Below are 115,343 nucleotides of genomic sequence, written 5' to 3'. Positions count from 1 at the left end.
CTCGCCCAACGCGGTCTCCTCGACGATGCGCGCCGCCTGCGCGGCGCGTTCCCGCTCGGCGTCGCCGCGCCCCTCGGACAGCGCCGACAGCTCCTCGGCGAGCAGCGCTCGCACCCGGTCTGAGGTGACGCTGCCGCCCTCGGCCAACGGCGTACCGTGGTGCAGCCACTGCCACACCTGGCAGCGGGCGATCTCGGCGGTCGCGGCGTCCTCCATCAGGTTCCACAGCGCCACCGCGCCCGCTCCCCCGAGCCAGGCGTCGATGTAGTGCAACGCCACCGCGATGTTGGACCGCAGGCCCGACTCGGTGACCTGGCCCGGGGTCTTGTCCACCGAGAGCAGGTCGGCGGCGGTCACGGACACCTCGTCCCGCTGCCGGTCGAGCTGGTGCGGGCGCTCGCCGAGCACCGCGTCGAACACCTCCCGGCAGGTCGGCACCAGGCCGGGGTGGGCCACCCAGGAGCCGTCGAACCCGTCGCCGGCCTCCCGCTGCTTGTCCGCCCGCACCTTGGCCAGGGCGTTCTCGTTGACCTCCGGATCCCGGCTGGGCACGAAGGCGGCCATCCCGCCGATCGCGTGCGCGCCACGTCGGTGACAGGTCCGCACCAGCAACTCGGTGTACGCCCGCATGAACGGCACCGTCATGGTGACCGCGGCCCGGTCCGGCAGGACGAAGTCCGGCCACTGCCCGAAGTTCTTGATGATGCTGAAGATGTAGTCCCACCGGCCGGCGTTCAACCCGGCCGAGTGTTCGCGCAGCTCGTAGAGGATCTCCTCCATCTCGAAGGCCGCCGTGATCGTCTCGATCAGCGTGGTCGCCCGGATGGTGCCCTGCGGCAGCTTCAGGTAGTGCTGGGCGAAGACGAAGATGTCGTTCCACAGCCGGGCCTCGCGGTGGTCCTCCAGCTTCGGCAGGTAGAAGTACGGTCCGGCGCCGGCGGCGAGTTGCCGACGGGCGCAGTGGAACAGGTAGAGCCCGAAGTCGACAAGGCTGGCCGAAATCGGCCGCCCGTCCACCACGATGCCCTTCTCCACCAGGTGCCAGCCGCGCGGCCGGACCACGATGGTGGCCAGTTCCTCGCCGAGGGCGTACCGCTTGCCGCGCGGGTCGGTGAAGTCGATCCGCCGGTCCAGGGCGTCCATCAGGTTGAGTTGTCCACCGATGACGTTGTCCCAGGTGGGGGCGGTGGCGTCCTCGAAGTCGGCGAGCCACACCTTGGCGCCGGAGTTCAGCGCGTTGATGGTCATCTTGCGTTCCGGTGGGCCGGTGATCTCGACGCGCCGGTCTTCCAGCCCTGGTGCCGGTGGGGCCACCCGCCAGGTCGGGTCGGCCCGCACGCCGATGGTCTCCGGCAGGAAGTCGGGCAGCTGGCCGGTGGCGAACCGGTCGCGGCGCGCCCGGCGGGTGTCCAGCAGGGCGACCCGCCGGGCGGCGAACTCGCTGTCCAGGGTGACCAGGAACTCCAGCGCCTCGGGCGTGAGCACCTCGTCGAAGCGTTCGGCCATCGGGCCGATGACCTCGTACCTCATGCGAACTGCTCCTCTTCGGTGGAGCCGCGCAGCGCGGTGGTCTCGGCGGCCGGGTTGAGGACGGTGCTGATCAGGTCGAAGTAGCCGGTGCCGACCTCGCGCTGGTGCTTGACGGCGGTGTAGCCGGCCGGCTCGGCGGCGAACTCCCGCTCCTGCAGCGACACGTAGGCGGCCATCCCGTCGGTGGCGTAGCCCCGGGCCAGGTCGAACATCGAGTAGTTCAGGGCGTGGAAGCCGGCCAGGGTGATGAACTGGAACTTGTAGCCCATGTGGCCGAGCTCCCGCTGGAACTTGGCGATGGTCGCGTCGTCGAGGTGCTTGCGCCAGTTGAACGACGGCGAGCAGTTGTAGGCCAGCAGCTGGTCCGGGTACTCCGCCTTGATGGCCTCGGCGAAGCGGCGGGCCACCTCCAGGTCCGGGGTGCTGGTCTCCATCCAGAGCAGGTCGGCGTGCGGGGCGTACGCCAGGCCCCGGGCGATGCACGGCTCGATGCCGTTGCGCACCCGGTAGAAGCCCTCGGCGGTGCGCTCGCCGGTGACGAAGGGCTGGTCACGCTCGTCCACGTCGGTGGTGAGCAGGGTGGCCGCCTGGGCGTCGGTGCGGGCGATGACCACGCTCGGCACCCCCGCCACGTCGGCGGCCAGCCGGGCCGCCTCCAGGGTGCGGACGTGCTGCCCGGTGGGGATGAGCACCTTGCCGCCGAGGTGGCCGCACTTCTTCTCGCTGGCGAGCTGGTCCTCCCAGTGCACCCCGGCCGCGCCGGCCGCGATCATGGCGTTCATCAGCTCGTACGCGTTGAGCACCCCACCGAAACCGGCCTCGGCGTCGGCGACGATCGGGGCCAGCCAGTCGATGCCGGAGGCGTCCCCCTCGGCGGTGGTGATCTGGGCGGCGCGCAGCAGCGCGTTGTTGATCCGGCGGACCACCGCGGGCACCGAGTTGGCCGGGTAGAGGCTCTGGTCGGGGTAGGTGTGGCCGGCCAGGTTGGCGTCGGCGGCCACCTGCCAGCCGGACAGGTAGATCGCCTTGAGGCCGGCCCGGACCATCTGCACGGCCTGGTTGCCGGTGAGGGCGCCGAGCGCGTGGATGTAGTCCTCGCTGTTCAGCAGCCGCCACAGCCGGTTCGCGCCGTGCCGGGCCAGGGTGTGCTCCTCCTGGATCGCGCCGCGCAACCGCACCACGTCCTCGGCGCGGTAGCTCCGACGCACACCCCGCCAGCGGGGGTTGGTGTCCCATTCGTGCTGCAACTGCTCGACCGGAGTAGGCATCGTCTCGTGTCCCTTCACCATTCGTGGCACACCGTGGCCGGTGAGCTCCCTGCCCGGCCGCCGGTGGTGCAGACCACGGTCACACGCCTGGTCGGCGGGGGTCGAGGGACGGAAGATGCCAATTCTTGTAAATCCTCGGAAGCGTCTTGCAAAGTTGTTAATCGGCTTATTGGCAGCGGTGCTAATGTGACCCGACAAAACCTGCTGGCGTGGGAGGTGAGGACAATCAGTAAGACCTTCGCCGGGGCGCGGCTACGCCGGTTGCGCGAGGAACGCGCGCTCAGCCAGACCGAGCTGGCCCGACACCTGGGCATCTCCCCCAGCTACCTCAACCAGATCGAGCACGACACCCGGCCGCTGACCGTGCCGGTGCTGCTGCGGATCACCGAACTCTTCGGTGTCGACCCCACCGTGTTCGCCGCCCACGACACCCCACGCCTGGTCACCGGGCTGCGGGAGGCCCTGCCCAATCGGGCCAGCCCCGCCGAGCTGACCGAGCTGGCCACCCGGCTGCCCGAGCTCGCCGCCGCCGTCATCGACCTGCACCGGCGCTACCAGCAGGCCGAGGAGCAGCTCGCCGAGCTGGTCGGCGACCGGGAACGACTCGGCCGCAGCCCGCACGACCAGGTCACCGAGTTCTTCTACCGGCGGCAGAACTACGTACCGGAAATGGACGAGGAGGCCGAGCGGCTGGCCGCCGCGATGGGGTTGCGGCGCGGCGAGGTCCGCGGCCGGCTGCGCGACCGCCTGGCCCAACGGCACGGCGTACGCATCCTGCGCGAGGACGACGGCGCGCTCGGCGGTGAGCTGCACCGCTACCGGCCGCAGACCCGCACCCTGCACCTGTCCACCTCGCTGCGCGGCGGGCAGGAGGCGATGCGGATGGCCGCGCAGATCGCGCTGCTGGAATTCGCCGACGTCATCGACGAGATCGTCGAGTCGGAGAACTTCGACGACCCGCAGACCCAGATCCTGACCCGGGTCGGGCTGGCCAACTACTTCGCGGCCGCGCTGATCCTGCCGTACGACCAGTTCCTGACCGCCGCCGAGCAGCGCCGGTACGACATCGAACTGCTCACCCAGCACTACGCGATCGGCTGGGAGACGGTCTGCCACCGGCTCAGCACCCTGCAACGGCCCCGGGCGCGCGGGGTGCCGTTCTCCTTCGTCCGGGTCGACCGGGCCGGGAACATGTCGAAACGCCAGTCCGCCACCGGCTTCCCGTTCTCCCGCACCGGCGGCACCTGTCCGCTGTGGAACGTCTACGAGGCGTTCGGCGCGCCGGGCCGGGTGGTCACCCAGGTCGCCGCGATGCCGGACGGTCAGCGCTACCTGTGGATCGCCCGCACCATCACCCGCCACCACGGCGGCTACGGCCAACCCGGCAAGGTGTACGCGATCGGGCTGGGCTGCGAGACCCGCCACGCCGGCCGGCTGGTCTACTCCACCGGCGTCGACCTGCACGCCGCCGAGGCCGCCACCCCCATCGGCCCCGGCTGCAAGACCTGCGACCGGATGACCTGCCCCCAACGCGCCGCCCCACCCATCAGCCGTCCCCTGGACCTGGACGAGAACCGCAGCACCTTCATCCCCTACCCCCTCCGCGACTGACCCCCACCCCGCATCCCTGCCTGTCGGAGTTGCCGGCAGATGCTGATCTCCACAGTGCCGCCAGCCTCATGCTCGAAGCGGAAGTGTGAGGGGCGTCAGGGGGTCAGGAAGGTGGTCAGGGTGTTGAGGTAGGCCGTCGGGGCGGTTTCGTGTATCAGGTGGCCGGTGGGAATGGTGACGAGGCGGGCGTCGGCGAGGCGGTTGGCGAGTTCGGCGATGTGCTGCTGAGGCACCGGGCTCGACGGGCCGCCGCCGATCAGCAGGGTGGGTACGGTGATCCGGGCGATGACCTCGGCCCAGTCCCGACCCGGATCGTCGATCTCGGGGCGGACCTGCTCCACCACCCGCCAGTCGAACGGCAACTCCCCCGCCGGCCGCTGCGGTGGCGCAGGTGGGCGCGGATGCGGGAAGCCGATGTCCTCCAACACCAGGCGACGGATGTGTTGCGGTCTGGCTGCGGCCGCTCGGCAGGCGACGAGGCCACCGAGGGAGTGGCCGATCAGGTCGACCGGGCCGCTGTCGAGGTGGCCGAGGACGCCCAGGACGTCATCGGCGAACAACTCCAGCCGGTACGCACCGGGCCAGTCACTGCCTCCGTGACCGCGCAGGTCAACGCCGTACACCGTCCGATCGGCGGCCAACTCCGCCGCGATCACATCCCAGTCCTCGGCAGTTCGGCCGGTGGCGGGCAGCAGCACCACGGGGGTACGGGCCGGATCGGCAGCCGGCCACACCCGCAGCGAGAGCCGGAGGCCGCCGAGCATGATGTCGATCAGGTCAGGCACCAGCTGAGCATTGCCTCCTGTGCCGCCAGCGGCCAAGCGATTCCGCTACCGGCAGACCCGCCAAACCGCCATCGCGGTACGCGGATGCTGTCCGGCCTACAGGAAGCGCTCCGGGTCGAAGCTTTCGAGGTCGATGATGCGCACCCGAGGAAGCACGTTGGTGAAGCAGTCCGCGTCCTCCTCGATGTCGAATACCTGTAGGCCAGGCAGCTCGGCGAAGCCGGCGTTGAGGAACTCCTTGAACCCGACGACCGCGACCTGACGATCGCCTTCCAGCAGCTCGCCGAGCTGCGGCAGGAAGTCGCCGTCGTGGCTGGCGAGCATCACATTGCCCGAACGTCGGGCGATGGCCTCCAGTGTCCGCTGGATGCCGATGTCCACCACCTTCTGGTCCGATGAACCAGCCAGCGGGATGGGCCGGTAATCCATGCTCAGCAGGGCCCGGACGAAGGGCATCGGCAGTGCGCCACCCGAGGCGTTGAGGAAGAACAGTCCCTTCACCGGCTGCCGCCACGTGTCGCGCGCGAACTCCCGCAGACGCTCCCACCGGGGTCGCTCCGCGGGGGCCGGCCGGCGCTCCAGAACACTGTTGCCGAGAGTGGCGTCGATGTTCTCCCCATCCACGATGAGGTACGTGACGGATTCCGATGTGCCGGGCATAGACGTACCTCTCGAGTGGAGCAGCGAGCGCGGACCGGTCCAGCCCGAGCGTTTGACGTGCCAGAAGCCATACTCATGGTCAAGGGTATTGGCTACCTGGCCGCAGCACCCCAGCAGGTGCCTGGCGGCTGGTCCACCAGCACCTGTCCTACCCGTACGATCCGGCAACCGGCGCGGCCCGGACCGACCTGTCCCCCTGAGCGGGACCGGCCGATCCGGGCACGTCGACGCCGGGGCTATCCCTGGGTGATGACGACGTCGTCGACGGCGGCTTCGACCAGGCTGGCGGTGCCGGCGTCGGCGGCTTCGATCAGGATCCGGATGCTCTGGCCGGCGTAGCTGCTCAGGCTCCAACTGCCTGACGTCCAGGCGGCGTTGCGGTTGGTGGCGCTGGCCGACTGGGTGAACAGGGCGGTGGTGCCGCCGTTGTGGACCACGGAGACCCGGAAGAAGTCCGCGCTTGTGGCGTTGCTGCCGTGGGCGAGGTACCAGGACAGCTTCAGGGTGAGCGGGCCGGTGGTGGGCAGCGTGATGGCGGGTGAGCGGACGCTCGTCGTACCGCCGTCGATGTCGTGGTCGCCGGCGGAGGTGCCAGCGAGCCTGCCGGTGACCAGGTCGTTCGTGCCGGAGAGGGCGGTGAGTTGCTTGGCGCCGCTGGAGTTGGTGGCCTGCGGCACGCCGCGCTCCCAACTGCCGCTGGTGGCGGTGTCGGTGCCGGCGGGGTTGGTGGTCCAGCCGGTGGCGGTCTCGAAGGTGTCCGACCAGACCGTCGTCGCCGGGGTGCCGGCGGCCAGGGTCCAGAGGGCGTACGCGGCGGCGTCACCGGCCCGGTTGAGCACGGTGTCGGAGATGTTGCTCGGGTACGTGTCGCACGCCCGGTGGTAGCAGGGGTCGAAGGCGCTCTGGGTGCCGCCCCACTTGGTCACCTGCGCGGCGGTCTTCACCCGGGACGCACCCGCCGCCACGCCGGAGGTCTGCACGCCGATCGCGTTGAAGGGGGCGTCGTCGGAACGGCCGGCGCCTTCGGTGTTCTCCTCGGTCGGCACGCCGATGGAGTCGTAGTACGCCTTCAACGTCTGGCCGGGCACGGAGGTGATCCGGTTGATGAAGTAGCCGCCGTTGACCGAGCCGACCATGTCGAAGTTGAAGTACGCCTTGATCTTCGCCCGTTCCGTGCTGGACAGGGTGTTGGCGTAGAACCGCGACCCGTTGAGGCCCTGCTCCTCGTCGGTCCAGAAGGCGAACCGGACGCGGCTGGTCAGGCTCGGGTTGGTGGCCGCGAGAGTCAGGGCGATCTCCAGCAGGGTCGCCGACCCGGAGGCGTTGTCGTTGATGCCGGGACCGGCGGACACCCCGTCCAGGTGTGCGCCGAACATGTAGATGCTGTTCGGGTCCCCACCGCCCGGCCAGTCGGCGATCACGTTCGGGCCGGCGCCGCTGGTGCAGCCGGAGGTGCAGTTCTGCCGGGTCACGGTGAATCCGGCGGCGACCAGTTTGTTGTACACGTAGGTCACCGAGGCGGTGTAGCCGGCGCTGGTGGCGCGTCGGTTGCCGCCATTGCTTGTCGCGATCGTCTGGAACTGCTGCAGATGCGCCTTTGTGTTGGTCAGCGAGATGTCAGGTACCGCCATCGCGGACACCACCGAAGCGGTCGCCGCGGCGGTGGTCGCGGGGGCGGTGGCCGGGACGGCGACCACGGCGACGGCGGTCAGGACCAGGGCCGTGCAGGCACGCAATACCGAAGGTACTCGCAACGTTTTCTCCTGCCGGATAGGGAACGCCGGAGACACCGGCAGCCGCAGATTAGGACGGTGCGGAGAATGGCGTAAACACATCGCGCTATACCGCTTTGTCCATAGCGTGACGAGTTGGCCCCGGCCGAGTGCGCGCACCTGCTCGGGGTGGTCAGCCCGCAGGTCTGAGCGCAGCGCTCAGTCCCACCAGAACGCCCAGGTCGGCGCATCGACGAGACGCTCGGCGTAGGCGGCGACAGTGTACGGACGCTGCCCCTGCAGGATGTTGTCCGGGCAGAAGGCGAAATGTTCGGCGGCGATGGGCAGCGCCTCGTCGAGGGTGCTCGGCGGCGCAGCGACACTGAGGTACAGCTCGGCGAAGCCGGCGCCGATCACCCGTACCCCGAAGCGGTCCTCCCAGCTACGCAGCACCGCGCACAACTCGGCGACACCGATGTGGTTGATCGCGCCGTGCCAACCGACAGCGGCAAGCACGTCGCTGCTGCGCTGCGCGGGCACCAGGCCGAGATGCGCCTCGGACAGGGCCTGCGACAGCTGCTCGGCCCAGTGGTCGGCGTGCTCGCGCACCGCGACCCGGGGCGGCAGCGCCGGTGCCAGGCCTGGCCAGGCCCGACCGTACGGGGCGACGAACGAATCCTCCTCGGCCGGGGGCGGCGAGTCGTCGCCGTCGCCGGTCTGGTCGGCCCACCGGCCGGCGAGCACCCGCTCGGCGTCGTGCTGGTCGGGCGTGGAGGTCGCCTGCCAGAGCTCACCGCCCTGCCAGGGGCGGGACATGTCACCGCCGAGGCCGTCCAGCAGCAACGGCCACAGCCCGGAGCTTTCATGTGCCGCGTGCAGGCGCGACCACAAGCCCGCCGGTGCCGGCTCCTCGCTCATCCACAACACGGGTCGTTCGTCGGCACCCTCGCTGCCGCGTACCGTCCGGCCGGGCGGCAGTGGCACGGCGAGCGTTCGCGGAGCACCGTCCGGAAACAGTTCCAGCAGGTCGGTGGGCATATCGTTCAACTGCGACGTCACGAGGCGTGAGAGTAACGGCCGGGACCGACTTTTCCGCGCACCGCGCGGCAGCACCTCGACCTTTCCGCGTGCTCCACGCGGCAGCAGCTCGACGAAACCGGTTGCCCGAGCGGGTGGGCTGCGCCAGGGTGGGCGCATGACGTACTGACGGATCGCACCCCGCCGCGCCGAGACGCTTCCGCGCGCCCCCTCGTGCCCTCACCCACCGTCCGTGCCTGCGCTTTCTCCTCGGGAGAGAACTCCTTGTCTGAGCTGCACCTGCGGCAGTCGATGCTGCCTGCGTCCGGTCCTGCCACGATAAGCGTCTTCGCGTCGCCCACCAGTTGGATCGAGTCCGACGCCCATACCCAGTGCCGTCAGGTCGCCGCCCTCGACGGCATGATCCACGTCGCCGCCATGCCTGACCTGCATCCGGGCAAGGGCGCCCCGATCGGGGCCGCGATGACGTCCCGCGTGCTGTATCCGTTCCTCGTCGGATCCGACATCGGCTGCGGCATCGCGGTGTTCCCGATCCGGCTCAAGCGACCCGTACCGGAGAAGCTGGCCGCGCGGTTCCCCGACCTGGATCGGCCGTTGCATCCCGAACACGACGCCGATGATCCGGCGTGGACGGTGGTGAGCGGCGAGATACCCGCCGGCCACGTCGAGGGTCTCGGCACGGTGGGCCGGGGCAACCACTTCGTCGAGCTGGCGCGGATCGGCGCGGTGCTCGACCCGACCCACGCGGGTCGTCTCGGGCTGGCCGCCGGTGACCTGGTGCTCGTCGTGCACACCGGCTCCCGAGGACTGGGCGAGCAGATCCTGCGCGAGCACACCGAACGACACGGCGCCGGCCCGGCCCCGGATCCGCAGGCGTACCTGGCCCGGCACGACGAGGCCGTGCGGTGGGGTGCGCTGAACCGTCGGCTGTTGGCCGCCCGGGTCGCGTACGCGCTGGGCGCCGCGCCGACCGAGCCCGTCGTGGACCAGTGTCACAACCTGGTCGAGGTACGTGACGGCAGCTACCTGCACCGCAAGGGCGCGGCACCGGGTGACGGCCGGGACGTGCTGATCGCCGGTACCCGGGGCACCCCGTCCTATCTGGTGGCCGCGCACGCCGGCCCGGAGGCGAACTACTCGGTGGCGCACGGCGCCGGGCGGAAGATGTCCCGGGCCGACGCGCTGTGCCGGGGGCGGGCCAAGCACACGGTCGAGGAGCTTCGGCGTACGCCGGTGGGCTCGCTCGTGGTGTGCGGCGACCGCCAGTTGCTCTTCGAGGAGGCGCCGGGGGCGTACAAACGCATCGAGCAGGTGATCGACGACCTGGTCGAACACCGGTTGGCCACCCCGATCGCGACCACGGTTCCGCTTGTCACGTACAAGACGGCCGACCTCGCTGTCGGGTCGCGGCGCGACGAGCGACGTCGGCGGGGCCGGCGATGACGGTACGCCTGCTGCTGTCGGCCGGACGCGGCCCGCAGGAATGCGCCTGGGCGCTGGCCCACCTGCTGCGACGCCTCGAAGCCGAGGCCGCACGGCAGCGACTGCGGGTGCACCGGGTCGACACGGTCGCCGGTGACCGGCCCGGCACCTACCGCTCCGTGCTGGTGGAGGTCGGCGGCGCTGGTGTCGAGGCGTTCGCCGCCTCCTGGACGGGCACGCTGTGCTGGCAGGCACCCAGCCCGTACCGGGCCGGGGTCGGTCGGAAGAACTGGTACGTCACCGCCCAGCCCTGCCCGGCGGACCCGGACGCCACCTGTTTCGAGGAGTCCGACGTAGAGGTGGTCGCCTGCCGCACCGGCGGGCCGGGCGGTCAGCACCGCAACAAGGTCAGCACCGCGGTACGGGCGACACACCGCCCGACGGGGTTGGTGGTCGTGGTCGACACCGAACGGCAGTTCAGCCTCAACCGCCGGATCGCGCTGCGGTTGCTGCGGCAGCGACTCGCGAACCGCGACGAGACGGCGGTACGCGACGCCACCACCGCGCGGTGGCAGCTGCACGACCGGCTGGTACGCGGTGACCCGGTCCGGGGCGAACGCCCGTAGTCACCCGGCGCCGCCCCAGGCGGCGTCGACCAGGGTGGGCAGCACCCGGGCCGCCGGGCCGCGCAGGTTGATGTCGGACACCTGGTCCAGCGGCGTCGGTTCCGGATTGACCTGGATCACCGTGGCGCCGCAGCGGGCCGCGACGTGCGGGATCTCCGCGGCCGGATAGACCAGGCCGGAGGTGCCGACGGTCAGCAGTACGTCGCAGGAGGCGGCGGCCTCGGCGGCGGCTTCCAGGGCCGGCTGCGGCAACGCCTCCCCGAACCACACCACGCCCGGCCGGATCGGCGCGGAACAGCGGTCGCAGCGCGGCGGCGGCAGCCGGCGTCCCTCGGCCGGTTCGGCCGGGTCGCCTGTCGACGCCGGGTGGGCGCAGGCGGAGCAGCGGGGCGCGAACAGGCTGCCGTGCAGGTGCAGCGGGGCGGTGGAGCCGGCCCGCTCGTGCAGGTCGTCCACGTTCTGGGTGATCAGCACGCTGTGCGGGGCGCGGGCCTCGATCGCCGCGACGGCCAGGTGCCCCGGGTGCGGTCGGGCCCGCGCGACGACGGCGCGCCGCCACTCGTACCAGCCCCAGACGAGGTCCGGGTCGGCGTCGAACGCCTCCGGGGTGGCCAACTGCTGGGCGTCGTAACGCTGCCACAGGCCGGTGAGCGCGTCGCGGAAGGTCGGCACACCGCTCTCGGCGGACATGCCCGCGCCGGTGAAGACCACCGTCCGCCGGGCCTGGCCGAGCAGTTTCGCGGCCTGGGTCGGTCCCGATTCGGTCATCCGTCGAGCCTATCGGCGCTCGGGTCGCTCGCCGGGCTCGCCTACAGTGTCGGATCACCCTGTCGCCATGCGACGACACGACGATCGGGAGGGCCGTTGCGCCGGATGGGTGCGTTCGAGTTGCACCACTGGTTGCTGCTCTCGTTCGTCACGGTCATCTTCGGGGGCGTGATCTGGATGGCCGTCCTCGCGGTCGACTCGTTCCGGGCGACGTACGGCGGGGTGGCCGGTGCGGTGACCGTCGAGGACTGCGTGTACGCCGACACCGACGACGGACCCCAGTGGACCTGTTCCGGGCCGTTCGTCTCCGCCGACGGCGCTGTCCGCATCGACGCGGTGAAGCTCATGCCCCGCTACGGCGCCCCCTGGGACGACGGCGTGACGGTGACGGGCCGGATCAGCAGCCCTTCGGCGGGCACTCTGCACACCGACGGCCAGACCTGGAAGTGGGCGACCGGGTTCACCGTCCTGCTCCTCGGGATCGGCGTCTACCTCCTGCGGTCCGCCCTGCGAATCGAGCGCCAGGTGGCGCCGCCGCCGGTCGATCCCGAACTCGCGGCGATCTCCGAACGGGCCCGCGCGTTCCTCACCGAGTGGGACCATGTTCTCGCGCCGTCGACCCCGGCGGCCGCAGCGCCGCCACCGGTGTTGGCAGTCGACGCGCCGAAGCGGGCGAACCTTGCCGTCGGGAAGGTCCTGATCGGCTGGCTGTTGCTGGTGCTGACCATCGCCGGCACGGTGTGGCACCTGATGGAGTGGGAGCGCCGGCAGGTGGCGTCGTTGACCGGGCAGGCCCTGGGCACGGTCACCGGGGCCCGGCTCGGCGCGGAGGATCGGATCGAGGTCGCCTACCCCGACACCACCGGCGCCGAGTGGCGGGTGCGGTGGAAGCCGGTGGACCCGGACAGCTACCGGGAGGGCGGCCAGGTGCCGGTGCGGTACGACCCGGCTCAGCCGTACGAGGTGATGCCGGCGTATCCCGAATTCTTCGAGATCGAACCACGGGGGCGAACGGTGCTCGTGCAGCTGATCCTGCTGCCGGGGTACGTGTTGGCCTGGGCGTGGACGTGGCGGCTCGGGCGCTGGCTGCTCGGCGCGTGTCGTCGTGGTCGACCGGCCGAGGCTTGGATCATGGTGGCGCAACTGCACTGGGGCGTCGAGCCGACATCGTTCTGGCTCGAACTACGCGACGCCGACCGGATCTGGTACCAGCGGATCGTCTGGGATCGCCGGCTGGTGCGCCGGCTGGCCGGTGACCCGGCCGGCGGTGCGCAGCTGCCGCTGAGCGTCGAGCTGCGCCGCTGCCCGGGGTTGCGGCGCATGTACCTGGTCGACGTAGCCGGGGTGGGGCGGCTCTGGCCGGCGAGCACCGCCCGTGCCCGACCGCCCCGCAACTACGAGCTGACCCCGGTCGAGCTGCACTTGTTCGGCCTCGCCGAGTCGACAGGCAGACACCTGGCGATTCTGCTGGCGTTGACCGTCCTGGCCGGAGGCGGTTGGCTGCTGGCCGGTCCGGCCACCGCCGCCTACCTGCTGGCGTTGATCGGCAGCTACCAGCTGTGGGGTGGTGGCGCACCCTGGCGCGGCTTCTACACCCTGCGCCACTGACGTCGTCCGGTGGCCGGCGAGTTCACTCGGCCAGGATCTGCTCGCGCAGGATGTCGGCGTGCCCGCAATGCTGGGCCAACTCCCGCAGCACGTGCAGGTAGACCCAGCGCAGCGGCAGCGGGCCACGCCGGTTGCCGTACACCAGGTCGTCCAGGTCGAGCGGGGCCGTCGCTCGGCGGGACCGCGTGCAGGTCTCCCGGTGTTCTCGTTGGATGTCGGCGATGGTGTCGGAGTCGTCCAGGATGAAGGACTCGTCCGGTGTGGCGGGGATGCCGATCTCGTCCCGCGACCGGCAGTTGACGGCCTCGTCGAACCAGACCTTCTCCACGAAGGTCGCATGCTTTACCAGGCCCAACAGGGTCGTGCGAGAGGACACCAGCGACCGGCGGGCCTGCTCCTCGGTCAGCCCCTCCAGGCAGGCGTTCAGCGCGGCGCGGTGCTCATCGAGGAAGAACTCGAACTGAGCCCGCAGCGGCTCGTCCCGGATATCGTCCATGGACGTCGGTAACGGAGATGCCATGCACGAAGCATCCCAAAAACCGCCCCACCCAACAACAAGCCACCCCACCCTCACCCACCCCCCCACCCCCCACCCCCACGCGCGATCTTGCAGTTTTGGTCGCCGAGAGTCAGGGCAAAAGCCGCGAATCGGCGACCGAAACTGCAAGATCGGCGCCCGCGGGAGCGGGGGTGGGGGTGGGGGTGGGGTGGGTCAGCTGCGTAGTAGTGGCAGTACCCGCTGGCCGAGCAGGTCGATGCCGGTGCGGGGGGTCAGGCCGTGCGGGGTGCCGAATTCGACGCGGCTCGCCCCGGCGTCGAAGACCGCGGCGGCCTGCGCGGCGACCTGTTCGGGGGTGCCGGAGAAGGCGAACAGGTCGAGCAGGTCGTCGCCGATCAGAGCACCGGCCGCGTCGTCCTCCCGGCGGGCCACGTGCTCCTTGATCCGGGCCAGCAGGCCCGGATCGACCTCGACCGTCGGGTCGAGAGCGGCGACCACCGCGAGGTACATCGCCACCTCGGTACGGGCCACCCGTCGGGCCAACTCCCCGTCGGTGTCCACGACCGTCACCGCGCCCAGCACCACGCCGGTGTGGTCACCCCCCGCCTCGTCGAGCCAGGCGCGCATCGTCTTGGCCATCGCCGGGTTCGCCGAGCCACCGACCTTGACCTCGGCGGCGTACCCGGCGGCGGACCGGGCAGTCTGCTGCCCCCAGGTGCCGACCAGCACCGGCACGTCCGGCCGGGCCGGCGCGTAGCGCAGGCTGGTGCCCGGCGCCACGGTGAACTCCCGGCCCTCGAAGCCACTGTCGTCGCCGCCGAGCAGCCGACGGACGATCTGCACCGTCTCGGCGATGCGCCGCAGCGGCCGGGCCTGCGCCACACCGATCTCCTGGAGCCAGGTGCCCCGGGCCAGACCCAGGTACGCCCGACCGTGCGAGGCCAGGTCGAGGGCGGCGACCTGCCCGGCGACCTCCACCGGATGCAGGGTGAACGGGTTGAGGCAGGCCGCGCCGAGCCGGATCCGGCGGGTGTGCCGGGCGGCCACCAGCAGCGGGAAGATCGGCGGCTGGTACATCAGGTCACCGAAGACCGACAGCACGTCGAAGCCGTACCGTTCAGTCAACTCGGCCAGCTCGGCGTACTCGTCGGCGGACTTGTCCGATTGCAGGCCGATGCCGACCAGGCGGTCGTCGGTCACGTCAGCTCCTCGGTGGGGATCTGCCGCAGGGCAGTGCGTTCGATCCGCATGATGACCCGCTCCTCGGGGTCCGGGCAGGCCACGTGGCTGTCCCGGGCCATCCAGTCCCCCTCGGCCAGGGCCCGCTGCTTGGCCGGCAGCAACGGCAGGCAGGCGGCCAGCGCGTACATGCAGAAGTGCTGGCCGGCGGGGATGCTCAGCCGGCAGGACTCGGTCAGGTCGATCTGGTCGCCCACCTTCATGCCGCACACCGAGCGGCCCTCGATCCGCTCGACCACGACCCGCAGGTCGTACACCTCGGTGGTGGGTTCGTCGGTGGTGGTGGGTTCGTCGGTGCTCATCGGACTGCCTCCGCGTGGTGGTGCACGATGCGCCAGCCGGTGTCGTCGCGGCGCAGGACGTCGGTGACCCGGAAGCAGGTGTCCGGGCGGTCGTCGGCGAAGCGGGCCCGCAGCACGTAGCGGACCAGGCCGGTGTCGCCCCAGCTCTCGGCGCGTACCTGCTCCGGGGCCACGCTCACCGGCGCCGGGCCGGTCGCGGCGGCGGCCCGGGTGTCGCGCAGCGCGTCCAGCGCGGCCAGGCCGGTCAGCAGGTCGTCCGCGTCGGACTCCCAGATGGTCAGGTCGGGGTGCAGGTGGGCGTCGAACGCCGGGCGGTCGCCCAACGACCGGTACATGTCGCTGATGGTGGTGCTGAGTTCGTCGATGCTCATCGGGTCACTTCCGGGTACTCAGATCGCGGGTGGCAGGGCCTCGGCGAGGCGGGCGCGTAGCGGGTCCAGGCCCATCGGCCCGAGCACCAACGCGGTGTGATGGAACCGTTTGCGGTCGAAGGCGGCGCCGGCGCGTCGTTCGGCGTCGCGGCGGGTCTGCTGCCACAGCCGGGCGCCGACCTTGAACGCCAGCGCCTGGGCCGGCCAGCCGAGGTAGCGGTCGACCTCGAAACGGGCGGTCGCGGCGTCCAGCCCGGCGACCCGGGTGAGCAGGTCCACGGCCACGGCCGGGGTCCAGCGGTCGGCGTCGGTGAAGCCGGTGCCGGCCGGGATCGGCAGGTCGAGGTGCAGGCCGAGGTCGATGACGACGCGGGCCGCCCGCCACATCTGCCCGTCGAGCATGCCGAGGCGTTCACCGGGGCCGGCGAAGAGGCCGAGTTCGTCGGCGAGACGTTCGGCGTAGTGTGCCCAGCCTTCGGCGTACCCGTGCACCTGGCACAGGTGGCGTTGCCAGGGGTGCAGCTCGGCGGTGGTCAGGGTGACAGCGTGTTGCAGGTGGTGACCGGGCAGCCCTTCGTGGCAGAGCGTCCCGACGTGCCGCCACACCGGCACGCTCGACTCCCCCGGCGGCACCGACCACCAGATCCCGCCCGGGCGGGTCAGGTTCGCGTCCGGCGGGGTGTAGTACATGACGCCGGAGGCGGCGGGGCTGATCCGGCACTCGACGTGGCGGGTGACCGCCGGGATGTCGAAGTGGACGCCGTCGAGCTGGTCGGTGAGCAGGGCGGTGCGCTTGCGCAGCCACTGTTCCAGGGCGGGACCGACCGACACCCGCCCGGCCGGGTCGGCGTCCAGCGCGACCCGGGCGCTCGCCGGGTCCGGGTGGCCGCAGTCGGCCGCCGCGGCGTGCAGTTCGGCGTCGGTACGGGCCAGCTCCGCCCAGCCGTACGCGTACAGCTCGTCGAGGTCGACGGTGGCGCCGAGGAAGGCGCGGGAGGTGACCTCGTACAGTTCGCGCCCGACACCGTCCACCTCGGAGGCGCCGGGAGCCAGTTCGGTGCGCAGGAACGTGGCGAACGCGTCGGTGGCGGCGGTGGCGCGCCGGGCCCCTTCGGTCAGCCGGTCGGCGAGCGGGCCACCGGGAGAGCCGGCGACGAGCCGGCCGTAGAAGTCGTCGGCGGTCCAGCTCTGGCACTGCGCGGCGACGACGAGCACCTGCCGCCGGGCGACCAGGTGGCCGCGCTGCGCGGAGCGGCGCAGCGTCGCGGCGTACTGGTCGAGGGTGTCGGGCAGCCGGTGCAGGTGCTCGGCGACGGCGGCCCAGTCGTCGGCGGTCTGCCGGGGCAGGTTGTCGAAGACCTGCCGGGCCAGGTGAACCGGGGTGGCCAGCGGGGCGAGCAGCCGGGTGGTGAACCCGGCGTCGTAGAGCGCGACCTCGCTGGTCAGCCGCTCGGCCAGGGCACCGGCGAGGGCACGCTGCGCCGGGCCGTCGGCGGTGGCGGAGGCAGCCGCCGACGCGGTCTGCCGGGCCAGTGCCGCGCGGGCGTCGAACGCCTCCGGGGAGAGGTCCGCCAGCTGCGAGTCGGGGGTACGCCCGGCCGCCTCGGCGGCCTGCGGGTCGAGATCGGCGAGTGCGGCGAGGTAGTCGTCGGCGACCCTGATCACGGTCATCGTCGGGCCCGGGTGCGGCCGTGGTCGTCGCGGTAGACGACGCCGCCCTTCATCACCACGTGCAGGGTGCGCAGGGCGGAGACCGAACGGGTCGGGTCGTCGCGCAGCACCAGCAGGTCGGCGTGCTTGCCGGCGGTGATGCTGCCCAGCTTGTCGTCGGCGTTCAGCCACTCGGCGGGGCGGATGGTGGCGGCCTTCAGCGCGTCGGCGACGGGCATCCCGGCGTCCACCATGAACTCCAGCTCCCGCACGGTGGCGGTGGTCTCGTCGTAACCGGCGTGCGGCGGCATGTCGCTGCCCAACGCGATCGGCACGCCGTTGCGGATGGCGTGTTGCAGGCTCTCCCAGTGTCGGGGGCCGGCGCCGAGGGCGCGTTCCATCAGCCAGCCGGGCACCCCGGAGTCGCGGAAGAACTGTTCGCAGCGGCTGACCACGATGGTCGGGACGTACCAGACGCCCCGTTCGGCCATCAGCCGGGTGACCTCGTCGGTCAGCTCGTAGCCGTGCTCGACGCAGTCCAGGCCCAGCTCCACGGCCCGGCGTACGGTGTCGGCCGGGCCGGCGTGCGCGGTGACCTTGCGTCCCCAGTCGTGGGCGACCCGGATGACGGCGGCCATCTCGTCGTCGAGCAGCTGCGGGGTGTCGATCGCCTCGTACTGCCCGGCGATGCCACCGGAGATGCACACCTTGATCAGGTCGGCACCGGCCCGGATCTGGGCGCGGGTGAGCTGCCGGAACCCGTCGGCGCCGTCGGCTTCCAGGGCGTCGGCCTCCCAGCCGTGGCCCCCGGTGCAGCACAGCGCGTGCCCAGCGGTGAAGATCCGGGGTCCGTCCACCGCACCGGCCTCGATGCCCTTGCGCAGTGCGAAGTCGGCGTAGCGGCCCTCGCCGACCAGCCGGGCGGTGGTGACCCCGGCGTGCAGGGTGCGCCGCGCCGAGTCGGCCATCAGCAGCACCAGTTCGGCCAGGTTGGACCGGTGCACCTCGTCGGCGAGGTGGCCGGGCAGACCGAGGGACAGGTGCACGTGCATGTTCGTCAGTCCGGGCATCACCACGTCGCCGCCCAGGTCGACCACCGGGACGTCGCCGGCCTCGGCGAGCACGTCGTCGACCGGCCCGACGGCGCGGATCATCCCGTCGACGCCGATCCAGATGCCCTGGTCGGCCTGGAGGTGGTCGGCGACGCCGTCGTAGAGGGCGAGGTTGACCAGGACCTGTTCGGTGGCGCGATGCATGTCGGCGTCCTCAGGGGGCGGCCACGGCGGCGGGGGCCGTGGCGGGGTCGTTGAGCCAGCAGGCGGCGCTGCGTCCGCCGAGGTCGAGGGTGGGTGGCTGGTCACCGCAGGGGGCGAAGGCGTGGGCGCAGCGGGGCCGGAACCGGCAGCCGGTGGGGGCGTTGGCCGGGTCGGGCACCTCCCCGGCGAGGGTGGCGGGCAGTCGTGGGGTGGGCCCGATCTGCGGTACCGCGTCGATGAGCGCCCGGGTGTAGGGGTGGCGCGGGTCGCGCCACAGGTCGCGGGTGGGTGCGGTCTCCACGATCCGGCCCAGGTACATCACGGCGGTGACGTCGGCGATCTCGTGGACCAGGGCGAGGTCGTGGGAGATGAAGAGCATGCCCATGTCGAGTTCCCGGACCAGCCCGACGAGCAGGTTGACCACCTGGGCCTGCGAGGAGGCGTCCAGGGCGGTGACCGGCTCGTCCGCGATGATCATGCGGGGTTGCGGGGCGAGGGCGCGGGCGATGGCCAGCCGCTGCCGTTGGCCGCCGGAGAACTGGTGCGGGTAGCGGTCGGCGGCCTCGGCGGGCATGCCGACCCGGTCGAGCAGCTCGATCACCCGGTCGGTACGGGCCGCGCCGGTCACCGTCGCCGGTACGCCGTCGAGCAGTTGGGCGCCGATGGTGCGCCGGGGGTTGAGCGAGGCGTACGGGTTCTGGAAGACCATCTGCAGACCGATCTCGGTCTCCGGTCGACGCCGCCAGCCCAGCGGGGTGATCGGGCGGCCGGCGAAGCTGACCTCACCGGCGCTCGGCGGGGTCAGTCCGACGGCGACCCGGGCCAGCGAGGACTTGCCGCAGCCGGACTCGCCGACCAGGCCGACGATCTGGCCGGGTGCCACGTCCAGGCTGACCCCGGCGACCGCGCGGACTCGACCGTTGCCCCGGGAGCGGTACTCGACCTGCACGTCGCTGATCCGCAGCAGACTGCTCATCGGGCTGCCACCTCCAGGTGCGGGCGGACCACGCAGGCCACCGACCGGTGCTCACCGGCCGGGGTCAGCGGCGGCGGGCTGGTGCCGCAGGCCGGTTCGGCGTACCCGCAGCGGGGTTGGAACGGGCAGCCCGGCGGCGCCTGGCCGGGCGCCGGTGGGCTGCCGGGGATCGGCCGCAGCGTGCCGACGGCCTGGGTGCCGTGCGGGCGGGCACCGAGCAGCGCGGCGGTGTACGGGTGGGTGGGTGCGGTGAGCAGTTCCCCGGTCGGTCCGGTCTCCACCACCCGACCGGCGTAGAACACGTAGCCCCGGGTGGTCAACGCGCTGAGCACCCCGAGGTCGTGGGTGATGAACGCGACGGCCAGACCGGTCTCGGCGCGCAACCGGTCCAGCAGAGCGAGGATGCCGGCCTGCACGGTGACGTCGAGGGCGGTGGTGGGTTCGTCGGCGATCAGCAGCCGGGGTCGGGCGGCCAGGGCGATGGCGATGGCCGCGCGTTGGCGCATGCCGCCGGAGAACTGGTGCGGGTAGGAGCGCAGGGCCCGTTCCGGGTCGGGGATGCGCACCTGGTCGAGCAGTTCCACCGCCCGCCGGTTCGCGGCCCGGCGGTCCATGCGCAGGTGCACCCGCATGTGTTCGGTGAGTTGGCGGCCGATGGTGAGCATCGGGTGCAGGGCGGCGGTGGGGTCCTGGAAGACCATGGCGATGCCGGCGCCCCGGACCCGCTGCCAGCCGCGCTGGTCCAGGCCGAGCAGGTCGGTGCCGGCGAACCGGGCCGACCCGCGGACCGTGGCGCCGGGGGGCAGCAGGCCGAGGAGGGTCTGCGCGGTGAGGCTCTTGCCGCAGCCACTCTCCCCTGCGATGCCGACCAGTTCACCCTCGTCGACGGTCAACGACACGTCGTGCAGGATCGGCAGCGGGCCGCGCGGGCCGGGCAGGGTGACGGCGAGGGAGTCGACGTCGAGCAGCGGTGCCATCTCTAACGTCCCTTCGCGTAGCGGGGGTCGAGCCGGTCGCGCAGCGCGTCGCCGAGCACGTTGAACGCCATCACGACGGTGAGGATGGCCAGGCCGGGGAAGACGCTGACCCACCACATCGACAGGTCCTGGGAGCCGAGGGCAACCATCGAGCCCCATTCGGCGGCCGGTGGGCGGGGGCCCAGGCCGAGGAAGGAGAGCGCGGCCAGCAGCAGCACCGCGTTGCCGAGTTCCAGGGTGGCCAGCACGATCGCCGGGCCGATGCTGTTGGGCAGCACGTCGCGGCGCAGCGCCTGGACCGGTCCGACGCCGAGCAGCCGGGCGGCGTTGAGGTAGTCGTCGCCGCGCATGCTGAGCACGGCGCTGCGGATGACCCGGGCGTAGACCGGCCAGGAGACGATGACCAGGGCGAGGACGGCGTTGCGGGTGTTCGGGCCGAACGCGGCGGTGACCGCCATCGCGAGGATGATCTGCGGGAAGGCGAACACCAGGTCGGTCAGGCGCATCAACGCCTCGTCGGCGAGCCGGCCGAGGTAGCCGGCGAGCAGCCCGAGCAGTCCGCCGATCAGCAGGGCCAGCGAGACGATGGCCAGGGCCAGGGGGATGGACAGCCGGGCGCCGTGGATGACCCGGCTGAGGATGTCCCGGCCGAGGGAGTCGGTGCCGAACCAGTGCGCCGCCGACGGTGACGCGTACGCGTCGGGGCTCTGGGCGAGCGGGTCGTAGGGGGCGATCAGGGGGGCGAAGATGGCCACCAGCAGCCAGCCGCCGAGGATGACCAGGGCCGCCAGGGTGACCGGCTGCCGCCAGACCGGACGGGTGCCGCCGCCGCGCAGCCGGCCGAGCCAGCGGCGTCGGCTCAGCGCCCGGTCCACCTTCGGATCCGGTGCCACCGGATCGGGTGCGATCGTGGTCATGACAGGCGGATCCTCGGGTCGATGAGCCCGTACAGCAGGTCGACGGTCAGGTTGACCAGCGTGTAGACAAGCGCCACGAAGAGGCTGACGCCGAGGATCGACGGCAGGTCCAGCGCGGTGGCGCTGCGGTAGGCGTACTGCCCGAGGCCGGGCCAGCCGAAGATGCTCTCCACCAGCACCGTGCCGGACAGCAGGGAGGCGAAGGCCAGGCCGGAGACGGTGACCACCGGGACCAGGCCGGCGCGCAGCAGGTGCCGGCGCAGCACCACCCGGGCCGGCAGACCCTTGGCGTACGCGGCGCGGATGTAGTCCTGCTGGAGCACTTCGAGCATGGCGGAGCGGACGAAGCGGACCAGCAGCGCCACGGTCAGGGAGGTCAGCACCAGCACCGGCAGGACCAGGTGCTGGGCGGCGTCCCAGGCGACGTCCCACTGCCCGGCCAGTGCCGCGTCGACGGTGTACATGCCGGTGACGGTGGGCGGTGGGCTGAAGGCGGTGGAGAGCCGGCCGCCGCTGGGGGCCAGGCCGAGTTTGTAGAAGAAGACGTAGAGCACGACGAGCGACAGCCAGAACGGCGGGGTGGACAGGCCCAGCAGGGCGCCGACGCGGACCAGCTGGTCGGTGAACCGGCCGTTGCGGACCGCGGCGAGCATGCCGATGCCGGTGCCGATCAGCAGCGCCAGCAGCATGGTGGGGATGGCCAGTTCCATGGTCGCCGGTACGTACCGGACCAGGTCGTCCACGACCGAGCGGCCGGTCTGCTGGGAGATGCCCAGGTCACCGGTGAGCAGGTTGCCCAGGTACTGGAAGTACTGCGCCCAGAGCGGCTGGTCCAGGCCCCACTTCTCCCGGAACGCGGCCACCGTGGCCGGATCGTTGAGCGCCTGGTCCGACAGGTTCGCCGTGACCGGGTCGCCGGGAACCACGTTGACCAGCGCGAACGTCACCACGGTGACGCCCAGCAGCAGACCGGCGGTGATCGTCAGCCGCTTGGCCAGGAAGACCAGCAACGGATGCGCGCGGCGCGGCCGGGGCCGGGACGCGGTCGTGGTGACCGCGCCCGGCTTCCCGTCGTGAACTGTCGTCATCTGTGCTGCCGGCTACTTCCGGCCGACCGCGGCGACGTCGACCTGCCAACCGGCGGCGGTGTAGTCCGCGCCGGTCAGGTCGGCGGTCGCCACCACCGTGGAGGAGTTGCTGGCCAGCACGATGTACGGCGAGGACTGGTTCATCAGTCGCTGCCACTCCTGCATCGCGGTGGCCCGAGCGGCCAGGTCGAGGGTCTCGGTGACCTTCTTGCCGGCGGCCACGACCGCCGCGTCGGCCCGGTCCACGGTCCAGCCGGAGCGCAGCGCGGTCGGCTGTCCGGGGGCCATGTTGTTGATCAGCGAGTCGGCGACCGGGTAGTTCAGGCTCTGCGGGGTGAAGCCCATCGGCATCTTCCCGCCGCGCATTTCGTCCAGGAAGGTGGTCAGCGGCTGCGGGTTCAGCTCCAGGGTGATGCCGGCCTCGGCGACGTCGCCCTGCACCTTGGTTGCCACGGTGCCGAGGTCCACGCCCTTGTAGGTGATGGCCGGGTAGCTGAACTTGACCTTGGGGTTGGTCAGGCCCGCCTCGGCGAGCAGCGCCTTGGCCTTGGCCACGTCGCGGGTCGACGCCTCGCCCTCGGGCAGCGCGCCGGGGAAGGCCGGGGCGACCAGACCGGCGCCCGGTGCGGCGCCCTGCCCGTAGAGGGCGGCGATGCCCTGGTAGTCGATGGCGGCCCGCAGCGCCTGGTTGAACTTCGCGTCGGCGGTCACCGCGGAGACGGCCGGGTCGGCGTTGAGGAACAGGAAGTAGACGGTGTCCTGCACGCCGGAGGTCTGCAGGGTGCCCGGCAGTCCTTCGAGCAGCTTGCCGGAGATGTCCAGCGAGATCTCGTTGGCCTCGGCGCGCTGCATGGTCAGCTTCTGGGTCTGCACGTCCATGTTGCGCAGCACGACCCGGTCGAACTTCGGCTTGTCACCCCAGTAGTCGGGGTTGGCCTCCAGCACCACCTGGGACTCCGGCTCGTACGACTTGAGCACGTACGGGCCGCTGCCGATGGAGTTGGTGTCGAGGTACTGCTGGGCGGTGTCGCCCTGGGCGGCGTCCTCGCCGTCCTTGGCGCCGTTCTCCTGGGCGACCTTGGCGTTGATCACAGCGGTGGAGGGCATGGAGAGCACCACCGGGACGTTGGGGTTGGCCGTCGCCGAGGTGACCACGACGGTGCTGTCGTCGGTCTTGCTGACGCTCAACTCGCTGACGGTGACCGCCGGGCTGGCCTTGATGTTCTTCAGCCGGTTGAGCGAGAACACCACGTCGTCGGCGGTGAGCGGGCTGCCGTCGGAGAACTTCACACCCTGCCGCAGCTTGAAGGTGAAGGTCTTGGCGTCCGCGGAGACCTCGTACGACTCGGCCAGCGCGGGGACCGGCTTGCTCACGTCCGAGCCCTCGAAGGTGAGCAGGGTGTCGTAGAGGGCGTGCACCGCGGTCAGGCCGGTCGCCTCGTAGACGCGGCCGGGGTCGAGGGTCTTGAGCACGAACGAGGTGTTGACGGTGAGCGTGGTGGCGCCGCTGCCACCGCTCGCGTTTCCGCCGCCACCGCCGGCCGTGCAGGCGGCGGTGGAGATGATGGCCAGCGCCGTCAGAGCGGATGCTCCGACGCGAAGCCGGCGGGGGGACACCGACATGCTGTTCCTACCTTCGTATGGCGCGGTCCGCTTCCGCGTGGGCCGCAGGTTGTCGACGACCTGGGACGTGAACGCCGGTGTCTCCGGTCGCGATGTCTCGGGTTTTCAGGGGCGGCATTTCAGGGTTGGATGGAGCCGGACTTGCGTTCGTCCGGTTCGTGCCTGGACGCGACGTGTCTACCAGTACCAAACAACGCTACAACTTGTTTGACCACCCTAAACAGGGCCGTGTAGCTTGGTCAAACAATTTCAGCCACACTGTTATCGGATCGAGGTTTAGATGCTCGGTGATCGACTCCGCGATCTTCGGCAGCAGCACTCCATGACGCTGCGCCAACTCGCCACGGCCGCCGACGTGTCCCCCGCGCTGCTCAGCCAGATCGAGAACGGCGCGACCGATCCGAGCCTGTCCACGCTGCGCAAACTGGCCCAGGTCTTCGACACCTCGATCGCCGAGCTGTTCTCCGAGCCCGAGGCGCCCGCGGTGCACCTCAGCCGCGCCGGCAACCGCAGCCGACTGACCGCTCCCCCCGGCCAGATCACCTACGAACGACTCACCCCCGGTCGCGGCGACCTGGAGGTGCTCCAGGCCCACCTCGCGCCCGGCGACGCCAGTTCGGCCGAACCGTGGGCCCATCCGTCGACCGAATGCGCCATCGTCATCACCGGCGAGGTCGTCGCCGAGATCGGCGGCGAAAAGCACGTCCTGGCCGCCGGCGAGGCGGTCACCTTCGACTCCCGGCTGGCCCACCTCTACCGCAACGCCAGCGACGAACCGGCCCACCTGATCATCGCGGTCACCCCACCCACCCCCTGAACACCAGGGGTACGCACGAGCTACCGCGCCGCCTAGCATCGGTGCACATGACCGATTCCGCCACCTTCGGCAACCCCGTCGTGCCCGGCTTCCACCCCGATCCCAGCGTGTGCCGGGTGGGCGAGGACTACTACCTGGTCTGTTCCAGCTTCGAGTACTTCCCCGGCGTACCGATCTTCCACAGCCGGGACCTGGTGAACTGGCGGCAGATCGGCAACGTGCTCGACCGCCCGAGCCAACTCGAACTACCGCCGGACACGCACGCCTCCGCCGGCATCTACGCCCCGACCATCCGACACCACGACGGCCGCTTCTACCTGGTCACCACAAACGTCACCACCGGCCGCCACCTGCTGGTCACCGCCACCGACCCGGCCGGCCCGTGGTCGGAGCCGGTCCACCTCGACGTGCCGCACATCGACCCGTCGCTGACCTGGGACGACAACGGGGACTGCTGGTTGACCGTGTCGGGGGTCGAGTCGTACCGGATCGATCCGGAGACCGGCACGGTGTTGGAAGGGCCGGTGCCGATGTGGTCGGGCACCGGCGGGCAGTACCCGGAGGCCCCGCACCTGTACCGGATCGGCGACTGGTGGTATCTGCTGGTCTCCGAGGGCGGTACGCACACCGGGCACGCCGTCTCGATCGCCCGGTCGCGCAGCATCCGGGGCCCGTTCGAGCCCGGCCCGGTCAACCCGTTCCTGACCCACCGCAGCACCGACCGGCTGGTGCAGGCCACCGGCCACGCCGACCTGGTGCAGGCCACCGACGGCAGCTGGTGGATGGTGCTGCTGGGCATCCGGGCCAAGGGCCAGTGGCCGCCGTACCACGTCCTCGGCCGGGAGACGTTCCTGGTGCCGGTGCGCTGGGTGGACGGCTGGCCGGTGGTGGATCCGGTCGAGGAGACGATGACCGCGCCGGCCGGCAGCCCGCCCGCCCTGGCCGCGGTACGCGACCCGAGTGCATACCGGGACGACTTCGACGCCGACGCGCTCGCGCCGGAGTGGATCTCGCTGCGGGAACGGCCGAAGGACAGCTGGTCGTTGACCGAGCGGCCCGGCTGGCTCACCCTGCACGCGGCCGGCACGACCCTGGACCGCTCCGGCGCCACCCTGGTCGCCCGCCGGCAGCAGCACCACGACTGCCGGGCCGGCGTGCACGTCGACCCCGGCACGGGTCGGGCCGGGCTGACGTTGCGCATCGACGAGGCACACCACTACGACATTGAGGTCGCCGACGGGCTGGTGCAGGTGATCGGCCGCGTCGGGCCGTTCCGGCAGGTCTTCGGTGAGCTGTCGGTGCCGGCCGGCCCGGTCACCCTGACGATCGCCACCCGCACCGACGACCTGCTGCCGCCGACGGTGACCGCCGCCGACCAGGTGACGGCCCCCGGCGCCCCCTTCGGCGTACGCCCCGCCGCGTGCGACACGGTCAGCTTCGAGGTGTTGACCGACGGCGGGCCGGTGGTGCTCGCCGAACTCGACGGACGGTACCTGTCCACCGAGGTCGCCGCCGGTTTCACCGGCCGGGTGTTCGGCCTCTACGTCACCGAGGGCAGCGCGGCCTTCGACTGGTTCGACTACCGCCCGAGCGCCCGCTCCTGACCGGCCACCTGCTCGCGGGCGTCCGCCTCCGGTGTGCCGGACGGACGCCCGCGGCGCAGATGCGGTGTCGCGTCAGCTGTCGGTGGGGTGGGTGGCGGTCGACTGCGCCGGCCAGAAGGGCCATTCCTCGAAGGACGCGCATCGCCCGTCCGCAGCGAACCGCATGATCCACAGATCGCGGTACTCCTGGTCGACGGGGGCCCCGTAGCGGACCTCCAACCGCGCCACCGCGGTGTCGCCCTCGACCGCGACCACCTCGCTGGTCATCTGGAACACCTCGTCCGTACCGTCCCGCTCGGCTTCCCACATCCGGGCTATCGCGGGTAGACCGATGACCGGTTCCCGGTACGGCCCCTGCCGGTAGCTCGCCTGCTCGGTGAAGATCGTGGCGAGCGCTTGTGTCCCCGGCGTCCGCCAGGCCTGCTCGTAGGCCGAGATCCAGCCGGTCACCTGCTCCCTGTCCATGGCTGCCAGCCTGCCATGTGCCCTGGACGGGTGCGCGTTTCGGCGTAATGGCGGTGTCAGGTGGGGTGGATGGCCGCCGTATCGCCGAAACGGCGACGAGCACGCGATGAGCCGCCGGCCGTGCGGGAGGACCCGCACGGCCGACGGCCGGTGGTGGTGTGGATCAGCCGGCGGTGCAGGACACGATCTGCGGTCGGGCCCCGGAGTTGCCGTTCATCATGGTGGTGAAGCCGAACGTGTTGCCGCTGCCGTTGGAGCGCATCGTCATCACGTTGCCGCTGCCGTCCCAGGTGGGGTTGCCGCTCCAGGTGGCGGAGATGCGCTGCGGCGGGGTGATGTTGACGACCACCGACCAGGTGTTGGCGCCGCTGACGGTCACCGAGGTGTTGTAGCGGTCGCCCCAGACCTGACCGGGCGAGATCGTCGCGGTGCAGCCGCCGGGGTTGGTGGGCGGCGGGGTGGTGCCGGGCGGCGGGGTGGTCGGGTCGCCGCCGCCGGGCGCGGCGCTGTTCAGCGCGTTGAGCACGGCGTTGTAGGCGGCCTTCTTGTTGCCGCCACCGTCGAACAGCAGCGGGCTCTCGTTGGAGCGCCACGAGTCGGAGTCACGGATGCCCCAGACGGTGATGCCCTTGCAGCGCGGGACGGCGAGGCAGTCGTTGACCGTGTTGCGGTAGGCGTCGCTCGGCGCGTTGCGGATGTCCAGCTCGGTGATGTGCACGTCGACGCCGAGGGCGGCGAAGCTGGACAGCGTGGTGCGGTAGTTGCTCGGGTAGTTCGAGCCGCCGGTGAAGTGCGACTGCAGGCCGACGCAGTCGATCGGGACGCCGCGCTGCTTGAAGTCCTGGACCATCCGGTAGACGGCCTGGGTCTTGGCGTCGTTCCAGTTGTCGATGTTGTAGTCGTTGTAACACAGCTGCGCGTTCGGGTCGGCGGTGCGCGCGGCGCGGAAGGCCGCCTCGATCCAGTCGCTGCCGGTGCGCTCCAGGTTGGAGTTACGGCGGGCGCCGCTCGATCCGTCCTCGAACGCCTCGTTCACCACGTCCCACCAGGCGATCTGGCCACGGTAGTGGGTGGCGACCTGGGTCACGTGGTTGAGCATGGCGTTGCGCAGCTGCTGGCCGGACATGTTCCGCATCCAGTCCGGCTGCTGCGAGTGCCAGGCCAGGGTGTGGCCCCGGACCTGCATGTTGCGGCTGCGGGCGTGCTGGACGAGCCGGTCGCCGTTGCCCCAGTTGAACTGCCCCTGCTGCGGCTGGAGCGCGTCGATCTTCATTTCGTTCTCGGCGGTGACCTGGTTGAACTCGCGGTTCAGGATGTTCGTGTACGCCGAGTCGTTGAGCCGGTTCACCGCGACCGCGGTGCCGAAGTAGCGTCCGCTCTGCGCTGCCGCGGCGCCGAGGGTGGTCTCGGCGGCGCTGGCGTTGCCGGGCAGCACCACAGCGCCGGCCGCTGCCATCAGACCCGCGGCAGTCAGCGCCAGGGCCGCCCGCAGCCGTCTCGGCCGTCCGGGTGCTCGGGAGGAATCCTTGCTCATCTGATGCTCCTTCCGGGTCCGGTGGCCCGGTTGCGGGCAGCATGAATCCGGACTCGCGGGATAGGGACGATGCCCGCGATTCCCTGACAAAGGGATCGCATCGGCCTTACTGGCCGAAAGTATTTCAGCGTGGTTTCACGCCCGTCAATGACTTCCGGAAGTTTTTCGGAAGTTTCGACGCCGCCGACACTGCACGGAAACGCTTGATCATGAGGTTGACGACGCGCGAAGAACCAGGTGTTGCCCGCTCAACGCCATGATCAGCGGGCGCGGCGTCGAGGCGCGGACAAGGGTCACCCGGTCGCGCCGACCGGTAGGGCCGCCGGCTGCGCGGCCGAAGGTCCGGAAGGTGCCGGCGATCGCTTCCGGCTTGCGGGGCGTCAGCGGCACCGACATCGCGACCGACCGCCCGAGCACGACGACCCGTACACATGATCACCGAAGCTCTCTTCCAGGGCGCTCCGAAGGTGATTGACCCTGGTCAATGACGATCAGTCCGGCCCGATCGCCGGCGAGGGCGAGCCGTCGCATTGGCGACCATGTGATCAGCATTGACCGATTTCAATGTGTAGGTTTACTATTCCGAAATCGTTCCCGCAAGTTCACCGGAAGTTCCGGCCGTGTTCGGCCGCTCGTCGCTCGCGTGTGGCACGCCGCGCGGACGGTGCCGGGCCGGCGTGGCAGCGACCCAGGAGGACGGAGAAGATGCCGCAGCTCGTCCTGTTCGCGATCGACATCTGCGCGGTGGTGTTGCTCGTCTTCGGGCTCTACTTTCCACGCCACCGTCGCCGCGATCTCGTCGTCGCCTATCTGGGTGTCAACGTCGGCGTTCTCGCCGTCGCCAGCGCGCTGAGCGCGAGCAATGTCGGTGCCGGGCTCGGCCTGGGGTTGGCGCTGTTCGGCGTACTGTCGATCATCCGGCTGCGGTCGACGGAGCTCGACCAGCACGAGGTCGCTTACTACTTCTCCGCACTGGCCCTAGGCATCCTCGGGGCGCTGAGCACCACCTCGGTCTGGCTCAGTGGCGGGCTGATGGCGCTCATCCTGGTGGTGATGTTCCTCGGCGACCATCCGCGGCTGCTGCGCCACTACCGGCACCAGATCATCGTGCTCGACTCCGCCGTCACCGACCAGGTCACCCTCGTCGCCCACCTGGAGCAACTGCTCGGCGCCCGGGTGCACACCGCCACCGTGCAACGACTCGACCTGGTCAACGAGACCACCCTGGTCGACGTGCGGTACTCGGTGCGGGGTCGGGGTGGCGCACCGGTCGCGGCGGGCAGGCCGGCCCAGGCGGGAGCGGGTCGATGACCCCGATCACCGCGCCGTGGACCGAACTCGCGCCGGTCGGGCTGACCGAACTCGTCGACCGGGCCGCCCTGCAGACCCGCGTCGACCGCAAGTACGTCGTGCCCCTCGACGAGCTGCCGGACCTGCTGGCACAGCTGTCCCCGTACGCCCGGGTGCTGGACATCGACGGTGTGCGCGCCTTCCGGTACGAGTCGGTGTACTTCGACACCCCACGGCTGGCCAGCTACCACTGCGCGGCGTACCGACGACGCCGGCGGTTCAAGGTCCGCACCCGCAGCTACCTGGACTCCGCGCAGTGCTGGCTCGAAGTCAAGATCAGTGGAGCGCGGGGCAGCCTCACCAAGCACCGGCTGCCCTACCGGCCACAGGATCGGGCCACCGTCCACCCCGGTCGCGCCTTCGTGCAGGAGGCGCTGGAGCGCGAGGCGGTCTGCCCGACGGTCGACTCCGCGCTGGATCCGGTGCTCGTCACCACGTACCAGCGGGCGACCCTGCTGCTGACCGCCACCGCCAGCCGGGTCACCGTCGACACCGACCTGACCTGGCGGTGCGGCGACCGGACGCTGCGCCTGCCCGACCTCGCCGTGGTCGAGACCAAGACCAGCCGGGCCGCCTCGGTGGCCGACCGACTGCTGTGGCAGCGGGGCACCCGGCCGGTACGCATCTCCAAGTACGCCACCGGGTTGGCCGCCCTACGCCCGGAACTGCCGGACTCGCCGTGGCGGCGGACGCTGCGCCGGCACTTCCGCGACAGCACACCCTCGACGGGCACCACACCGTCCACCATCGCTCGATCCGTCCAGGAGGCATCGTGCGTCTGACCGTCCGCAGTACCCGCCTCGTCACCCCGGCACGTGCCGTCGGCGTCGTCACCGCCGCCGTGCTGGTCGCCGGACTGCTCCTACCGGCATCGCCGCCGGCCGGGGCCGAACCCGCCACCGCACCGATCGGCAGCAGCCCGGCCGTCGACACCGGCGTCAGCGCCGCCGCCGACGATCTGCAGGGCGACATCACCTTCTCCGTACCCAGCGGCACCTTCGCCGGCGAGGTCACGGTGTCGCTGGGCACCACCGTCAGCGGCGCGCAGATCCGCTACACCACCGACGGTCGGCTGCCCACCGCCGCGTCGACGGTGTACTCCGGCACGCCGCTGCGGTTGACCCGGACCACCCAACTGCGCGCCCAGGCCTTCGTCGGGCAGATCGCCACCGGCGCGCCCGGCACCGCCATGTACGTCGCCCGCAACACCACCACCGCCCACGACCTGCCGGTGATCCTGATCGACTCGTACGGAGCCGGGCGTCCCCAGCGGGACTACTTCGACGCCGCCACCATGATCTTCGAGCCCGGTGGGGGCAGCACCTCGTTGGCCGCCGCGCCCACCGTGGCGACCCGCGCCGGGTTCCGGCTGCGCGGGCAGTCGTCGTCGAGCTTCGACAAGACGCCGTACCGGATCGAGTTCTGGGACAACGACGACGATGACGCCGATTATCCGGTGCTGGGCATGCCCGCCGACTCGGACTGGGTGCTGCGCGGCCCGTTCACCGACAAGGCGCTGATCCGGGAGGCGTTCGTCTACGACCTGGGTCGGGAGATGGGCCTGCCCGCCCCCCGGTACGCCTTCGCGGAGTTCTACCTCAACACCGACGCCGGGCCGGTCGGCGCCGACGACTACATGGGCGTCTACATGATCGTCGAGACGATCAAGAACTCGAAGAACCGGCTCGACCTCAAGCAGTTGCGCGCCGACGACCGGACGCTGCCGAGGATCACCGGCGGCTACATCTTCAAGTTCGAGTGGATGGCCGCCGAGGAGCCGACCCTGCCGTGCACCGGTCCCGCCGCCACCTGCTGGAACTACCTGGAGGTCGCCGACCCGTCCCCGCTGCAACCGGAGCAGCGTGACTGGCTGCGCAACCACATCCAGGAGTTCCACAACGTGCTGCGGGCACCGAACTTCGCCGACCCGACGACCGGGTATCGGGCGTACATCGACGTGGACTCCTTCATCGACCAGCTCATCGTCAACGAGCTGAGCCGGGAGATGGACTCCTACGTCCGCAGCGCGTACTTCTACAAGGACCGGGACACCAAGATCTTCGCCGGGCCGCTGTGGGACTACGACCTCAGCTTCGGCGTGGGTGGCTACTTCGCCAACGACCAGACCTCCGGCTGGCAGCACCAGCAGGGCCGGCAGCCGCTGGCGAACGACTGGTTCACGCAACTGCTGCGCGATCCGGCCTTCGTCAATCAGGTCCGGCTGCGCTGGCAGACGCTGCGGCGCGGCCCGCTGTCCGACGCGGCGTTGCAGTCCCGCCTCAACGCGCTCAGCGCGCCGCTGACCAACGCGGCGCAACGCAACTTCCAACGCTGGCCCAACCTGAGTACGCGGATGATCGGCCCGTTCATCACCCCGACCGCACCCACCTGGCAGGGACAGGTGCAGTACCTGCGGGACTGGATGCTGCGCCGCGCCGCCTGGCTGGACTCGACCGCCGGGTGGGGTGGCCCCACCACCACTCCCCCGCCGACCACCCCACCGCCGGGACCCACCACCCCGCCGCCGGGGCCGACCACCCCGCCGCCGGGCGGTGACGCCTGTACGGCGACGTACGCGGTGACCAACCAGTGGACCGGCGGCTTCCAGGCCGAGGTACGGGTCACCGCCGGCTCCGCCGCGATCGGCAACTGGACGGTGACCTGGACCTTCGCCAACGGGCAGACGATCAGCCAGGCGTGGAACGCGACAGTCACCAGCCAGGGATCGGCGGTCACCGCCCGCAACGTCAGCTACAACGGCACCCTGGCCGCAGGCGCCAGCACCACGTTCGGCTTCCTCGGCACGTTCGCCGGCACGAACACCGCGCCGAGCCTGCGCTGCACGACAAGCTGACCGACCGGTACGTTCCCGGCACCGGGGCAGCGCCGCGCTCCGGTGCCGGGACCACCCGTGAACAAGCCGTGTCCCGGTGCCGGGACCAGCAGTGAACCGTGCCAGGTTCTAGGGAGTCGTCGACAGGAGGTCGGCGAGCAGTGTCTCGATGCGGGTCCTGATCTCGTCGCGGATCGGGCGTACGGCTTCGACGCCCTTGCCGGCCGGGTCGTCGAGCTGCCAGTCCTCGTAGCGCTTGCCGGGGAAGGCGGGGCAGACGTCGCCGCAGCCCATCGTGATGACGACGTCGGAGGCTTCGACGGTGTCGTACGCCAGGAGCCGGGGTGTCTGGTCGGTGATGTCGATGCCGACCTCGCGCATGGCCTCGACGGCGGCGGGGTTGATGGTCTCGGCGGGGGCGGACCCGGCGGAGCGGACCTCGACGGTGTCGCCGGCGAGGTGACGCAGCCAGCCGGCGGCCATCTGGGAGCGGCCGGCGTTGTGCACACAGACGAACAGGACGCTGGGCTTGTCGTCGGACACGGAGCTGTTCCTTCTCGCTCGGTGGGGTCGGTTCGGGGTGCCGAGGCCCTGGCACGGCCAGGTCATCGCCGGCGAGTCCTGCCGGATCGGACAACAGCCGGTGCAGGGCCTCGCCGCGCGGTGGTGGTGATCTCGGCCGGGAACAGGCGTCGGCGCAGGGCGAGGCTGACGTGGACCAGGGCGACCAGCACCGGAACCTCGATGAGCGGGCCGACGACACCGGCGAGGGCCTGACCGCTGGTGACGCCGAACGTGCCGACGGCCACCGCGATGGCCAGCTCGAAGTTGTTCCCGGCGGCGGTGAACGCGAGGGTGGTGGTGCGCGCGTAGCTCAGGCCGATGGCCCGGCCGAGAGCGTACGCGCCGGCCCACATGACCGCGAAGTAGACCAGCAGCGGCACCGCGATCAACACGACGTCCCAGGGCTGCGAGGTGATGGCGTCGCCCTGCAGCGCGAACAGGATGACGATGGTGAAGAGCAGCCCGTAGAGGGCGACCGGTCCGATCCTCGGCAGGAAGCGGCTTTCGTACCAGGTGCGGCCCTTCGCGCGTTCGCCGAGACGGCGGGTGAGGTAGCCGGCGAGCAGCGGGATGCCGAGGAAGATCAGCACGTTGACCGCGATGTCCCCGCCGGAGACCTGTAACTGCGCGCCGCTGAGGTTGAGCCAACTCGGCAGCACGGACAGGTAGAACCAACCGAGCAGGCCGAACGCGACGACCTGGAACACCGAGTTGAGGGCGACGAGGACAGCGGCGGCTTCGCGGTCGCCGCAGGCCAGATCGTTCCAGATGATGACCATCGCGATGCAGCGGGCGAGACCGACGATGATCAGGCCGGTGCGGTACTCGGCGTGCTCGGCGAGGAAGATCCAGGCGAGGGCGAACATGAGAGCCGGGCCGAGGACCCAGTTGAGCAGCAGTGAGGAGAGCAGCAGCCGGCGGTCGCCGGTGACCGAGTCGAGCCGGTCGTAGCGGACCCTGGCCAGCACCGGATACATCATGATGAGCAGACCGAGGGCGATCGGCAGGGAGATCCCGCCGATCGTGACCGCGTCCAGGGCGGTGTTCAGGCCGGGGACGAGTCGGCCCAGCAGCAGGCCGGCGGCCATGGCCAGACCGATCCACAGCGGGAGGAAGCGGTCGAGGCGCGACAGCCGCGCGACGACTGCCGGCGGTGTTGCGCCGGCCGGGGTGGCGGTCACGTCAGCAGGCCCGGAAGTTCTCGGCGTGGATTCGGGCCTGCGCGGCGAGGTCGGCCAGGTGCAGCGCCGCGCCCTGCAGGACGTCCGGGACGAGTCGGTAATAGGTGAAGCGCCCGCGCGGCTCGGCGGTCACCACACCGGCCTCACGCAGCAGCTTGAGGTGTCCGGACACGTTGGGCTGCTTCGCTGCGGTGTCCGCGACCAGGTGCGACGTGGTCGCCGGGCCGTCGGCGAGGATCTGCACGATCCGCGCCCGCAACGGATCCGCCAGCAGCCGCACCACATCAGGATTGGCTGATATCAGCGGCTGCTGATCCGTTTCGGGTCGCACCTGCACCGGTGCGACCCGGCTCGGCGTGTCGGCGCTGCCGGTCAGCAGGTTGCCGAGCAGGTCAAGGGCCTCCCGGCGGACCCAGTAGTAGACCCAGGTGCCCCGGCGTTCACTGTCGACCAGGCCGGACTCGCGCAACACCCGCAGATGATGCGAGATGGTCGCGCCGGTGACCTCGAAGGCCTCGGTCAGCTCGCAGACGCACACCTCGGTGGTGGAGGCGATCAGCGACAGCAACCGCAGTCTGACCGGGTCGCCGAGGGCCTTGAACAACGGCGCGAGTTCGCCGGCGACCGGTGGCGTGAGCGGCTGCACGGCCAGGGGAGGACAACAGCCCGGCGCGGCGTCCAGCACGGGAAGGACCGACATGCGTCTAGCTTGACAGTTGTCTAGCCACGATGCAAGGTAGGGGCACCGGTTCGACAGGTTTCGAGCAACTGATCGATTACCGCTGATGCATTGCGTCCGAGGAACGGTCGCGTCCGCCGGCCGGATCACCCGGCCGCCGGACGCGACGCCCGGAGATGCGCGTCCGCCCACGTCAACAAGCAGAGGAAGTCGTGAGCATGAGCGAGGAGCAGGCCACCGCAGCATGCTGCGGTACCGATACGGCTGCCGGACGGGCCGACACCGGCGGCGGCCCGGACGACAACGTCGCGGCGGACGGGGGCTGCTGCGCTCCGGGCGACACATCAGTCGCACCTGATGTGAGCGCGACAACTCCGATGGCCGGGCGGGTCAACGGGCCGTACCCGGTCGTGGTGATCGGCGCCGGGCCGGTGGGGTTGGCCGCGGCGGCCCACCTGCACGAGCGACGGCTGCCCTTCACCGTGTTGGAAGCCGGGCCCTCGGCCGGAGCGGCCGTGGCCGAGTGGGGCCATGTGCAGCTGTTCTCGCCGTGGCGGTACAACGTCGACCACGCCGCCCGGCGGCTGCTGGAAGCCGCCGGCTGGGTCGGCCCCGACCCGGATCTGCTGCCCACCGGCGCGGAGCTGGTCGAGGCGTACCTGCGGCCGCTGGCGACGCTGCCGCAGATCGTCCCGCACGTCCGCTACGACGCCCCGGTCGCGGCGATCGGCCGGGCCGGCGTCGACCGGGTCCGGACCGCCGGCCGCGAGCAGGCGCCGTTCGTCGTACGCCTGGAAACCGGCGAGGACGTCCTCGCCGCCGCGGTCGTCGACGCCTCCGGCACCTGGCGGACCCCGAACGTGCTCGGCGCCAACGGACTCCCCGCGCACGGCGAGACCGACCCGCAGACCAGGACGTTCGTCGACCCGGCGCTGCCCGACGTGCTCGGCGTCGACCGTGACCGGTACGCCGGCCGGCACATCGTCGTCGTCGGCGCGGGGCACTCCGCCGCGAACACCCTGCTCGCGCTCGCCGAACTGGCGGCACAGGAGCCCGGCACGACCGTCACCTGGGCCACCCGGGGCGGTTCCATCGGCCGGGCGATCGGCGGCGGGGACGCCGACGCGCTTCCCGGCCGGGGTGCGCTGGGCACCGGAGTCAAACTGCTCGTCGACTCCGGTCGGGTCCGGTTGGTCCCCGGCTTCGCGGTGCACGCCGTCGCCGCCGTCGACGGGCGCATCCAGTTGACCGCCGCCGACGGGCGTACGGTGACCGCCGACCGGATCATCGCCGCCACCGGCTTCCGACCCGACCACCGCATCGCCGCCGAACTGCGCCTCGACCTCGATCCCGTGCTGGGCTGCACCCGGGCCCTCGCCCCACTGATCGACCCGAACGACCACTCCTGTGGCACCGTCCGTCCGCACGGTGTCGACGAACTCACCCAACCCGAACCCGGCTACTTCGCCGTCGGCATGAAGTCCTACGGTCGCGCCCCGACCTTCCTGATGGCCACCGGATACGAGCAGGTCCGCTCCATCGCCGCAGCGCTGACCGGGGACTGGGTCGCCGCCCGTGACGTGCAGCTCGACCTGCCCGAGACCGGCGTCTGCTCCGCCACCCCGAGCGTGGACCTGCCGCGCGCAGAGCTTGGTCTGGTCACCGCCTCCGCCGGGGGCAACTGCTGCGGAGGGTGACCAACCGCCCCACCGCCGCCGCCCACCACCCGAGTGTGGGCCGACGGTGGATCAGCCGCCGTGGCCCTCGGCCGCGCCGTCGGGCGTCAAGGCGCCGTCCGCGCCGCCGGTGTCCAGGTGTACGTGTCGGTGGCCCTGCCCGGCGTCGATGTTGATCTGGTCGAGCTGGGTGGCGGCCACCGACCAGGTGGTCACGGCGACGGCCGCCTGCCGCGCGGCCAGCGCCAGCCGTTCGTCGGCCGCGTCCGCGGCAGCGGCCAGGGCGAGCGTGTCGACAGCGATGGCGGCCTGTTCCACCGCGCTGCGCAGCCCGCCACGGGCGACGTTGGTGGCGGTCGTACCCGACGGCGGGTCGGCGAACCGCTCGGTCAGTTGCCGCATGGTCTGCTGCCACTGGCCGACCTGCGCCGGCTCGGGCGGACGGCCGGCTTCCGACGCCTGCCGGATGGCCGTGAGGATGGGCGACAGCTCGTCTCCGGTCCGGTGGGCCAGGTCGGTGAGCTCGATGATCTGCTGCGCGTCGCGCTCGGCGTCGGCCTTCTGCAGCCGCGCGATGCTCGCCTCGGTCTCGCTCGGCCGTCCCACGGAGTAGCCGATCAGCCCGCCGAGCAGGCCGGTGGCCAGCGCCGCCGCGGCGATGCCGGCGACCAGGCGGGTCCGGGCTGACGCCTTGCGGGCGGGCGGATCGAGCAGGTAGGAGGGCCTTCCGGTCTTGGGGGACATCACACTCCTCGCATCGACGACCATCTGGCTGGGAGATTAGCGCACCTGACGCAAGCCGACGGGGTCATCGACCTCCGGTGGGAGATCGCCGTTACGCCGGTATGGCGGTATCCCGCCCCAGCTGACCCCGCCATACCGGCGATACGGCGGCGCCAAGCCCCCGTCGACCGGTCAGGCCTGGTCGGGGGTGGGTGCCGGACCGGTGGCGGTCAGCAGGGCCACCAGGTCGTCAAGGGTGTCCAGGGGCGGTCCGCCGTTCAGGTCAATCTCGACGCCGTACTCCAGCTCGATCGCGTCGACCAGGCGCAGCAGGGCGAGCGAGTCGACGCCGAGGGCGATCAGGGAGTCGCCGGCCAGTACGTCGGCCGCCGCCACCTCGCCCGCCGTGGCCTCGTCCACCAGTGCCGCGACCCGCTCGCGCAGTGCAGTGTCATCCATGTCTCAGGACTCCTTCCTCACCTGTCGGACGATGTCGGCGATCTCGGCAATGGTCGGGGTGTCGAAGAAGGCGTCCAGCGGTACGTCGACGCCGAGCCGTTGCTGGATGCGACCGCTGATCCGGGTGATGGTCAGCGAGTGTCCACCCAGGTCGAACAGGTCCTCGTGCACGCCGATGTCGGGGATCCGCAGCACCTCCTGCCAGATCAGCCGCAGCTGCGCCACCAACGGATCGTCGTCGACCGGCCCGGCGGCGCCGACCGGCCCGGCGGCAACGGCGGTCGGCCGGGCGGTCGGTGCGGGTAGCGCGGCCCGGTCCACCTTGCCGTTCGCGTTCAGCGGTAGCCGGTCGAGGATGACGTAGTCGCTGGGCAGGGCCGCCTGCGGCAGGCTCGACGCGAGATGGTGACGCAGGTCGGCCGACTCCGGCACCCCACCCGGTCGGGGCACCAGGTACGCGACCAGGCGCGGCTCGTCGGTGTCCTGCCGGAGCACGGTGACCGCCTCGGCCACCCCGGGATGGTCGAGCAGCCGAGCGTCGATCTCCCCCAGTTCGATCCGATGGCCCCGGATCTTGACCTGGTGATCGGTGCGGCCGAGGAACTCGATGTGCCCGTCCGGCCGCCACCGGCACCGGTCCCCGGTGCGGTACATCCGCTCCCCGACCGGACTGTACGGGTCGGGCACGAACCGTTGCGCGGTCAGGTCGTCGCGCCCCAGGTAGCCGAGGGCCACCCCGGCACCGGCCAGGTGCAGCTCACCGGGCAGGCCGACAGGCGTGGGCAGACCGGCGGTGTCCAGGATGTACGCCCGCACGTTCGGCAGTGCAGTGCCGATGGTGACGTCGACGGGGTCGGCGGGAATGTCGGCCATCGTGGCGTACACGGTGGCTTCGGTCGGGCCGTACCCGTTGATCAGCCGGGTGGTGCGGGCCCGCAGCTCCCGGGCGAGGGTGACCGGCAGCGCTTCGCCGCCGGCGACCGCGACCAGCGGTGGCGTGGGGTCGCCCGGAGCGCCGAGGCCGGCTTCCAGCAGTACCCGCCAGCCGGACGGGGTGGCCTGGGCGTGGGTGACACCGGCGGAGCGGACCAGCGCCAGCACGGCCGGGCCGTCCAGGGCACTGACCGTCGAGGCGACCACCACCTGCCCGCCGGTGACCAGGGGCAGGAAGACCTCCACCGTGGAGATGTCGAACGACAGCGACGTCAGGTGCAGCCAACGGTGCGTCGGCCCGCTGCCCAGTAGGTCCCGGACCCCGAACAGCATGTTCGCCAGGGACCCGTGCCGGATCGCCACACCCTTGGGACGGCCGGTGGATCCGGAGGTGTAGAGCACGTAGGCCAGGTCATCGACGCCGGGTCGCTCGTCGGGTTCGGTCGGCAGCGGGCCGTCGAGCAGGGCGACGTCGGTCAGGGCCAGGGTGGGCCGGTCCGAGGCGGTTCCGGTGGCGGTCACCACCAGGGTCGGGGCGGCGTCGGTCAGCACCGCCTCCTGTCGGGCCGCCGGGTGCGCCGGGTCGATCGGCAGGTAGGCGGCACCGCAGCGCAGCACCGCCAGCATGGTCGCCACCGCCTGCCAGGACCGTTCCAGTGGCATCGCCACAAGCGATGCGGGGCCGACGCCGCGCTGCCGCAACGCCCCGGCGAGCCGCCGGCTGGCCTCGTCGAGTCGGCGGTAGCTCAACGTCAGGTCACCGTCGACCAGGGCCGGGGCGTCCGGGTCCGCCGCGACCCGGGCGGCGAACAGGTCCGGCACGGTCGCCGCCGGACAGCTACGGGTGGTGTCGGTGCCGGCGCGGGTGACCTGGTCGAGTTCGTCGGCGGGCAGCAGCGGCAGCCGCGCCACGGGCCGGTCCGGGTCGGCGATCACGGCGGCGAGCAGGGTGTGCAGGTGTCCGCCGATGCGGCGTACCGCGTCGGTGTCGATGGCGGTGGGGCTGTGGTGAAGGCTCACCGTGATGCCGGTGGGTGCGTCGACGATCTGCACGTGCAGCGCGTTGCGGGCGGCGCCGCTGAACAGGGTCCACTCCACCTGGCTGGGCACGCCGGGGAAGACCGGCTCGGCGGCGCGTCGTCGGTAGCCGACGCTGACCGGGGTGAGCGCCGGTGCCGGCCGCAGGCCGGGCACGGCATGGGCCAGCGGCACGGCCCGGTGCCGGTACACCTCCCGCAGCCGGGCCCGCAACGCCTGGGCGTGGTCGCGGAAGGTCGCCGTGGCGGTGTCGGCAGCGACCGGCAGTTCGTTGACGAAGAGCCCGACCAGGTCGGCCTGTTCGGGGGTACGGGTAGACAGCGCCACCCCCACCGGGACGCCCAGGTTGCCGTAGCGGGCGAGCAGGGCGTGCAGCGCCGCGAAGAGCACCTCGAAGCGGGTCACGGCCAGCGTTCGGGCCAGCCGGTCGACCCCGTCGACCAGCTCGGCGGGCAGGTCCGCGGCGACGGCGACACCCGGTTCGGCGGCGGTGGGCAGCCGACGCAGACCGGGCAGGACCAGGTCACCGGGGCCGGACCAGTGCCCAGCCCAGTAGTCGCGGGCGGCGGGCAGGTCCGCGGCGATCCGCTGCTGTTCGGCCGCGGCGAGGCCGCTGTAGTCGTCGGCGCGGGCTGGCAGGTCGGTGGGCTCCTGCGCCCGGGCGGCGGCGTACGCGGCGGCCAGGTCCCGGGCGAGGACGTCCTTGGAGGTGCCGTCGAAGGCCACATGGTGTGCGGTGACCAGCAGCAGGTACTCACCCCCGACGCCGGTGAGCAGGGTGAACCGGGCCAGCGGTCCGGCCTGCAGGTCGAACGGGCGGGCGATCTCCTCGGCGATCCGGGCGTCGGTCAGGTCACCGAAGCCGACCGACGGGCGGGTGTCGGCCGGGGCCAGCCGCGGGGTGCCGTCGTCGTCGCCGGTGATCCGGGCGGACAGGATCGGGTGCCGCTCGATCACGCTCGTGCAGGCCGCGACGAGGGACTGGGTGTCGAGTTCGGCGCCGAACCGTACGCCCAGTGCCATGTGATAGGCCGTGCCGGCGGTCCCGGCCTGCTCGGTGAACCAGACCGCGTGCTGTGCGTACGTCGCCTCGGCGGTGCCCACATCTGCTCCCCTGGTCGTGCTGGCGGTGGTCATGTCTGGAACAGGTCGGTGAGCTGCCGTTTGAGCACCTTGCCGCCCTCGTTGTGCGGCAGCCGGTCGAGCACCAGCAGGCGGGCGGGCAGCTGGTAGTCGGCCAGCCGGTCGGCGAGGAAGCCGCGTACCACGGGCAGGGTGAGGTCGTCCGGGCCGGCCGGGGGGCGGAGCACGACGGCGGCGGCGACCGCCGAGCCGAGCACCGGGTGCGGTATCCCGACCACGGCGGCCTCGGCGACGAGGGGGTGTTCGTGCAGTGCCGCTTCCACCTCCAGGGTGGAGACCTTGAACGCGCCGGTCTTGATCACGTCCTGGTGCCGGTCGGTGAGGTACAGGTAGCCGTCGGCGTCGAGGCGGCCGACGTCGCCCATCCGCACCCACCCGTCGCGGAAGGTGGCCCGGTTGGCGGCCTCGTCGCGGTAGTAGGCGCGGGTGAAGGGGGCGCGCAGCCACACGTCGCCGGTGGTGCCGGCGGGCAGCGGGTTGCCGTCGGCGTCGGCGACCATCAGCTGTCCGCCGACCGGTCGGCCGACCGCGTCCCGCCGCGCCGGGTCGTAGATCATCGTGGTCTGCGCCGGGGCGGCCTCGGTGGAGGTGTAGTAGTTGACGATTGTCGCCGCCGGGAAGGCCTCGGCCAGCCGGGCGGCGACCGCTGGTGCCAGCGGCGCGGCGGTGGACCCGATCAGCTGTACGCCGCTGGTGTCCCGCCCGCGCAGCGCGCCGGAGTCGAGCAGTTCGACGGCGATCGACGGGACCACGAAGACGGTGCCGGTGCCGGGGGCCTCGATCAGCCGGGCGAAGCGCAGTGGGGTGAAGCGGGGCAGGGTCAGCGCGCCGGCCTTGGCGGTGAGCGCGTTGAGCAGCATGGTCTGCCCGGCGTTGGTGCCGATGGCGAAGGCGTGCAGGAAGCGTCGGGAGTGGGCCAGGGCCAGCCGGCGGGGATGCTGCGGTGCCCCGACGGTCAGGTTGGCGTGGCTGGCCGCCACCCCCTTGGGCCGCCCGGTGGTGCCGGATGTGTAGAGGATCTGGGCGAGGTCACCGGGGCGGGCCGTCGGGGCGTCGACGTGCTCGCGGGCCGTCTCGGTGAGCAGGTCGGCGCAGGTCCAGACCGGCAGTCCGGCCGGCACGGGCGGGGCGGGGGTGTCGTCGCCGTGCAGTACGGCGGTGGCCGCGCAGTGGGTCAGCGCGTATTCGAGTTGTCCGGCGGCGAGCCGGTCGGACAGGGGCACGGCCACCCCGCCGGCCCGCAGCACCCCGCAGTACGCGACGGCGAAGCGGGTCCAGTCGCGGGCACCGAAGAGCAGGCCGACCCGGTCACCCTGGCGCAGTCCCCGGGCCCGCAGGGCGGCGGCGAGTCGGCTCGACTCGGCGGCCCAGTCGGCGAAGGTCAGGGTGGCCACGCCGTGCACCTCGACGGCCACCTGTTCCGGGTGCAGACTGGCGCGCCAGTCCAGCAGGTCCGGCACCGTACGGGGTGCGGGTGTCGTCGGCGGCATCTCAGGCCGCCTTCCGGTCGGCCGGTACGGGGGTGACGGCGGCGGCCCGGGCCCGGCGGTCCTCGATGCCGACCAGGTCGTCCGGCGGCGCGTCGGGCACCTGGTCGTCGAAGCGGGCGAGCACCGGCGTGATCAGCGAGATCAGTGCCGTGATCGCGATGCAGAGCCCGAACAGCACGTAGAGCAGGCCGTGGCCGCGTCCCGGGCCGACCCCGAGGACCACGCCGACGGTGCCGGCCAGCACGCCGTCGGCGAGCAGCATCGGCTCGGTGATCCGGGCGGCGGCCGGAGCGATCAGACCCCAGCCCAGCGGCAGGGTGGACTGGGCGACCATCTGGTTGAGTGCGAAGACCCGGCCGTGCACGCGCGGCGGCACCTTGGTCTGGATGATCGTGGCGTAGACGCCGTTGACGATGGCCAGGGACGCGTACATGCCGAAGGCGCCGGCGGCGATCAGCGCCAGGTTGGGACGCAGCCCGGTCAGCATGGCGGCCGCCGCGATGCCGAGGGTGCCCAGCAGCACCGCGCGCATCCGGCGGTGCCGGGGACCGCCCCAGACGAGCATCACCAGGCCGCCGGTGGCCGCGCCGATCCCGCCGGTGAGGGCGACCTGTGCGACCTCGTCGAGGCTGGCGAAGCCGAGCACCAGCGGGGAGAGCAGGAACAGCACCGGGAAGAGGAAGAGGTTCAGGGCGGCGAAGAAGGTCAGCATGGCCCGGAACTCCCGGCGGCGTAGCGCGTACCGCAGGCCCGCGAGGATCTCCGCGCCGATGCTCTCGCGGCGTTGCAGGGCCAGGGTGCGGGGGAACTTCACCACCGCCAGCACCGTGATGGCGAAGAGGTAGCAGGCCACGTCGACCAGGAGGATGCCGCGCAGTCCGACGGCCTGGAGCAGGGCCACGGCGGCCAGCGGCACCACGAACTGGGTGAGGCCGACGGCGGTCTGGGCGAGGCCGTTGGCGTGGCCGAGGAACCGTTTGGGCACCAGTTGCGGCACCGCCGAGACGAAGGCGAGGCGTTGGAAGGCCAGCGCCACCGACAGCCAGGCGGTGAACGGGTAGAAGTGCCAGACCTCGACCCGGTCGAGGAGCACCAGGACGGCAAGTGCGGCGTTGCCGCCGCCGGCGGCGACGCAGGCGGTCAGCAGGACGGCCCGCCGGCTGAACCGGTCGACCAGCGCGCCGGCCAGCGGCGCGATGAGCAGGCCGGGCAGCAGCGCCAGTACGGCGAAGAGCGCGAACCGGGCGAGTGAGCCGGTCTGCGTGTAGATCCACAGTGGTACGGCGAAGGTGGTCAGCGCGGTGCCCAGGCCGGAGGTGATCTGTCCGGCGGCGACCAGGCCGAAGCGTCGCATGCTCGGTGCCGGCGCGGTGTCCGTCCGGCTCCGGCCGGTCGGTGGCGGTTCGGCGCCACGGTCGGAGACGGCGGCCAACTGCCACGCCGGCTCGGGGTCGACCCCGGTGGAGGTCTCGACGGCCGCCGGGGCGGGGGTGTCGATGCGCCGGTGCACGTCGGTGACGATCTCGGCCAGTTCGACGGCCCGGTACTTGAGGAAGTAGTGGCCGCCTTCGTCGATCACGGCCAGGGCGGTGCGGTCGCTGAGGAAGTGCCACTCGCGGTAGCGCTCCTCGTGGAACTCGGTGCCCCGGTCCCGCTCCCCCACCACCGAGATGATCGGCGCACGCAGTGGTGTCACCCGCCGGCGCATCAGCTCGGTGAAGTACTCCTCGGACACCTCGGCGTCGTGGCGCATCGCCCGGATCAGGAACCGCACCTCGTCGGGCGCGAGTTGACCGATGTTGGTGCCCTGCGCCTGGAGCCAGGTGCGGTAGATCCGGTCGCTGCGCAGCCGTTCGGCCAGCCGCAGGCGCAGCAGCGGGCCGAGCAGGCCGCCGGCGGGCCTACCGAAGGGGAAGACCGCGCCGAGATACACCGCCGTCAACTCGCGGCCGGCGGCCTCCAGCCGTCGGGCCACCTCCACCACGAGAGCCCCACCGGGACCGCAGTGTCCGTAGAGGATCAGCGGGCCGCTGACCCGGTCCAGGATCTCCGCGACGACGTCGGCGGCGACCTGGTCGATGGGCGCGGGGTCGTCGGCCACCCCGATGTCATGTCCGGGTACGGCCACCGACAGCAGCCGGTGTCCGGGGGGCAGCGCGTCGGCCAGCGGCTGGTACACCACGGCGCTGCCGCCGCCGTACGGGACGCAGACCAGGGTGGCGATGCGCTGTCCGGTGGGCACCGGCGGGGTCAGCTCGTACAGCAGCCCGCTGTCGCCGGTCGCGTCGCCGCCGACCAGTTGCGCCAGTTCGCGTACGGTGCGGTGGCGGAACAGGTCCATCACGCTGACCGTCGGTGCGGCGGTGCCGAGCACCTCGGGTAGTTCCCGTCGCAGCCGGGCCACCACCTGGGTGGCCAGCAGCGAGTGCCCGCCCAGGTCGAAGAAGTCGTCGCCGGCGCCGACCTGCGCGATTCCGAGCACCGCCTGCCAGATCCCGGCGATCAGGGTCTCCACCGGCCCGTCCGGCGCGACCCGTTCGGCATCGGTGGTCGGCTCGTCGGTCGGTGCGGGCAGGGCGCGCCGGTCCACCTTGCCGTGGTCCTGCAACGGCAGCCGGTCCAGCAGCACCCATCGGCTGGGCAGCATGTGTTCGGGCAGCCGTTCGGCGAGCCGGCGGCGTAACTGGGCCGGCTGGGGCGGATCCGTCTCGGTGGCCGGTTCCAGGTAGGCGACCAGCCGGTCGTCGCGCAGCAGCACCGCCGCCTGCCGGATCTCGGGGCAGTCCCGCAGCGCGGCCTCGATCTCCCCCAGCTCGACCCGGTAGCCGCGGATCTTCACCTGGTGGTCGCGTCGGCCGAGGAACATCAGCTGCCCGTCGTTGCGCCAGCGGGCCAGGTCGCCGGTGCGGTAGAGGCGGGCGCCGGGTGGGCCGTACGGGTCGGGCAGGAAGCGCTGCGCGGTCAGCTCGGGCCTGTTCAGGTAGCCACGGGCCAGCCGGTCGCCGCCGAGGTACAGCTCGCCGGGCACCCCGACCGGCACCGGGCGCATCCGCTCGTCGAGCAGGTAGACCCGGGCGTGTGGCAGGGGCCGCCCGATCGGCACCGCACCGGTACCGGCCTCGGTGGCGGGTACCTCGTAGGTGGTCACGCCGACGGTGGCCTCGGTGGGGCCGTAGTGGTTGAAGATCCGGGCCGGGCCGGTGGCCAGGGGTGCGATCCGCTCCAGGTCGGAGGTCTCGCCGCCGAGGATCAGCGCGCGGGCCGGCAGCAGGTCACCCGGTTCGGCGTCGGCGGTGAGCGCGGTCAGGTGCGACGGGGTGATCTTCAGGTAGTCGATGTGCCGGGCCCGCAGCCGCTCGGCGAGTTCGGCGCCGGTGCACCGGCGGGGCAGCAGGTGCACCGCACCGCCGGTGGCCAGCGCGAGATAGAAGACGGTGACACTGAAGTCGAAGGACATCGACTGCAGCAACCCGTACCGGGCGGCCGGGACGATGGCGAACCGGTCGGCGACCCCGTCGAGGTAGCGCAGCACCTGCCGGTGGGCCACCGCCACCCCCTTCGGGGTGCCGGTGGAGCCGGAGGTGTAGATGACGTAGGCCAGATTGTCACCGGTCGCGGTGGCCTCGGGTGCGGTGTCCGGGCCGACGGCGACCTCGGCGGCTACCTCGTCCAGACAGGCTGTGGGCAGCTCGGCCGGCAGCAGGTCCCGCAGGTCGGCGCTTGTCAACACGAGGCTGGGGCGGGCGTCGGCGAGCATCAGACCCAGCCGGGCGGCGGGCTGCTCCGGATCCAGCGGCAGGTAGGCCCCACCGGCGCGGAGCACCCCGAGCAGCGTGACCGCCAACTCCACCGACTGTTCGAGCAACACCCCGACCAGGGTGTCGGGGCCGACACCCTTCCCGCGCAGCCAGGTGGCGAGCTGGTTGGCCCGCCGGTCGAGCCGGCGGTAGGTGAGGGTCTGCGACTGTTCACCGACCACCGCCGGGGCGTCGGGGGTGGCGGCGACGTGCCGGTCGATCAGGTCGGCCAGGGTCGTCGCGCCGCCGGTGACCCCGGTGGTGCCGTCGGTGTCGGGTCGACCCAGCGCCAGGGTGCGGTCCCGCTCGGTCGGGTCGAGCAGGTCGAGGTCGATCACCGGGCGATCCGGTGCGGCGACCGCGCCGCGCAGCAGCGTCTCGAAGCTGGCCGCCAGTCGCCGTACGGTGGCGGCGTCGAACAGATCGGTGTTGTAGACGACCATGCCGCGCAGCCCGTCGGCGCTCTCCCCGACGTACAGCGACAGGTCGAAACGGGCGGTCGAGGCGTCGGTGCCCACCCCTTCGGCGCGCAGCCCGGCCGGCCAACCGGTGCCGCCCTGGTCGTAGTTCTGCAGGGTGAACAGCACCTGGAAGACGGGGGTACGACTGACGTCACGCGCCACGTTGAGATCGGCGACCAGCCGCTCGAACGGGATCTCCTGGTGGGCCAGCGCCCGTACGACGGTGCCGCGGGTGCGCTTGAGCAGGGCCGCGAAGCTCGGCTCGGCGGGGCCGTCCGGGCCGGTGGCGATCGGCGACAGGTCGGCGCGCAGGGCGAGGGTGTTGACGAACAGGCCGACGAGTCGTTCCAGCTCCGGCACGACCCGGCCGGCGACCGGCGAGCCGATGGCGAAGTCCCGCTGGCCGCTGTAGCGGAACAACACGGCCTGCAGGCCGGCGAGCAGCGTCATGTACAGCGTGCTGCGGTGGGTACGGCCCAGGCGGCGCAGCCCGTCGGTCAGGTCGGCGTCGAAGGCGAAGCGGTGGGTTCCGCCGGCGTACGACAGCACGGCCGGTCGGGGCCGGTCGGTGGGCAGGTCCAGCGGCGGTACGTCGGCCAACGCCGTATGCCAGTAGGCGAAGCCGTCACCGCTGGCCGGGCCGTCCAGTCGGGCCCGCTGCCAGGCGGCGTAGTCGAGGTAACCGGTCGACGGGGCCGCCGGGGCGGTGCCGCCGTCGCGCAGCGCGCCGTAGGTGGCGGCGACCTCGCCGAGCAGGATGTCCAGTGACCAGCCGTCGCTGACGATGTGGTGCATCGCCAGATGCAGCAGCTGCTGTTCGTCGTCGATGCGCACCACCAGGGCCCGCAGCAGCGGCGCGGCGGCCAGGTCGAACGGGGTGTCGACGGCTGCGGTGACCAGTTCCCGGGCGGCCTGCTCGGATTCGGCGGTGGTGACCGTGACCGGTACCCGGACCTCGGGCAGCACCTGCACGACCGGTTCGCCGTCGGCGTTCTCGGTGAACCGCATCCGCAGGCTGTCGTGCCGGGCGGCGGTGGCGTCGAGGGCGGTCCGGAGCAGATCGATCTCCAGCGCTCCGTGCAGCCGCACCGTCGCGTAGATGACGTAGGCGGCGGTGCCGGGGGTCAGCTGTTCGGTGAACCAGATCCGTTCCTGGGCGAACGACAGACGCGGCCGGTCGGTGGATCGGCGTAATTCCGGCGAGTCGGTACGACTCCAGGCCGGCGCGTCAACGTCTGTCACGCAGCGCCTCACTCCGATGACGGATGGGAGTCAGTAGTGTGCACGGCGTATCCAACAGCGCGGATCGGCTGATCGGTCCACTGTGTAAGACTCGATCGATCGATCCGGCACCCGTACGGCCCGGTCTACGGTCGGGAATGCCATTCACGGACGTCGTCATTCCGGTCGAGTGGGCCTCGGAGCCCCTGGCACCCGCCGAGTTCACCGGTTCCGGCGCCACCACGGCGCCGCTGACCTGGGCTCAGCAGGTGCTCTGGCGCTCGATCAGCCGGTTCGGCTCCAACCACCGCTTCCTCAACCTGCGGCGTACCGTCGGCGTCTCGGCGCGGGCCGCCACCGACGTGCCCACCGCGCTGCGGGCGGTGGGTGCGCTGGTCGGCCGGCACGCCGCGCTGCGCACCCGGTTGCCGCTTGTCGACGGCGAGCCACGGCAGGAGGCGGCGGCGGACGGGGTGCTGCCGGTGCTGCTCTGTCCCGGGGTGGGCGACGGTGCCGAGGCGGCCCGGGCGGCCGCCGACCGGCTCGCCGACGTCGCGTTCGACCACGCCGCGGAGTGGCCGCTGCGGGTGGCGCTGGTGACGGTGGACGACCGGGTACGCCAGGTCGTGCTGGTGTTCAGTCACACCACTGTGGACGCGCACGCCGCCGAGGTGGTGATGCGTGACCTGCGGCTGCTGTTGCTGCGCGGGCGGCTGCCCACCCCACCCGGCCCGCAGTCGACCGACGTGGCCCGACTCCAGCACGGCCCGGACCGCCGACGCTCCGACCGGGCGGCAGCGTACTGGCTGCGGGAATACCGGCGGCTGCCGCCGGAGCCGTGGGAGCAGACCGGCCCGGGCCTCGACCCGCCGGCGCGGCGCGGCGTGCTGGTCTCCTCCGCCATCGACACGGCCGCCCGGATGGTCGCCGCCCGGCACCGGGTCAGCGCCTCCGCGGTGCTGCTGGCGGCCTATCACGCGGTCGCCGCCCGACACAGCGGCCGTACGCTTGTCGGCCTGTATCCCATGGCGCACAACCGGTTCCGCACCGAGTACGCAAACGCCGTGGCGAACCTGGGTCAGGTCGGCTTCTGCGTGGTGGACCTGACCGGCCGTCCCGACTTCACCGAAGTGCTCTCCCGTGTCTGGATCGCCTCGCTCAACGGCCTGCGGCACGCGTACTACCACTCGGCCTCGCTGCGTGGGACCTTCGAGGAGCAGGGCATCGACTTCGACTCGTTGTTCGGGCCGCACTACTACTTCAACGACGTACGGATGTCGGTCGGTGGTGGCCCGACGCCACCGGTGGCGACGCCCGCCGACCTTCGGGCCGCCATGGCCGCCAGCACCTTCTCCTGGACGGAAGGGCTGGAGCAGACGGCCTGGCACATGTTGGCCCACGTCGTGGACGAACCCGGCGGGGTGGGCATCACGCTGACCGCCGACACCCGGCACATCGCGATGGACGCCGTGCAGACGCACCTGCGCGAGATGGAGGAACTGGTGGTGGCCGCCGCCCACACCGACGTGCCCTGGCCCTGGTCACCGCCCGTCACCGGCGCGCCTTCCGCCACCGACGCGCCAGCCGAGGCGGGTGTCGTGACGGTCGTCGCCGACGGCGAGGAGATCGTCTCCGCGCCGTTCGCCGGTGGGCGCGCCGCCAACGCGCCACTGACCTGGGGACAGCGGGCGATGTGGCGCAGCCTGGACGAGTTCGACTCCCCTGCCGGGTACCGGGCGCTGCGCCTGCCCCGTCAGCTGCCCGTCCCCGCCCGCGCGGAGCTGACCGTCGCGCGGGCGGTCACCGCGATCGGCGCGCTGGTCAGTCGGCACGAGTCGCTGCGCACCCGGTTCCGCCGCCGCGACGACGAACTGCACCAGGAAGCGGCTGCGGCGGGCGAGCTGCCCGTGCTCGTGCACCCCGTGGAGCAGCCTGAGGCCGATCCCTACGGCCGCAAAGCCGCGGCCGGGTTGACCGCCCGACTGGGTACGCCCCGGTTCGACCATGTCGCCGAGTGGCCGCTGCGGGCCGCGCTGGTCACCGTCGACGGCCGGGTACGGCAGGTGGTGGTGGTCTTCAGCCACGCCACAGTCGATTTCCACGCCAGCGACCTGGTGCTGCGCGACCTGCGGGCGTTGCTGGCCGGAGCAAGGCTCACCGCACCTGGTCTCCAGTCGCTGGCGCTGGCCGGCCGGGAGCGCGATGTCGAGCAGCGGCGCTCGCAGCGGGCGGTGGCGTACTGGGTACGGCAGTTCGCCGGTCTCCCGCCGAGCCTGTCCGAGGCGGTCGGGCCGGCACCGGAGCCCCGATACCGACGTGGTTCGCTGGTGTCCCCGGCGGTCCACCACGCGGTGCGGCTGATCGCGGCCCGGAACCGGACCAGCACCGCCAACGCGATACTGGCGGCCACCGCCGCCAGACTGACCGGCGACAGCGGGCAGCGCGCGTGCGGGATCGTCGTGATGGCCAACAACCGCTACCAGCCCGGCCATGCTCAGGCGATCGGCACGCTCAACCAGATCGGTCTGTGCCGGCTCGATCTGTCCGGCAGGCCCGGCTTCACCGAACTGCTGTCCCGGACCGGGCGGGCGGCCTTGGACGCCTACCGGCACGCCTACTACGACCCGGCGGTGTGGGAGCGCACCTTCACCGACCTGGGACACGATCACCCGACCTTCCTGGCGCCCTACTGCTACCTCAACGACGCCCGGCTGCTGCGCGAGGTCGACCCACCGCCGACGGGTCCGGACGAGGCCACCCTGCGGGCGCTGGTGCCGGAGGGCCATTTCCGCTGGCTGGCCGAGCTGGAGCAGTTCCCGTGGCGGTGCCGGCTCCAGGTACTCGACGCGGACGACGCGGTCGAGTTGGTCGTCACGGCCGACACCCGGTACTTCCCGGCGCAGCGGGTCGAGCCGTTCCTGCGCGGCATCGAGTCGCTGTTGGTCGAGGCGGCCCACCGGGACATGCCCTGGCCCTGGTCGGTGCCGGCCGGATGACACGCAGGTGCACCGATAACCGCTCGACCGGCGCGACGCCGGATGTGATGATCCGGCGATGTCTTCCTCGCGTCGTGACCTGCTGCGCTGGCAGTTCGACCTGACCTGGTCGCTGTTCGACTACCACCTGCAGCGGTTGACGCCGGCGCAGTTCCGCTGGGAGCCGGTCGCACACTGCTGGACGGTGCGCCGGGACGCGGCGGGCCGGTGGGTGCCGGACTGGGCCGACACCGAGCCCGATCCGGTGCCGGTGCCCACCGTCGCCTGGCTCACCTGGCACATCGGCTGGTGGTGGAGCGTCGCCCTCGACCACCTGCAGGGCCGGCCACCCCGCGAACGCACCGAGATCCACTGGCCCGGCGACGGTACGCCCACCATCGAATGGCTGGACGAGCTACGGACGCAGTGGCACGACGTGCTGAACCGGCTCACCGACGCCGACCTCGACCAGGTCGCGCCGTTCCCGTGGCCGTACGACCCGGAGCACACCGTGGCCCATCTGCTGGCCTGGGTCAACGCCGAGTTGATGAAGAACGCCGCCGAGATCGGTCAACTCCGGCTCCTGCATCAGGCGGACTCGGCCTGATCGTTCATCCGGCGGGTCAACTCGGCCGCCCGGTACGCCGCGACCTGACGTGCCTGGCCGGTCACGAAGCGCCGCAGCAGCGCCGGGGCGGTGGCCGTGACCCGCTCCTGCACCCGCGTCCCGGTCTCCTCGGCAGTCAGGTCCACCACCGCGCGTAGTCGCACCCGTGCGGGACTGACCACGTCGCTGACCAGTTGGGCACCCGGCCGGGTGGTGACCATTCGTACCCGGATCCGGTTGTCCCAGCGCAGCAGGCGCAGGAACCGGAACCGCTCCACCGCGACGTAGTCGGTCACCGTGCGTCCCTCGGCGTCCCGGCTGGTCCGCACGTCGTCGACCGCCACGATCAACGGTGACAGTCCGATGTAGCTGTGCGGATCACTCAGATGAGTGAACACATGGTCCACAGAGGAGGAAACCAGGAAGGTCGTCACGAAAGCGATCTCGGGAGCAGGGCCGTCGAGCACGCTCTCATCCTGCCATCGACGACCGTGAACCGACATCTGTATAAGCGAATCATCGAAATGTTTGGTCAACCGTCGGATGACCGGTCGTGAGCTGCGCCGTAGCGTCAACGCGATTCACCTCGCACGGACTTGGTCACACAACGTGACCGCCGGGCGAGTGTCGCGGACAGCCGCGACGGACCGCCTCGGCGGTGGTGGATCGGAGCCCGCGCTGTCCTTTCAACCCCCAAAAGGAGCAAAGGTGCCCCTACAGCCCCGACGATCTCGTGGCAGACGCGCCGCAGGGGTGGTGCTCACCACCACCCTCGTCGCGTCACTGACCACACTCGCCGCCAACCCCGCCTCGGCCGCGCCCGAGGAGGCCCCGGCCCGGTCGAACCCGCTCTTCCTGACCGGCCCGAACGCCGGTGCCGCCGAGGACATCGCCATTCGCTACCTGCGCGGCAACGCCGCCGCGCACGGGGTGAACGCCGCGGATCTCAGCGACCTGAGCATCCTGTCCAGCTACACCAGCCGGCACAACGGCGTCACCCACGTCAACCTGGCGCAGCGCCACCAGAACCTGGAGGTGTTCGGCGCGGTCGCCACGGTGAACATCGCCAAGGACGGCAGCGTCATCCTGGTCGGCGAAACCCTGGTCACGGACCTGGCCAAGGGCACCTCCGGCACGGCGGACCTCAACGCCGTCGACGCGGTCGAGGCCGCCGCCGACGCTCTGGACCTGGCCGCGCCGAAGAGCCCCAAGGTTCTCAGCCGGGCCGGTGGCGCGGCGCAGAAGACCGTGGTGTCGGAGAGCGGCATCTCCGACGAGCCGATCCCGGCGAAGCTGGGTTGGCAGCCGACCGAGGACGGGCTGCGCCTGGCCTGGCAGCTGGTCATCGACGACTCCTCGGACTCCCACCTGTGGAACGCCACCATCGACGCGGAGACCGGTGAGCTGCTCGACGTCGACGACTGGACGACCCAGCACGAGGCCCACGAGGTCGCCGACAACCTGGACGCCCTGGCGCCCGGGCGGGCCACGACCCTGAACACCGCTGCGTTCCACACCCACGAGCCGGTGCAGGACGGCTCCAGCTACAACGTGTACGCCGGACCGGCCGAGAGCCCGAACGACGGCCCCCGCACCGTGGTGACCAACCCGGCCGACCGGGTCGCCTCGCCGTACGGCTGGCACGACACCGACGGGGCGCCGGGCGCGGAGTTCACCACCACCCAGGGCAACAACGTCCACGCGTACCAGGACACCGACAGCAACAACGCCCCCGACTTCGGCAGCAGCCCGGACGGCGGGCCGAGCCTGACCTTCGACAACCCGGTCGACCTGAACGAGCACGCGCAGAGCTACCGGGACGCGGCGACGGCGAACCTGTTCTACTGGAACAACATCATCCACGACGTCACCTACCGTTACGGGTTCGATGAGGCGTCGGGCAACTTCCAGATGAACAACTACGGCCGTGGCGGCGTGGGCGGCGACTACGTCCGGGCCGAGGCCGCCGACGGTAACGGCACGAACAACGCCAACTTCTCCACCCCGGCCGCCGACGGTGGCGCGCCGCGCATGCAGATGTTCCTGTGGCCGGGCAACCAGTTCGGGGCCCAGAACCAGGTCGTCGTGGACGGCGTGGGCTCCTTCGACGCGACCTGGTCGCGGTTCAGCCCGGCGCCCTCGGTCGCCGGTCTGCCGGGGCACCGCTTCGTCTACGCCGGTACCGGCTGCAACACGGCGGCCTACCCGGCGACGCTGCCGGGCGGCAACTGGATCGCGGTCGTCGACGGCGGCACCGCGGCCTGCACGTACCTGCTGCGTACCCAGGTGGCCCAGTCGCTCGGCGCCAAGGCCGTGGTGGTGGCGCACAACGCCACCAGCGCCGCGCCGGTGCTGACCGGTGCCATGACCACCGCGCCGGTCGCCATCCCGGCGGTCGCCGTGAGCCAGGCCGACGGCAACGCCATCAAGGCCGCCATCGCCGCCGGTGACGTCACCGGCTCGGTCCGCAAGCACCCCAGCCACCCGGGCATCCGCGACGGTGACTTCGACGCCGGCATCATCATCCACGAGTACGGTCACGGCATCTCCAACCGCCTGACCGGTGGCCCGGGCGTCAACTGCCTCAGCGGCAACGAGCAGATGGGTGAGGGCTGGAGCGACTACTTCGCCGTCACCATGCTGCTCGACCCGGCGCTCGACACCGCCGACGGGGTGCGTGGCATGGGTCCGTACGCCCTCTTCCAGGAAGACCGCAGCGGTGCCGGCATCCGGCCGCGTCCGTACTCGCGGAACATGGACATCCAGCCGTTCACCTACGACAGCATCAAGACCGGTGGCTGGCTCAACGGCACCTCCCTGGCCGCGCCGCACGGCATCGGTCACGGCTGGGCCGCCGTGCTGTGGGACATGACCTGGGACCTGATCGACCGGCACGGGTTCAACCCGAACGTCTACGACGCGTGGAACACCGGCGGTAACAACCTGTCGCTGCAGCTGGTCATGGACGGACTCAAGATGCAGGGCTGCGGCCCCGGCCTGGTCGCCGGCCGCAACGGCATCATCGCCGCGGACGCCGCCCTCACCGGCGGCGAGAACGCCTGCACCCTGTGGGCCTCGTTCGCCCGCCGGGGCCTCGGCTACAGCGCCGTGCAGGGCACCACCAACCGCGACGACAACACCGAGGCGTTCGACACCCACCCGTCCTGCCGCGGTGACTTCCTCAACCGTACGGGAATGAACACCCTGGACGCCGGCGACGCTGCGCCGATGCAGTTCCAGCTCGCCAGCAACCGGGGCCTGGACATCCTGGCCAGCAACTCCCCGTACTCGCGACTGGTGGACTGCGACACGCTGCAGACCGTCAACCCGAGCGGGCCCATCACCCCGCGGCCGACCCCCGTCAAGGCGGTCAACCCCGGCAACTCGAAGATGTCGGTCAACGCCAAGGGTCGGTACAACTACGTGTGGAAGACCGACCCCGCCTGGGCCGGCACCTGCCGAGAGTTCGTACTCACCCTCGACAACGGATTCCAGTACCGCACCTACTTCAAGTTCATCGGCTGAAGCCCTAGCAGCTGATCCGAAGTAGAGCCGGAGGGAGCGTCCCGCACGACGGAACGCTCCCTCCGGTGCGTACAGCCCCTGACACCGTGGCTGACCACGGCCGCGGTGGATCGCGGTGACAAGCCGCCGTACCCCGTACAGCGAAGGAGCCTTTGGTGTCCTCATCCCCCCGGAGATCTCGTGGTCGACGCAACGCCGCGTTGGTGTTGTCCACCACCCTCGTCGTGTCCCTGACATCGGTTTCCGCGCCCGCCTCGGCGGCCCCCGAGGAGGACGCGGGTACCTCGAACCCGATCTTCCTCACCGGCCCGAACGAGGGCGCCCCCGAGGCCGTCGCCGTCAACTACCTGCGGGCCAACCCGGTCCAGCACGGGGTCAACGCCGCCGACCTCAGCGACCTCGCGGTGGCCTCGATGTACACCAGCCGGCACAACGGGGTCACCCATGTGAACCTGGCCCAGCGGCACCAGAACCTGGAGGTGTTCGGCGCCACCGCCACGGTGAACCTGGCACGGGACGGCAGCGTCGTCTTCGTCGGTGACAGCCTGGTCGCCGACCTGGCCGAGAAGGCCTCCGGCGCGGCCTCGCTGGACGCGGTCGAGGCGGTCGAGGCCGCAGCCGAGGCCCTCGACCTGGCCGATCCGAAGAGCCCACGGGTGATGAGCCGGGCCGGTGGCGCCGCCCAGCGCACCGTGATCTCCGGCAGCGGCATCTCCGAGCAGCCGATCCCGGCGAAGCTGGGCTGGCAGCCGACCGACGACGGGCTGCGGCTGGCCTGGCAACTGGTCATCGACGACTCGTCGGACCCGCACCTGTGGAACGTGGCCGTCGACGCGCAGACCGGGGAACTGCTCGACAGCGACGACTGGACCTCCCACGACCATCCCAAGGACCTGGCCGCCACCCTGGGCCGGCCGGAGCAGCACGCGGCCACCACCGCCGCAGACATCGAGATCCCGACCGTCCTGCCGCGTAACCAGGTCGTCGACGGGTCCAGCTACCGGGTCTTCGAGTTCCCGAAGAACGACGCCAACGAGGGACCGCGCAACCTGGTGACCAACCCGGCCGAGGGGACCGCCTCGCCGTACGGCTGGCACGACACCGACGGGGTGCCGGGTCCCGAGTACACCATCACCCGCGGCAACAACGCCCACGCCTACACCGACCGGGACGCCAACAACCAGGTCGACCCGGGCAGTTCCCCCGACGGCGGACCGGGTCTGACCTTCGACTTCCCCGCCGACCTCGACGAGCACCCGCAGACCTACCGCGACGCCGCCGTGGTCAACCAGTTCTACTGGTGCAACATCGTCCACGACCTCACCTACGGCTACGGCTTCGACGAGCCGTCCGGCAACTTCCAGGTCAACAACTACGGTCGCGGCGGCGTCGGCGGCGACGACGTGATGTGCGAGGCGCACGACGGCTCCGGCCAGAACAACGCCAACTTCTCCACCCCGGCCATGGACGGCGGCCGGCCCCGGATGCAGATGTTCCTCTGGCCGGGCAACCAGTTCGGCCTGCCCAACGCGGTGACTGTCGGTTCGGGTGCCGGCGCCGCCACCTACCAGGCGGAGTACGCCCGGTTCACCCCCGCGCCCACCCGGGCCGGCTTCGCCGGTGACCTGGCGCTCGTCAACGACGGGGTGGGCGCCACCGGCGACGGCTGCACCGCGTACAGCATGCCGGCCGGCGCGATCGCCGTGCTCGACCGCAGCAGCAGCTGCAACTACTACACCCAGGTCAGCAACGCCGAGCAGGCCGGCGCGGCCGCCGTGGTGGTCGTCAACAACGTGGCCGGCGCCCCGGTGGTGATGAACGGGTCGATGAACCCGGCGGTCGGCATCCCCGCGGTGATGGTGAGCCAGGCCGACGGCAACGCCATCAAGGCCGCCCTGCCGTCCGCCGGACGGGTGCACCGCAACCTGGACCGCCCGGCCATGCGGGACGCCTCGTTCCGCGCGGAGACGATCTTCCACGAGTACGGTCACGGGGTCTCGCTGCGGCTCACCGGTGGCCCGACGGTCAACTGTCTGACCGGTAACGAGCAGATGGGCGAGGGCTGGAGCGACTTCCTCGCGATCGTCTCGCTGATCAACCCCTCCATCGACAACCCCGAGGGCCCGCGTGGCTACGGCCAGTACGCGCTGTTCCAGGACAGCCGTACCGGTGACGGTTTCCGGCCGCGTCCGTACTCGCGGAACATGGACATCCAGCCGTTCACCTACGACAGCATCAAGACCGGTGGCTGGCTGGACGGCACGTCACTGGCTGCCCCGCACGGCATCGGTCACGGCTGGGCCGCCGTGCTGTGGGACATGACCTGGGACCTGATCGACCGGCACGGGTTCAACCCGAACGTCTACGACGCGTGGAACACCGGCGGCAACAACCTCGCCCTGCAACTGGTGATGGACGGGTTGAAGATGCAGGGCTGTGGCCCCGGCTTCGTCACCGGTCGCAACGCCATCATCGCCGCGGACGCCGCCCTCACCGGCGGCGAGAACGCCTGCAGCCTCTGGGCGTCCTTCGCCCGCCGAGGGCTGGGCTACAGCGCGGTGCAGGGCACCACCGGTCGCGACGACAACAGCGAGGCGTTCGACACCCACCCGTCCTGCCGCGGTGACTTCCTCAACCGTACGGGGATGAACACTCTCGACGCCGGTGACGCTGCGCCGATGCAGTTCCAGCTCGCCAGCAACCGGGGCCTGGACATCCTGGCCAGCAACTCCCCGTACTCGCGACTGGTGGACTGCGACACCCTGCAGACCGTCAACCCGAGCGGGCCCATCACCCCGCGGCCGACCCCCGTCAAGGCGGTCAACCCCGGCAACTCGAAGATGTCCGCCAACGCGAACGGTCGGTACAACTACGTGTGGAAGACCGACCCCGCCTGGGCCGGCACCTGCCGAGAGTTCGTCCTCACCCTCGACAACGGATTCCAGTACCGCACCTACTTCAAGTTCGTCGGGTAACCCCTGACGCAGAGCCGGGGAGCGTTCCGCGCCACGGAACGCTCCCCGGTCCGTGAGCAGGGCAGATCAGGCGTAGAAGCCGGTCCGCAACTCGATGCCGTGCTCCAGCCACGCCTTGAGGCAGCAGAGCATGTTCGTCCAGCCCTCACAGTTGCCGTACGAGGCGCGCTGCCCCTGCGGGGTGGGTCGCCAGCCCTCCTCGGCGATGGTGACCAGGGTGCGGTCCTCCCCCAGCGGCTCGAACTCCATGGTGACGGTCGTCTGGTAGGCCCCGGTCGACTCCTCCCCGTCGTCGGCCGCCCAGCGCAGCACGATCCGTCGGTCCTGCTGCACCTCGACGACCTCGACCGGGAAGGCCCCGGGGAAGTCGGCGAAGTCCCAGCTGACGGTGGCGCCGGCGGTCAGGCGTCCCTTGGCTCCCCCGGTGGTGAAGTAGTGGGAGAGCTGCTCCGGGTCGACGACGGCCTCGAACACCTCATGCACCGGACGGCTGATCCGGCCGGCGATCTTGAACCGCAGGTCCATGCTGATCTCCTCACGCTGACATGTTGTATTTTTATAACATGTCAGACGGTCGCGCCGAGCCCGACAACCCGGACCAGGATCTGGACGAGGTGTTCAAGGCGCTCGCCTCACCGACCCGTCGGCGCCTCCTGGACCTGCTCAAGGACCAGGCCCGCACCACCGGCGACCTGTGCGAACGGCTGGCCCCCCTGGACCGGACCACGGTGCTGCAACACCTGCGGGTGCTGGAGGCCGCCGGGCTGGTCATCGCCCAACGCAAGGGGCGCGAGCGGTGGAACCACCTCGACCCGCTGCCGATCAAACGCATCCACGACCGGTGGATCGGCGCGTACGCCAGCGCGGCGGTGAACAAGCTCGCCGCGCTCAAGTCCACCCTGGAGCACTCGACCCCGGGGTAACCGTCAGCTCATGACCCTTGACACTCCGATGTGTCTGCACGAAGATCAATGTTGTGCGAAGCGCCTACCTGACGAAGCGAGGTCACATCGACCTCCTGCGCGTCGCCAGCGCTGCCTGTCGACCCTGCCGCTGACGCCGGGTCATCCCCCCTTCCTGCCCGCACGGACGACTCCCTGCCGTAGGTCTCCGGCCCTACCGGCACGCCCGTGTACGGCATTCGCTTCATCCGACAGGAGAGCTGTCCATCGTGCACACCATGTCCGTACGCCTGGCCACCGCCGGGCTCACCCTCGCCCTGCTGGGTACGGCGGCCTGGGTCGCGCCGGCGAACGCCTCGGCGTTGCCGGCCGTGCCCCCATCGTCGCCCGGCATCCACCAGATCACCGGTTACCCCCGGCAGAACGTACTTCCGGTCTGGCCGGCCAACCCCGCCGACGCCTCCATCCCGATCGGCGTCATCCCCTACCACGACATCGCGCCGAAGCTGAACGCGTTGCAGGCCACCAGCAACCGGGTCTCCGCCCGGGTGGCCGGCACCTCCAGCGGCGGCCACGACCTGTACGCGGTCGTCGTCACCGCCCCGGAGACGCGGCAGCAGGCCCGCCAGCAGGAGGAGTGGAAGCGCCTCATCGAGGAGGACCCGGTCCGGGCCCGCACCGACCGCAAGCTGCTGGCCGGGTACAAGACGCCGTTGTTCGTCAACGCCAACATCCACGGCAACGAGTGGGAGGGCACCGACGCGGCGCTGCGGGTCATCGAGGAGTTCGCCACCAGCCGTGATCCCGAGGTGATCCGGCTGCTGGAACGCAACCGGCTGATCTTCAACGTGACGGCCAACCCGGACGGCCGGATCGCCGGCACCCGGGCCAACGGCAACGGCTACGACCTCAACCGGGATCTGACAATCGTCTCGCAGCCGGAGACGAACCTGATCCGCGAGCTGATCATCGACACCAAGCCGATCATCACCCTGGATCTGCACGGCTACGTCAACCCGACGCTGCTGCACCCGAGCACCCCGCCGCACAACGTCAACAACGAGTACGACCTGTTCATCAAGCACGCCCTGCCGAACGCCCTCGGCATCGAGGAGGACCTGCGGGCGCTCGGCTACGCCGAGACGCAGCGGGCCCGCATCCCGTTCCGCGACGACGCGCCGGGGGTCTGGGACGACTTCCCGCCGATCTACGTGCCGTCGTTCGCGTTGTTGCAGAGCAGCATCCCGTACACCATCGAGGCGCCGCTCAACCCACGCGGGACCAACCTGACCCCGCAGGAGCGCGTGCGGCGCTCGGGCATCAACACCGACGTGCACGAGGTGGCGATCGCCTCGTCGCTGCGCTACATCCAGGAACACCGCAACCAGCTCATCTTCGACCAGGCGGAGGTCTACCGGCGCGGCTGGGCCGGTGAGCCGCTGCGGGACATCCCCGACGGCTACGTGCCGGGCTGGGGTCCGGAGGACAACTACAACACGGTGTTCCCCCGGGCGTACGTGATCCCAACCGGTGCCGGGCAGCGGTCCGAGCCGGCCGCCGCGCGCCTGGTAGACCTGCTCATCGGCAGCGGTGGCCGGGTGTGGCAGGCCAAGCAGTCGTTCCGGGCCAACGGCACGAGCTACCCGGCCGGCTCGTACGTCATCGACCTGCACCAGCCCAAGCGGGGCCTGGTCAACTCGCTGCTGGAGCCGGGCATCGACCTGACCGACCGGGTGAACGACCTCTACGCCGGCCCGGCGGCCTGGAGTCAGGGCCTGACCTGGGGCGCCACCGTCGACACGCTGTGGGACGCCAAGCTGCCGAAGGTGCAGCTGAAGCAGGTGTACGACGGGGTGGCCACCGGCACCCTGCCGCCCGCCAACACCGACGTACGGCTCGACATCCAGGACGCCGCCGACCTGCTGGTGGTCAACTCGCTGATCCGCAACGGCCTGCGGGTGCACCGGCTCGCCGACGGGTCGGTGGTGGTGCAGACCACCCCGAGCAGCCGCAAGCTGCTCCAGGATGCGGTCAAGACGCACGGCGTCACCTTCGAGCGGGCTCCGGCGCGTTGGACGGGCACCCCGCTGGGCGAGATCGTCGTCGGTTACCTGGGCGGTGTCGAGGCACGGGACACCCTGGCCGCCCTCGGCTTCGCGACCCGGGCGGTCACCGCCGCGACGCTTGCCGACACGCTTACCGACGACGTCGACGTGCTGCTGGTGGCGAGCAGCCTCAACGTGGCGAACCTGACCGCGACCAACCGGGCCGCGCTGGACGCCTTCCTGGCCCGTGGCGGCGGCGTGGTCGGCCTCGGCACCGCCGGGGCGAGCTTCGGCAACGCGACGTCGCTGTTGAGCGTCACCGCCACCGCCGGGCCGTCGCTGGCCAGCGGGGTGGCGAACGTGGTGAACCGGGGTGGTCCGGTCACCGCCGACGCCAGCGCGTACAGCTTCATCAGCCAGCCGGTCTGGTTCACCAACCTCGGTGCCGGGGTGAGCGTGGAGCAGTCGTACGCGGCGGACCCGCTGCTAGCCGGCTGGTGGGCGAGAACCGGGGCGAACGGGCAGGCCGCTGCCGCGAACCAGGCAAGCATCGTGCGCACGGTGAGTGCCGGCGGCAACGGGGTGGTGCTCTTCGGCACCAACCCGACGTTCCGGCTGCACCCGAAGGGGCTGCACCCGCAGTTGGGTCGGGCCCTGCTGTGGGCCGCGCAACCGTGAGTTGACAGTGCGGGCCCCGGCGATCTCGCCGGGGCCCGCGTCGCCGCCCCGCCCCCGTAAAGGGGCCGAATGGCCTGGTCGCCGGGGGTGGGCAGCGGACATCATGGGGTCATGACGGGCCGTAGACCGGATGCCAGGTGTCCGCTCCGCCCCGGGCAGCCGTGCACGCTGTGTCAGCTGGATGTGACCGGGCCGCAGGACTGCCCGCTGGTCTACCTGGTGATGACCGACGAGGAGTTACGCGCCGGCACGCACCGGGCGTCCACCAGCCGCAGCGCGTTGGCACCGGCGACCAGCCGGCGCTCCGCTTCGTCGAGCCCGGCCTGAGTCAGGGCCGTCTCGACCCGCTCGCGGCTGGTCTCGCGCGCACCGATCGGCCAGTCCCCGCCGACGAGCACATGATCGGCACCGAGCAGGTCGGTGGCGAACCTGATCGCCGCCGGGACGAAACCCATCGTGTCCAGGTAGACGTGGGCCCGCTGCGACGCCGGGGCCGCCGCCGTGATGTGCTGCCCCTCGTCCGTCGCGGCGGCCAGGGACAGGCCGGCCACCCCGAGCATCGGGAACACCACGTGCAGCCCGGGCAGCTCGGCCAGTACCCCGTCGACCAGCAGCGACAGCAGCGCGGCGGCGTTGATGGTGCCGCGGGCCAGTGAGGTGCCGAACCGGCCGAGACCGGCGAAGGCTAGGGTCATCGCCGCCGGGCTGATCGGGTGGGCGAAGACCGGGACGCCGAGTTCCGCCGCGACGGTGAGGGTGGGCCGGGCTGCCGCCGCGCCGAGCAGTTGCCCGTCCGTGGCGCAGTCGACCACCAGGCCGGACAGTCCCAGCTCCCGCACGGCGCGGACGGCCTCGGCGGCGGCGGCGTCACCGGCGAAGGCGTCGACGGTGGCCAGGCCCCGCAGCCGCTGCGGCGCGGTCGCCACCGCCTCGGCGAGATGGTCGTTGAGCCGACGCAGGTCGTCCGGGTGGGTGCGTTCGCCGTGCGGGGTGACCAGGGCCGGTGGCGCGCTGAGCACCCGCAGGTCGACGCCGCGCCGGCCGGCCTCGGCGAGCAGGCCGTCCAGGTCGGCGATGCGGCGGGCCAGCCCGTGCCAGCGCCGCACCAGTTCGGGCGCGGCCTGGTGCGGGGGCAGGGCCGGGTAGGCCGGACAGGCGTAGTGGGTGTGGAAGTCGGCGACGAACATCGACGGCATCACAGGTCGATGAAGGTGTACGTGAAGCCGCGCTCGGCCCGGTGCACGTACCCGGCGGCCGGGAACGGGAAGTGCGTCGGCACCAGCAGATCGCCGGAGCCGGCGACCCGCTCCAGCAGCCGACGCCGCTGGTCGGCCGAGTCGCCCGGCACGACGCAGTACCGGATGCTCCACTCCGGGCGTTCCAGCTGCACCCCGTGGTGCAGCATGTCACCGGCGAACAACGCCCGCCGACCGGCCGACTCGACCACCAGGTAGACGTTGCCGGGGGTGTGCCCGAACGCGGGCACCAGGTGGATCTCGGGGCTGATCACGTGGTCGGCGGGGATCAGATCGAGCACCCCGGCGTCACGCAACGGCAGGATGCTGTCGGCGAGGTAGTCACCCGTACGCGCCATGGCCGCCGCTCCCTCGGGGCCGGTCCACCAGTCGTACTCCTCGCGGACGACCAGATAGCGGGCGTTAGGGAAGGTCGGCACCCAGCCACCGGCGCCGTCGGAGCTGGTGGCGAAGCCGACGTGGTCGACGTGCAGGTGAGTGAAGACCACCGTGTCGATGTCGTCGACGCTGACGCCGGCCCGCGCGAACTGTTCCAGGAAGGGCCGGTCGGCGCGGTCGAACACGCCGCCGTTGCGCGGCTTGCCGTTGCCGCCACCGGCGTCGACCAGGATCAACCGGTCACGGGTCTTCAGCAGGTGGGCCTCCTGGTTGAGCACGATCCGGCCGTCGCGAGTCCAGGGCTCGGCCGTGTAGAACGCGCCGTCGGTCCAGGACTCGGTCGCCAGCTGGGGGAAGAAGTCCGTCGGGAGGGGGAAGTAGTCGACCTCGCGGATCGGGAACACCTCGACGTCGCCGACGGAAAACGACCAGAGCGGGCCGTCGCCGCCGCCGGTGTCCTGCCAGCGGGGCGTGGTGTCGGGCTGCGGGTTGGTCATGGAGCCACCTCTTCCAGGTGCGGTGTGCGGCGTACCTGCGCGTAGACCTGGGCGCGCAGCTCGCCGAAACGGGCCGATGAGCGGGTGCCGAGCTGGTCGCGCTCGGCCGGCAGGTCGATCGGGAACCCGGCGATGACCCCGGCCGGTGAGGCGCCGAGGACGACCACCCGTTGGCCCAGGTAGACCGCCTCGTCGATGTCGTGGGTGACGAACAGGACGGTCATCGCGTACCGGCGCCAGAGGCGGGCGAGCAGATCCTCCAGGTCGCCGCGGGTCTGGGCGTCGACAGCGGAGAACGGCTCGTCCATCAACAACAGCCGGGGCCGGTACGCGACGGCCCGGGCGATGGCGACCCGCTGCTGCATGCCACCGGAGAGCTGCCACGGGTACGCGTCGGCGGCCTGGCCCAGGCCGACCGCGTCGAGCGCCTCGGCGACCAGTTCTCGGCGTTCGGCACGACCGACACCCCGGCTGCGCAGCGGCAGCTCGACGTTCTGCCGGACGGTCTTCCAGGCGAACAGGCTGCGCCCGTACTCCTGGAACACCACGCCCAGGTCGGCGGGGGGTTCGGTGACCCGTCGCCCGGCCAGGAAGACGTCTCCGGTGGTGGCGGGCAGCAGCCCGGCGATGATCTTCAACAGGGTGGTCTTGCCGCAGCCGGAGGGGCCGACGACGGCGACGAACTCGCCGTTGTCGACGGTCAGGTCGACCTGGGCCAGGGCATCCACCGTGCGCTCCCGCGCCCGGTAGGACTTGCCCAGGTCGACGATGCGCAGCAGGGCGTCGTCGGTGCTCACCACGACTCCTCTCGTCCGGTGGCGCCGCGATGCCACCGCAGGGCACGCCGCTCGATGAGTTCGAAGACTTTTGCCAGGCCGAAGCCGAGCAGGCCGAGCAGGAGCACGCCGCTCCACATCTCGGGAATCGCGAAGGTGCGCTGGAAGCGGATCACCGTGAAGCCCAGCCCGTCGGTGCTCATCAGCATCTCGCTGACCACCATCACGATGAGCGAGATGCCGAGGGCCTGCCGCGCCCCGGCGAAGACCTGCGGGGTGGCGGCGCGCAGAATCAGCCCGTGCCGGGTCCAGGCCCGCAGCCGGTAGGCGGCGGCGGTGTCGAGTTGGACCTCGTCGACGGCGCGTACCCCGTCGGCGGTGTTGAGCAGAATGGGCCAGACCGCGCCCGACGCGATGACGATCAGCTTGGTGGCGTCGCCGATGCCGACGGCGACGAGCAGCACCGGGATCAGCACCGGGGCGGGCAGCACCCGGAAGTAGGCGAGGATCGGGCTGGTCAGGTCGCGTACCACCGACCAACGGCCGACCAGGTAGCCGACGCCGACGCCGACCAGCAGCGCCGCGGCGTACCCCGCGGCGAGCCGCCGCAGACTGGGCAGCACGTCACGGAAGAAGACCTCGGAGAACCACACCTGACCGAACGCCTCGACGATGCGGCTCAGCGGCGGCAGGAAGATGGTGGTGCTGTCCGCGCTGAGCACCCACCAGGCGGTGAACAGCAGCACCGGCAGGCCCAGGGCGAGAGCGACGGTGCGGGCGCCCCGGTTCAGGCCGGCGACGAGCGTTGCCTTCATCGGGCCGCCACCTCACGCCGGGTCGCCACATGCCAGTGCAACAGTCGTCGCTCGGCCAGCCGGGCGGCCATGTCGAGGGCGATGCCCACCCCGCCGGTCAGCAGCACCAGCGCGTACATGCCGGTGAACTCGCCGGATTCCTGGCTGGACCAGATCAGCTCGCCGAGACCGGCGGCGCCCATCACCAGCCCGCCGGTGATGGCGAGGGCGAGGGCCACCGAGACGATCAGCCGCAACGCCGTGCCGAGGTACGGCAGCACACTCGGCCAGGTGACGTGGATGATGCGACCCAACCGGCCGAGCCGGATGGTGCGGGCGGTGTCCACGGCCACCTGGTCGACGTCACGCAGACCGTAGAGCACCTGGAACAGCACGATCCAGAAGCAGGAGACGGCGACCAGCAGGACGGTGATCTGCCCGACGTCGAGCACCAGCACCAGCACCGGGATCAGCACGATCGACGGCACCGGGCGCAGGAAGTCCAGGGTGGACGAGGCGGCCCGCAGCAGCCACGGCACCGAGCCGACGGCGAAGCCGACCACGACTCCGGCCACCAGCGCGATCAGCAGGCCGACCGCCGAAACCAGCAGGGTGCGGCCGGTCGCGGTCCAGAACCGCGCCTCGGTGAGCAGTTCGGCGGCGCGCGGCACGATGGCCGTCAGCGGCGGTACGTGCAGCGGTGAGAAGAACGCCCGGGTCACCGCCTCGTAGCCGATCGCGGCGAGCAGCAGCCCGAGGATGCCGAGCACCCGGCGGCCGGTGGTGCCGGCCGGCCGCCGGGTGTGGGCGGGCGTACGACTGCCGGTGGTCACGGCAGGATCAGCTCGTCGAGGTCGGGTGTGGTGTTGATCAGGCCGTCGCGTCGGGCGTACCCGGCCAGCTTCTCGGCGGCCTGCCGGCTCACCTCGTCCCGCCAGCCGGTGATGGTGATCTTGGCAGCCACCTCCGGGGTGATCTGGGTGAAGGTGGGGATCTTCGCGCGGACCTCGTCCTCGTGCTCGCGGGCGTAGGCGTACGCCTCCCGGATCGCGGTGCGAAACGCGGTGACCACCTCGGGCTTGCGCGTGACCAGGGCGCCGGAGGTGTACCAGGCGGAGACGGTGAGGTCTTCGGCCAGGTCGGTGAAGCCCCAGCCGATCGGCACTGCGCCCTGCGCCTTGGCCGCGGACAGGAACGGCTCGACCACCCAGGCGCCGGCCACCCGGCCCTCGCTGATGGCGGCGGGCACCTGCGGGAAGGGGATCTCGACAAGCTTCAGCGATTCCGAGTCGCCGCCGTCGGCCCGCACTGCCTCCCGGGCGGCGGCTGCGGCGATGTTGGTCAGGATGTTGACCGCGACGGTCTTGCCTTCGAGCTGTTTCGGGCTGGTGATGCCGGAGTCGGCGGCCACCACCAGCGCGCCGTAGTCGGCGCCGGCTTTGCCGGTCGAGGCGGACGCCGGCACCACGGCCTTGACGTCCAGACCCTGGGTGCGGGCCACGATGAGGGTGGTGAGGTCGCCGGTGGCGAAGTCGACCTTGCCGGCGAGCACCGACGGTACGGAGGTCAGGTCGGAGGTCTCGGTGTCCACCTCGACCTTCAGGCCGTGTCTGGCGAAGATGCCCTTGTCCTCGGCGAGGTAGATCGGGGCGAGGTGGCCCAACGGTGACGAGGCGAGGGTGATGGTGGTCAGGCCGTCGTCCGTACCGGCGGCGTCGGTGGCCTGGTCCGAACCGCAGCCGGTCACGGCGGTGCCGAGCAGCGCGGCGGCGAGCAGGCCGGCGGCGCCACGGCGGAACGTGGTGGGAAGGCTGGGGTGACCGGTGATCCGGGTCGTGCGGAACATGGTTGATCTCGATTCTCAGGTCGTGGAGGGGTTGGTCGACGCCGGTCAGAAGCGCAGGCGCAGGTCGAGGTCCTTGACGTGGTCCGGGAAGGGCGTCACGCCGCCGAGGGCGAGCGCGCCGAGGCTGGATTCGGCCGCTTCCTCGATCGCCACCACCAGGCTCGCGGCGTGCTTCGCGTCGTCTCCGGCGACGAGCAGGCCGTGGTTGCCGAGCAGCACCCCGTACGTCTGCGGGTGGGCCTGGTAGGTCTCGGCGATGGTGCGGACCGCTTCGGCGGTGCCGCGGGGCGCCCAGGGCGCGACCGGGACGTCGACCGCCTGCCCGTGCACCAGCAGCGCCTCGTAGCGGGCGGGGAGGCTGACCGAGGCGAGGGCGTAGCTGGTCGCGTGCGGCGAGTGGGTGTGGATGACCGCGTTGACGCCCGGGCGGGTGCGGTAGACGCCGACGTGCATCTTCAGGATGGCGGCCACCGACGGGCTGGGCGCGCCGTAGCGCACCTCGCCGTCGAGGTCGACCACGACGACCTCGTCGTTGACCGTACGCAGCGCCGGTAGGCCGACCCGCAGGTCGTTCGCCGGCCAGGGGCGCAGCAGTTCGCCGGCGTTGACGGCGAGCAGGTTGTCGTGTCCGGGCAGGCGGACGCTGATGTTGCCGTGTCCGCTGGCGGACATCGCCGAGGCGGCGAAGATCCGGTTGATTCCGGTGGTCAGGTCGGTGCGCGCGGCGGCCAGTTCGTCGGCGCCGAACGGGGCGTGACGCAGTGTCGAGGGTGTGGGGGTGTGCAGAGTCATGGCGTAGCAGCCTTGTCGTCGATGGGTGTGCCGGATCCGCGCGCCGTGCGGCGCGCAGGCGGTGATCAGGGTTGTGGCGAGCACAGGCAGGGCGCAGCGAGATCCGATGCGGGTGTACGGAAAGCGCGGGGCTGCCGGCGGCCGACGTGGGGTGGGCCCTGCTGAGGAGTTGGTGCCGTGCCGATTCCGGCGTCGGCGACCCGCGACCGGGTCAGCGGCCGGGACAGAGCGCGCTGCCGGTGCGGCCGTAGTCGACCGCGCGACGGGCGGTCAGCAGCAGAGGCATAGCCCTAGTATGCCCGTAGGATTTATGGGCGATCAAGGCGGGTGGGCCTGTGACCTGCGCCCCAGCGCCGTCGGCCGCGACTCGCGCTGCGTCAGGCGGTGGAGTCGGTCACGCCACTGCCGTACGGTGAGACGATGATCGACCCGGTGAACACGATCCGTCAGGTGTGCCTGGGGCTGCCCGAGGTCAGCGAGCGTCTGAGCCACGGCACACCGACCTGGTTCGTCCGCGACAAGAAGTGTTTCGCGCAGCTGTGGCCGGACGGCCACCACCGCAACGACTTTCCGCACCTGTGGTGTGCCGCGCCGCCCGGCTCGGCCGTCGAGTTGATCGCCGCGGACCCGGACGTCTACTTCCGGCCGCCCTATGTGGGGCACCGCGGCTGGGTGGGCGTACGCCTCGACACCGGCGTGCAGGCCGACGAGGTGGCCGAGGTCATCGAGGACAGCTACCGGATCGTGGCACCGAAGACGCTGGTGGCCCGCCTCGACGCCGCCGTCACACCGGGCTGAGCACGGTGGTGGGCCCGACGCCACGGCCGGGCCCACCACGGTCAGGTCACTGCAACGACACGTCGTCGAGATAGAAGCTGTCGGTGCCCGAGGCCGTCTCGACGTAGAAGCGGGCGTTGGACAGGGTGCCGCTCCACGACACGGTCGCCGTACCGGTGAGCTGGGTCCAGCCGTTGGCGTTCACCGTCGCCGCCGGGGTGAGCTGGACGTAGCTCGTGGTGCCGTTGGCGGTCACCGCCAGGGTCGGCCGCACCGAGGGGGTGCCGCTCTGCGAGCGTACCCACAGGGTCGTGGTGTACGTCCGGCCGTTGGTCAGCGCCGAGGTCACGTCCTGGCTGGGGCCGTTCCACGATCCGGTACGCCCGGAGTGCAGCAGCGACCGCGAGCCGCTGCGGACGACGGTGGTGGCCGACGACAGGGTGCCGCTGCCGAACACCGACCAGCCGGTCGTGCCGTTCTCCATGGTGCCGTTGGTCAGCAGGTTCGCGCCGCTGCCCGAGCCGGCGGTGAACCGCCAGTTGTTCAGGTTGAACAGGTAGCCGCTGCCGCCGGTGAAGCGCAGGTAGAGATCGCGGGTGCCGGTGGCGCCGCTGACGGTGCACGAGGTGTTGGCCCAGTTCTGCCAACCGCCGGTGCCGGCCACGGCACAGCTGCCGACCAGTGGGCCGGTGGCGCTGTCCAGCCGCAGCTCGATGGTGCCGCCGCTGGTGGCCGAGGCGACCCGGGCGGTGAACGACGACGCGCCGGCGCCGAAGGCGACGCCGCGGACCCGGATCCAGTCGCCGTTCTCGATGAACCCGACGTTCACGCCGCCCTCGCTTGACGCTTCGGTCTCGATGCCGTTGCCCCAGTTGATGGTCTCGGCCTCCTGGGTGACGTACGGGTTGAGGGTGCCGATCTGGGGCGCGCCGGCGGTGGTCATGTTCATCACCGGGATCGACCCGTCGGCGTTGTAGGAGAAGCGTTCCACCGCCACCGAACGGGTGTAGCCGCTGCCGCCGGGCAGGGCACCGTTGTGGTAGAAGAAGTACGAGTTGCCGGCGTAGTCGATGATCCCCGGGTGGTTGGTGAAGCTGGCGCCCTGCCGGGGCATGACCGTCCCCCGGTAGGTCCACGGTCCGGTGGGTCCGGGTGCGGTGGAGTAGCCGATGAACTCGCTGCAACACTCGGCCGCGAAGACGTTGTAGTAGACGCCGTTGCGCTTGTAGACCCAGGGGCCTTCCTCGTACAGCGTCGGACGGCTGGAGTTGCCGGTGCGGGTGCCGAAGCCGGCGGTGGTCAGCGGGATCTGCGTCGGGCTGCCGGAGAACGAGATCATGTCCTGGTTGAGCCGGACGTACCACAGGTTCGGGTTGCCCCAGTAGAGGTAGGCCTGACCGTTGTCGTCGATGAAGGCGTGCGGGTCGATCTCACCGTTGCCGACCAGCGGGCGGCCGAGCGCGTCCCGGAACGGGCCGGTCGGTGAACTCGACACCCCGACCCCGATGACCATCTGCCCGTTGGACCGCTGCCGCACCGGCACGTACCAGTAGAACTGGCCGTTGCGGGCGACCACGTGCCCGGCCCAGGCGTTCGCGTCCGCCCAGGCGAACGTGCTCAGGCTCATCGGCACCCCGTGGTCGGTCCAGTTCGACATGTCCGTCGTCGAGAAGACCCGCCACTCCTTCATGGTGAAGTACGTCGAGGCGTCCTCGTCGCGGCCGGTGTAGACGTAGAGCCGGCCGTCGTGCACCAACGGCGCCGGGTCGGCGGTGTAGACGTGCTGGACGAAGGGGTTGTCCGCCTTCGCCGGTGCGGCGAGGAACGTCACGAGCATCAGCGGGACGGCCAACCAGGCGAGCCACCGTCTGACCGGCCGGCCGCGCAGGGGTGCGAATTCCATTGTGGACTCCTGAGGGTGGTGGAAGGGGTCCGACGCCCGACCGGTCCGGGACGGGACCGCCGCGCGGGGCGGGTGGGGCGGGACCACGACGTCGACAGCCGGTCGAGCCATCCGAAAACGGCGATTGTTAGCGCCAACATCGAGTCATCGGCCCTCTTGGCTCCCGCACGCGACGCTAACATGTGAGCGATCACATAACAAGAAGTCCATCGATGCCTGCCGCCCCGGCGGCGCAGGGCTGGTCGGTGGCGGGTGCGGGCGCCCGACCGGCGGCCGGATACGGTGGCAGGCATGGCGACGGTACGGGTGACGGTGTGGTCGCACTGACCTGGCACGGGCACAGCACCGTGTGGCTCGAGGATTCCGGCACCCGGCTGCTCACCGATCCGCTGCTGCGTGACCGGCTGGCCCACCTGCGCCGTCGACGTGGCCCGCTCCCCCGGCTGCCCGGTGCACCGGACGCCGTACTCGTGTCGCACCTGCACGCCGACCACCTGGACTTCCCGTCGCTGCGCCGGCTGCCCACCCGGACCCCGCTGGTGGTGCCGGCGGGCGCCGCCCGGCTGGTCCGCCGGGTCCTCGGCCCGGCCGCCGGCACCTGCACGGAACTGTCGCCGGGCGAGCAGATCACCATCGGCCGGGTCACGGTCCGCGCCGTACCCGCGCATCACCATCCCGGCCGTGGCCCCTGGTCCCGGCAGCAGGCGCCCGCCATCGGCTACCTGATCGACGGTCAGGCCCGTACCTGGTTCGCCGGCGACACCGGCCTCTTCGACGAGATGGCCGACCTCGGGCCGGTCGACCTGGCGCTGATCCCGGTCGGCGGATGGGGTCCCACCCTCGGGCCCGGTCACCTCGACCCGCCGGCGGCGGCCGAGGCGGTACGCCGCGCCGGCGCAGCCTGCGCGGTGCCCATCCACTACGGCACCTTCTGGCCGATCGGCTGCGACCGGATCCGCCCCGACCGGTTCCTGCACCCCGGCGACGACTTCGCCCGGCACGCCACAGCCGTCGCCCCGGCCACCCGGACAGTGGTGCTGCACCCGGGTCAGTCCGTCACCGTGCGTCAGTCGTGACCGCCACGCTCGGCGCGCTGGCCTGGCTCGCCGTGGTGGTGCTGTTCGGCGCCGTCGTCCCGGTGGTGCCGACCGGCGCGGCGGTCAGCGGCGCCGCCGCCCTCGCCGCACACCAGGATCCGGTGACCGTGCTGCTCGTCGTACTCGCCGGGGCGATCGGGGCGTACGTGGGTGATCTGGCGGTCTACCTGGCGATGTGCTGGGGCGGAGAGCGCTTCGCGCGGCGGCTGCGTTGGCTGCGCGGCCCGAACCGGCTCGACCGGGTGTCGGCGCGGGTACGCGAGGGCGGGGTGACGATGTTCCTGGTGTCCCGGCTGATACCCGGCGGCCGGTTGCCGGTGCTCCTGGCGGCGGCGGTGTCCGGGCTGCCCTGGCGGCGTTTCGCCGTGGCCAACCTGCCGGCCAGTCTGCTGTGGTCGGCCCTGTACGCCGCGATCGGCGTGCTCGGCCGGGCCATCTTCCCCGAACCGTGGCAGAGCGTGGTCGCCGCGATCCTGATCGTGCTCCTGATCAGCCAGGCACTGGGCTGGTGGGGACGCCGACGCCCGCTGTCGGTTCCGCCACCAGCGTCACCGGCTCCGCCGGCCTGACCGGCCCGGTCGGGCTGGTCGGGCTGGTCAGGCTGGTCGGGTTAGCCGGGCTGGCCGGGTTGTCGGGTTGACGCAGGCCGAGCCGGTGCAGCCAGCCGAGCAGTTGGCGATGCACCGCGTCCGGTCCGACCAGTTCGCCCTGCTGCGGCCAGTCGGCGGGATGGATGAGCACGGCCTCGTTCTGCCACCCGCCGAGCCCGCCGTGGCTGCCCACCAGTTCTTCGAACGCCGGCACCTCCTCGAGGCCGGGTTCCACCGCGCTGATCACCACCAGGTCGCCGACGTGCGCCATCTGCTGGTGTCGCAGCAGGTCGTGCCGAGCCCGCGGCCCGTAGGGCGTCAGCGGATCGTCGCCGTCGACCTGGCCGTCGGACAGCCGATGGACTCCCCGCGCGCCGATGGCCAGCGGGCCGGCGGCGGAGTCGACCACCACCAGGCCGATGCCGGGATGGGCGGTCAGGCCGTCGATCAGCCCCGGGGCCACGGCGTCCACGCGGTCGCGGGTCAGTCGTCCCGGATGGTGGGCCAGGTAGATCATCGCCAGGTTGCCGGAGGCCACCACCACGGTCTCCGGCTCGTTGTGGTCGACGGCCGGCGCCGGGTCGGCCGCCGCCGGCGTTCCGGTCGCCGAGCGGGCCGCCACCCGGGTCGCCGTGGCGGTCATCCCGCTGCGGCCGGTGACCTCGGTGAGCAGCCGGTCGACCCGCTCCCACGTCTCGGGGCGGCCACCCGGCTCGTCGTCGACCGGCGCCGGCAGGATCTCCTGCGTGGCGGTCAGCCGCCGTACCAGCTGGGTCAGCGACTCGCCGTAGCGCTGGCGGAACGTGGCACCCTGGCTCTGCCCGTGGTCGCTGAGCACCACGACGTGGTAGCGCCGGGCCCCTTCGGCGGTCAGCCGGTGCAGGATGCCGAGGGTGTGGTCGAGCGTCTCCAGGGCCGCCATCGCCTCCGGGCGGGCCGGCCCGGCGTGGTGGGCCACCTCGTCGTAGTCGACGAAATCGCAGAAGATCACTGGTGCGCCCCGGGCCATCTGCTCGGCGATGAGCGCGACGTTGAGGTCGCTGAGCAGGCTGGCCAACGGCCGCACCGCCAGGTAGGAGCCACCCCGGTCGGCCCTGGGCTGCACTCCGCGCACCCGCCGCCGTCGGGCCCCGTGCAGTTCCCGTAACACCTGACCGGCTCCGAGCACCACCGCGCGGGCGAAGCCGTACGGGCTGGTCATGAAGGCCGCGTAGCCCGGGGTGGAGCGTCCGGGCAGCCCGGCACGGCTGATGGTGAACAGGCTGGTGGGAGCGTCACCGGAGAAGGCGGTGCTGATGCTGACGCCGCCGTCGCGCAGCAGACCCCGGCCGGTGGAGACCCGCCGCTCGACCTCGGCCGCGTCCCGGGGACGGCTGGTGACCACGAGCCGACCCGGTTCACCGTCGGCTGTCGCCTTCTCGTACCAGCGGTAGGCCGGCACGTGGTCGACCTCGCCGTACAGCAGGCCTGCCTGCGCGGCCGGGGTGGTGGCGGGCAGCCCGGTGTGCCAGCGGGTCATCCGGTGACTGCCCGACCGCAGCCAGCGACCGATGGTCGGCAGGTTGCCCGCACGCACCGCCCACTGCACCACCGGCGCGGCCACCCCGTCGAGCTGAATGATCAACAAGCCGGCAGCCGGTTCGGCATCCTCGGTGGACGTGGCAGCGGCCCGACGCCACGGTCGCCAACGCGGGCGGCCGTCGAGGCTGCGGCGGACCCGACTCATCAGCCGCAGCATTTCACTGACGAACGAGTCGTCGGTGCCGGCGTCGGCCAACCAGTTGACCATCGCGGCGAGCGCCACGGCCAGCCAGGCGGCGGCGAACGCCACCGGAAACCCGGCCACGTGCGCCTCCGGCGCCAGCCGCAACGCCACGTACATCACCAACGCCTGGACACCCACCCCGATGGCCAGGGCACCGAGCCCGCCGAGCGCGGTGGCCAGCGCCAACAGCAGCGGGCGCAACACCGCACCGACCGCGGTGACCAGGCCGACCAGCCACAACAACCCGACCAGGCCGGTGGTGGTCACCCCGGGCAGCAGCCAGAAGGTGGCGCTGAGCACCACGAACGAGGTCACCATGCTGCGCAGCAGCGCCCGCATCCGGGCGAGGGTCGGACGATGGTAGTCGCGCAACATCCGCAGGCCGAGCCGGACGGTCTCGGGTTGAGCCTGTCCGGCAGCCACCTGCGGTTCCATCCCGCCACCATGCCACAGCCGAACCAACAAGATCCAAAAGGCCGGTCGGTGGACGGTGTCGACGCTCAGCCGGACCGGCGGGCCGGCCAGAACCGCACCACGAGGACACCGGCCAGCAACGCCGCACCGACGAGGTGGATGAGGCGTACGCCGGTGGCGGCGGGAGACGACGCGCCGGGCAGCATCGGCACCGTAACCAGGCCCACGGCGGCAACGACAATGACGGCGCCCCAGAACGCCTTCGGGCGGGTGGCCCGCTCGGGTATGTCCGTTCCCCTGGCGTCGGGTCGCCCGAGAAGGGCCAGGCACCAGATCGCGACGACGGCACCGAGCGCGGTGCTGGTCAGATCCGACACCGTCCACCAGGCGACGTCGGTGACGCTCGACCAACGGACACCGAACACCACGGCCAGCCAGTCGTCCGTGTGGGTGAGCCAGTCCCAGGCAAGGTGGCTGGCCGCACCGACCAACGCCGAGGTGACGGTGACCCACAAGCGATGGCCGCCGCCCGCCGGCGGCCCGTCGACCCACCACCCGAACCGGCGGTTCTGCGGCAGGTGGGCCGCGACAGTGCCGATCGAGGACCGGAAGATCCGGGCGTACGCCAATGCCACGGGTAGGCACCACCAGACCAACGCGGGCCAGGTGTGCGTGTCCGGGAAGCCGGGCCCATCCGCGCGGTACATCAGGTGGGCCACGTCCGGTGCCACGGCACCGGCCGACAACGCCACCCCGTCGAACCATCGTGGCCGCCACAGCTTCAGCGGCAGGACCGCCGCCAGATGCGAGGGCAAGGTCAACGGCACCGCGGAAGTCTAGTGGTCGGCGCCCGTCAGCCGAACCGGTCGTCAACCTCGGCCGCGACCGACTCCGGGGCGCGCATCCGCCAGGCATCGGTGACGAGTTCGGCGAGGCGCTCGGCGTCCACCCGCGTCAGTCGCAGCATGACCAGGGGCAACCCGTCGTAGCCGGGGGTGGTGAAGAAGGTCTCCGGCTCACCTAGCAGCAGCGCCTGCTTCTCGGCCTCGTCACCGACGTACAGCACGGCGATGTCGGTGCGGATGGTGCGGGGCTTGCCCGGGCGACGCTCAGGATAGGACCAGACGAAGCCCTTGTCCGCCACCCGGAAGTCGAAGCCGTCGCTGTCGATCTCCACCACCTGGGGCAACGCCAGCGCCAGGCGCCGCACGTCGTCGGCGTCAGCCATCGTGGCTCCCACCGGACACAGCCTGCTGCATGCCGCCAAGGCTAGTGCGCGGGTCCGACATCACGACGTCCGCGTACCGACCTGCGCCGACGGGTACGACGATAGGCTGTCGTCGTGTCCACGCCGGCTCTCGACGCACTCGCCGCGGCCGGCCTGCGCCACCAGGTCGTCGAACACGGCCCGGTCCGCAGCCTCGACGAGGCCGCCGCCGCACTCGGCGTGGCGGTGCCCGATGTGGTGAAGACCCTGGTGGTACGCCGCAGCGACGACGACTACCTGTTCGTGCTCGTTCCGGGTGACCGGGTCATCTCGTGGCCCCGGCTACGGGCGCTGCTCGGGGTGAACCGGCTGTCCCTGCCGGACGCCGACACGGCCAAGGCGGTGACGGGCTACGAGCGGGGTGCCATCACCCCGTTCGGCGCGACCAACCGATGGCCGGTCGTGGCCGACGAACGGATCCGGGGCCGCACGATCACCCTCGGTACCGGACGACACGGTACGGCCGTGCTCGTCGAGGCCGACGCCGCTCTGGCAGCACTCGCGGCCACCCTCGCCGACATCACCGACCCCGCCGACTGACAGCGAGCCTGCTTCCAGCGGACGGTCATCGACTCCGTTTCGCTGAAACGGCGGTATCCCGCCACTGCGCACCCCGCCGTTTCGGCGAAACGGCGCGCCGCGGCAGCGGCCCGGTGTCTCACCGGCTGGACAGCGCCTTTTCCAACTGCTCCTTCGACATCGAGGAGCGGCCCTTGATGCCACGCTTGCGCGCCTCGTTGTAGAGCTGCTCCTTGGTACGCCCCTGCGCTCCGCTGTGCGACCGCTTGCCGCCGCGATGTCCGGACGAGACGTCGTCGAGCGACGATCGGCTCGCGGTACGCGACTCGCCGGCCCGGGCCCGTTCCTTGTTCACCGTCCGGGCGGCGATCTCCTTGGCGCGGCCCTCCCCCACGCCACGCTTCTTGGCGCTGGCCTTGATGTGTTCGTACTGCCGTTCCCGCTTGGGACTCGATCCTGCTGGCATCGCTTTCCCTCCGCACGACCTGGGACGGGGACTCCTTCCGGTGCAGACATGCCCAGGTCCACCCAGGCCAAACACATCGACGGTCGACGTGCCGATGCTCCCCTCGACCGGTGCCGATGCTCGCCTCGACCGGATGGGCGCAAGGACGGACTTCCCTCCGCCCTGCCACCGGCGACACGGCGGGGACGCGGCGACAGTCGACGGATACCGCGGTCGCGGGCCGGCCGTGAGCACTGATTCGTAGGGAAACACCGGATTCGGCGTAGGGCCGGACGACATAGCGTCGGAGGATGCTCAGAACTCCGTTCGCGGGCCGGATCGACGCGGTCGCCGTGCGTCGCTGGGTGAGCGGCGCGCTGGCCCTGACCTGCGCCGTCGTGCTGACCGCCGGATGCAGCAGGGTCAAGCTGCCAGGTGGCGGCGGGGACGCCGACGACCGATACGGGTACGCCCCGAAGCCGGACGACTCAGTGGTCTACCAGCCGGACGTGGTGCTCGTCGAAGGCGGCGGCAAGGCCATCCGCTCGGTCAGTGACGACGGGTTCACCTATGTCGTCGACGGTGACGCCCCCGGGGCGGACGAACTCCAGCCCGGCAAGATCATGTTCGCCACCAGTCAGGCGGTCGGCCGGGTGGTACGGGTGGAGAACTCCGGCGGCGACCGGGCGGTCACCCTGGCTCCGGTGCAGCTGACCGATGTGGTCCGCGACGCGGACATCACCTTCGACCAGCCGCTCGACCTGACCGCGCAGCAGTTCAGCCCCTTGCCCGACCTGCTCGGCGAGGTGGTCGAGGAGGACGCACCGGCCACCCCCGTGCTGCCCGACGCGGCGGACGCCACCGGCCTGACCGGCAACGCCATCGGCCTGGGCGGCGGCATGGGCGGCGGTGCGCTCGGCCTGAGCGGGCGCACGGGCGGCGGCACGCTCGACCTGCGCGGGGGCACCGGCGGCGCGCTCGGGCTGGGCGCGAACGAGAGCGAGTTGTCCGACCTGCGGATCGCCGTACCGCCGATTGTGCTCGGGCCCGCTCGCGCACCTGGCGGCGGGGGCGCGACCCACAGCATGGAACGCAAGATCGGCGGGTGGGGCGTGACCGCCTACCTGGGTCGTACCAAAGTGGGCCTGACCGCGCAGCACAGCACGGCGGCCTCCGGCCTCAAGGTCGACTTCGACATCCAGTTGCTCCTCGACAACCTCCGGCTGTCGGGCAACGTGAAGGTGACAAACGGGGTGATCCCCCACCCTCGGTTCCGCATCGACGGGGTGCACGGTCTCGCCATCACCGTCGCGGCCGGCGCGCAGGGTGGGCTGAGTGACAACAAGAAGGCGCGCATCGAGCTACCGATCGAGTTGTCGCAGCCGATCATCATCGGCGGCTTCCCGGCGACACTCAAGCAGACGTTCAAGTTCCTCGTCCAGACGGCGTTCACCGCGAAGAACGGCAACATCTCGGGCACCGGCCGGTGGGGTCTGACCGGACCGATCGGTTACGAAGGGGGTTCGGTGCTCACCCCGACCTTCTCCGTGCAGGAGAGCATCATGCAGTCGCTGCGGGGGGTGTCGGTCGGTGTCGAGGCGATCGTGGTGGCCGCGGAGTTCCGCTTCGGTCTGATGCTCGGTCTGCCGGTGGCCGGTGCCGGGCCGTTCGTCGGCGTGGTGGCCTCGCTGGGGTTGACCAACGGTTCGGCGGCCGGTCGGGTGGGTCTGCCGTTGGCCGGGCCGGCGGTGAAGTGTCGGGGTACCACGCTCGTGGTGACCGCGCGGGCGGGTGAGGGCCTCAACGTTTCCGCGCCGTTGGCCAAGGCGATCGAGGTCGTGCTGGGGGTGCCGATCCCGAAGGAGGCGACCTTCGTCAGCAAGGACATCATCAACCGTACCGTCGTCGAGCCGGACGTACCCCTGTGTCGTGAGTGAGGTGCCGGGCCGCGCGACGTGCCGGGGCCGGACCGGGCTCCGGCCCGGCGGGAATCCGCCGGGCCGGAGCTGTGGTGCTGTGGTGACGGGGGTACGGATCAGCTGGTCCGCACGGATCCGTTCACCTTGGTGTCACGGATGGTGGCGCCGGGGGCGTTCACCGAACCGTTGACGCTGCTCTCCACGATCGACACCACCGAGGCGCCGGTGGCCTGGATCGAACCGTTGAGCTTCGAGTCGAAGACGATCAGACCGGCGCCCGGGTTCACCTTGATCGCGCCGTTCTGCGTCACCCCGTCGAAGCAGGTGATGCCGGACTTGATGGTGAGGCTACCGTTCTGCCGTCCACGCAGGACGGTGGTGCAGGACGGGTAGCTGGGCTGGGTCTGGACGTTCAGCTCCTCGAAGGCGATCGCCCGCGCGTTGTTCGTACGCGGGTCGTCCAGCTTGAGGACGTCCAGGCCCTTCTGAATGTCGTTCGAGTAGATGTAGCCGTTGTTCCAGTACGCCGACCAGGATCCACCGAGGATGTTCCGGGTGTCCGACAGCGGACCCCGCTCCCAGTAGGCGATCTCGAACGGGTTGGCGGAGTCGGTGAAGTCGATCACCGAGATGCCGCCCTGGTACCACGCCTGGACCATGATGTCGCGGCCCATGGCCGGGATCAGCGAGCCGTTGTGGGCGACGCAGTTCTCCCGGGTGCTGTTCTCCCGCGGGATCTTGAAGTAGCTCTTGAAGACCAGCTGGCGGTTGGCCCCGGAGCCGACGATGTCGTAGATCGCGTTCGCGCCCTGGTTGGTCCGGTAGTTGGACGTGCAGATCGCGCCGCTGCCGCCGCCGAGCTCGTCGGTGAAGAGCACCTTGGTGCCGGCGTTGTTGAAGGTGGCCGAGTGCCAGAACGCGAAGTTGGTGTCGCGGACCTTGCTGAGGACGACGGGGTTCTCCCGGTCGGAGATGTCCATCAGGATGCCGTCACCCATGCAGGCGCCGGCCGCGAGGTCCAGCTCCGGGTAGACGGTGATGTCGTGGCAACCGCTGGTGTTGGTGTTGCCGCCGTCCGGGAAGAGCACCGGGGTGGCGACCACGGAGGCGCTGGTCGGGTTCGCCACCGGGACCTTGATGATCGAGATCTTGTCGTGCGGCGGCCGGCAGTACGCCGCACTGGCCGACGGGCTGTACGACTGGACGTAGACGTAGACGTCCTTGCCGTCCTTGCTCGGCGCCAGCGTCAGGGTGTGCGACCCGCAGTCGGTACGGACCGACTTGATGTACTGCGGGTTGGCCTTGTCGCTGACGTCGAAGATCCGGACACCCTCCCAGTGGGCCGCGTTGGCCACCGAGCCGGAGCCGCTGCTGCACGAGTCGTCGCTACGGGGCGAGTCGACCGCGAAGAACAGCAGGTTGCCGAAGACCGACGGGTCGCCCTGCCCACCCGGGCAGACGACCTGGCTGACCACCTGCGGTGAGGCGGGGGTGCTCACGTCGTAGACGGTGAACCCGTTGTAGTTGCCGGCGAACACGTGGTCGCCCTGGAACGCCAGGTCACTGTTGTACGAGGACTCGGCGGCGAAGCCGCCGAACTTCGGCACATTGGCGATCTGGGTGAGGTTGGCGCTGCTGACGATCTCGTCAACGCCCGGGATCACGTTCGCGGCGGCGCTCGCCGGCGCCGCCGCGACCGTGCTGAGGAGGAGGGCGCCGGTGGCGGCGAGGCCGAGGATGGCCCTCCGCTTCCCTCGCGCGGTTGGTTGTGACATGTAGTTACACCCTTCGTCGTGGGTGAATTGGGGGTAGCGGGACGATAACCTGCGGGACCGCGAATTTTTGTGATTTGGGTCACAGTTGACCGGACGCCATGATCACGATTAGGCAACACCGGGAGCACGAACAACCGCAGGAACGACTAATGACGTCTTTTCCACGTCCCCAACCCCTGCTGTCATATCCGCAGGCCGCGTTACGATCCCGGCCAACCTCGGGTCCACGGCGGGAGGCAAGTCGTGCAAGGCGTACGGATAGGCAAGGTTCTCCGCCAGTCACGGGCGGTCGTGCTGGTCGAACTGGCGGTGCTGGCGGTACTCGCCGTCGGGGCCGCGGTGCTGTTCCTGCAGCCGGAGGACACATCGGAGCCGGCGGCGACCGCCAGCCCGACGCAGGCCATCGAGTTGCCCGGCCTGCCGGACTCCACCGCGCCGGTGTTGTTGCCCGGCCGCCCCGGCGAAACGGCCCGGACTGCCCCGGCGAACGAGGTGTCGGCCCTGCCGCGCCAGCCGCACAACAACGCGGACATCCGCTTCGTCACCATGATGATCCCGCACCACGAGCAGGCGCTGGTGATGGCCCGACTGGTCCCCGACCGAGGCGAGAACGAGCAGCTCAAACGCATCGCGGAGCGCATGCTGGCGGCCCAGGAGCCCGAGATCAAGTTCATGGAGAACTGGCTGGCCGAACGCGGTCTGGACCGCAACTCCGGCGGCGACCACCGGCACACGATGTCCGGTATGCAGTCGGCGGAGGCGCTGAACCGTCTCACCGCCGCTCGCGGCGCCGACTTCGACCGGATGTTCGTCGTCATGATGACCGAACACCACGAGGGTGCGATCAAGATGGCCAACGAGGCGCTCGTGCTCGGCAGCGAACCCCTCATCAACGAGATGGCCAGCAGCGTGGTGGTGGAGCAGAACGTCGAGATCAACCGGATGCGCGAGGCGCTGGCCAGCGGAGACTGACCTACGGGTACGGGCGGAGTCGACCACGCCACTGCCGTTCGTCGGGCCAGCGGCGCTTGTCGGACGAAGGCGTGGAATGTCGGAGGTGGCCGATAGCGTGCGGGCTGAAACCGACGAAAGGGGCCCGTCATGACCGAGCCGCCGTAGACCTGGGCTAGCTTCATCCAGCACGGTGCAACGGCGATGCCGAGCGTCACCGACCCGGCCACCTTCGAACAGCGAGCGCAGACGTTCCAGATGTTGCCCGGCGAGACACTGGCCGGCATCCTCGCGGCCTACGACACGGTCGCCAAGCACACCGACGACCTGATCCGCACCCTGCCGGATCTGGACGCCAGCCAACCCCTGCCCGACGCACCGTGGTTCGAGTCCGGTGTCCGCTGGTCGGCGCGCCGGGTGCTGCTGCACCTCGTCGCCGAGACGTCCCAGCACGCCGGTCACGCGACATCATCCGCGAGTCCATCGACGGCACCAAGAGCATGGGCTGACAGCCGGAGCACCGGCGTGGCGGCAGGTCGCAGTCCTGTCAGGACGGCCAGGCGACAGGCCGAAGGATCGTCAGCTGGCATACTCGGCCGGGCCAGGTCGGGCCGAAGATGGTGGTGGAGTGCAGTTCCGGGTGCTGGGGCCGCCGGAGGTGGTCCGGGACGGGCAGGTGGTGCCACTCGGTGGGCCCAAGCAGCGGGCACTGCTGGTGCTGTTCCTGCTTCGGCCGAACCGGTTCGTCGCCGCCGACTGGCTGGTCGACGCTCTGTGGGACGGCCGACCGCCGCCCAGTGCGGACATCACCCTGCGCACGTACGTGGCGGGGCTGCGCCGGGCCGTGGAGCCGCACCGCTCCCCCCGCGAGGCGGCCCGCATCCTGCGGAGCCGATCGAAGGGCTACGAGCTTCGCGTCGATCCTGACAGCATCGACGCGACCCGGTTCCGGCAACTGGTGGACCGGGCGGCGGAGCGCCTGAGCGCCGGTGAGCCGGCGGCCGCCGAACGCGACTACCACGACGCGTTACGGCTCTGGCGGGGTGAGCCGATGACCGGAGCGGCCGAGTTGGCCGCGGTACGTCCCGAGGCGGCGCGGTTGGCCGAGCTGCGACTCATCGCCGAGGAGGGACGGTTCACCGCGGCCGTCGCCGCCGGCCGGCACGCGACTGTCCTCGCCGAGCTGCGTCAGTTCGTGGCGGCCCACCCGGTACGCGAGACCGCCCGCGCCCAGTTGATGCTGGCGCTGTACCGGGCCGGCCGGCAGACCGAGGCGCTGGCCACGTACGACGAGGGCCGCCGGATCCTGGTCGACGAATATGGGATCGATCCCGGCGCGCACCTACGGGAGCTGCACACGCTGATCCTGGAGCAGGCGGTCTCGCCGGGCGCGAGCGCCTCACCCGTGCCGGCGCAGGTGGGAACCGGTTCGCGTCTTGTGCCGGTGGGGTCGGGTGACCCGGCGGGAGCGCTGGTGGGTCGGGGTGCCGAGCTGGCCCGGCTGGTGGCGGCGTTGGCCGGGGCGACCCGCGAGCACGGCCGCAGCGCCATCGTGGTCGGTGAACCGGGGATCGGCAAGACCAGCCTGGCCGCGACGGTCGGCGCCGTCGCCCGGGCCGACGGCGTCGCGGTGGTGTGGGGACACTGTCCCGACCTCGGGCAGGCGCCGCCGTTCTGGCTGTGGCGGCAGGTGGTGCGCGGCCTCGTGGCCATGCCACAGGTCGGGGCCAGCGGAACGGTGCGCGGGCTCGACGGGTTCGCCGCTGGGCCGGCCCACGACGCGACCGGCGAGGTCAGCCCCGATCCGGCGGCCCGGTTCCAGGCGTACGAGGCGGTGGCGGAGCTGGTCCGCGCGGCGGCCGAACCGGCGGGGCTGCTCATCGTCCTGGACGATCTGCACGCCGCCGACCCGGACTCGTTGCTGCTGCTGCGTTTCCTCACCACCGCGCTGCCCGGCACCCGCGCCCTGGTGCTGGCCACCCTGCGGCCGTACGAACACGATGCGGCGCTGGTGGCCACGGTGGCGGAGCTGGCCCGCGGCCCCGGCTTCGGTCGACTGCGGCTGACCGGGCTGACCAGCGATGCGGTGGCCGACCTGGTGCGGCGACGCACCGGTGCGCCACCGGCCGGGCCGGCGCTGGCACGGTTGGTCACCCGTACCGGCGGCAACCCGTTCTTCATCACCGAACTGCTGCGTGCCCGCGCCGATCCGGCCGGCACGGACCTGCCGCCGAGCATCCGGGACACCGTCCGGTTGCGCCTCGGTGGGCTGCCCGCAGCGACTCGCGACTGTCTGGCTCTGCTCGCGGCGGCCGGCGACGATCTGGACGCCACCACGATGGCCGAGGTCCTCGAACTGCCGGCCGACGCCGTCGCCGAGGCGTTGAGCGCGGCCTACACCGCCGAGTTGGTCACCGAGGCCGAGCCGGGCGGGGTGCGGTTTCGTCACCCGCTGTTCGCCGAGGTCGCCTACGCCGAGTTGCCGCCGCCGCGGCGGGCCACTCTGCACGCCCGGCTGGCCGGTGTCTACGAACGGTCCGGGGTGGTCGGCCCGGCCGAGTTGGCGCGCCACTACGGGCAGGCCGCGGGACTCGGTCACGAGGCGGAACACCTGCGGTGGTCGCTGGCGGCGGCCGACGACGCCACCCGACGGTTCGCCTACGAGGACGCGCTCGGCCACCTGAACCGGGCGGCACACCGGTTGGCCCGGGCCGTCGGCTCCGCCACGGCGGCCCGCACCGAACTCGACGTGCAACTGCACCGGGCCGCGTTGCTCCAGATGACGGTTGGTGTCGGCGCCGACGCCGTCGACCAGGTCTGCGCCCGGGCGCGCGAGCTGCTCGCCCTGGTCGGGCCGGACACCGACGTACGGCCGGCGTTGTGGGCGCTGGGCGAACTGGCCGCCAACCAGGCCGACTACGCCGGCTGCACCGACCTGGCCGAGCGACTCTGCCAAGCCGGCACCGGCACCGGCACCGATGAGTTGACCGTGGCGGCCGGTGAGTACCTGCTCGGGGTGATCGGCTACTTCACCGGCCGGCTCGACAAGGCCGACCAACGGCTCACCGCCGCGATCGACCGGCTCGGGGCGGTGGACTCGCGGCTGCTGGGCCGGCAGGTGGGTCGCCTGCCGGTGCTGGCCGCCCACAACTTCCGCGCCCTGGTCAGGTCACTGCGCGGTGACCCGGTGGCGGCCCGGCGCGACATCCGGGACGCCGAACTGCTCGCGGAGCGGCTGGACGACCCGTACGGTCGAGCCAACGCCGCCCTGTTCGCGGCCTGGACGGGCCTTCAGGAACGGGACGTGCCGATGGTGCGGGCCGCCGCCGCCCGATGCCAGGAGATCGGCGCGGCCAACGGCATGCCGCACTTCGTGGCCACCGGTGGGTTCTTCCGGGAGTGGGCCGATGCCCGAGGTGGTGCCCCGGAGCGGCTGGCGGCGATGCGCGTCGCGGTGGAGGGCATCTACCGTCCGGGGCTGCGCGCCACCCGCACCGTCACCTTCACCGCGATGGCCGAGGCGTACCTGGCCGCGGGTGACCGGGACACCGCGGCGGCGTTGGCGCAGGACGGCTTGGCCGTGGTGGACCGGCTCGGTGAGACGGTGTTCGCCGCCGAACTGCACCGCATCCGCGGCATCGCCCGCGACGACCCGGCCGCGCTGGCGGCCGGTGCCCGCCTCGCCGAGGAGCAGGGGGCCGAACTGCTGCTGGCCCGGTTCCCACCGCAGCTCGGCGGCCAGTCGGGCTGACCTCAACAACATCTCCACGCCACTTCCACACCCGGCTGCTGTGCTGACCACCGTCAGATCCGACCCGGGCACACCGGGCAATGGTGTGGGAGGAACAGTCATGAAGCCCGCTCAGCCAGCACCGCAGCCGGCAGCCGCAGACGTCGACGTCGTGGTGGTCGGATGCGGTCCGGTCGGCGCGTTGACCGCGAACCTGCTCGGCCTGCGCGGGGTGAGCACACTTGTGGTGGAGCGCAGCACGACGCCGCACGGGCAGCCCCGGGCGTTCTCCTGCGACGACGAGGCGTTGCGGATCTACCAGCAGGTGGGCCTGCTCGACCAGATCGGTGCCGACCTGCACCAGCCGGCCCGGGCCGACTACGTCAACGCCGCCGGGAGGACCTTCGCCACAATCGACTTCTCGCAGGTCGACTTCGGGTTCGGGCACGCGCCGCTGAACTTCTTCGACCAGCCGCGCCTGGAGCACGTCCTGCGGGGCGGGCTCGACAGGTACGACCACGTCGAGCTGCGGCTGGGCACCGAACTGGTAAGCCTCTACCAGGACGACGACCGGGTGCACCTGGTGCTGCGCGAGGTGGCCACCGGGCAGTCGTACCCGGTGCGGGCCCGGTACGTGCTGGGCTGCGACGGCGCCCGCAGCACCACCCGCGCGGCCGTACGCATCCCGCTGGCCGGGGCGAGTTACGCCGAACCGTGGCTGGCCGTCTCCGGTGACGTGCCGGCGGAGGCGATCCGGGCGCCGCACACCACGTTCGTCTGCGACTGGCGACGGCCGGCGTTCGTCTCCCCCGGTGCCCGGGGCAGCTACCGGGCCGAGTTCATGCTCCAGCCGGACGAGACCGAGGCCGACATGACCCGCCCGGAGCGGATCGCCGAACTGGTCGAGCCGTACGTCGATCCGGCCCGGTTCACCGTCACCCGGGCGGTGATCTACACCTTCCACCACCTGATCGCGCAGCGGTGGCGGGAGGGGCGGGTGTTCCTGCTGGGCGACGCCGCCCACCAGATGCCCCCGTTCCTCGGGCAGGGCCTGTGCAGCGGGCTGCGCGACGCGACGAACCTGACCTGGAAGCTCGCCCTGGTGCTCGGGCGCGACGCCGACCCCGCGCTGTTGGACACGTACGAGGTCGAACGGCGTGGGCACACCGCGGCGATGGCGGACACCAGCGTCCGGCTCGGACGGGTGTTCCTGGCCCGCAGTCGCCCCGCCGCCTGGCTGCGGGACACCGCGCTGCGGGCGGTGCAGACCGTGCCCCGGGTTCGCCGGTTCGTGCGACGTTTCGAGTTCAAACCCCTGCCCGCGTACGACCGGGGCCTGTTCGCCGGTGGGCGGCGCCATGGTGCGGTGGGCACGATGTTCCCGCAGCCCCGGGTCACCGTGGCCGGGTCGACCGACCCGGTCCTGCTGGACGAGGTGCTCGGTGCCGGATTCGCCCTGCTGGGCACGGCGGTGCCGGCCGGCGGGTCCGGCTGGCCGGGGGTGCCGGTGCGCACCGTCGTGGTGCATCCGGCGGGCACGGGACCGGCCGCGACCTGTGCCGAGCCCGATGACGGGCAGGTGCATGTCGTCGACGTCGACGGCGTTATCGTCGCGTGGCTGCGTCGGCACCGGTGTGACGCGGTGGTGCTGCGGCCGGACCGGTTCGTCTACGCCCTCGGGTCCGCAGCGGACGACGCGATGCTGCCGTCGCTGGCGGCGGCGCTCGGTACGCCCGGGACCGTCGCTGCGACGCGGTCGACCTGATCGGTCAGCACGCGCGGCGTCCGAAGTCGACCGAACGGCCGGACATCATTGTCCCTTTCCGACTTTCCGCCGGTCAGCGAGTAAGCGGGGTGCCGTCCGCGGGGTGACCAGGTCTAGCATGTGGATCACCAACCGTGACCCCCTGGTTGACATCGGCCAACAGCCGAGTGAAGGGAAACCACACGTGCGTCGAACCCCCCATCTAGCCCTGGTGGGCGTGGGTGTGACCGGTGCGCTGGTGCTCAGCGCCAGCCCGGTCGCCGCGAAACCCGCGCCCGCCTCCACCACCCCCGGCATCGTGGTCAGCGACGGCATGACCCAGCCGGTCTTCTCGCTCGCCGACGCGATCGAGGAGCGGGTGTACGTCGAGACTCCGGTGGACACCGACGGCGACGGCCGTCGTGACCGGGTCGCGATCGACATCTCCCGTCCTCGGGAGACCGCCACCGAAGGCTTCAAGGTGCCGGTCATCTTCGAGCACAGCCCGTACCGCAAGGGCACCTGGGGCAGCGTGCCCTACCACAGCGTGCTTGTCGACGAGCTGCCGCAGAACGGTGTGACCCACCCGTCCGTGTCGCTGTCCGCCGACGTCGAGACGCAGGGCGCGGTGACCAAGCCCAACCTGCCCGGCCAGCTGGACGACTACTACGTGCCGCGCGGGTACGCGGTAGTGCTCGGCCAGAGCGTCGGCACCGGCGACTCGGACGGCTGCCCGACCAGCGGCGACCAGGCCGAGACGCTTGGCACCAAGGCGGTCATCGACTGGCTCAACGGCCGGGCCAAGGGGTACGACGCCAACGGCGCACCGGTCAAGGCCGACTGGAGCACCGGCGCGGTCGGCATGACCGGCGCCTCCTACAACGGCACCCTGCCCAACCAGGTCGCCACCACCGGGGTCAAGGGCCTCAAGACGATCGTGCCGGTCGCCGCGATCAGCAGCTGGTACGACTACTACCGGGCCAACGGTCTGGTCGTCGCGCCCGGCGGCTACCAGGGCGAGGACGCCGACATCCTGGCCAAGTACACCGCCGGTCGGGCCCGCGCCGAGGGCCACTGCGCCGACGAGATGGCCAAGCTGACCGAGGAGCAGGACCGGGTCACCGGCGACTACTCGAAGTTCTGGGCCGACCGCGACTACCTCGACGCCAAGAAGGTCAAGGCCAGCGTCTTCGTGGTGCACGGTCTCAACGACTGGAACGTGCGTACCGAGCAGTTCGCCGGCTGGTGGGACGAGCTGGCCAAGCACAAGGTGCCGCGCAAGCTCTGGCTGCACCAGGGTGGGCACAGTTCGCCGGGCAACACCGCCGCGGTGACCCTGCCCGACGGTCAGACCTGGACGTACAAGCAGACCGAGAACCGCTGGTTCGACTTCTGGCTGTGGAACGTGCCCAACGGCATCATGGACGAGCCGACCGCCGTGGTGCAGCGCGAGGACCGGGTCAACACCACGTACGCCAACTGGCCGGACCCGGCCACCCGTGACGTGAAGCTGGCGCTCGGCGCAACCGACGCGACCAGCCCGGGCACGCTGATCGCCGGCAAGCGCCCCAAGGACGCCACCGTCGAGCAGAGCTTCGTCGACAACGGCCGCACCCTGTCGCCGAACGCGCTCGTCGCCACGCCGGACGCGGCCAACCCGAACCGGCTGGCCTACCTCACCCCGGAGCTGACCCAGGACGTCCGGATCTCCGGGCGCGCGGAGATGCGCCTGCGGATGGCGATCGAGAACAAGTCGGCCGCGAACCTGACCGCGTACCTGGTCAACTACGGCCCGGCCGGCTCGACCGCCGCGCCGACCGTGGTGACCCGCGGCTGGCTCGACCCGCAGAACCGCAAGGACGCGGCGCGCACCGAGCCGCTGAAGCAGGGCAAGCTGTACGACCTGAAGTGGACCCTGGAGCCGAAGGACTACGTCTTCCCGGCGGGTAACCGCATCGGCGTGGTGGTCTTCTCCACCGACCAGGCGTACACCCTGCTGCCCCTGGGTGGCACCGAGTTGCGGGTGGCGCCCAAGCACAGCGAGTTGCGCCTGCCGGTGGTCGGCGGCCAGAAGGCCCTCGCCTTCTGAGTCGACGCCCGACCCGGATGATCCACGGGCCCGCCGCCGGTACGCCGGTGGCGGGCCCGCTCGCTGTCCCGACCCGGCACCAGCCACCCTCAGGTCCTTATTGCAAATAACTTGCAACAAGGTAGGGTGCCGGCATGAACGCTGAGCCACGTACCCCGCAGGACTCCGGCCGACGCCCGGTGACCACCACGGGTCGGACCGTGCGACGGTCCCTGGTGCTGCACTCCGAACTGCATCGCCGTCCCCAGGAGATGCTGCGCGCGATGCTGGCGCAGGTGGACGCCGACACCCCACCCCACGGGCCGGACGGGCCGGTGGCCGCCCTGGAGCGGCGGATCGCCGCGCTGCTCGGCAAGGAGGAGGCGCTGTTCTTCCCGTCCGGGACGATGGCGCAACAGGTCGCGCTGCGCATCCACGCCGACCGCCGGGGACGCCGGGCGTTCGCCGCGCACCCGCAGAGCCACCTGGAGGTCTGGGAACATCGGGGGTACGCCGTCGTCCACGGGCTGCACTGCCACCCGGCCGGCGACCGGCACCGGCTGATGGACCACGACGACCTGGTCGCCGTCGGCGAGCCGCTCGCGGCGGTGGTCTGGGAGCTTCCGCAGCGTGACATCGGCGGCCAACTGCCGCAGTGGGACGACCTGGTCGCCCAGACGACGGCGGTACGCGGACGCGGTGCGGCGACCCATCTGGACGGTGCCCGGCTCTGGGAGGCTCAGACGTACTACGCACGGCCGTTCGCCGAGATCGCCGCGTTGTTCGACACCGCGTACGTCTCGCTCTACAAGGGTCTCCAGGGCACCGGTGGTGCGGTGCTCGCCGGGCCGGCCGACGTCCTGGCCGAAGCCCGGACCTGGCGGCGGCGGCTCGGTGGCGACGTCTACGACGCCTGGCCGCTCGCGCTGGCCGCCCTGCACGGCCTGGACACCCGCCTGCCGCGCCTGCCGGTCTACCGCGACCACGCGCTGGTGATCGCCGCAGCCATCACGGCCGACGGGGTGGCCCGGGTGGTGCCGGATCCGCCGCAGACGCCGCTGTTCCACATCCACCTGCCCGTCGGGCCGGCCGCCGCCGAGCGGGCCGCCGCGGCCCTGCTCGCCGAGACCGGCGTCGAGCTGTTCCGCCGGACCTGGTCGGCGCCGGACCCGCACCGGTGCGCGTTCGAGGTGACAGTCGGGGAGAACGCCATGGCGTTCACTCCCGAGGAGGTCGTCGACCTCCTGCATCGACTGCTGCGGTACGCCGCCTGACCCGATCAGGTCCGGAGAGTACGCAGGATGCGGGTCAGCTCGGCCCGGTCGGCGTCGTCGAGGTGCCCGAAGAAGCGGTCCGCGGCGGCCCGGCGGGCCGCGCGGATCTCGGTGCCGACCCGGTGGCCCTCCTCGGTGAGCGCGACCAGGGTGGCCCGCCGGTCGGCCGGGTCGGGCCGGCGCGCGACGAACCCGCGTTCCTGAAGGTCGTCGATGACTTCGGTGGCCGATCGGGGCGCGATGCGCAGGTGCTCGGCGAGCGTGCCGGGGCGGGCCTCGCCGAGGCGCGCCAACACGCCGAGCGCCCGGGACTGGCTGGGGGTGACCGCCCAGGGTTCGAGGGCCTCGCGGGTCTGCCGGCGCAGCCGCGCCGCCACCGCCCTGAAGGTCTCCGCCAGGCTCTCGTCGTCGTTGACACCGCCGGTGGTGGGCTCGGTCACCGGAATACCGTAGCACGGGATACGGTTGCACCCTCATAGAGAGGTAACCTCAGCATCTGATCCCGACGAGAGGCGGTTCCCTTGGAACCCTCCCCCAGCGGCCGCGACCGCGGCCACCGCACCCTCAGCGCCGAGGAGAAGGCGCAGGCCCGCCAGGTGTCACTGCGCCGCATCGGTCGACTCTTCACCCCGCACCGGCCCGCGCTGGCCGTCGTCACCGCGATCATCGTGGCCTCCTCGATCATCGCAATGGCCACCCCGTTCCTGCTGCGTACGGTGATCGACCGCGCCCTGCCCGAAGGCGACACGACCCTGCTGGTCTGGCTGGTCCTCGGCATGGTCGCGGTGGCCGCCGTCACCGCCGTGCTCGGCGTGGTGCAGACCTGGATCTCCACCCGGGTCGGTCAACAGGTCATGCACCGGCTGCGCACGGACGTCTTCGGCCACCTCCAGCGACAGTCGCTTGGCTTCTTCACCCGCACCCGCACCGGGGAGGTGCAGTCCCGGATCACCAACGACATCGGTGGGATGCAGTCGGTGGTCACCTCCACCGCCACCGCCGTGGCGTCCAACCTCACCACAGTGGTCGCGACCGCGGTCGCCATGGTGGCGCTGTCCTGGCAGCTCTCCCTGGTCTCGCTTGTCGTGCTGCCGCCGGCGATCTGGCTGACCCGCCGGGTCGCCCGGATGCGCCGAGAGATCACCGCCCGCCGCCAGCGCGAACTCGCCGACCTCAACGTCACCGTCGAGGAAGGGCTGTCGATCAGCGGGGTGCAGCTGGCCAAGACCCTCGGCACCGGGCCCGCCCTGATCGACCGGTTCACCGCCTCCTCGGCACGGCTGGTGGACCTGGAGCTGCGCAGCGAACTGGCCGGCCGGTGGCGGATGGCCACGATGAGCATCATCTTCGCCGCCGTACCCGCCGTCATCTACCTCGCCGCCGGTCTGCCCGGCACCGCCGGCACGCTGAGCATCGGCACCCTGGTCGCCTTCACCGCCCTGCAGAGCGGCCTGTTCCGGCCGCTGACCGGGCTGCTCAACGTGGGCGTCTCGCTGGCCGCGTCGCTGGCGCTGTTCGCCCGGATCTTCGAGTACCTCGACCTGCCGGTCGACGTCGACGACCCCGCCGAACCGGTTCGCCTCGACCCCGCCCGGGTACGCGGGCACGTGCGCTTCGAGGACGTCACCTTCACCTACCCGGGCAACGACACCGCCGCCCTCGCCGGGATCAACCTCGACGTACCCGCCGGCGCCCACCTCGCGGTGGTCGGTGAGACCGGCTCCGGCAAGAGCACCCTCGCCGCGCTGATCAGCCGGCTGTACGACCCGACCGCCGGCCGGGTCACCATCGACGGCGTGGACCTGCGCGACCTGCGCCTGGCCGACCTGGCCGCGATCGTCGGCGTGGTCAGTCAGGAGACGTACCTGCTGCACAGCACCGTCCGGGAGAACCTGCGCTACGCCCGGCCGGACGCCACCGACGCCGAGATCGAGCAGGCCGCCCGCGCGGCCCAGATCCACGACCTGATCACCGGCCTTCCCGACGGGTACGACACCATGGTCGGCTCGCGCGGCCACCGGTTCTCCGGCGGCGAGAAACAGCGCCTGGCCATCGCGCGGACGCTGCTGCGTGACCCGCGGATCCTGGTCCTCGACGAGGCCACCAGCGCCCTGGACACCGAGACCGAACGGGCCGTGCAACGGGCCTTCGACGTGCTCGCCGAGGGGCGTACCACGATCACCATCGCCCACCGCCTCTCCACCGTCCGCGACGCCGACCAGATCGTGGTGCTCGACCACGGCCGGATCGTCGAGGCCGGCGACCACCGCAGCCTGAGCAACCGCAACGGCCGCTACGCCAGTCTGGCCTCCTGAAGGCCGGACTGGGATGATCGACGGGATGGCGGGATCACTCTTCGCGACCAGCGACCTGCATGTCGGGTATGCGGAAAATCGACAGATCGTCGACCGGATCGAGCCGGAGTCCGCCGACGACTGGCTGGTCGTCGCCGGTGACGTCGGTGAGCGCTTCGACGACATCGAACGCACGTTGCGCCTGCTGCGTGGCCGGTTCGCCCGGGTGATCTGGGCACCCGGCAACCATGAGCTGTGGACGCACGCGTCGGATCCGGTGCGGCTGCGCGGCGAGCACCGCTACCGGGACCTGGTCCGAATGTGCCGGGACATCGACGTGCTCACCCCGGAGGACGACTACGCCGTCTGGCGAGGGCCGGGCGGGCCGGTGACGATCGCCCCGCTGTTCCTGCTCTACGACTACACGTTCCGGCCGCCGGGCGCGGACACCAAGGAGGAGGCGCTGCGCCAGGCGTACGACAAGGGTGTGGTCTGCGTCGACGAGATGGTGCTGCACCCGGACCCCTATCCGGACCGGGAGGCCTGGTGCCATGCCCGGGTGGCGCTGTCCGAACGTCGCCTGGCGGCGGCGGATCCGGCGATGCCGACGCTGCTGGTCAACCACTGGCCGCTGGTGCGCCAGCCCACCGAGGTGCTGTGGTACCCGGAGTTCGCGCAGTGGTGCGGGACGGTCCTCACCGCCGACTGGCACGTACGGTTCCGGGCCGCCGCGGTGGTCTACGGTCACCTGCACATCCCCCGGACGACCTACTACGACGGCGTACGGTTCGAGGAGGTCTCGCTCGGCTACCCCCGGGAGTGGATCCGCCGGGGCCCGACCCCGGACCCGCTACGTCGGATCTTCGGGACCCCCTCGTGATCGGCGTACCACTGCCGGCGCCCGCGGGTCAGTAGCCGATCGTGCGGTGCAGCCGCAGGAACGTCTCGGTGAAGCCGAGCCTCGGCCAGGTGCGTGAGGACAGCAGGTTTGTCACCCGCCAGTCGGTGACGACGCAGTCGAAGCCACTGTCGACGGCCCAGTCGACGACGGCCGTGCCGAGCGCCCGCCCGGCACCGGCCCCACGGGCGGGCGGGAAGACCGCGGCGTAGCCGAGGAAACCGGCGTTGTCCGGGCGGGCCGGGCCGAGGTGGCTGCTCGACTTCTCCAGCGCACACCCGATCGCGGAGCCGATCACCGTGCCGTCGCGGACGGCGACGAAGGTGGCGTACTCCGGGTTGTCGATGTCGTCGGCCCAGTCGTCGAGGCTCTCCTCGACGGTGCCGATCCGGCCGGCCGAGAAGGTCGGGGACAGGCCCTGGTGCGCCGGTAGTTCCAGGTCGAGCCGGGCGAGGTCCGGGATGTCCGCGCGGGTGGCCCGGCGTACCGTCAGGTCTTGCGCCAGGGGCTTCGTGGCCAGCTTCGTCGCCGGCCGGACGGCGTGCGCGTGCTGCTGGCCGAAGCCCAGCCGGAACCAGGCACGGACCAGTTCCTGGTCGTCAGCCGGCACCACGACGTAGTGCGCGGTGCGGCCCTCGTCGACCCAGCGGGTCGCGGCCGCCGCGTACAGGTCGCGCATCGTCTCGGCGTCGGTGGCCGCCTGGCCGGCCGCTTCCACCCAGATGTTCGGCCCCCACAGCGGCGAGGTCTTCGGCGCACCGAGCAGGAACCCGACCGGTACGCCGGCCCGGATCGCGACCGCGCCGGAGGCGTCCGGTGCCTTGAACGCGGCGGTCACCTCGGCGACGGCGGTCTCGGGTGCCTCGAAGCGGGGCGAGAGCAACGGCTGCGCGAGACGCTGCCGGCGGTGCCGCTGTGCCAGCAGCGCGCCGCAGGCCGTCAGGTCGCCGGCCTCGATCGGCCGGATCTCCACCGGGGACATGGGCGGCACACTAACGCGAGCCCGCACGCCTGGCACCCGATTTTCGGGCCCGGCACTCCCCCGATGCCACCACCCTACCTAACGGTAGGTAGGGTGGTGGCATGACAACCGATCCGATCGTGCAGGCCGTCGAGCTCACCAAGGTCTACGAAACCCGCCGGGCGCTCGACGACCTCGCGCTTCGTGTGCAACCGGGTAGCCGGTTCGTCGTGCTCGGGCACAACGGCGCGGGCAAGTCGACGCTGCTGGAGATCATCGCGACGCTGCGGGTGCCGACCTCCGGCTCGGTACGCGTCGGCGGCTTCGACACGGTGCGCCAGCCGCGAGAGGCGGGGCGCCTGATCGGCCTCGCACCGCAGTCGAACGCCCTGGACCCGCTGGCCACCCCGACGGAGGTGCTCGACTTCCAGGCGGTGGCCCTGGGCCTGGGGCGTCGTCAGCGCACCCGCCGCACCCGTGATCTGCTCGACCTGTTCGGCCTGGGCGAGCACCGCGCGTCCCGGGTGGCCACCCTGTCCGGGGGCACCTGCCGCAAGCTGGACCTGGCCGTGGCACTGGTCGCCGAGCCGACGTTGGTGATCCTGGACGAGCCGACCACCGGCCTCGACCCGCTCGCCCGCATCGACTTCTGGGCCGAACTGACCCGGCTCAACTCCGACGGCACGACCCTGCTCATCTCGACTCAGGACCTGCACGAGGCCGACGTCCTCGCCACCGACATCGCGGTGCTGCGCGAGGGCAGGGTCGTCGCCCAGGGCACCCCGGCCGCACTCAAGCAACGCGTGGGTACGCGCACGCTGACCCTCGACCTGTCCACCGACGCCGCCTCGGCCGCCCTCGTCTCCTCCTCCCGTGTCGGATTCCTCCCCGACGACCACGGCAACCGGGTACGCCTCGGCATCTCCGACGACCCGGCGGCGCTGCGGGACGCGCTGACCGAGATCAGTGGCGTGGCCGGCGAGATCACCGGACTTCACCTCTCCGAACCCTCGCTCGACGACGTGTTCGTCGCCCTGGCCGCCCGCTGACCTCCCGCCGCTACCCGAAAGGCGTTCTTCCGATGACCCTCCCGTTGGCTGTCGCCGCACCTCGACGTACCCCGACTCCCGTCGTCCTGGCGGCCGTGCGGCGGTCCACCCGAGCCGTGCTCCGCTCACCCGCGCTGCTTGTCGCACCCGTCGCGCAGAGCCTGTTCTTCCTGCTCGTCTATGCCGGACAGCTCAGCACCGTCGGCAGTTCCTACCTGCCCGGGACCGGCTTCATCGCGTTCCTGCTCCCGCTGATCCTGCTCACCGGGGTCGCCACCGGCGCGGGTGCCGCCGGCACGCTCGTGCTGCGCGACATCACCAGTGGTTACCTCGACCGCCTCCGGCTCGCCCACGGCAGCACCACCCCGTTCCTCGTCGGCCCGGTCGGGGCCGCGCTGGTCGCGGTCGTCGTGCAGATGGTGATCACGGTCGTCGGGGCGACGGTGATCGGCTACCGGCCGCAGAGCTGGCCCGGGGTGTTCACGATGCTGCTGTTGCTGGTGGCGCTGGGGCTCGGTGTCGCGCTGCTGAGCACCGCGCTGGCGATCCGGTCGGCCTCGGCGTCCACCACCGGGCTGGTTCCGCTCGCCGTGTTCGGGCTGTCCTTCTTCACCGGTGTCTTCGCGCCGGTGGACGAACTCGCGACCTGGATGCGGTTGATCGCCACGGTCAACCCGCTGACCTATATCGTCGAAACCGCCCGTCAACTCGGCAGTGGCGACACGCTCACCGCTGCCCCGGTCGGCGTCACGGCAGTCGCCTTCCTCGCTGTTGCCGGGATCGTCGCCTGTGCCCTGGCCCTGCGCAACGCGAGGAAGAAGCGATGAGTCCGCACACCGACACCCGCGCCCAGATCATGGACGCCTTCGCCGAGCAACTCGCCGCGACCGGCTACCAGGGCATCTCGTTGGCGCAGGTGGGGCGGACCGTCGGCATCCAGAAGCCGTCCATCTACCACCATTTTCCGGGCGGCAAGGAGGACCTCTACATCGCGGTCGCCGAGCGTTACATCCGCGACGTCGGTGGGCGGCTCGCCGCCGCGCTCGTCGACCATCGTGACGTCGAGGAGCGACTGGGCACGCTCGCCGCAGTGGTGGCCGGGCAGAAGGGTGAGTCGATCACCTTCGAGCAACGCATCTACGACGCGCTGCACCTGGTCTCCGACGAAACCCGTGACCACGTACGGGCCTGCTACGTGAATCTGGTGCTGGACCCGGTCACCGCGTTCTTCACCTCGGCGCGCGACCAGGGGGTCGTCGCCGGCGAGCCGGCGTTCCTGATGAACGCGTTCCTGCATCTGGCCCGCGCCGCGGATCTCACCGACGACACCGACCCGACCAGGATCGTCGCCCTCTTCCTCGACGGCGCACGCCCCCGATGACCCGCCCGCCGCAGGGAGCGTGCCCGGCCTGGGGTTCGCCGGGCACGCCTCGGCTCAGCGGAAGGCGGAGTGGCCGGTGAGCACCTGACCGATGATCAGCTGGTGAACCTCGGAGGTGCCCTCGTAGGTCAGCACGGACTCCAGGTTCGCGGCGTGCCGGATGACCGGGTAGTCGAGGGTGATGCCGGCCGCGCCGAGGATGGTGCGGCATTCCCGGGCGATGGCGATGGCCTCCCGGACGCTGTTGAGCTTGCCGAGGCTGACCTGCCGGTGGTCCAGGGTGCCGGCGTCCTTCGCCGCGCCGAGATGCATCGCCAGCAGCATCCCCTTGCCCAGTTCCAGGCTCATGTCGGCGAGCTTGAGCTGGGTGGCCTGGTACGCGGCGAGCGGCCGGTCGAAGATCTGCCGGCTGCGGGCGTACTCGACAGTGGTCTGAAGGCAGTCGTGGGCCGCGCCGAGCGCCCCGAAGACGATGCCGAAGCGGGCCTCGTTGAGGCAGGACAGCGGCCCGGACAGGCCCGCCGCCGCCGGCAGCATGGCGTCGGCGGGCAGCCGCACGTCGTCGAGGACGAGTTCGGAGGTGACCGAGGCACGCAGCGACTGCTTGCGGGTGATCTCGGCGGTGGTGAAGCCGGGTGTGCCGGCGGGCACCAGGAACCCCCGTACGCCCTCGTCGGTGCGGGCCCAGACCACCGCGACGTCCGCGATCGACCCGTTGGTGATCCACATCTTGGTGCCGGTCAGCACCCAGTCGCTGCCGTCGCGGCGGGCCCGGGTACGCATGCCGGACGGGTCCGAGCCGAAGTCCGCCTCGGTCAGCCCGAAGCAGCCGATCGCCGCACCGGCGGCCATCGGGGGCAGCCACTGCTGCTTCTGCTCCTCCGAGCCGAACCGCCAGATCGCGTACATGGCCAACGAGCCCTGCACGGAGACCAGGGAGCGCAGGCCCGAGTCGCCGGCCTCCAACTCGAAGCAGGCCAGCCCGTACGCGGTGGCGGAGGTGCCGGCGCAGCCGTACCCCTGCAGGTGCATCCCGAGTACGCCGAGTTCACCCAGCTCGACGGCCAACTCCCGGGCCGGCAGCTGACCGTCGTCGTACCAGGTCGCGATCTGCGGCCGGATCCGCCGGTCGACGAACTCGCGCACGGCAGCCTGCAACTGCCGGGTGTCGTCGTCGATCAGCGAGTCGATCCCGAAGTAGTCGAGGGTGGACGCGGGAACGGTCAAGGTCACGGTCGGCTTCCTTTTCGGCGTGGTCAGAGTCAGTCGAGGATGCCCTCGTGCAGGGCGCGCAGCACCGCGTTCGTCCGGTCCCGGGCGCCGAGCTTGGTCAGGATCATGGAGACATGGTTCTTGACCGTACCCTCGGCCAGGAAGAGCGCACCGGCGATCTCCCGGTTGCTGTAACCGTGCGCGACCAGCCGCAGCACCTCCCGCTCACGCTCGGTGAGGCTCTGCACGGTGGGCGCGTCCGGGCCGGCCGGTGAGGGGCCCGAACGGATCGCCCGCAGCATCCGGTCGGTGATCGACGGGGCGATGAGCGTGCCACCGTCGGCGAGCGTGTGGATCGCCCGGGTCAGCTGCTCCAGCGTCACGTCCTTGAGCAGGTAGCCGCGCGCCCCCGCGCGGAGGGCACCGAGCACCAGCGCGTCGTCGTCGAACGTGGTCAACACCAGCACCGGGATGTCGATGTCGGCGGCCTTGAGCTGTTCGATGGTCCAGATGCCGTCGAAGCGGGGCATCCGCAGGTCCAGCAGGATCACGTCGGGCATGGTCTGTGCGATCACCGACAGCGCGGCCCGGCCGTCGGCGGCCTCACCGACGACGTCGACCTGGGCGACCTCCAGCAGCCCACGGATGCCCTGCCGGACGAGGGTCTGGTCGTCCACGACCACCACTCGGATCATGGCGTGGGCACCCGTGCGGTCACCCGGAAGCCCGCCGAGCCGTCGATGACCACCTCGCCGCCGAGCGCCTCGAAGCGTTCCCGCAACCCTCGCAGCCCGTTGCCGAACGTCGGCCTACGCGCGCCGCGTCCGTCGTCGTGCGCGTCGAGCACCGCGGCACCGCCGTCACCGGTGACCGAGATCCGCAGCCGCTGCGCCTCGGCGTGCCGGATGGTGTTGGTGATGATCTCCTGTGCCGCGCGGACGAACGCCGCCGCGCGCTCCTCGTCCACCTGTACGTCGGCCGACACGTCGATCGACACGTCGAGGCCGGGCAGGTCACGCGCCATCCGCCGGAGCGCCTGACCGAGATCGACGGTCTCCGTACGCAACTGTCCGACCGTGGCCCGGACGTCGCCGAGCAGGTCCCGGGCGACACGGTCGGCCCGCTCCACGTGCTCCCGCGCCGCAGCACCGTCGCGGTGCCGGGCGGTCTCCAGCTCCAGGGTCAACACGGTCAACTGGTGGCCGATCAGGTCGTGCAGTTCCCGGGAGATCCGCAGACGTTCCTCGGTCCGCGCCGATTCCTCCAGGCGCAGACCGGCGGCCTTCAACTCGACGTGTGCGGCGGCCAGCTCACGACGCATCCGCTGTTCGCGCAGCAGGGTCATCGAGCTGAGCAGCGAGGCCAGCTGGATGAGCAGGTAGAAGCCGACGATCAGGGTCAGCTCCGCCGGCGTACGCGTGGTCGGCACCGCGACGAGGATGATCACCGCCGTGTTGAGGCCGACCACGGTCAGCCCGACGGACAGCGGAACCACGTAGACGCTCACCGCGGCGGTGAGGACCAGCAGCACGGGCAGCAACCCCAGGTGTCGCGCGGTGAGCACCAACGTCCAGGCGGCGACGACGGCCACCCCGTACGCCACGTACCGCGACCGGCCCTGCTCGGGCGCGGCCGTCGCGGTGAGCAGCGCCGCCAGCAGCAGGACGAACAGGGCGAGCCACCAGCCCCGTCCGATCATCAGCTCGGCCGCGCCGAACAGGCCGGGGGCGGCAACGGCCACCGCCACCACGAGCATCGCCAGACCGGACCACTCCTCGGTGCCGACACGTCGCATGTCCCCACCCTAGGTGGGGTTCGTCCTGGTCACCGGTGCCGGAAGTCATGGTCGCCGGTGATGACTTCCGGCACCGGACATCGTCCCGGCGACGCTCGTAGCGTCGGAGCATGACCAGTTCCGAGACGGCCGTCCTCGCCGAGAACCTCGCCAAGAGCTACCGCCACGTCCAGGCGGTGGCGCAGGTGAGCCTGCGGGTCGCGCCCGGCGAGACCATGGGCATCCTCGGCACCAACGGTGCCGGCAAAACGACGACCATCGAGATGATCGCCGGCCTGCGGGTGCCCGACCGAGGGCAGGTACGCGTCCTCGGCCTCGACCCCCGTCGCGACCGCGCCCGACTGCGGCAGGTGCTCGGCGTCCAGCTTCAGGACGCCTACCTGCACCACGCGCTGCGCGTCAGCGAACTGGTCGAGCTGTACCGCAGCTTCTATCCCGATCCGCGTCCCGCCGACGAACTGCTGGAACTGGTCGACCTGACCCGGCAGCGCCGGACCATCTTCGAGAAGCTCTCCGGTGGGCAGAAGCAGCGGCTCTCCATCGCCCTCGCGCTCGTCGGGCGGCCACGGGTCGCGATCCTCGACGAGCTCACCACCGGCCTGGACCCGGCGGCCCGGCGACGCATGTGGAGCGCCATCGAGCAACTCAAGTCCGAGGCGGTCACCGTCCTGCTGGTCAGCCACGCGATGGAGGAGGTCGAACGGCTCTGCGACCGGGTCGCCGTCCTCGACGCCGGCCGGGTCGTCGCGGTGGACACGCCCGCCGGGCTGCGTGCCCGGGCCGGCACCGACACCCTCGACGACGCGTTCGTCACGTTGACCGGCAAGGACCTCGAGGAGGCGACATGACCACCGCGATCATGCCCCATCGGCCCGGGGCACGCGCTCTGCTCGTCCTGGTCGGCTGCGAGGCCAGGATGGTCGTACGGGACACCGCAGGGCTTGTCGTCCCGCTGGGCCTGCCGCTGCTGATCCTGCTGACCAGCGCCGGTTCCGCCGGTAACCAGGTCGTGGCCGACGGGCGTACGGCGTTGGAGGTGTACGTCCTTCCGCTGGTGGTCACCATGGTCGTGGCGATGATCGGCATCATCAACATGCCGAGCTTCCTGGCCTACTACCGGCGCTCGGGCATCCTGCGGCGGCTGGCGGTCACCCCGCTCTCGCCGGCCCTGGTGCTGGCCGCCCAGGCGATCGTGAGCGTCGCGCAGACGCTCGTCGGCATCACGGTGGCCGCCGGGGTGGCGGTGCTGCTGTTCGACGCCCGCCCGCCGGCCGACGTCGCGGTGGCGCTCGGCGTGCTGGCGCTCACCATGGCGGCGATGTACGCCATCGGCATGCTTGTCGCGGCGGTCGCACCGACACCGAACTCGGCCGTGGCCCTCGGCCTTGTCGCGTTCTTCCTCCTCGGTGCCCTCGGCGGCATGTTCGGTGGCCGGCAGGCGTTGCCCGATCCGCTCGCCGACCTCGGCGGCTGGCTGCCCTTCGGCGCCGCCGTGGACGCCATCTCGTCCGCCTGGACCGGCGCGGCCGTCGACGCCACTGCCCTGCTCGGTCTCGGCGCGACAGTCCTCCTCGGCACCCTGGTAGCCGCCCTCCTGTTCCGCTGGGAATAACCCCGACGAACTCGACCCTGACATCGCCCCCGACCACGACGGCGTGGGCTCGCGACCGTCCAGAAGGGGGTGGATTCACGCTCGATCCGGGATCGAGTGGCTAGCCATCGCGCGAAGGCCACTCGATCCCGGACAGAGCACGATCATGGACAGGGCGGGCGAGCGGGCGGGGCATGCCGGGCGGGGACGGGGCGGGGGCGGGGCGGTGGAGAATCGGGCGGTGACTGGCCCCCTCATCCGAGACCGTACGCAGGCCGACCTACCCGCCTGCGTGCAGCTGCTGACCGAGGTGCACCGCGCCGACCGCTACCCGCTCAACTGGCCGGCCGACCCGTACCGCTGGTTGTGCCCGGCGCGGCTGCGCCAAGCGTGGGTCGCCGTGAGCGAGAGCGGCGACCTGGTCGGGCACCTCGCCGTTCAACAGACACCAGACCACGGGGCCGAGGTGGTCCGGTTGTTCGTCGCACCCGTCCACCGTCGCCGCCGCGTCGGCACCGCCCTGCTGCGGCGGATCGCGCAGTGGGCCGACGATCAGCAGATCGATCTGACGTTGCAGGTGGTCGACCGGGCCGGCTCGTCGGCCGTGGCGCTGTACGAAGAGCAGGGGTGGCGCCACAGCGGCACGAGCACTGCGGACTGGACCGCTGCGGACGGCCGGCCAGTGACCGTACGCCACTATGTCCTCTCCCCCGGCCGGCTCCCTCGTTGACCTGCCCCGCCTGGTCGGGGCCTAGAAGATCCAGCGGATCACGGTGACGAGCCCGATCACGGCGAGCCCCACGGCGCTCACGCCGAACGCGGTCGCCACCAGGCAGGGGAACGTGACGCTCCAGAAACCGGGAGGTGCGGGTTCCGGTCCGTTCTCGGTCCAGGTCACGCGGCCCAGGCCCTCTGCACCGGCCTGCTCGATCAACCGCGTCAGCCGCGCCCCGGCCACGGGCCCGAGGTGGTCGACCGTGTCGGCGTTGACGCGCAGCAACCGCAGACGTCGCCAGGCGCTCGGGTGGGCTCGTTCGAACGCCGCGACCTCCGGCGTGGTGGCGTCCTCGCTGAGAAAGCCCCACCGCCCGGCTTCGACCATGTTGCCCACCTGCCGGTACAGCGCCGCACGCCGGGCCCGCAGTTCCAGATCGTCGGGGTGGGCGGCGGTGAGGCTCGCCAGGCGCTGCATGGCAGGGTGGTAGTGCCCGCGCCGCAGATCCTCGGTGACCTTCGCCAGCACCTGCGCTTTCCCCATGCCCGTCATGGTGCAAGATCGGGCGGTCGCTTCGAAAGCCGATTTGGGAAGGCGAGATCGACCCATGGAGATCCGGGAGATCGCACCCGGCGGGGACGAGTCCCTGGCGCGGGCGCTGCTGGCGGTGCAGCATGCGGCGTACGCGGTGGAGGCGGCGATCATCGGCGACGACCGGATCCCGCCGCTGCACGAGACGCTCGACGAGGTGCGTGCCGCGCCGCTGAGGTGGCTCGGCGCCTTCCAGGAGCACCGGCTGATCGGGGCGATCGGCTGGTCGCAGGACGACTCGGTGGTGGACATCGACCGGCTCGTCGTCGACCCGGCGGCGCATCGGCGAGGTGCCGGCAGGGCGTTGGTGGGCGCAGTTCTCGCCTCGGCCGGTCACCGTCGAGTCGTCGTGGCGACGGGACGGGACAACCGGCCCGCCAGGGGGTTGTACGAGGGTCTCGGGTTCGTGCGGACCGGCGAGGTGGAGGTCATCCCCGGTCTCTGGATCACGCGGTACGCCCACCCTCCGACGGCGGTGCAGTCGGCGAAGGACGCCGTTGGCGCATCCGACCGGGCCGATCGCACCGGGCCGCTGCCAGCGGTGTCGGGCTGGGACGAGGCCCTCGCACCACGGCAGCGGGCCCTGCTGCGGCGGTGGCTTCCGGGCGCGACCCTCGTGCGGGACCACAGCTGGGGTCTGGTGGCGACGCGCGTGATCGAGGTGTCCTGCGCGGGGTCACGGTTCATCGTCAAGGCCGGTGGTGCCGACGACCGCCACATCGAGCGGGAACTGCACGCCCACCGCACCTGGTTGCGGCCCTGGACCGACCGGGGTCGCGCGCCGATGCTGGTGCACGGCAGCGCGGAGGACCAGCTCCTCGTCACCCGCTACCTGCCCGGGGAGCTCGTGCTCGGCACCGGGCACGCCGATCAGTCCGACACGTACCGGCAGGCGGGCGAGTTGCTGGCGCTGCTGCACGCCCAGAGCGCCGTCGTCGACGACGACTACGAGCGACGGGAGAACGAACGGTCACTGGCCTGGCTCGACCGGCCGCACCGGATCGCCGCGGGCACCGTCGCGCGGCTGCGCGCCGAGATCGCCGACTGGCCGACCCCGCCGGCGACCCTCGTGCCCACCCACGGGGACTGGCAGCCCCGCAACTGGCTCGTGCACGACGGCGTCGTGAGCATCATCGACTTCGGCCGGGCGGCGCTGCGTCCCGCGCTCACCGACTTCGCCCGGCTGGCGGTGCAGGACTTCCGTCGCGATCCGCGCCTGGAAGCGGCCTTCCTCGACGGGTACGGCGCTGATCCGCGCGAGGCGGACGCGTGGTACCGCACCCTGGTCCGCGCGGCGATCGGCACCGCGGCGTGGGCCCACCAGGTGGGTGACGAGTCGTTCGAGGCCCAGGGTCATCGGATGCTCGCCGAGGTGTTGGCGGCGACGTAGGCGCGTGTCGGTCGCCGCCGGGCGTGCGCTAGAGGGGGAATCGGCCGCGCCGCCACTGCCAGTGGTGGCCGGCGGCCAAATGGTCGATGATCGCGCGTTGCAGCACGGTACGGCGGGGCAGTGCGTCCAGTGGCGTGCTCAGGGTACGGAACACGAACCGCAGGACTTCGACGTCGGCGTCCAGCCCGTCGGGCTGCTCGTAGGGCTCCAGCTCGAACCGGCGCTGGAACCGGATGATGTTGGAGTCCTCGGGCAGGTACTCCGCCAGCTGCGGATCGAGCAGCCACGAGCCGCAGGCGAACGCGGTGTAGTGCTCGTCGGGGAAGTGGCGTGGGAAGAACGCCCGCGCCTGGTCCAGCGACGCGTCGATCGCCTCGGGGCTCAACGGCCCGGAGTCCGGGATGTGCAGGTCGATGGTGGTGCCGGCGCGGTGATGCTGCAACCGGCCCAGCTCGTACAGGCTGCCGCGAATGTGCAGCGTCAGCCAGCTCTGCATGACCGGCCAGCCCTCGCCGCGCATCCGCCGGTCGATCGCCAGGTTCCGGCCCAGGTCGGCGAGGGTCGTCCAGGACACCGCGTCGGCGATGCCGTGGTCGCGGTGGTACGCCATGGCGACGTCGACCAGGGCCAGGTACGCGTACACGTAGAGGTGCCGCCAGGCGGGACCTCGGTCACGGGGCAACTCCGGACCGGGCACCAGCCAGCCGTGGCCCCCGAGATCGGCGCGGACCAGCGCGATCGAGCGGTCGAGCAGCCACCGCAGCTCCGGCGTCCACTGTGGTGAGCCTGGGTCGGGCCAGCCCGCGATGATCTCGGCGGCGTCGTCGGGCGGGACTGCGAGCCGGGCGAGGATCGCCGGTGCGTCGGATGCGGCCGGCAGCGGCGCCGACGGGCGGTCACCGGCGAGCCGGTGCACCCGCTCGACCTCCTCGACGGGCACTGCGAGTCGGGCGGCGGTGTCGACAGGGTCCACCGGCCGACCCTACCGACCGGCGGTCCGGAGCAGAAGGCGACAGATGCCCGGCGGTCCGCCGGGCATCTGCCATCTCAACCGAGCCGGCTGGCCAGCACCACCATCAGCTCGAATCGGGCGCTCGGGTCGTCCAACTGGTCGCCGTACAGCTCACGCAGGCGCTTGAGCCGGTAGCTGACCGTCTGCGGGTGCACGAACAACTCGGCGGAGACCTCGGCCCGTGAACCCCAGTGCCGCAGCCAGCTGTGCAGGGTGGACAGCAGGTTCTCCCGCTGCGCGGGACGCAGGTCGGCCAGCGGGGCGAGCCGGCGGGCGGTGAGCACCGCCAGGGCGCCGGTCTCGCCGCGCAGCGCCAGCGCGACCAGGTGATCGTCGACGAAGATCGGGCCCGGGTCGGGCCCGAGCAGCCCGGCGGCCAACTCGGCGAGCCGGACCGCCGCCGGCACCTGGGGCCAGGCCAGTCCCGGTCCCACCACCGCCCACCGCCCGGCCAGCGCCTCGGTCAGCGCGGCCCGGGTGGCGCGCGGGCCGGCCCGCAGCAGCAGCACCGCGTCCCGGCCACGCTCGACCACCAGACCGTCCGGGCCGTACCGGAACCGCACGTCGCGGGCCTGGTCGAGCGGCAGCAGCACCGGCACCACGGCGTCGAGGTCGGGCCAGCCGATCCGGGCCGCCGCCGCGCCGACCGCGCTGGGCATGCCGTCGCCGCGCAGCAGCAGTTCGGCGAGTTGCCGGCGTCGGTCGCCCTCGCCGGCCTGTTCGCGCAGTTGCAGGGCGTACCCGTCGGTGCTCGCCGCGGCCAGTTCGTCGACGTACGCGGTGACCGCGTCGGAGAGGTCGATCAGTTCCTCGGTACCGACCGGACGCAGCCGGGCCAGCGACTGCGACGCGGTACGCAGCAGTTGCCGCCCCGCCATCCGCAGCGCGGCGAGCAGCGCCTCCGGTCCGCGTTCCTCCCGGGCCTCGGCGGCCCCGAGGGCGACGAAGACCTCCCGGAAGGGGCCCGGCAGCGCCGGTTCGTCGGTGCCGACCAGGTCGAGGAAACGGTCGAGCGCGACCTGGACGGCGTGCCGCACGTCCCGGGCGAACTTGTCGTCGGCGATCCCGGCGAAGGCCGGCGTGGCCTCGGTGACCGCGACCGCCACGGCGTCGACCGTCACCGGCAGGTGTGGGCGCATGGCGGTGGCCAGGTCGGCGGAGAGGCGTCGCCAGGCAGGCGCGGGCCCGGGCACGGTCACCCGGCGATTTTGTCACGGCAGGATAAAAACGCCGGGGATTGTCGCTGCCGGCGGGACGGTGTCTCGACACCCGGTCCGGGTGACCATGGACGCCACCGCCGACCGAGGAGAGTGCCGTGCAGCATCGCCGGTCCCGCCAGCACGTGGTCGACATGTGCCGCACCATGCTCGCCCGTGGCTACCTCAAGGCCACCGAGGGCAACGTGTCGGTGCGGGTGCCCGGTCACCGGCTGTACGCGGTCACCCCGAGCAACTACGACTACGACCGGATGCGGGTCGAGGACATCTGCATCGTCGACTTCGACGGCAGGCACGTGCCCGACGACTCCGGCGTCGACCTCAAGCCCTCCATCGAGTGCGGGATGCACGCCAACATCTACCGGGAACGCGCGGACGTCAACGCGATCGTGCACACCCACCAGCCGTACGCCTCGGCGCTGGCGTTCCTGCGCAAGCCGATCCCGGCGCTCACCGACGAGCAGGTGCGGTTCCTCGGCCGCGAGGTGGCCATCATCGACTACGCCCCGTCGGGCACCTCGTTCCTGGCCCGCAACGTGCAGAAGAAGGTGGCCAGCGGGGACAACGCGTTCATCATCGCCAACCACGGGGTGGTCGCGGTGGGCACCGACCCGGACCGGGCGGTGTTCAACATGGCGCTGCTGGAGAAGGTCTCCATCGCGTACCTGCTGGCGTTGACAAGCGAGGCGGGGAAGGTGCACACCATCCCGACGGCGATCCGGGAGATCGCCTTCGGCAAGTTGCGGGCCGACGAGAAGCGCATCGCCGCGCAGATCACCGAGGCGGTCGAGCCGCTGCGGGTGCCGGCCGACGAGTCCCTGCCCAGCGCGGACGCGGTCGCCGCGGAAACCATGGCCGCCGTCGGGTCGGACGAGGTGCCGGGGGCCGGGTCCACCCCGCTCGGGTACGCGATCAGCGCGTACCCGGACGTCGACGACGTGATGCGTCGGCTCAAGGCGCTGACCGCCCAGCCGATCCGCGGGCTGCGTCACGACGCACTGCTCGACGTGCTGAACTACTTCGACACCAAGTGCCGGGCCAGCAAGGAGATCACCGACCGGGCCAAGCGGCGCATCCCCGGCGGGGTGCAGCACAACCTGGCCTTCAACTACCCGTTCCCCCTCGCCATCGAGAAGGCCGAGGGGGCGTACCTGGTCGACCGGGACGGCAACACCTACATCGACTTCCTCCAGGCCGGTGGGCCGACCATCCTGGGCAGCAACTACGGCCCGGTCAACGAACGGGTCGCCGAGGTGGTCCGCGACTGCGGCCCGGTGACCGGCCTGTTCCACGAGTACGAACTCAAACTCGCCGAGATCATCCACCGGTACATGCCGCACATCCAGATGTACCGCTCCCTGGGCTCCGGCACCGAGGCGGTGATGGCGGCGGTACGCGGCGCACGGGCCTTCACCGGCAAGAAGGTGGTGATCAAGGTTGGTGGGGCGTACCACGGCTGGTCCGACACGATGGTCTACGGCCTGCGCGTGCCCGGCACGTACCGGATGAACGCCAAGGGCATCCCGTTCGGCGCCACCGCCCGCACCCGGGAGGCGTTCCCGCACGACCTCGGACAGCTCAAACGCAAGCTGATCGAGAACCGGCTGCGCGGCGGCACGGCGGCGGTGGTGGTCGAGCCGGTCGGCCCGGAATCCGGCACCCGGCCCGCGCCGCGGGACTTCAACGCCAAGGTCCGCGAGTTGTGCGACGAGTTCGGCGCGCTGCTGATCTTCGACGAGGTGGTCACCGGGTTCCGGCTCGGCCTCGGCGGGGCGGCCGGCTACTTCGGCGTCACCCCGGATCTGACCGTGCTCGGCAAGGCGGTCTCCGGTGGTTACCCGATGGCCGGCGGGGTCGGCGGGCGGGCCGACGTGATGGCGGTCTTCGGTTCCGGGTTGGACGGCAGGAGCGGGGCGCACATCCAGGTCGGCGGGACCCTGTCGGCCAACCCGCTGTCCTGCGCGGCCGGCTACTTCGCCATCGAGGAGATGGCCCGGACCGGAGCGCCGGTGATCGCCGGGCGGGCCGGTGACCGGCTGACCCGAGGGTTGCAACGGCTGATCGACTCGTACGGGCTGCCGTACGTCGCGTACAACCAGGGTTCGATCGTGCACCTGGAGTGCAGCGGCGTGATGCTGCTGGACATGCGCAACCCGGTCAAGCTGCTCAAGGAGAACAAGGCCCGCAAGCGGCTGATGGAGCAGATGGGTGCGGCGTACACCGCGCACGGCATCATCACCCTGGCCGGTTCCCGGATGTACACCTCGATGGCCGACACCGACGCCGTCATCGACGACGCGCTGGCCCGCTTCGATCAGGTCTTCGCCCTCGTCGAGGGGGTCTGAGCCGGTGGCCGCCACCGCACCCCAGGTTCTCGCGATCGACCTGGGCACCTCGGCGTTGAAGGCCGCCCTGGTCGCCGCCGACGGCACCGTCACCGGCTGGGCCGAGCGGTCCCTGCCGCTGCGGGTGCTGCCCGGCGGCGGCGCCGAACAGGACCCGGCGCACTGGTGGGCGGCGCTCGGCGCGGTCGCCGCGGACCTGGGCCGCGCCCATCCCGACCAGATGCGGGCGGTGGCCACGGTCTGCGCCTCCACCCAGGGCGAGGGCACCATCGCCGTGGACGCCGCCGGGGAGCCGCTGACGCCGTGCATCTCGTGGCTGGACATGCGGGGCGCGCCCCACCTGCGTCGACAGTTCCGCGGCTTTCCCGCGTACCAGGGCATGTCGGTGCGTCGCATCGCGCGGTGGCTGCGGCTCACCGGCGGCATGCCCTCGCCGACCGGCAAGGACCCGGCCGCCCACATGCTGTTCGTCCGCGACGAACTGCCACAGGTGTACGCCCGCACCGCCGCCTTCCTCAACGTGCTCGACTGGATCAACCTGCGGCTCACCGGACGGACGGTCGCCACCGTCGACTCGATCCTCACCTCCTGGGTCACCGACAACCGCCGGCCCGGCGACATCCGCTACTCCCCCGCGCTGGTCGCCGACTGCGGCATCGACGCCGACAAGTTGCCGCCGATCGTCGCCTGCACCGAGGTGCTCGGCCCGCTGACCCCGGCCGCCGCCGCGCACCTGGGGCTGCCCGAGTCGGTCCAGGTGGTCGCCGGGGCGATCGACACCACCGCGGCGGCGATCGGGGCCGGCACCACCGGCGACCGCCAGGCGCACCTCTATCTGGGCACCTCGTCGTGGATCGCCGCGCACGTGCCGGGCAAGAAGACCGATGTGGTGGCGGGCATCGCCTCAGTGCCCTGCGCGATCGGCGACCGCTACCTGATGACCGCGCTGCAGGCCACCGCCGGGGCCAACCTCACCTGGCTGCGCGACAAGGTCGTCGAGTACGACGATCCGCTGCTCGGCGCCGGGCACGTCAGCCGCGACGAGGGCTCCATCTTCGACGCCTTCGACATGATCATTCCGACGGTGCCGCCGGGCGCGAACGGCGTGCTCTACACCCCCTGGCTGTACGGCGAACGTGCCCCGGTCGACGACGCGCACCTGCGGGCCGGGTTCCTCAACATCTCGCTGGACACCAGCCGCTCCGACCTGCTGCGGGCGGTCTTCGAGGGGGTGGCTCTCAACACCCGCTGGCTGGCCGCGGCGGTCGACCGGTTCCTCGGCGCGCCGGTCACCTCGCTGGCCATCACCGGTGGTGGGGCGCTGTCGGACTCGTGGTGCCAGATCTTCGCCGACGTGCTGGGCGTGCAGATCCGCCGCGACGCCCAGCCGCTGGCGGTCAACGCCCGCGGCGCCGGCTGGATCGGTGCGGTCGGCGCCGGCCGGCTCGACTTCGCCGACATTCCCGACCTGATGCGTACCGACCGGGTCTTCGCCCCGACGCCGGAGCACCGGGCCACCTACGACGAGGTCTTCGCCGTCTACCGGGATCTGCATCAGCGGTTGGCCCCGGTGTATCGCCGGCTGAACCGTCCCCGCTGACGCAGACCGGGCCGAGAGGCCCTCTCATCGATTGGGACCGACAGCCGGGACGCCGATTCCGGAAGTTCCGGGATCCATCGATGATGGCGTTTGTCTGCCGCGGATGCGAGGCTAGGACGCCGACGCAGGCCATCGACAGGAGGGTACGTGGAGACGACACGCCGGAAGTCCCTCGGCACCTCTCCCACCGACGACCAGCAACCGGGCCCTGAACAGGAGGAATCGACACCGGATCCCGGTGCCGGTGAAGCAGGTCCGACCGGTGCCCTGGCGACGGCGTCGCGGCTGCTGCGTCACGAATGGACCTTGGCGTCGCTGGCCGGTCTGCTGTTGGCCGTCGTCCTCACCTGGCCGACCCTGAAGCATCCGTGGACGACCATCCCCGGCGACATCGGGGATCCCACATTGCAGGCATGGCAGGTCGCCTGGGCCGGGCACGCCCTGATCACCGACCCGCTCGCGCTCTGGCACTCCAATGCGTTGTTCCCGGAGGCGTACACCTACGCCTACACCGACACCCTGCTCGGGTACGCGCCCGTCGGGATGCTCGGCGGCAGCATGGAAGCGGCCGTGTTCCGCTACAACCTGCTCTACGTCTTCGCCCACGCACTCGCCTTCGTCGGGGCGTACGCCCTGGTGCGTCAGCTGGGTGGCATCCGGACGGCGGCGGCGGTCGCCGGCATCGCCTGGGCCTTCGCGCCGTGGCGGCTGGCCCACAGCGGCCACCTGAACATCCTCTCCACCGGCGGCATCGCGTTGTGCCTGGCCATGCTGGCTCGTGGTCACGGCTGGTCGCTGCGGGAGGGGCACCGGCCGGCGCTGCACCGCCCCGGCTGGATCGTGGCCGGCTGGCTCGTCGCCACCTGGCAGGTGCTCCTCGGCCTCGCGATCGGCCTACCGCTGATCTACATCCTGGCCGGCGCCGGGCTGGTGGTGGTGGCGGCGATCGGGTGGCGCCGGTGGCGCAGCGGCCGGTGGATCCTGGGTCGCCGGGTGGTGCTGGCCAACCTGTTCGGTGGCGTCGTCTTCGGTGCGGTGTGCATCTGGCTGGGGACCACGTTCCTGCGGGTGGTGGAGCTGTATCCGCAGGCGCGCCGGGATCTGTCCTGGACGGAGATGTTCTCTCCGCCCCTGGGCGGATACTTCATCGCCCCGGCGGACTCCTGGCTGTGGGGTGACTACTTCGAGCCCGCTCGGGCGCAGTTGACCTGGCCGCCGGAGATGGCCCTGCTGCCCGGCGTCACGTTGATCATGCTGGGGGTGGCCGGGCTGAGCTACTCGGTGTTCCGCCTCCGGCATCGGCTGTTGCTCGGGCTCGGTGTGCTGGTCAGCGGTGCGCTCGGGCTGGGCAGCAACCTCCTCGGTGACGGCGACCCGGGATACATGACGTTGTCGCGTCTGCTGCCCGGCTGGGACGCGCTGCGAACCCCCGGGCGGCTCATGGTGTGGACGAGCCTGCTGCTCGCCATTCTCGCCGCCGGCGCGATCACGGAGTTCGGTCGGCAACTGCCCACCATGCGATGGCCGCGGGTGGTCGGGCGGATCGTGCTCGTGCTGCCACTGCTGCTGGTCCTGGTCGAAGGTGTCAACCGCACCCCGCACCCGGTCGCGCCACCGGCGCCGACGGCGATCCGGTCAGCCCCCGAACCGTTGCTGGTCCTGCCCGCTGAAGGCATCTCCGAATTCCACGTCATGCTCTGGTCCACCGACGGGTTCCCTCGGGTCGCCAACGGTTTCGCCAACTTCGTGCCGCCCCACCAGCAGCAGATCCGCTCGGTGAGCATGACCTTCCCCGACGCCAACAGCATCGCCTATCTGCGGCAGGTCGGCATCCGGTCGGTGGTCGTGCTGCCGGACCAGCTCTTCGGCACGCCCTGGGACGGCGTCACCACCCGGCCGCTGGACGGCCTCGGCATCACCCGGGAGGAGGTCGACGGCGCGTTCGTCTACCACCTCGGCTGAGACGGACGCGACGCGGCGACCGGGCCGGCGGACTGCGGCCTACTCCCCCCGGGTCGCGCCCATCGGCTCGCGGACCAGGGCGCCGTCGATGTAGCAGTAGCGCCAGTGCTCGCCGGGCTCCAACGACCGGATCAGCGGATGGCCGGTCTGCCGGTAGTGCTCCTCGGCGTGGCTGTTCACCGAGTCGCTGCAACAGCCCACCGCGCCGCAGGTCAGGCACATCCGCAACTGCACCCAGTCGTCGCCGCTCTCCACGCACTGCGGACACGCCTCGGCGTCGGATTCGGTGATGTTGATCCGGTCCAGGTGGGTGCAGGCGGTGCTCATGGTCTCCTCCCGCACGTACCGCCAGTTGCCGTGCAGGAACCGGTCGGGAATGATCCGCGCCAGGTAGCGCGAGTTCGCCGCGAGCAGCGGGCTGGTCACCGCCAGCACCAGCACGTACAGGGCGATGAACGGGCCGAGGCGGGCGTCCAGGCCGGCGGCGAGCGCGAGGGTGGCCAGGATCAGGGAGAACTCACCGCGGCCCAGCACGGTCAGGCCCACGTTGGCCGCGCCACGCTGGTTGAGCCCGAACAACCGGCCGGCGATCAGACCGGCGAGCACGTTTGTCACCACGGTCAACAGGACGGCCAGCAGCACCGGCAGGGCCACCGAGCCGATCGCGCTGACGTTGATGCTGAGCCCGAACGCCACGAAGAAGACCGCCGCGAAGACGTCGCGCAGTGGCAGGACCAGGCGTTCCACCCGTTCCCGGATGGGGGTACGGGACACCACCAGGCCGATCATCAGGGCGCCGATCGCGTCGGAGACACCGATCTCGGCCGAGATGCCGGCCACCAGCACCACCAGCCCGACCATCAGGATGGCCAGCAGCTCGTCCTCGTTACTGTCGATGATCCTGCCGACCAGCCGGGCGCCGTACCGGGCGACGGCGAAGAGCACCACCAGGTACCCGAAGCTGAGCCCGATGCGCAGCGCCAGCTCCCCCGCCGACCCCGCGCCGGACAGCAGCGGCGACAGCAACGCCAGGTACAGCGCGAGGAACAGGTCCTCGATCACGATGATGCCGAGGATGACCGGGGTTTCCGCGTTCGCCAGCCGACGTAGCTCGATGAGCAGCTTGGTGGCGATGGCCGAGGAGGAGATGCCCAACGCTCCGGCTATCACGAACGCCTCGTAGCCGCCCCAGCCGAGCGCGAACCCGAAGAGCAGCCCGGCGCCGATGTTGAGGGCGATGTACGCGCCGGCCGCCACGAACAGCCGCTTGCCGCTGCCGATCACCTGCTCGACCGGGAACTCGACGCCGAGATGGAACAGCAGCAGGACCAGACCCAGCGAGGCGAGCAGGCCCAGGTCCTCGGGATGGGGCACCAGCACCGGACCCGGGGTACCCGGGCCGAGCAGGATGCCGGCGAGCATGAAGAACGGCACCGTGGGCAGGTTGATCCGGCGACCGAAGCGGGCCAGCAGGCCCGCGATCAGCACAAGGGCACCGAAGCCCACGAGGTCGGCGTGCACGGTGAGGACTCCCCGGGTGGACTCGACGGGCAGGGCGGGGCGACGCGGGCCGCCGAGGTCACCCCCGGGCCGCGGCAGGACCGACTAGTCGGAGAAGTAGGTGCCGGTCAGCAGCGCGCCCACCTTGCGGGCCTGCTCCTCCGACATCTCGATCACCGCCACCGGATCGTCCGCGCCGGCGGCGAAGACGTACAGGTCCCGGGCACCGTCACGGCGTACGACGATCGAGATCCGTTGGGTGTTGCTGCCCAGGTCGACGTCGTAGCGTTTACCGATGCCCGGCAGTTCCTGCACGTAGATGCCTTTACCCATGACCTCTCCCGCCGCCGCTGCGCGATCTCCTGCGCAATCGTACGAGCCCGACCGGCCGCCACGACTCAGGCGGGGTGGTCGAAAGTCACGACATCAACCGGAACGTGGCGTCGTTACGGCCCTGCGTATCGGTGATCGGATCGAGGCGCAGCTGGTAGTCGTAGTGCCGGATGTACCGGTCGGGGTAGTTGTAGGACTGGAACGACGACCAACCGCCGTTGCCCAGCCCGGCGACCTGCCGGAAGGTGGCGTCGGCGGCGAATACCGAACTGCCGTCGTTCGCCGCCAGCACGAAATCGAAGCCGTAGTGCCGCAGGTAGTAGCCGGGATAGTTGACCGACTCGAACGACACGTACCCGGAGTTGTTGGCCAAGCCCGGCACCACCCGGAACTGGGCGTCCTGGGCGGGGTTGACGTTGGCGTCGATGCGTACGTCGTAGTTGGCGTGCCGTACGTAGCGGTCCTGGTGGGTGTACGCCTGGATCCGGTGCACCGGGGCGTTGCTGGGCCAGCGGGCGAGCACCCGGCTCTGCTCGGCGGCGGTCAGGTTGAGAATCGAGCCGTGCCGCTTGCGGCTGGCCCCCATGTGATAGTCGGACCTGGTCCGGAAGTTGGTGACGCTGCCCAGGTTCGTCGAGGTGATCGGCAGGTATCCGCGGCCGGTGGCGTACTGGTCGAGGTACAACGCCCACTCGTTGCGGCCGTTGAACTGCATCCACATCGGCCCCTCGACCACGTTGCCGCCGCCGGTGCCGTTGGAGATGCCCAGGTGGGACAGGTTGCCCAGGCTGGTCCAGGTGCCGAGGATCGAGTTGCTGGCCTCGATCGCGATGTGCCCGTCGGCGGAGGCCCGGTAGTAGCGGTAGCCGCCGACGCTGTTGGGCACCTCGATGATCTGAGTGTCGATGATGCCCTGGCCGCCGGTCGGACGCTCGATGTACAGCTGCGGGGCGGTGAAGCTGCGGAAGTCGGTCGTGCGCACGTACCAGATCCGGTGCTTGGTGACACCGTTGCGCGGGGAGTTCGTCGCCCAGTAGATGACGTAGTCGCCGGTCGCCTGGTTGTAGATGGCCTCCGGTGCCCAGGCGTTGCCCGCGCCGGGGATCGCGCCGGCCACGTTGATCAACCAGGGGGTGGACCAGTTCACCAGGTCACGCGACTCCCACACCACAAGCGAGGTGCTGCCCCGGTTGGCGGCGTCGTTCCAGGAGGTGCCGCTGGCGATGCGCAGGTCGGTGGCGACGATCCAGTACCGGTCACCGGCGGGCGAGCGGACCAGCGCGGGGTCGCGGACGCCACGCGTACCGAGGGTGGAGAGC

At 71.4% G+C, this 115,343-nt stretch carries 93 protein-coding genes and 3 pseudogenes (2 of these 96 running past the window's edge); 41 read left to right on the top strand and 55 right to left on the bottom strand.

Annotation, left to right across the window (positions count from 1 at the left end):
• Positions 1–1,530, bottom strand: partial view of a malate synthase A gene (aceB, locus tag VAB18032_RS14450; protein WP_013733594.1) — the 5' portion only. Its footprint begins 81 nt before the window's first position; 1,530 of the gene's 1,611 nt are visible here — the first part of the coding sequence; the start codon lies at positions 1,528–1,530; its stop codon lies off the left edge, out of view.
• Entirely contained in the window at positions 1,527–2,798 is a 1,272-nt protein-coding gene (aceA, locus tag VAB18032_RS14445) for an isocitrate lyase (protein ID WP_043720694.1), read from the bottom strand. Before aceA ends, aceB begins: the two co-directional genes overlap by 4 nt.
• 186 nt (positions 2,799–2,984) lie before the next feature.
• Between aceA and VAB18032_RS14440 the strand changes: the two genes are divergently transcribed.
• Positions 2,985–4,409 carry a short-chain fatty acyl-CoA regulator family protein gene (locus VAB18032_RS14440; protein ID WP_013733592.1) on the top strand — a complete coding sequence of 475 codons (1,425 nt, stop codon included), beginning with the start codon at positions 2,985–2,987 and terminating at the stop codon, positions 4,407–4,409.
• Positions 4,410–4,504: 95 nt separating this feature from the next.
• Here the strand turns inward: VAB18032_RS14440 and VAB18032_RS14435 are convergent, their stop codons facing one another.
• The 4 genes from VAB18032_RS14435 to VAB18032_RS14420 all read right to left on the bottom strand — a co-directional run bounded on the left by VAB18032_RS14435 (position 4,505) and on the right by VAB18032_RS14420 (position 8,625).
• Complete coding sequence (locus VAB18032_RS14435) at positions 4,505–5,194, bottom strand: alpha/beta fold hydrolase (protein WP_013733591.1); 690 nt, start codon at positions 5,192–5,194, stop codon at positions 4,505–4,507.
• A gap of 96 nt (positions 5,195–5,290) precedes the next feature.
• Positions 5,291–5,854, bottom strand: coding sequence for an NYN domain-containing protein (locus VAB18032_RS14430; protein WP_013733590.1), 564 nt, complete (start codon positions 5,852–5,854; stop codon positions 5,291–5,293).
• 236 nt (positions 5,855–6,090) lie between these two features.
• Positions 6,091–7,608 (bottom strand): M28 family metallopeptidase, encoded by a 1,518-nt coding sequence (locus VAB18032_RS14425; protein WP_232510802.1) that lies wholly within the window; start codon positions 7,606–7,608, stop codon positions 6,091–6,093.
• A gap of 177 nt (positions 7,609–7,785) precedes the next feature.
• Positions 7,786–8,625 (bottom strand): DUF4253 domain-containing protein, encoded by an 840-nt coding sequence (locus tag VAB18032_RS14420; RefSeq protein WP_198408941.1) that lies wholly within the window; start codon positions 8,623–8,625, stop codon positions 7,786–7,788.
• Between the two features lie 270 nt (positions 8,626–8,895).
• Here VAB18032_RS14420 and VAB18032_RS14415 point away from each other — a divergent pair, with 270 nt between their 5' ends.
• Complete coding sequence (locus VAB18032_RS14415; protein ID WP_043724296.1) at positions 8,896–10,047, top strand: RNA ligase RtcB family protein; 1,152 nt, start codon at positions 8,896–8,898, stop codon at positions 10,045–10,047.
• Entirely contained in the window at positions 10,044–10,652 is a 609-nt protein-coding gene (gene prfH, locus VAB18032_RS14410) for a peptide chain release factor H (protein WP_013733586.1), read from the top strand. The genes VAB18032_RS14415 and prfH overlap by 4 nt, the downstream gene beginning before the upstream one ends.
• On the opposite strand, the gene VAB18032_RS14405 is transcribed toward prfH, so the two are convergent.
• Entirely contained in the window at positions 10,653–11,420 is a 768-nt protein-coding gene (locus VAB18032_RS14405; RefSeq protein WP_013733585.1) for an SIR2 family NAD-dependent protein deacylase, read from the bottom strand. It lies immediately after the preceding gene.
• Positions 11,421–11,525: 105 nt separating this feature from the next.
• On the opposite strand from VAB18032_RS14405, the gene VAB18032_RS14400 reads away from it, so the two are divergent.
• The gene (locus VAB18032_RS14400; RefSeq protein ID WP_013733584.1) at positions 11,526–13,028 is read left to right on the top strand and encodes a DUF3592 domain-containing protein; all 1,503 of its coding nucleotides are present in this window, start codon (positions 11,526–11,528) and stop codon (positions 13,026–13,028) included.
• A gap of 22 nt (positions 13,029–13,050) precedes the next feature.
• On the opposite strand, the gene VAB18032_RS14395 is transcribed toward VAB18032_RS14400, so the two are convergent.
• From VAB18032_RS14395 to VAB18032_RS14345, 11 genes are all read right to left on the bottom strand, one after another.
• A complete protein-coding gene (locus VAB18032_RS14395; protein ID WP_013733583.1) occupies positions 13,051–13,524 on the bottom strand; it encodes a DinB family protein in 474 nt (157 codons plus the stop codon).
• A gap of 216 nt (positions 13,525–13,740) precedes the next feature.
• Positions 13,741–14,727 (bottom strand): LLM class flavin-dependent oxidoreductase, encoded by a 987-nt coding sequence (locus VAB18032_RS14390; RefSeq protein WP_013733582.1) that lies wholly within the window; start codon positions 14,725–14,727, stop codon positions 13,741–13,743.
• Positions 14,724–15,068: a TIGR04076 family protein gene (locus VAB18032_RS14385; RefSeq protein ID WP_013733581.1), complete on the bottom strand. Its 345-nt coding sequence runs from the start codon at positions 15,066–15,068 to the stop codon at positions 14,724–14,726. The genes VAB18032_RS14390 and VAB18032_RS14385 overlap by 4 nt, the downstream gene beginning before the upstream one ends.
• On the bottom strand, positions 15,065–15,439 hold the full coding sequence (locus tag VAB18032_RS14380) for a nuclear transport factor 2 family protein (RefSeq protein ID WP_013733580.1): 375 nt from the start codon (positions 15,437–15,439) through the stop codon (positions 15,065–15,067). Before VAB18032_RS14380 ends, VAB18032_RS14385 begins: the two co-directional genes overlap by 4 nt.
• An 18-nt stretch (positions 15,440–15,457) precedes the next feature.
• Positions 15,458–17,110: a DUF885 domain-containing protein gene (locus tag VAB18032_RS14375; protein ID WP_013733579.1), complete on the bottom strand. Its 1,653-nt coding sequence runs from the start codon at positions 17,108–17,110 to the stop codon at positions 15,458–15,460.
• Positions 17,107–18,345 (bottom strand): amidohydrolase family protein, encoded by a 1,239-nt coding sequence (locus VAB18032_RS14370; RefSeq protein ID WP_013733578.1) that lies wholly within the window; start codon positions 18,343–18,345, stop codon positions 17,107–17,109. The genes VAB18032_RS14375 and VAB18032_RS14370 overlap by 4 nt, the downstream gene beginning before the upstream one ends.
• A 10-nt stretch (positions 18,346–18,355) precedes the next feature.
• Entirely contained in the window at positions 18,356–19,321 is a 966-nt protein-coding gene (locus VAB18032_RS14365) for an ABC transporter ATP-binding protein (protein WP_013733577.1), read from the bottom strand.
• Positions 19,318–20,298: an ABC transporter ATP-binding protein gene (locus VAB18032_RS14360; protein ID WP_013733576.1), complete on the bottom strand. Its 981-nt coding sequence runs from the start codon at positions 20,296–20,298 to the stop codon at positions 19,318–19,320. The genes VAB18032_RS14365 and VAB18032_RS14360 overlap by 4 nt, the downstream gene beginning before the upstream one ends.
• Before the next feature lie 2 nt (positions 20,299–20,300).
• Positions 20,301–21,215, bottom strand: coding sequence for an ABC transporter permease (locus tag VAB18032_RS14355; RefSeq protein WP_013733575.1), 915 nt, complete (start codon positions 21,213–21,215; stop codon positions 20,301–20,303).
• Positions 21,212–22,303 carry an ABC transporter permease gene (locus VAB18032_RS14350; RefSeq protein WP_013733574.1) on the bottom strand — a complete coding sequence of 364 codons (1,092 nt, stop codon included), beginning with the start codon at positions 22,301–22,303 and terminating at the stop codon, positions 21,212–21,214. Before VAB18032_RS14350 ends, VAB18032_RS14355 begins: the two co-directional genes overlap by 4 nt.
• A gap of 12 nt (positions 22,304–22,315) precedes the next feature.
• On the bottom strand, positions 22,316–23,926 hold the full coding sequence (locus VAB18032_RS14345) for an ABC transporter substrate-binding protein (RefSeq protein ID WP_013733573.1): 1,611 nt from the start codon (positions 23,924–23,926) through the stop codon (positions 22,316–22,318).
• Between the two features lie 280 nt (positions 23,927–24,206).
• On the opposite strand from VAB18032_RS14345, the gene VAB18032_RS14340 reads away from it, so the two are divergent.
• Together VAB18032_RS14340 and VAB18032_RS14335 are read left to right on the top strand one after the other, a co-directional pair.
• Entirely contained in the window at positions 24,207–24,743 is a 537-nt protein-coding gene (locus VAB18032_RS14340) for a cupin domain-containing protein (RefSeq protein WP_013733572.1), read from the top strand.
• 47 nt (positions 24,744–24,790) lie between these two features.
• Positions 24,791–26,347: a glycoside hydrolase family 43 protein gene (locus VAB18032_RS14335; protein ID WP_013733571.1), complete on the top strand. Its 1,557-nt coding sequence runs from the start codon at positions 24,791–24,793 to the stop codon at positions 26,345–26,347.
• Positions 26,348–26,419: 72 nt separating this feature from the next.
• Here the strand turns inward: VAB18032_RS14335 and VAB18032_RS14330 are convergent, their stop codons facing one another.
• Together VAB18032_RS14330 and VAB18032_RS14325 are read right to left on the bottom strand one after the other, a co-directional pair.
• The gene (locus VAB18032_RS14330) at positions 26,420–26,812 is read right to left on the bottom strand and encodes a nuclear transport factor 2 family protein (protein WP_013733570.1); all 393 of its coding nucleotides are present in this window, start codon (positions 26,810–26,812) and stop codon (positions 26,420–26,422) included.
• 163 nt (positions 26,813–26,975) lie between these two features.
• A complete protein-coding gene (locus tag VAB18032_RS14325) occupies positions 26,976–28,346 on the bottom strand; it encodes an endo-1,4-beta-xylanase (protein WP_013733569.1) in 1,371 nt (456 codons plus the stop codon).
• A gap of 705 nt (positions 28,347–29,051) precedes the next feature.
• Here VAB18032_RS14325 and VAB18032_RS14315 point away from each other — a divergent pair.
• Genes VAB18032_RS14315 through VAB18032_RS14305 form a run of 3 tightly spaced genes read left to right on the top strand, consistent with a single transcriptional unit; the run spans position 29,052 to position 32,550 of the window.
• The gene (locus VAB18032_RS14315) at positions 29,052–29,657 is read left to right on the top strand and encodes a DUF4956 domain-containing protein (RefSeq protein ID WP_013733568.1); all 606 of its coding nucleotides are present in this window, start codon (positions 29,052–29,054) and stop codon (positions 29,655–29,657) included.
• Complete coding sequence (locus VAB18032_RS14310) at positions 29,654–30,478, top strand: polyphosphate polymerase domain-containing protein (RefSeq protein WP_013733567.1); 825 nt, start codon at positions 29,654–29,656, stop codon at positions 30,476–30,478. Before VAB18032_RS14315 ends, VAB18032_RS14310 begins: the two co-directional genes overlap by 4 nt.
• A complete protein-coding gene (locus VAB18032_RS14305; RefSeq protein WP_013733566.1) occupies positions 30,469–32,550 on the top strand; it encodes a CotH kinase family protein in 2,082 nt (693 codons plus the stop codon). The genes VAB18032_RS14310 and VAB18032_RS14305 overlap by 10 nt, the downstream gene beginning before the upstream one ends.
• 108 nt (positions 32,551–32,658) lie before the next feature.
• On the opposite strand, the gene VAB18032_RS14300 is transcribed toward VAB18032_RS14305, so the two are convergent.
• From VAB18032_RS14300 to VAB18032_RS32870, 4 genes and pseudogenes are all read right to left on the bottom strand, one after another.
• Positions 32,659–33,012: an arsenate reductase ArsC gene (locus tag VAB18032_RS14300; RefSeq protein WP_050814742.1), complete on the bottom strand. Its 354-nt coding sequence runs from the start codon at positions 33,010–33,012 to the stop codon at positions 32,659–32,661.
• Between the two features lie 122 nt (positions 33,013–33,134).
• Positions 33,135–34,274, bottom strand: coding sequence for an ACR3 family arsenite efflux transporter (gene arsB / locus VAB18032_RS14295; RefSeq protein ID WP_013733564.1), 1,140 nt, complete (start codon positions 34,272–34,274; stop codon positions 33,135–33,137).
• 1 nt (position 34,275) lies between these two features.
• Entirely contained in the window at positions 34,276–34,554 is a 279-nt protein-coding gene (locus tag VAB18032_RS32875; protein WP_269764266.1) for an ArsR/SmtB family transcription factor, read from the bottom strand.
• A 75-nt stretch (positions 34,555–34,629) separates the two neighbouring features.
• A pseudogene (locus VAB18032_RS32870) lies at positions 34,630–34,974 on the bottom strand (ArsR/SmtB family transcription factor); the annotation flags it as partial.
• A gap of 356 nt (positions 34,975–35,330) precedes the next feature.
• Here VAB18032_RS32870 and VAB18032_RS14285 point away from each other — a divergent pair.
• Positions 35,331–36,650 (top strand): FAD-dependent oxidoreductase, encoded by a 1,320-nt coding sequence (locus VAB18032_RS14285; RefSeq protein ID WP_013733562.1) that lies wholly within the window; start codon positions 35,331–35,333, stop codon positions 36,648–36,650.
• A 51-nt stretch (positions 36,651–36,701) separates the two neighbouring features.
• Here the strand turns inward: VAB18032_RS14285 and VAB18032_RS14280 are convergent, their stop codons facing one another.
• The 5 genes from VAB18032_RS14280 to VAB18032_RS14260 all read right to left on the bottom strand — a co-directional run bounded on the left by VAB18032_RS14280 (position 36,702) and on the right by VAB18032_RS14260 (position 47,915).
• Positions 36,702–37,373, bottom strand: a complete 672-nt coding sequence (locus VAB18032_RS14280) for a hypothetical protein (RefSeq protein ID WP_013733561.1) — start codon at positions 37,371–37,373, stop codon at positions 36,702–36,704.
• Positions 37,374–37,544: 171 nt separating this feature from the next.
• Positions 37,545–37,811 (bottom strand): acyl carrier protein, encoded by a 267-nt coding sequence (locus VAB18032_RS14275; RefSeq protein ID WP_013733560.1) that lies wholly within the window; start codon positions 37,809–37,811, stop codon positions 37,545–37,547.
• Positions 37,812–37,814: 3 nt separating this feature from the next.
• On the bottom strand, positions 37,815–40,919 hold the full coding sequence (locus VAB18032_RS14270; protein ID WP_050814608.1) for a non-ribosomal peptide synthetase: 3,105 nt from the start codon (positions 40,917–40,919) through the stop codon (positions 37,815–37,817).
• Positions 40,916–42,415, bottom strand: coding sequence for a class I adenylate-forming enzyme family protein (locus VAB18032_RS14265; protein WP_043720682.1), 1,500 nt, complete (start codon positions 42,413–42,415; stop codon positions 40,916–40,918). The genes VAB18032_RS14270 and VAB18032_RS14265 overlap by 4 nt, the downstream gene beginning before the upstream one ends.
• A 1-nt stretch (position 42,416) precedes the next feature.
• Positions 42,417–47,915, bottom strand: coding sequence for a non-ribosomal peptide synthetase/MFS transporter (locus tag VAB18032_RS14260; RefSeq protein WP_013733557.1), 5,499 nt, complete (start codon positions 47,913–47,915; stop codon positions 42,417–42,419).
• A 137-nt stretch (positions 47,916–48,052) separates the two neighbouring features.
• Between VAB18032_RS14260 and VAB18032_RS14255 the strand changes: the two genes are divergently transcribed.
• Together VAB18032_RS14255 and VAB18032_RS14250 are read left to right on the top strand one after the other, a co-directional pair.
• On the top strand, positions 48,053–50,890 hold the full coding sequence (locus tag VAB18032_RS14255) for a condensation domain-containing protein (RefSeq protein ID WP_013733556.1): 2,838 nt from the start codon (positions 48,053–48,055) through the stop codon (positions 50,888–50,890).
• Positions 50,891–50,948: 58 nt separating this feature from the next.
• Positions 50,949–51,476, top strand: a complete 528-nt coding sequence (locus VAB18032_RS14250; RefSeq protein ID WP_013733555.1) for a DinB family protein — start codon at positions 50,949–50,951, stop codon at positions 51,474–51,476.
• Here the strand turns inward: VAB18032_RS14250 and VAB18032_RS14245 are convergent.
• Positions 51,458–51,943 (bottom strand): SRPBCC family protein, encoded by a 486-nt coding sequence (locus tag VAB18032_RS14245; RefSeq protein ID WP_126712019.1) that lies wholly within the window; start codon positions 51,941–51,943, stop codon positions 51,458–51,460. The genes VAB18032_RS14250 and VAB18032_RS14245 overlap by 19 nt on opposite strands.
• Positions 51,944–52,184: 241 nt before the next feature.
• Between VAB18032_RS14245 and VAB18032_RS14240 the strand changes: the two genes are divergently transcribed.
• Both VAB18032_RS14240 and VAB18032_RS14235 read left to right on the top strand, forming a co-directional pair.
• Positions 52,185–55,001 (top strand): M36 family metallopeptidase, encoded by a 2,817-nt coding sequence (locus VAB18032_RS14240; protein WP_232510801.1) that lies wholly within the window; start codon positions 52,185–52,187, stop codon positions 54,999–55,001.
• Positions 55,002–55,156: 155 nt separating this feature from the next.
• Positions 55,157–57,976: a M36 family metallopeptidase gene (locus VAB18032_RS14235; RefSeq protein WP_244881192.1), complete on the top strand. Its 2,820-nt coding sequence runs from the start codon at positions 55,157–55,159 to the stop codon at positions 57,974–57,976.
• A 66-nt stretch (positions 57,977–58,042) separates the two neighbouring features.
• Here VAB18032_RS14235 and VAB18032_RS14230 read toward each other — a convergent pair whose 3' ends face one another.
• On the bottom strand, positions 58,043–58,501 hold the full coding sequence (locus VAB18032_RS14230) for an SRPBCC family protein (protein ID WP_013733551.1): 459 nt from the start codon (positions 58,499–58,501) through the stop codon (positions 58,043–58,045).
• A 38-nt stretch (positions 58,502–58,539) separates the two neighbouring features.
• On the opposite strand from VAB18032_RS14230, the gene VAB18032_RS14225 reads away from it, so the two are divergent.
• The 4 genes from VAB18032_RS14225 to VAB18032_RS33535 all read left to right on the top strand — a co-directional run bounded on the left by VAB18032_RS14225 (position 58,540) and on the right by VAB18032_RS33535 (position 61,928).
• Entirely contained in the window at positions 58,540–58,899 is a 360-nt protein-coding gene (locus VAB18032_RS14225) for an ArsR/SmtB family transcription factor (RefSeq protein ID WP_013733550.1), read from the top strand.
• Between the two features lie 53 nt (positions 58,900–58,952).
• On the top strand, positions 58,953–59,033 hold the full coding sequence (locus VAB18032_RS33540) for a putative leader peptide (protein WP_350697899.1): 81 nt from the start codon (positions 58,953–58,955) through the stop codon (positions 59,031–59,033).
• 123 nt (positions 59,034–59,156) lie between these two features.
• Positions 59,157–61,601, top strand: coding sequence for a M14 family zinc carboxypeptidase (locus tag VAB18032_RS14220; RefSeq protein ID WP_148272278.1), 2,445 nt, complete (start codon positions 59,157–59,159; stop codon positions 61,599–61,601).
• A 69-nt stretch (positions 61,602–61,670) separates the two neighbouring features.
• Positions 61,671–61,928 carry a DUF6767 domain-containing protein gene (locus VAB18032_RS33535; protein ID WP_366651463.1) on the top strand — a complete coding sequence of 86 codons (258 nt, stop codon included), beginning with the start codon at positions 61,671–61,673 and terminating at the stop codon, positions 61,926–61,928.
• Here the strand turns inward: VAB18032_RS33535 and VAB18032_RS14215 are convergent.
• The 7 genes from VAB18032_RS14215 to VAB18032_RS14185 are packed head-to-tail and all read right to left on the bottom strand — an operon-like array spanning position 61,814 to position 67,940.
• Entirely contained in the window at positions 61,814–62,797 is a 984-nt protein-coding gene (locus VAB18032_RS14215; protein ID WP_013733548.1) for an amidohydrolase family protein, read from the bottom strand. The two genes, VAB18032_RS33535 and VAB18032_RS14215, sit on opposite strands and share 115 nt — an antisense overlap.
• Positions 62,797–63,732 carry an MBL fold metallo-hydrolase gene (locus VAB18032_RS14210; protein WP_013733547.1) on the bottom strand — a complete coding sequence of 312 codons (936 nt, stop codon included), beginning with the start codon at positions 63,730–63,732 and terminating at the stop codon, positions 62,797–62,799. The genes VAB18032_RS14215 and VAB18032_RS14210 overlap by 1 nt, the downstream gene beginning before the upstream one ends.
• Positions 63,729–64,529, bottom strand: coding sequence for an ABC transporter ATP-binding protein (locus VAB18032_RS14205; RefSeq protein WP_232510799.1), 801 nt, complete (start codon positions 64,527–64,529; stop codon positions 63,729–63,731). The genes VAB18032_RS14210 and VAB18032_RS14205 overlap by 4 nt, the downstream gene beginning before the upstream one ends.
• Positions 64,526–65,323, bottom strand: a complete 798-nt coding sequence (locus VAB18032_RS14200) for an ABC transporter permease (RefSeq protein ID WP_013733545.1) — start codon at positions 65,321–65,323, stop codon at positions 64,526–64,528. Before VAB18032_RS14200 ends, VAB18032_RS14205 begins: the two co-directional genes overlap by 4 nt.
• Entirely contained in the window at positions 65,320–66,135 is an 816-nt protein-coding gene (locus tag VAB18032_RS14195) for an ABC transporter permease (protein ID WP_013733544.1), read from the bottom strand. Before VAB18032_RS14195 ends, VAB18032_RS14200 begins: the two co-directional genes overlap by 4 nt.
• Positions 66,132–67,148 carry an ABC transporter substrate-binding protein gene (locus VAB18032_RS14190; protein ID WP_013733543.1) on the bottom strand — a complete coding sequence of 339 codons (1,017 nt, stop codon included), beginning with the start codon at positions 67,146–67,148 and terminating at the stop codon, positions 66,132–66,134. Before VAB18032_RS14190 ends, VAB18032_RS14195 begins: the two co-directional genes overlap by 4 nt.
• Positions 67,149–67,193: 45 nt before the next feature.
• Positions 67,194–67,940: a class II aldolase/adducin family protein gene (locus VAB18032_RS14185; protein ID WP_050814607.1), complete on the bottom strand. Its 747-nt coding sequence runs from the start codon at positions 67,938–67,940 to the stop codon at positions 67,194–67,196.
• 420 nt (positions 67,941–68,360) lie between these two features.
• Here VAB18032_RS14185 and VAB18032_RS14180 point away from each other — a divergent pair, with 420 nt between their 5' ends.
• Positions 68,361–68,738 (top strand): MmcQ/YjbR family DNA-binding protein, encoded by a 378-nt coding sequence (locus VAB18032_RS14180; protein WP_148272277.1) that lies wholly within the window; start codon positions 68,361–68,363, stop codon positions 68,736–68,738.
• A 46-nt stretch (positions 68,739–68,784) separates the two neighbouring features.
• Here VAB18032_RS14180 and VAB18032_RS14175 read toward each other — a convergent pair whose 3' ends face one another.
• Positions 68,785–70,620 carry a family 43 glycosylhydrolase gene (locus VAB18032_RS14175; protein WP_013733540.1) on the bottom strand — a complete coding sequence of 612 codons (1,836 nt, stop codon included), beginning with the start codon at positions 70,618–70,620 and terminating at the stop codon, positions 68,785–68,787.
• Positions 70,621–70,832: 212 nt separating this feature from the next.
• Between VAB18032_RS14175 and VAB18032_RS14170 the strand changes: the two genes are divergently transcribed.
• On the top strand, positions 70,833–71,696 hold the full coding sequence (locus VAB18032_RS14170) for an MBL fold metallo-hydrolase (protein ID WP_013733539.1): 864 nt from the start codon (positions 70,833–70,835) through the stop codon (positions 71,694–71,696).
• Entirely contained in the window at positions 71,693–72,286 is a 594-nt protein-coding gene (locus VAB18032_RS14165; protein ID WP_013733538.1) for a DedA family protein, read from the top strand. The genes VAB18032_RS14170 and VAB18032_RS14165 overlap by 4 nt, the downstream gene beginning before the upstream one ends.
• Here VAB18032_RS14165 and VAB18032_RS32865 read toward each other — a convergent pair.
• The 3 genes from VAB18032_RS32865 to VAB18032_RS14150 form a co-directional block, all read right to left on the bottom strand.
• On the bottom strand, positions 72,207–74,507 hold the full coding sequence (locus VAB18032_RS32865; RefSeq protein WP_013733537.1) for an alkaline phosphatase family protein: 2,301 nt from the start codon (positions 74,505–74,507) through the stop codon (positions 72,207–72,209). The genes VAB18032_RS14165 and VAB18032_RS32865 overlap by 80 nt on opposite strands.
• A gap of 65 nt (positions 74,508–74,572) precedes the next feature.
• Entirely contained in the window at positions 74,573–75,313 is a 741-nt protein-coding gene (locus VAB18032_RS14155) for a DUF4184 family protein (protein WP_013733536.1), read from the bottom strand.
• A gap of 26 nt (positions 75,314–75,339) precedes the next feature.
• Positions 75,340–75,714, bottom strand: coding sequence for an MmcQ/YjbR family DNA-binding protein (locus tag VAB18032_RS14150; RefSeq protein WP_043720677.1), 375 nt, complete (start codon positions 75,712–75,714; stop codon positions 75,340–75,342).
• A gap of 114 nt (positions 75,715–75,828) precedes the next feature.
• Here VAB18032_RS14150 and VAB18032_RS14145 point away from each other — a divergent pair, with 114 nt between their 5' ends.
• Positions 75,829–76,293 carry an aminoacyl-tRNA deacylase gene (locus VAB18032_RS14145; protein WP_013733534.1) on the top strand — a complete coding sequence of 155 codons (465 nt, stop codon included), beginning with the start codon at positions 75,829–75,831 and terminating at the stop codon, positions 76,291–76,293.
• A gap of 118 nt (positions 76,294–76,411) precedes the next feature.
• Here the strand turns inward: VAB18032_RS14145 and VAB18032_RS14140 are convergent, their stop codons facing one another.
• On the bottom strand, positions 76,412–76,738 hold the full coding sequence (locus VAB18032_RS14140) for a hypothetical protein (RefSeq protein ID WP_013733533.1): 327 nt from the start codon (positions 76,736–76,738) through the stop codon (positions 76,412–76,414).
• Positions 76,739–77,028: 290 nt separating this feature from the next.
• Between VAB18032_RS14140 and VAB18032_RS32330 the strand changes: the two genes are divergently transcribed.
• On the top strand, positions 77,029–78,654 hold the full coding sequence (locus VAB18032_RS32330; RefSeq protein WP_013733532.1) for a hypothetical protein: 1,626 nt from the start codon (positions 77,029–77,031) through the stop codon (positions 78,652–78,654).
• Between the two features lie 380 nt (positions 78,655–79,034).
• On the opposite strand, the pseudogene VAB18032_RS14130 reads toward VAB18032_RS32330, so the two are convergent.
• Positions 79,035–80,411: pseudogene (locus VAB18032_RS14130) on the bottom strand (LVIVD repeat-containing protein); the annotation flags it as partial.
• 243 nt (positions 80,412–80,654) lie between these two features.
• Between VAB18032_RS14130 and VAB18032_RS14125 the strand changes: the two are divergent.
• The 6 genes and pseudogenes from VAB18032_RS14125 (at position 80,655) to VAB18032_RS14105 (ending at position 90,178) form a co-directional block, all read left to right on the top strand.
• Positions 80,655–81,383 carry a DUF305 domain-containing protein gene (locus VAB18032_RS14125; protein ID WP_126712004.1) on the top strand — a complete coding sequence of 243 codons (729 nt, stop codon included), beginning with the start codon at positions 80,655–80,657 and terminating at the stop codon, positions 81,381–81,383.
• A gap of 183 nt (positions 81,384–81,566) precedes the next feature.
• A pseudogene (locus VAB18032_RS30760) lies at positions 81,567–81,767 on the top strand (mycothiol transferase); the annotation flags it as partial.
• Between the two features lie 223 nt (positions 81,768–81,990).
• Positions 81,991–85,113, top strand: coding sequence for an ATP-binding protein (locus VAB18032_RS14120; RefSeq protein WP_013733529.1), 3,123 nt, complete (start codon positions 81,991–81,993; stop codon positions 85,111–85,113).
• 100 nt (positions 85,114–85,213) lie between these two features.
• Positions 85,214–86,857, top strand: a complete 1,644-nt coding sequence (locus VAB18032_RS14115) for a bifunctional 3-(3-hydroxy-phenyl)propionate/3-hydroxycinnamic acid hydroxylase (RefSeq protein WP_013733528.1) — start codon at positions 85,214–85,216, stop codon at positions 86,855–86,857.
• A gap of 184 nt (positions 86,858–87,041) precedes the next feature.
• Positions 87,042–88,925 carry a Xaa-Pro dipeptidyl-peptidase gene (locus VAB18032_RS14110; RefSeq protein ID WP_043724234.1) on the top strand — a complete coding sequence of 628 codons (1,884 nt, stop codon included), beginning with the start codon at positions 87,042–87,044 and terminating at the stop codon, positions 88,923–88,925.
• Positions 88,926–89,059: 134 nt separating this feature from the next.
• On the top strand, positions 89,060–90,178 hold the full coding sequence (locus VAB18032_RS14105) for a threonine aldolase family protein (RefSeq protein ID WP_013733526.1): 1,119 nt from the start codon (positions 89,060–89,062) through the stop codon (positions 90,176–90,178).
• A gap of 5 nt (positions 90,179–90,183) precedes the next feature.
• Here VAB18032_RS14105 and VAB18032_RS14100 read toward each other — a convergent pair whose 3' ends face one another.
• Positions 90,184–90,618: a MarR family winged helix-turn-helix transcriptional regulator gene (locus VAB18032_RS14100; RefSeq protein WP_013733525.1), complete on the bottom strand. Its 435-nt coding sequence runs from the start codon at positions 90,616–90,618 to the stop codon at positions 90,184–90,186.
• Positions 90,619–90,699: 81 nt separating this feature from the next.
• Here VAB18032_RS14100 and VAB18032_RS14095 point away from each other — a divergent pair, with 81 nt between their 5' ends.
• Positions 90,700–92,493, top strand: a complete 1,794-nt coding sequence (locus VAB18032_RS14095) for an ABC transporter ATP-binding protein (protein WP_013733524.1) — start codon at positions 90,700–90,702, stop codon at positions 92,491–92,493.
• Positions 92,494–92,518: 25 nt separating this feature from the next.
• Positions 92,519–93,352, top strand: a complete 834-nt coding sequence (locus tag VAB18032_RS14090; RefSeq protein ID WP_050814741.1) for a metallophosphoesterase family protein — start codon at positions 92,519–92,521, stop codon at positions 93,350–93,352.
• Positions 93,353–93,380: 28 nt separating this feature from the next.
• Here VAB18032_RS14090 and VAB18032_RS14085 read toward each other — a convergent pair whose 3' ends face one another.
• Complete coding sequence (locus VAB18032_RS14085) at positions 93,381–94,352, bottom strand: GNAT family N-acetyltransferase (protein WP_126711998.1); 972 nt, start codon at positions 94,350–94,352, stop codon at positions 93,381–93,383.
• Between the two features lie 101 nt (positions 94,353–94,453).
• Here VAB18032_RS14085 and VAB18032_RS14080 point away from each other — a divergent pair, with 101 nt between their 5' ends.
• The 3 genes from VAB18032_RS14080 to VAB18032_RS14070 are packed head-to-tail and all read left to right on the top strand — an operon-like array spanning position 94,454 to position 96,761.
• Complete coding sequence (locus tag VAB18032_RS14080; protein WP_013733521.1) at positions 94,454–95,380, top strand: ABC transporter ATP-binding protein; 927 nt, start codon at positions 94,454–94,456, stop codon at positions 95,378–95,380.
• Between the two features lie 32 nt (positions 95,381–95,412).
• The gene (locus VAB18032_RS14075; protein ID WP_013733520.1) at positions 95,413–96,207 is read left to right on the top strand and encodes an ABC transporter permease; all 795 of its coding nucleotides are present in this window, start codon (positions 95,413–95,415) and stop codon (positions 96,205–96,207) included.
• On the top strand, positions 96,204–96,761 hold the full coding sequence (locus tag VAB18032_RS14070) for a TetR/AcrR family transcriptional regulator (RefSeq protein WP_013733519.1): 558 nt from the start codon (positions 96,204–96,206) through the stop codon (positions 96,759–96,761). The genes VAB18032_RS14075 and VAB18032_RS14070 overlap by 4 nt, the downstream gene beginning before the upstream one ends.
• A 54-nt stretch (positions 96,762–96,815) precedes the next feature.
• Here VAB18032_RS14070 and VAB18032_RS14065 read toward each other — a convergent pair whose 3' ends face one another.
• From VAB18032_RS14065 to VAB18032_RS14055, 3 genes are all read right to left on the bottom strand, one after another.
• Positions 96,816–97,952 (bottom strand): acyl-CoA dehydrogenase family protein, encoded by a 1,137-nt coding sequence (locus VAB18032_RS14065; protein ID WP_415878015.1) that lies wholly within the window; start codon positions 97,950–97,952, stop codon positions 96,816–96,818.
• Positions 97,953–98,023: 71 nt separating this feature from the next.
• Complete coding sequence (locus tag VAB18032_RS14060; RefSeq protein ID WP_043720674.1) at positions 98,024–98,668, bottom strand: response regulator; 645 nt, start codon at positions 98,666–98,668, stop codon at positions 98,024–98,026.
• Positions 98,665–99,768 (bottom strand): sensor histidine kinase, encoded by a 1,104-nt coding sequence (locus tag VAB18032_RS14055; RefSeq protein WP_013733516.1) that lies wholly within the window; start codon positions 99,766–99,768, stop codon positions 98,665–98,667. The genes VAB18032_RS14060 and VAB18032_RS14055 overlap by 4 nt, the downstream gene beginning before the upstream one ends.
• Positions 99,769–99,878: 110 nt before the next feature.
• Between VAB18032_RS14055 and VAB18032_RS14050 the strand changes: the two genes are divergently transcribed.
• From VAB18032_RS14050 to VAB18032_RS14040, 3 genes are all read left to right on the top strand, one after another.
• Positions 99,879–100,616: an ABC transporter ATP-binding protein gene (locus VAB18032_RS14050; RefSeq protein WP_013733515.1), complete on the top strand. Its 738-nt coding sequence runs from the start codon at positions 99,879–99,881 to the stop codon at positions 100,614–100,616.
• Positions 100,613–101,380, top strand: coding sequence for an ABC transporter permease (locus VAB18032_RS14045; RefSeq protein WP_013733514.1), 768 nt, complete (start codon positions 100,613–100,615; stop codon positions 101,378–101,380). Before VAB18032_RS14050 ends, VAB18032_RS14045 begins: the two co-directional genes overlap by 4 nt.
• A 220-nt stretch (positions 101,381–101,600) precedes the next feature.
• Entirely contained in the window at positions 101,601–102,089 is a 489-nt protein-coding gene (locus tag VAB18032_RS14040; protein WP_013733513.1) for a GNAT family N-acetyltransferase, read from the top strand.
• A gap of 21 nt (positions 102,090–102,110) precedes the next feature.
• On the opposite strand, the gene VAB18032_RS30105 is transcribed toward VAB18032_RS14040, so the two are convergent.
• Positions 102,111–102,617, bottom strand: coding sequence for a DUF6584 family protein (locus tag VAB18032_RS30105; RefSeq protein WP_013733512.1), 507 nt, complete (start codon positions 102,615–102,617; stop codon positions 102,111–102,113).
• Positions 102,618–102,681: 64 nt separating this feature from the next.
• On the opposite strand from VAB18032_RS30105, the gene VAB18032_RS30755 reads away from it, so the two are divergent.
• A complete protein-coding gene (locus VAB18032_RS30755) occupies positions 102,682–104,055 on the top strand; it encodes a GNAT family N-acetyltransferase (RefSeq protein WP_013733511.1) in 1,374 nt (457 codons plus the stop codon).
• Positions 104,056–104,083: 28 nt separating this feature from the next.
• On the opposite strand, the gene VAB18032_RS14025 is transcribed toward VAB18032_RS30755, so the two are convergent.
• Positions 104,084–105,028, bottom strand: a complete 945-nt coding sequence (locus VAB18032_RS14025) for an acyltransferase domain-containing protein (RefSeq protein ID WP_013733510.1) — start codon at positions 105,026–105,028, stop codon at positions 104,084–104,086.
• 74 nt (positions 105,029–105,102) lie between these two features.
• Complete coding sequence (locus VAB18032_RS14020; protein ID WP_013733509.1) at positions 105,103–106,266, bottom strand: PucR family transcriptional regulator; 1,164 nt, start codon at positions 106,264–106,266, stop codon at positions 105,103–105,105.
• Between the two features lie 116 nt (positions 106,267–106,382).
• On the opposite strand from VAB18032_RS14020, the gene VAB18032_RS14015 reads away from it, so the two are divergent.
• From VAB18032_RS14015 to VAB18032_RS14005, 3 genes are all read left to right on the top strand, one after another.
• Positions 106,383–108,629, top strand: a complete 2,247-nt coding sequence (locus tag VAB18032_RS14015) for an aminotransferase class III-fold pyridoxal phosphate-dependent enzyme (protein ID WP_013733508.1) — start codon at positions 106,383–106,385, stop codon at positions 108,627–108,629.
• A gap of 4 nt (positions 108,630–108,633) precedes the next feature.
• On the top strand, positions 108,634–110,229 hold the full coding sequence (locus VAB18032_RS14010; protein WP_013733507.1) for a xylulokinase: 1,596 nt from the start codon (positions 108,634–108,636) through the stop codon (positions 110,227–110,229).
• A gap of 267 nt (positions 110,230–110,496) precedes the next feature.
• Positions 110,497–112,191, top strand: coding sequence for a hypothetical protein (locus VAB18032_RS14005; protein ID WP_332416747.1), 1,695 nt, complete (start codon positions 110,497–110,499; stop codon positions 112,189–112,191).
• Between the two features lie 39 nt (positions 112,192–112,230).
• Here the strand turns inward: VAB18032_RS14005 and VAB18032_RS14000 are convergent, their stop codons facing one another.
• The 3 genes from VAB18032_RS14000 to VAB18032_RS13990 form a co-directional block, all read right to left on the bottom strand.
• A complete protein-coding gene (locus tag VAB18032_RS14000) occupies positions 112,231–113,712 on the bottom strand; it encodes a cation:proton antiporter domain-containing protein (RefSeq protein ID WP_013733505.1) in 1,482 nt (493 codons plus the stop codon).
• Positions 113,713–113,796: 84 nt separating this feature from the next.
• Positions 113,797–114,024, bottom strand: a complete 228-nt coding sequence (locus VAB18032_RS13995) for a cation:proton antiporter regulatory subunit (RefSeq protein WP_013733504.1) — start codon at positions 114,022–114,024, stop codon at positions 113,797–113,799.
• An 85-nt stretch (positions 114,025–114,109) separates the two neighbouring features.
• Positions 114,110–115,343, bottom strand: partial view of a glycoside hydrolase family 43 protein gene (locus VAB18032_RS13990; RefSeq protein WP_043720670.1) — the 3' portion only. The gene runs 251 nt beyond the window's last position; the window shows 1,234 of its 1,485 coding nt (coding positions 252–1,485); its start codon lies off the right edge, out of view; it ends in the stop codon at positions 114,110–114,112.

This window comes from Micromonospora maris AB-18-032, assembly GCF_000204155.1.
GTDB lineage: Bacteria > Actinomycetota > Actinomycetes > Mycobacteriales > Micromonosporaceae > Micromonospora > Micromonospora gifhornensis.
Note: the sequence above shows the minus strand (reverse complement) of the source record. Positions and strands in the feature narration are given on the sequence as shown.

Excerpts from the sequence above, each read along its gene's own strand:
- VAB18032_RS14340 (WP_013733572.1), top strand. The coding sequence starts at position 24,207 with ATGCTCGGTGATCGACTCCGCGATCTTCGGCAGCAGCACTCCATGACG.
- VAB18032_RS14345 (WP_013733573.1), bottom strand. The coding sequence starts at position 23,926 with ATGTCGGTGTCCCCCCGCCGGCTTCGCGTCGGAGCATCCGCTCTGACG.
- VAB18032_RS14250 (WP_013733555.1), top strand. The coding sequence starts at position 50,949 with ATGTCTTCCTCGCGTCGTGACCTGCTGCGCTGGCAGTTCGACCTGACC.
- VAB18032_RS14150 (WP_043720677.1), bottom strand. The coding sequence starts at position 75,714 with ATGGCTGACGCCGACGACGTGCGGCGCCTGGCGCTGGCGTTGCCCCAG.
- VAB18032_RS14090 (WP_050814741.1), top strand. The coding sequence starts at position 92,519 with ATGGCGGGATCACTCTTCGCGACCAGCGACCTGCATGTCGGGTATGCG.
- VAB18032_RS14310 (WP_013733567.1), top strand. The coding sequence starts at position 29,654 with ATGACCCCGATCACCGCGCCGTGGACCGAACTCGCGCCGGTCGGGCTG.
- VAB18032_RS14230 (WP_013733551.1), bottom strand. The coding sequence starts at position 58,501 with ATGGACCTGCGGTTCAAGATCGCCGGCCGGATCAGCCGTCCGGTGCAT.
- VAB18032_RS14070 (WP_013733519.1), top strand. The coding sequence starts at position 96,204 with ATGAGTCCGCACACCGACACCCGCGCCCAGATCATGGACGCCTTCGCC.
- VAB18032_RS14105 (WP_013733526.1), top strand. The coding sequence starts at position 89,060 with ATGAACGCTGAGCCACGTACCCCGCAGGACTCCGGCCGACGCCCGGTG.
- VAB18032_RS14265 (WP_043720682.1), bottom strand. The coding sequence starts at position 42,415 with ATGCCGCCGACGACACCCGCACCCCGTACGGTGCCGGACCTGCTGGAC.
- VAB18032_RS14365 (WP_013733577.1), bottom strand. The coding sequence starts at position 19,321 with ATGAGCAGTCTGCTGCGGATCAGCGACGTGCAGGTCGAGTACCGCTCC.
- VAB18032_RS13995 (WP_013733504.1), bottom strand. The coding sequence starts at position 114,024 with ATGGGTAAAGGCATCTACGTGCAGGAACTGCCGGGCATCGGTAAACGC.
- VAB18032_RS14140 (WP_013733533.1), bottom strand. The coding sequence starts at position 76,738 with ATGCCAGCAGGATCGAGTCCCAAGCGGGAACGGCAGTACGAACACATC.
- VAB18032_RS32865 (WP_013733537.1), bottom strand. The coding sequence starts at position 74,507 with ATGGAACCGCAGGTGGCTGCCGGACAGGCTCAACCCGAGACCGTCCGG.
- VAB18032_RS14415 (WP_043724296.1), top strand. The coding sequence starts at position 8,896 with ATGCTGCCTGCGTCCGGTCCTGCCACGATAAGCGTCTTCGCGTCGCCC.
- VAB18032_RS14180 (WP_148272277.1), top strand. The coding sequence starts at position 68,361 with ATGATCGACCCGGTGAACACGATCCGTCAGGTGTGCCTGGGGCTGCCC.
- VAB18032_RS14325 (WP_013733569.1), bottom strand. The coding sequence starts at position 28,346 with ATGAGCAAGGATTCCTCCCGAGCACCCGGACGGCCGAGACGGCTGCGG.
- VAB18032_RS32330 (WP_013733532.1), top strand. The coding sequence starts at position 77,029 with ATGCTCAGAACTCCGTTCGCGGGCCGGATCGACGCGGTCGCCGTGCGT.
- VAB18032_RS14185 (WP_050814607.1), bottom strand. The coding sequence starts at position 67,940 with ATGACTCTGCACACCCCCACACCCTCGACACTGCGTCACGCCCCGTTC.
- VAB18032_RS30755 (WP_013733511.1), top strand. The coding sequence starts at position 102,682 with ATGGAGATCCGGGAGATCGCACCCGGCGGGGACGAGTCCCTGGCGCGG.
- VAB18032_RS14380 (WP_013733580.1), bottom strand. The coding sequence starts at position 15,439 with ATGAGCATCGACGAACTCAGCACCACCATCAGCGACATGTACCGGTCG.
- VAB18032_RS14350 (WP_013733574.1), bottom strand. The coding sequence starts at position 22,303 with ATGACGACAGTTCACGACGGGAAGCCGGGCGCGGTCACCACGACCGCG.
- VAB18032_RS14060 (WP_043720674.1), bottom strand. The coding sequence starts at position 98,668 with ATGATCCGAGTGGTGGTCGTGGACGACCAGACCCTCGTCCGGCAGGGC.
- VAB18032_RS14395 (WP_013733583.1), bottom strand. The coding sequence starts at position 13,524 with ATGGACGATATCCGGGACGAGCCGCTGCGGGCTCAGTTCGAGTTCTTC.
- VAB18032_RS14170 (WP_013733539.1), top strand. The coding sequence starts at position 70,833 with ATGCCTGCCGCCCCGGCGGCGCAGGGCTGGTCGGTGGCGGGTGCGGGC.
- VAB18032_RS14315 (WP_013733568.1), top strand. The coding sequence starts at position 29,052 with ATGCCGCAGCTCGTCCTGTTCGCGATCGACATCTGCGCGGTGGTGTTG.
- VAB18032_RS14385 (WP_013733581.1), bottom strand. The coding sequence starts at position 15,068 with ATGAGCACCGACGAACCCACCACCACCGACGAACCCACCACCGAGGTG.
- VAB18032_RS14220 (WP_148272278.1), top strand. The coding sequence starts at position 59,157 with ATGTCCGTACGCCTGGCCACCGCCGGGCTCACCCTCGCCCTGCTGGGT.
- VAB18032_RS14285 (WP_013733562.1), top strand. The coding sequence starts at position 35,331 with ATGGCCGGGCGGGTCAACGGGCCGTACCCGGTCGTGGTGATCGGCGCC.
- VAB18032_RS14045 (WP_013733514.1), top strand. The coding sequence starts at position 100,613 with ATGACCACCGCGATCATGCCCCATCGGCCCGGGGCACGCGCTCTGCTC.
- VAB18032_RS33535 (WP_366651463.1), top strand. The coding sequence starts at position 61,671 with ATGGCCTGGTCGCCGGGGGTGGGCAGCGGACATCATGGGGTCATGACG.
- VAB18032_RS14085 (WP_126711998.1), bottom strand. The coding sequence starts at position 94,352 with ATGTCCCCGGTGGAGATCCGGCCGATCGAGGCCGGCGACCTGACGGCC.
- VAB18032_RS14355 (WP_013733575.1), bottom strand. The coding sequence starts at position 21,215 with ATGACCACGATCGCACCCGATCCGGTGGCACCGGATCCGAAGGTGGAC.
- VAB18032_RS14115 (WP_013733528.1), top strand. The coding sequence starts at position 85,214 with ATGAAGCCCGCTCAGCCAGCACCGCAGCCGGCAGCCGCAGACGTCGAC.
- VAB18032_RS14280 (WP_013733561.1), bottom strand. The coding sequence starts at position 37,373 with ATGTCCCCCAAGACCGGAAGGCCCTCCTACCTGCTCGATCCGCCCGCC.
- VAB18032_RS14370 (WP_013733578.1), bottom strand. The coding sequence starts at position 18,345 with ATGCATCGCGCCACCGAACAGGTCCTGGTCAACCTCGCCCTCTACGAC.
- VAB18032_RS14055 (WP_013733516.1), bottom strand. The coding sequence starts at position 99,768 with ATGCGACGTGTCGGCACCGAGGAGTGGTCCGGTCTGGCGATGCTCGTG.
- prfH (WP_013733586.1), top strand. The coding sequence starts at position 10,044 with ATGACGGTACGCCTGCTGCTGTCGGCCGGACGCGGCCCGCAGGAATGC.
- VAB18032_RS14190 (WP_013733543.1), bottom strand. The coding sequence starts at position 67,148 with ATGTTCCGCACGACCCGGATCACCGGTCACCCCAGCCTTCCCACCACG.
- VAB18032_RS14360 (WP_013733576.1), bottom strand. The coding sequence starts at position 20,298 with ATGGCACCGCTGCTCGACGTCGACTCCCTCGCCGTCACCCTGCCCGGC.
- VAB18032_RS14275 (WP_013733560.1), bottom strand. The coding sequence starts at position 37,811 with ATGGATGACACTGCACTGCGCGAGCGGGTCGCGGCACTGGTGGACGAG.
- VAB18032_RS14200 (WP_013733545.1), bottom strand. The coding sequence starts at position 65,323 with ATGAAGGCAACGCTCGTCGCCGGCCTGAACCGGGGCGCCCGCACCGTC.
- VAB18032_RS14175 (WP_013733540.1), bottom strand. The coding sequence starts at position 70,620 with ATGGAATTCGCACCCCTGCGCGGCCGGCCGGTCAGACGGTGGCTCGCC.
- VAB18032_RS14080 (WP_013733521.1), top strand. The coding sequence starts at position 94,454 with ATGACAACCGATCCGATCGTGCAGGCCGTCGAGCTCACCAAGGTCTAC.
- VAB18032_RS14075 (WP_013733520.1), top strand. The coding sequence starts at position 95,413 with ATGACCCTCCCGTTGGCTGTCGCCGCACCTCGACGTACCCCGACTCCC.
- VAB18032_RS14225 (WP_013733550.1), top strand. The coding sequence starts at position 58,540 with ATGTCAGACGGTCGCGCCGAGCCCGACAACCCGGACCAGGATCTGGAC.
- VAB18032_RS14210 (WP_013733547.1), bottom strand. The coding sequence starts at position 63,732 with ATGACCAACCCGCAGCCCGACACCACGCCCCGCTGGCAGGACACCGGC.
- VAB18032_RS14215 (WP_013733548.1), bottom strand. The coding sequence starts at position 62,797 with ATGCCGTCGATGTTCGTCGCCGACTTCCACACCCACTACGCCTGTCCG.
- VAB18032_RS14330 (WP_013733570.1), bottom strand. The coding sequence starts at position 26,812 with ATGGACAGGGAGCAGGTGACCGGCTGGATCTCGGCCTACGAGCAGGCC.
- aceA (WP_043720694.1), bottom strand. The coding sequence starts at position 2,798 with ATGCCTACTCCGGTCGAGCAGTTGCAGCACGAATGGGACACCAACCCC.
- VAB18032_RS14270 (WP_050814608.1), bottom strand. The coding sequence starts at position 40,919 with ATGACCACCGCCAGCACGACCAGGGGAGCAGATGTGGGCACCGCCGAG.
- VAB18032_RS14300 (WP_050814742.1), bottom strand. The coding sequence starts at position 33,012 with ATGGCCGCCGGCTGGCTGCGTCACCTCGCCGGCGACACCGTCGAGGTC.
- VAB18032_RS14255 (WP_013733556.1), top strand. The coding sequence starts at position 48,053 with ATGCCATTCACGGACGTCGTCATTCCGGTCGAGTGGGCCTCGGAGCCC.
- VAB18032_RS14375 (WP_013733579.1), bottom strand. The coding sequence starts at position 17,110 with ATGACCGTGATCAGGGTCGCCGACGACTACCTCGCCGCACTCGCCGAT.
- VAB18032_RS14430 (WP_013733590.1), bottom strand. The coding sequence starts at position 5,854 with ATGCCCGGCACATCGGAATCCGTCACGTACCTCATCGTGGATGGGGAG.
- VAB18032_RS14405 (WP_013733585.1), bottom strand. The coding sequence starts at position 11,420 with ATGACCGAATCGGGACCGACCCAGGCCGCGAAACTGCTCGGCCAGGCC.
- VAB18032_RS30105 (WP_013733512.1), bottom strand. The coding sequence starts at position 102,617 with ATGGGGAAAGCGCAGGTGCTGGCGAAGGTCACCGAGGATCTGCGGCGC.
- VAB18032_RS14050 (WP_013733515.1), top strand. The coding sequence starts at position 99,879 with ATGACCAGTTCCGAGACGGCCGTCCTCGCCGAGAACCTCGCCAAGAGC.
- VAB18032_RS14400 (WP_013733584.1), top strand. The coding sequence starts at position 11,526 with ATGGGTGCGTTCGAGTTGCACCACTGGTTGCTGCTCTCGTTCGTCACG.
- VAB18032_RS14335 (WP_013733571.1), top strand. The coding sequence starts at position 24,791 with ATGACCGATTCCGCCACCTTCGGCAACCCCGTCGTGCCCGGCTTCCAC.